Origin of the sequence: Planococcus antarcticus DSM 14505 (assembly GCF_001687565.2) — a bacterium.
In the GTDB taxonomy this organism is placed as follows: Bacteria; Bacillota; Bacilli; order Bacillales_A; family Planococcaceae; genus Planococcus; species Planococcus antarcticus.
Genome location: NZ_CP016534.2, coordinates 1139215 through 1254557, shown reverse-complemented (window position 1 = coordinate 1254557; position 115343 = coordinate 1139215). Strand labels below are relative to the sequence as shown.

Sequence of the window (115343 nt, the reverse complement as noted above, 5' to 3'; positions counted from 1 at the left end):
TTGTCAATGCACCGGTTTTATCTTTGCCTAATGCCACAATGACGCCGCCAGTCAAGGTTGCCACATCGACAATTTTCGTTGCTCCCAATTGTTTCGCATAACTAACGGAATCAGCTAATACTAAACGACCTTCTGCATCTGTGTTGAGGATTTCAATGGTTTTCCCACTCATAGACGTAATCACGTCATCTGGTTTAAAGGCACTACCAGAAATCATATTGTCAGTTGATGCAATAACTGCCATGACGTTTTGCTGTGGCTGCAGTTCACCAATGATTTTCATAGCTCCGAGCACTGCAGCAGCACCGCCCATGTCGCCTTTCATCCCTACAATGCCGTCTTTCGGCTTGATTGAATAACCACCTGTATCAAAGGTGATTCCTTTGCCGACAAGCGCCAGCGGGTCTTCAAAACCTTCTGTCGCCTTATATTTTAAAACAATGAGACGCGGCTCTTCGACTGAACCTTGATTGACTGCAAGAATTGCGCCCATGCCCAGTTCTTCAAGCTCAGCTTTTCCTAAAATATCGGTTTCAAAGCCATAAGTTTCTCCAAGTTCACGTGCATATTCGCCCATTGCTGTTGCTGTCAAAATATTTGCTGGCATATTCACAAGCGTTCGCGCTTCATTGACAGACTGTCCGAAAATAGTTCCTACAGTGGCCGCCGCCTCGACGTCTTCTTGCACTTCTTCTGCCAATAAAGTCAAAGTTTCTAACTCTACTTGCGTTTCATTTGATGTCGTTTTGTAATCATCAAAGCGATAGCCACCCATCGTAATGGCTTCAGCAGCTAAAAAAGCGACATCTTCGGATGTGATTCTATCGTTTTGGAACGATTCCATATAAATTGCCGCATGTTTTATTTTTTTCTTGACTAATTCTTTGCCGACCAATCCAAAATACGACCGCAGATCTTCTTCAATCATTTTTTTGCGGTCGTTCAAGCCGACAAATAAAACCCGCGAAATAGCTCCAGACAGCGTAGGATAAGTAATCAGAGACTTCGAATCAAATGATAAATCCTGCTTGATCCACCCTTCTAGTTTGCCATCAAAACGCTTCGCGAATTCACTCCATCCACTGCTGTTTTCCGGATGTCGGCTTAACCCAACAATAAGGATTTCAGCTTTGTTGTCTTGCGAATGTTGCTGTAACTTGATTTGCATAAAACTCCTCCTTTTTACGTTCTCTTCAAGTGTAGCATTTAATATGATCTTCGAGTAGTTCGTGTAACGAAGGAATAACTGGTTCTGACTTTTTCCGTCTATGATATACTAGGAGAACAAATTTAGACAGAAAGGCTGTGGCTACGTATGGAAATTTTCTCTAATTCCCCTTTAATGATTGCCCTATTTGCAATCGTCTTTGCTCAATTTATTAAAATCCCTATTCAATATGCTGTAACGCGTGAACTTGACTGGAAACTATTTTCATCGACTGGCGGCATGCCTAGTTCTCATTCAGCTGCTGTGACATCTTTAACGACTGCTGTAGCTTTTGAACACGGCGTTTCATCTACTATATTTGCTGTATCCACCATGTTCGCAGTCATTACCATGTATGATGCTACAGGTGTCCGTTTTCAAGCAGGACAGCAAGCTCTGACCATCAATAAAATGCGTCAGGACATTTACGTATTTATGGAAGAAACTAGAAAATGGCCAAAGAAAAAAGAAGAGGAAAAGATTAAGGAACTGAAGACCTTACTTGGTCATAAGCCAAGCGAAGTCTTTATGGGTGCTTTGACAGGCATCGCGATTTCTTTTATCTTTTACGGCATCTTGCAATAATAAGAAAAAAAGCAAAATAAAGAAGAAAATCGCCGATCCGGATAACCGGATCGGCGATTTTTCTTTAGAACATTTGATAACCCATTTTGCGCAAAATTTTCATGATAAAGCCCGATGTGATAGCGCCTGCCCAGCCAGCAAGTAAAACAGCAATATCACTGCCTGTCATGGAAGTAATAGTATCTCCCAGCATTGAAAAAGATTCACCTGGATTGGTAAAATAATCGAAAATGCCCACATCATCCACGACCAGCAAGATGACAACCGGGTAAACCACAGCCATCAGCCACGTCATACGAAGCAACATATTCAATAAAAAACCGATTCCGAAAAACATAACATAGAAAAGTAACATGGAAATGATTAATTGCACAATTGTAAATGAACTGTTCATGAACTCTAACCTCCGTTATTCCTTCCATCAGTTTAACCGAAAAAACAAAGGCTTTCAATCTAGCAGAACAGAGTTCATCGCTTTGTCACTTATGAAAGAAATGCGGAAACGGCCGTTTAGCTCCGACAGGCGTATGACGGTCTGGCAGAGCGGCATTTCTTCAGCCGCATAGCTAGACCGTCTTACGTCCCGAGGAGTTGGCCGTTGGAGCTGGACACTAGGAAATGCGGAAACGGCCGTTTAGCTCCGACAGGCGTATGACGGTCTGGCAGAGCGGCATTTCTTCAGCCGCACAGCTAGACCGTCTTACGTCCCGAGGAGTTGGCCGTTGGAGCTGGACACTAGGAAATGCGGAAACAGTCCATACTGAATTTCTTTGCAAACAAAAAAGCAACCGGCATGACTGGACCGATTGCTCTTAAAGTACAGCTTATTTTTTCCCTGAACCCGAACAGCAGGAGCACGTTTCTGAACCGCCCAGTCGTAATTGAAAATAACCTTGTCCTGAGCAATAAGGGCATTGATTGACGTTTTTAGCCTTTTTGAAGATCGTCATTCGAAACACCTCCTTCTGTTCTCGTTTTCAATATTCTGATAATATAGCACGGCACTCATTAGAGCGCAAGCCGAAAACTAAAATGTAAACGCTATCATCGAAAAAAATATTTTTTTCTCGATTTCGCTAGATCATCTACTCTTTTTTGAAAAATAGTTTGTAGTCCGAATAGCCAAATATTTTACCTGGATCTACGTCCTCAATCGGTTTCAATCCTTCTTCTAGTACACAAGACGCCATTTCTCTGAGCATCACAGAAGCCTCTGCATCATTCGATAATTCTGCAGGTAATAACCAGTCTGCTGAATACAACTCGGATAATTGTGCAGTAATTGGCTGCTCTTCATTCTGTGCTTTCAATAAAAAAATCGCCATATTATCGCTAACTTTCTCTTGAATGACTCCTGAACGAAAACCAATCATTCCTATCAATTCACAATCAATTCCAGTTTCTTCTTTAACTTCTCTCAAGGCAGCCTGACCAATCGTTTCAGTACCATCCACAAATCCAGCTGGAAGAGACCATTTCCCATGTAGTCCGCCATATCTTTTTTTCACGACTAGCCATTGGCCTTTGGAGTTTACAACGAGTCCCGCTGCTCCAAGCCAAACATTTCCACGTTTATTAGTTGCCAAGAACATCCCTCTTTCCGGTTAAAATAGAAAAGCTATCAGTAATTTCACTGAAGGCAATCCATAAAAAACGATGCAGCGTTTTTTGAGACTACAAAAAAAGCTCCCCGTTAAGGGAGCTTTACTCATTCAGTTTACAGAACGTTGAATTTACCTTTTTTCAGTACAAGCATAGGTCCACCAATCATGAATAATGCACGGTTATCAATCATTTTCTTCATGAATGAAGCTCTTTTGCCTGTTACTTTTTTGCCGAATACAACGCCAATGGCATCGTCATCGCCAAGTGAGCAAACAGTCCCTTTCAGATCCGGAACGAATTCAATTGTCGTTTCATCGTTCATTAACGCTTTCAGATTCTTCGCTACGCTTTCACCTTGCTGCATAGCAATCTGTGCAGTTGGCGGATACGGTCGGTTCGTTTCTTCATTGATCATCAATGCACAGTCACCGATGATAAAAACATCATCATATCCTGGAGCACGCAGATCTTTGTCGACTTTAACGCGAGCCCGCATATTTTCGATTGGAGTTGCTTCGATCAATCTGTTACCTCGAACGCCCGCAGCCCAAACGACTGTACCGGCTTTGATGAAGTCAAAATGATCGTCGCCTTTTTTGACCTTAACGCCTTCAGGAGTCGCTTCCACAACCGGTGTACCGATCGAGAATTCAATTCCTTTAGACTCCAAGTTACTTACCGCATAGTTGACAAGTTCCGGATCGAAGCCTGGTAATACCATAGGTGCAGCTTCTACACAGACAACGCGCACTTTCTCACGCGGAACATCGAACTCTTTGCACAACTCGGGAACACGGTTAGCCAGTTCACCAAGAAACTCGATGCCAGTAAATCCTGCTCCACCAACGATGATCGTTAAACGACTGTCGTCTTTTACGGGTTCTGCAGACCAAGTCGCAAATTGGAATTCAATATGCTCACGGATATAGCGTGCAGCTTTTACATTAGCAATTGACAAGGCATATTTATCAAGGCCTTCGATTCCAAAAGTCTCTCCTTCAAAACCAAGTGCAATGACGATGTAATCATACGTAAATTCGCCATTGTCGGTTGTAACTTTTTTTCCTACTACATCGATTGCTTCGACAGTCGCTTGCACAAATTTTACTTTGACGCTGTCAATTACATCTTTGATATCGTAACGCACTTGCTCTGGAAGCAAAGTTCCTGCAGCTGCTTCATGGAGCCATGTACTTTCGTAATGGTATTCGTTTTTATTGATCAATGTAATGTCCGCAGCATCTGCGCTAAGAACTTTTTGCAGGTTTACTACAGTAGTTAATCCACCATATCCTGCTCCTAATACTAATATTGACGGTCTTTTCAACACAATCGCAACCACCTTCAAGTCATTTTTTAATCGAGTATCGACAAAGTGGTCAGACCTTGACGCACCGATAAACATCTATTCTCTATATTAGACCTAATACCATATGATTTCAACCAAGTAATGTGTTTAGAAGCACTTATCCACAACAAAAAAAGCCGGTTTGTCACCGACTTTTAACAATTCTCTGGAGTACCTGCTTTTTTAGACGTACGGAATGAGGTTCCGCAGCCACACGATGCAATGGCATTCGGATTTTCTATGGTGAATCCTCCACCCATCAGTGACTGTTTGTAATCAACAACTGTACCTTGTAAAATAGGGGCATCCTCTTTAGCAATCAGAATTGGAATTTCAAATTGCTCGTAGAGATCGTCCTCTTCGCCTTTAGCTTTTTCAAATCCCATGCCATATGTCAATCCGCTGCAACCGCCGCCTTTAACTGCAACCCGCAAAAAGGATCCTTCTTCTTCGTTATGGCGCATCATCTCTTTTACCTGAAATGAAGCAGCTTCTGTAATTTCAACAACTTCAGTCAATTAAATCACCTTCCTATAGAGATTATCATAGCAATTGTTTCCACTGTTATTCAAGCCGTCCACCTTCAAAAACTAGACAAAATTTGTAGAGTCGAAAACAGAACTTGAAAACCCGATGCCGCACAGCCATTTATCTTCTATACAGAAAAAGGGACCTAAAAAAGGTCCCTTGATATTAAAATACTTGTTCTACTTCTACTATACCAGGAACTTCTTCCACTAACGCGCGTTCAATCCCTGCTTTTAATGTAATTGTCGAGCTTGGGCAGCTTCCGCATGCACCGAGCAGACGAAGTTTTACGATCCCATCCTCTATGTCAACAAGTTCACAGTCTCCCCCGTCACGCAAAAGGAATGGACGTAATTTATCTAAGACTTCCATTACTTGATCTTCAACTAAAGCTTCAGTCATTTATATCGACTCCTTTCATTATGATCATTATAATGTGATTAGAAGGAAAAAGCCACTAATGAATTCACAGGAGGTCCAAAATTATGCAGAAAGAATTATCCATTGAAGTTTACGGAACTGATGTTATCTGCGCAAGTTGCGTCAATGCCCCCTCTTCACTTGATACCTATGAGTGGTTAGAAGCCGCCATATCAAGGAAATACAAAGATCAGTCATTTTCAATTACCTATATCGATATTGAGAAACCCGTGGCACTTGAGCACCAAAAAAATTACGCGCAACGCATTTTGGATGACGAATTCTTTTATCCATTAGTTTTGATTGAAGGAGAAGTTGTCGGGGAAGGCTATGTGCAATTAAAGCCTGTTTACCGCGAGCTTGAAAAACACGGATTTTCTGAAGTGAAATAAAAAAACGCTCAGTTTTGAGCGTTTTTTTTTACCCGTTATGCCACTTGTACATCCACAATACGCCTGATTTCATCAGACGGGCGATGCGGCCGGTTACGGTTCGGTCCGCTAAATAAGCAAAGCCTTGCTTTTTGCCGAGGGATCCGAGAAAGCCCTTCAATTTGATTTCCGGCATAGCTTCAGGCAATGCTTCGCCTTTCCATGTGGCTTTCAATACTTTGACGATCTGTTCAGCCTGTTCTTCCGCTAACTGTGCAGAAGGCGCCATCGGCAATGCAGCACAATCCCCGACAACGTAAACATGCTCATCGTTCGGCAGCTGGTGATACTGATTGATGACTACCCGTCCGCTGCTGTCGCTGTCTAGACCCAAGTCTCGAACCGGCTTGACGGGTTGTATGCCCGCTGTCCAAACGACAGCATCTACTGGAATCGTTTCTTCGTGGTTATAAAGCATTTTGGGTTCGACTTGTGTAATATTTGAATTTGATACCACATCGACATTATTATTTTCAAACCATTTTCTGACAAAATTGCTCAAGCGTTCCGGAAAATCGCGGAGGATTCGGGGACTGCGGTCAAACAGTTTGATCTTCAAGTCTTTACGGCTTTCACGCAATTCGCTGGCCAGTTCGATTCCACTTAGCCCCGCTCCTACAACGCCTACAACTGCACCTGCTGGCAAGCCAAGCAGCGCTTGGTACGCAGCACGTGACTTCCCAATGGTCTGGATGCTGTAAGTAAACTCATCAGCTCCAGGTACATTATGGTACTTGTCTTCACAGCCCAAGCCGATCACCAAATCGTCATAAGCAATACGTTCACCATTATCCATGAAGACGCATTTTTCCTGCAAGCCGATTTCCAAAATTTCACCATTCACTACCTTTAGACGCTCATGTTCTGGGAAAGGAACGCGGACTTCATGGTCAGCTTCTGTACCGGCTGCTAAGGCATAGAATTCGGTCTTCATGCTATGAAATGGCGTGCGGTCGATTAAAATTATTTCGGTATCCTGTGGAAGGCTGGTTGGCAATAGACGAAGCAAAATTCGCATGTTGCCATAACCGCCTCCAAGTAAGACTAGTTTTCGCATAAAAATCTCCTTTAACTTTCGTCTGTCTCATCGATTTCTCAAATATGAGTATAGCTGATTGTGATAACTTTCACAATACTTTAGCCAGAAATCAATTAATTGACTCTAGCCTCGAAAAAAGGTAGGATTTCGTTGTAGTGAGGTGACTTAGAATGAAACCGATTGTTGAATTTTGCATTAGTAATATTGCCAATGGCGCACAAGATTCTTTTGAAAAACTCGAACGGGATCCCAATCTCGATGTTTTGGAATACGGCTGTTTAAGCTATTGCACAAAATGTTCCGAGTCTCTATATGCACTGGTTAACGGAGAAATTGTCGAAGCGGAATCAACCGATGAGCTGACGAAAAAAGTTTACGAATTCATAGAGGAAAACCCGTTATTTTAAACCACTGAAAAACGGTTTTTTGATCTCTGAAAAGAGTCAGTTGAAGATTCCACAATCCGCAAAATGCGGTTTAGCCCGTCCGTCAGCTCTATGCTGTACGTGGGCTTTTTTTGATCCCTACTTTTTGCTCATACTTCCCAAAAACCAAGATTTTCAATGACAAAGCTTGGGACCTGTTTTTTCTCCAATACCGTCTCCATTCGGCTAACACCTGTATTGACGTGGATGGTATCGATACCGAAATGGATGCCCGCCTGGATGTCTGTATCGTAGTTATCCCCAATCATCACCATCTGGCTTTTTTCAAAACCGTATTCATGCTGAATGGCTTCCAGCATATGAATTTCCGGCTTGCCGATGTAAACAGGATCTACATCAGCCGAGGAGGATACCAATGTAGTAAATGCGCCATTTCCGGGTAAAAAGCCTTTTTCCGAAGGAAAGGCCAAATCCTGGTTTGTTGATAGAAAAACCGCGCCGTTCCGAATTTCTAAGCAGGCAGTCGCTAGCTTATCGTAGGTGATATTACGATCGATTCCCATCAATACGATGTCAGCCTTTTCTTGCACCCGTTCGACTCCCTCCTGACGCAGCGCCTGATCCAAACCATCCGACCCAATCATATAAACAGTCCTCCCCGGGTACCAGCGCTTGATGTATTTTGCCGCTGCAATTGCAGAAGACATAATGCGTTCTTTTTTTGCAGTGATACCAAAGCCTGCCATCTTATCCTTTAATTGCTGCTGCGTCATGGACGCATTATTGGTTACAAAAAAAGGTTCGATCCCTTTTTGTAGAAGACGTTGGACAAAGCCTGCAGCCTCTTCAACCGCTTCCGTTCCGCGATACACTGTTCCATCCAAATCCAAGCAATAGGTTTGATACTCTTTTTTAGTTTTCATCGTTTTTCTCCGGTATAAATGCCGAAACTGGTCCCAGCTCGTGAACAAGATAATGCTCAACTTTTGGTCCGAATGCTTTCAATGACTCGAAGTTGTTATCGATTGCACCTTTAATGGCCTGCTGATCGACATTCATAAATTCGCGGACTAGCATTTTACGGAGCGCAATTACCTGCTTTAATGGCTGATCCATTTCTTTTGTAATCACTTTTTCATCCACCAGTATGTCGATAATATCATCATAGCTTCCCGGATCACGCATGATAAATCCATCGATCATAGAGTTGCCAACATCGATGATTGACTCGATAATATTCGCCCCTACACGTTCTAGCGCAAGTTGATCACCTAGTGATGTCCACTGCTGATGGCTTTCATAAAAATCCAATAAAGAATTCATATACTGAATGGTTCCAGTAATTTTGTTGCGGTCAATAAAATACATAAAAAAACCCTCCAATAGGCGTTTGAAAATCTTTCATTTCTTCCTTTATCATATCATAATGCATGAAAAAACCCCCGACGGATCAAATGTCCGTTTCGGGAGTCTGTTGTTCGGGTTCTTCAATCGGAAGAACTACTTTTCCGACTTTCTTTATCACGAAATAGGCACAGCCGAAATTGCAGTATTCGTATAGATAGTCCTGTAGCGTGCTAATTTTCGTATCATAAGTCGCTTTATGGTTAGCATCTTCAAAAAATCCTTTTAACCGCAGCTGCCCATAGCCCCAATCACCCAAAATGTAATCGTATTTTAATAAGATTTCACTAAAGCGAGCGGTTATTGCTTCCTCCTGAAACGCTTCTCGATAATCGATCAATATGTCATAATTCCACTGATCCAATGTAAACAATTTTTTCACCATCCATTAGCTGTTAATAGCAGCCGCTTGCTCTTCTCCGAGGCGCTGACGCTCTTTGGCAGCTGCATTGACTTGCTCATCCGCATGATAGCTGCTTCGAACCAAAGGTCCTGATTGGCAATGTGAGAACCCTTTGGTCATCGCAATCTCCCAGAATTCCTTGAATTCCTTTGGCGAATAATATTTTTGTACAGTTAAATGTTTTTTCGAAGGCTGGAGGTACTGGCCGATCGTCATAATATCAACATCATTTGCGCGCAAATCTTCCATGACTTCGATGATCTCTTCTTTCGTTTCACCTAAACCGATCATCAAAGAAGATTTTGTCGGAATTTCCGGATGTAGTTCTTTCGAACGCTTCAACAGTTCCAGTGAACGGTCATATTTAGCACGTGCTCTGACTCTTGGTGTCAACCGCCGCACAGTCTCTATATTGTGATTTAAAATATCAGGTTTCGCATCCATCAGCCTTTCCAAATTTTCATAGATTCCACCCATATCAGAAGGCAGGACTTCAACAGTCGTAAATGGATTGGCTCGCTTGATCGCCCGAATAGTTTCAGCAAAGACGGCTGATCCACCATCTTTCAAATCGTCGCGTGCAACGGCAGTGATGACAGCATGCTTCAAGTTCATCATTTTTACAGAAGCAGCGACACGTTCAGGCTCCTGTAAATCCAATTCGTTCGGCAAACCTGTTTTTACCGCGCAGAAACGGCATGCTCTCGTGCAGACAGCGCCAAGAATCATAAACGTAGCGGTTCTCCGTGTACCCCAGCACTCATGGATATTCGGACATTTTGCTTCTTCACAGACGGTATTTAAATTATTTTCCCGCATCATTTTCTTTAAATCCGTATAGTTTTCATTGGTGTTGAGTTTGATCTTTAACCAATCGGGCTTTCTAAGATGTTCCTGCTTTGTTGACATGCACATCGTCCCCTATCTATCTGATTTATGTATGGAATCCAATTCTAATTCAAATGTATCATAAAGGCATGCTACTCACAAGTTGGTGTATCGCTCTGAAAAAATGTAAAAGCCCGGAAACTAGAAGTTTCCGGACCTTTACATTATACGTTATTTGCAGCGTCACTTGCTTTGTTCTTTTTGCTGCTGTTAATTGCGTGCATGATGCTGGCAGCTAATCCGCCCCATATAATGACGATGCCGATGATCATAACTACGATTGCACTAGTTGTCATATCAAGTACCCCCTATTTTTCTTCGTCGAACCGGGCATGGTCTTTATGCCATTTGCCCAGTGAGAATAAGATTCCGAGAACAAGTGCTCCAACTGCTACAGCCACGCCGCCTGTTAAGGTGAACATGTCACTATAGCCTTCATAGTTTCCTGTTTCATTGTCGAATTCCTTAAGGATATTCAGTTTCAACAAACCAAACATCATATAACCTAAGACGATTGGCGTTATAACTCCCAAGCTGACCTTCCACCATGCACCGAGATGAATATCGGAAATACTGTTTGCATGACTTTGAAGAGTATCTGCTTTTCGCAAAACCCAAACTACCATAACAACTTCGACAAGCCCGACTGCAGCTACACCAAATTGGTTAATATAGTAATCAGCAAGATCTAAGAAGAATAATCCGCCTTGAGTAGCAAATAAAATTGAAATCAATGCTGCCAGTCCACCACCAAAAGCAACTGCTTTCGTACGGGAGAGTCCAAATTTCTCAGAAATTCCCGCAACATATGTTTCAGTGATTGACATCAATGAAGTCAAACCTGCCAAAGTTAAGGACAAGAAGAATAAGACTCCGAAAAATCCGTTAAATCCTGGAAATTCGTTAATGATTTGTGGAAATACCACAAATGCCAAACCGACACCAGCGGTAGCCACTTCAGAAACTGGAACTCCAGCTTGGTTAGCCATAAATCCAAGTGCCGCGAAAACTCCAATCCCTGCCAGAAGCTCAAAACTAGAGTTTGCAAATCCAGTGATAAATGCATTATTCGTAATATCCGATTTTTTTGGAAGATAGCTGGAATAAGTGATCATTATCGCAAAAGCTACAGACAGACTAAAGAAAATATGTCCGTAGGCGGCGACCCAAACCGACGGATCCATAATGGCGTCAAAATTCGGTCGGAAAAATGCATCCAAGCCCACCATCGCGCCGTCCAATGTCAATGCACGGACAACAACAATAAGGAAAATAACTACCAATGTTGGAATGAAAATCCGATTGGCCATCTCAATTCCTTTTTTAACACCTGCAAGTAGTATCCCTAATGTAATAATCCAAACTAGCGCTAATGGTATAAAGATTCCCCAGACAATTTCCCCTGTTTGTCCCGGTACCGCATTTAGCTGTAAGAAATCATTAAATAAAAATCCTTCTGTATCTTCTCCCCACGCTTGGTTGAAAGAAAAAATCGTGTAGCGCATTGCCCAAGCAATAATAACCGCGTAATAGACAGATATGACAAAGGAGACAAATACTGCCCACCATCCAATCCATTCTGCTTTCTTGCCGCTCATTCTGAAGAATGACAATGGCGCCGATCCCCGGTATTTATGTCCGATGGTGAATTCCAAAATAAGAATTGGTATCCCTGCTGTCAACAGAGCGAATAAGTACGGTATAAAAAATGCTCCTCCACCATTCTCATAGGCCACATAAGGAAATCTCCAAATGTTCCCTAATCCAATTGCAGAGCCGACGGCGGCCATTATAAAGCCAGCACGTGTACCCCATTGCGAACGTTCCATCTCTCTTCCCCCTTTTTTTTCCCATTCATTTTACATAAAAATAGGAATTTTGTTTATTTTCAGATTATTAGTTAATCTAAAAATAGTATACCGAGAGGCTTTGCCAAAGTAAAGATGAATTCGCAATATATTTTTAAAAAACTATTGCCACAAAAGTAAAAAGGCAGAGAATAAGCTTCCCTGCCTTGTTTCTATTATGCATTTTGCTGTTTTTCAATAATAGTTGTCCGCTTTGACCAGACAATGAAAAGTACCGTCAGGACCGCTACAACCACCCCTAAAGAGATTAGCAGTGAACCAGTAAAGCCTATGACAATATACCCTATCGCTGCAATACCCGCAGCCGTCAACGCATATGGAATTTGTGTTAAGACATGATCCATATGATTGCTTCCCGCTCCAGTGGACGATAGAATCGTCGTATCGGAAATCGGTGAACAATGATCCCCGAATACCGCTCCTGCTAAAACAGCTGACAATGCAGGCAACAACAAGGATGGATCGGCTTCAATCATGATCGTTCCTGAAATCGGTAAAAGGATACCAAATGATCCCCATGACGTTCCTGTAGAGAAAGCCATGATGCCGGCTAAGACGAACAATAGAACCGGCAAAATAGATGTCGGTACATTGCCTTCAGAAACGACATTTGCCAAGTAAGCCCCCGTTTCAAGGGATCCGATCAATGAAGTCAATGACCAGGCAAAAATTAGAATCAACACAGCGCCCATCATTGATTTGATGCCTGCCCAGATGCCTTTGCCAATCCATCCTACATTAGCTGTTTTATTTTTCTTCATTTGCGTAACGTAAAGGATAATTGACATCAATGCCCCTAACACACCACCTGTTAATAATGAAGATGGCACGTCAGTGTTTTCGAAAATCAACCAAATATCGAATACTTGATCCGCATTCCGATAGCCGGTCCAAATCATTGCCCCTACTGTACCAACAATCAATAATAAAATCGGCAGCAATAAATCTCTAACATGGCCATGTGAATGGGTTGGAAACTCTTCTTTCATTTCACCTGGAATTGTTTTTTTAGGATCAAAAAGTTGCCCCTCAGTAATCGCAAGCACTTCGTGCTTCTTCATTTCACCAAAATCGACATCGCGGATAGCGACAAAAAAGACGATAGCTAGCGAAGCGACTACATAGAAATTCATTGGTGCCATCCATAGGAAAGCTTCCAGCGCGGAATACTCAACGAAGGTCTGGCTGGCCAGGATGGTTGCAATGATGCCAATGATGGCTGCACCCCAGCTTGATACCGGAGATACTACACAGACAGGTGCGGCAGTGGAATCGATAAAGTAAGCAAGCTTGGCACGTGAAACTTTGTAACGGTCCGTAATTGGGCGCGCTACTTGCCCCACTGTCAAGGCGTTGAAATAATCATCGATAAAGATAATCATTCCAAGAACGACTGTCAGAACTTTTGCCCCTGTTCTTGACTTGATACGAGTCGAAGCCCATTCAGCGAAAGCGTGGCCGCCTCCCGACAAACTAACGAATGCTGTAATAATGCCTAGCAATAACAGAAAAAGAATGATAAAGACATTGTAAGCATTGAAGCCTTCGTTCCAAAAAATAATAGCAAATGATGTCACAAGCTCCTGTAAAGCTTCAAGCGGCGCAAACCATGTCAGGATAATAGCTGCTGCAACAATACCGGTGCCCAGTGACAATAGCACACGGCGCGTTAAGAGCACCATAACGATTGCAATGATCGGCGGCAAAATCGAAAAAATCGTATTTTCCATAAAAATTCCTCCTCTTTTTTGATGGGTGAAAAACGAGAAAAAAAACTGACTTCTCCAGTTGGATAAGTCAGCCTTCTACAATTCGTCTGTGCGTTAAAACGTCAAACAACCCTGTAGCTCTCCATTTAAGCTTCTACTTAAATGACAGTGACATTCTTGTTCAGAATGACCCCAATCCATCTCCCTAGACCTCAGAAAATCGATTTCGGCAAAACTTCCTTTCAGATGCGTTCCACGCGGTCAAACTCGCGCATCTTACTGATTAGTTCTGCAGCCTCTACCCACCAATATATATTTCCTTGTTAGCATAGCCCAAAATCAGCTCAAAATCAACTGCCGGTATACTCTGAACATTTCTTCTACTTCAAGGCTTTACTATGAAAATATCCACTGAAGACATCCCGAAGAAACTCTGGCATAAAGTATGTCTTAGCAGCCCGTTTCAGGCTTGGGAAAAAATAGCCAAACGTCAGCATATCTAATGTGATCAACCGGTAAATCTGGTCATGCACCGCCAGTTGTCCATTGATATAAAATCGGTGATCAATGATTTCCATATTCAAATGAAGCATCTTGCCGAACACGACTCCCCGGAATCCCATACCCTTGAGTTCGAGCTGTGGCCATTCTGCGTTCAAGGATTGCAGGTATATCTCCTTTAATTCTGCACCGCTTAACTCGACCAGGCAAGGGTTGATTGGATGAGGCAGCATCTTGTGAAAATCGTAACGAGTCAGACAACCTTCAGGCATGTCTTCCATGAAAATTCCCGCATTGAATAAGGCACAATCTGCTTCTGCAAACTCCAGCATCGCCCTACCAAATAAAGTTCCCAACTCCGAATCCTTAAACCATTCCGCTTTCAAGACCTTTGTGCTGTGAAAAATTAACTCTTCCATTTGTATTTTCCCTTGCTCAACCAGAAATTCATCGAATCCTTGTTCCACTTCATGTAATCGGGAAGTCTCAATCAACTGTGCCGAAGATTTTTCAAATGCGTTTTCTACAGCGATGTGTCCAACATAGAATCCAAATTTGCCGGCAGCTCCAAGCAGTGTATCCCCTTGCCATTTCCCATCATGGAATACATGATGCGTATGAGCGCCTAAAATAATATTGATTTGCGGGCAGAGGTCCACCAAAAGCTCGTCTTCTTTGATACCAAGATGCGACAAACAGACGATCAAATCTGTCTCTTCTTTTATTTCTTCTACTGCCTGAATGATTGACTGTTTCGCATCGGTGATTTGCCAGCCCAGCTTACGGTAAAAAGGAGTAAATTCAGCAGTCGCTCCTACCAAACCGATACGCATTCCGTTTTTTGCGTGGATGATGTGATAAGGTTTTGCCCAGTCTGGCCGATTGCCTTCCAAATCGAATAAATTTGACACCACAACTTTAAAATCAGCCTGGACGTACAAATCATCCAATTCATCTTTTGACAGCGTGATGCCTTCATTATTACCAATTGTCACTGCATCGTATTCCGCTTCGTTCAACAGCTGAACATTGCCTTTGCCGGCAGTGCCTTCTGTATAGGGATGCGAACGATCCACGTGGTCGCCAATGTCCAGTATCAAACAGACATCTCCTTCTTCTTCATGCCATCTTTTCCGTTCAGCTAAAAAAGACTTGATACGGGGCCAGTTTGTGAAATGGCTATGCAAATCATTTGTATGATAAATATGAATGGTTTTGTTCATAAAAACACCTCTTTAAGAACTGAATATTCCTTCGTAAATTGATCGCAGTCCTAGAACCAGGAGCACAATCCGTAAAATCGTCACCAACATTTCCGAATCGAGGCGTTTGTTTAACCTTGCTCCAATTTTTGCACCGATGTATGCACCTGGAATAACTGCAATCGTATAAATCCATGGTACATGACCCAATGCAATGTGAGTGACCGAATTGACAAGAGCCGATAAAAAAACCATGAACATCGATGTACCAATCGCCACGTGAGGAGGAAACAAGAATAAGAGAATCATGGCTGGCACAATAATCGATCCCCCACCTATACCGAACAGTCCTGAAGCAAATCCAACAAAAAATGTCAGTATCAACGCAAACCAAATGGGATAGCCGTAAATGTATTGCTTGTCCTCATTGTCCGTAAACGTCGTCTTGCGCCCATTATCAACAAACCAGTGAACAGCCTTCAGGTGATCACGCATCATCAAAAGCAAGGATAGAAAAACGAGAAGAATACCAAAGTATAGATTGAATGAAGGCAGATCCAGGTTTTTATTGACAAAAGCGCCAATCACCGTTCCCGGCGCGCTTCCCGCAAAGAATATAAGGCCACTTTTATAATCGACTGTCCGAACTTTCATATAGGCTAAAGTGGAAGAAAGTCCTGTGAAAATCATCATGATAACGGATAAGCCAACAATTTTTTGCGGGGAAAGCTCAGGAAAAAATGCGAAACTTGTGCCTAAAAACAGCAAGGCCGGGACCAGTATGACTCCTCCACCCAGTCCTATCAAAGCGCCTACGATACCGGAAATCACACCGACAAACGCCATGATTAAGAAAATCATTAAAATCCTCCTTCAAATAAATCCATCTGCTTTGGCGAAAGCCCATCAAAGGATAATCCATTCATTTTCTGGAACTCCTTCGCATCACCTGCTGCATGGCCCCCTGAATTGTTATTAAAGATAACATAGACATTCTCAGTAGTATCGGCCAATGACTCGACTGCATGGCTGATTTCCTCGAGTTCTTCATTGTTGTAGTCATACAAGTAACGGACTTCACGCCAATTTTGCCCATGTCCCGGATTCAGCCATCCATGGACATTGCGCCCATGAATGCGCACTAGCACCTTATTTCCCCTCGAAGATACGGGTACCAGCGGAATCGAGCCATCTCCTGCCTGAGGTTCGTCACAGACCGAATGAATCAGGTTATTGTCTCGCAGAAAATCCAGCGTTTTTTCTCTCATCCCATTGGCATACCAGGACTGGTGACGAAACTCTATCGCCAAGTCAAATTCAGTCAAACGTCCAGTAATTTCCCGAAGTTGTTCGACGTTCTCTTTCTGGCAATCAAACCATGGCGGAAATTGCAATAGTACCATTGCGAGCTTGCCTTCTTCTTTCAATGGCCGCACGGATTTACAAAATGATTCGAACATGTCGTCACGCGACTCAAATGGATTTTCTCCACGTTGATGTCCCGTCATTCCCTGATAAGCTTTCACCACGAATTGGAACTGTTCAGGCGTTTCGGCAATCCATTTCCGGATATTCCGTTCAGGTTGAACCGCATAAAAAGAGGAATCCAGTTCGACAATCGGAAAATGTGCGCTGTAATCAATCAATTTTTCTGTTTTCTTTGAGCCTGGGCTATAGACATCCGGATGGTCTCCCCAACCCGTCAATCCTACATAAATCATCGTCCCGCCTCCATTTTAGTTATTATTTTATGATAGCATAGAAAAAATAGAACGTCTTTTTTAAAGAGAGATTCTTTCAAGCTATTGAGATTTCGAAGTCCTATTTTCATAACAGCTTTACTTTTATAAGTCGATTTTGAGAATCACTTATTTGCCGCAGCGGCATCTTAAGGCTTGACTCACACGATAAGCCGGAAAGATCACCCGTCTTATCGCTCTGCCCAGCCCGTAAACGTGCCGATGCTAAGCTAGTTGCTTAATAAAAAGAGAAATTAAATGTTGTGTTCTGATAAAAGTGTAAGCCTGTTAATAAATTCTTAAGAAATACCGAGAGGCATCAGTAATAAAATTTAAATAACTGTTCCTCCATTCCATTCTTTTGACTGTGCAACACTTTTTTCAAGAAAAGTTGAGGAGATGAAATGATAGTGAAGAAAATATAGGACTATAGAGGAATCGTTGAAAAATTTGAGGCCCATCGCAATGATGAATTGGCAGTGCCGATGTCTGCGTATATGCGCAATCAGTTCGACTTTCTGGGCATTAAAACCCCATTGCGGAATGCATTGCTGAAAGAGCAATTTCTAGAGCACCGGCTGCCAGATCCGGTACAATTAGCAGAAGAAGTTTGGAAACTTTATAACTTGCCGGAACGGGAATACCAATATGCGGCGATTGCTTTATTGGAGAAAATGAAAAAGCAGTTAACGACGGAGGATTTTCCTTTTCTCCGAGAGCTCATTGAAAGCAAGTCCTGGTGGGACAGCGTTGATCCCATCGTTACACGAACACTTTGCTACGTCATCGAAACAAATCGGACTGCAGGTACTGCTGACATGTTTGCGTGGTCCAAAGCCCCAAATATCTGGACTAACCGCTCAGCTATCCTCCATCAATTGAAATACAAACAGCAGACAGATACTGTAACACTGGCTCACATTATTTTGCAGCATGCCGCATCCTCTGAGTTTTTCATTCAAAAGTCTTTCGGTTGGGCGCTGCGCGAGTATGCCAAAACGGACGCTGAGTGGGTGCGGTCTTTTGTATCAGACCATACTTTAATGCCCCTCAGCAAACAGGAAGCGCTAAAACATGCCAAAAAATAACCTTTGGTATACGCAACATGCCAAAGGTTATTTTTACTTATTGAATATTCATTTCAGTCTTTTAGAACAATCTTCCGAATCCTTTGTCTTCCCCAATAACGGACTTTGCCGATTCCATCAGCTGTTTCTTCTCGGTTTCATCGATTTATCCATCTTCACAAGCTAGTTCATCAGCTTGCTCAAATACTTCTTTTACTTGCCTCGACTCTATATTGCTGAGCTTCTGTTTTAGCGTCTTGAATATTTGACTCATCCCTGACATAGCCCTTTGAAATTTCATCTACGTTTCTATACCCGCTGATTAACACGTAAAACGGCATACCTTCTTGCATTGGGGTTAGATTTACATTGAGCAAATTCCACAAAAACAACCCTTGGCATGAAAGTCATCATACCAAGGGTTGTTTGCTAGTCTATTAACCGATAGAGCCTTCCATTTCGAACTTGATCAAACGGTTCATTTCAACCGCATATTCCATTGGAAGTTCTTTCGTGAATGGTTCGATAAAGCCCATAACGATCATTTCTGTTGCTTCTTGTTCCGAAACGCCACGGCTCATCAAGTAGAACAATTGCTCTTCAGATACTTTTGAAACTTTCGCTTCGTGTTCCAATGAAACGTTATCGTTTAAGATTTCGTTGTATGGAATTGTATCTGAAGTTGATTTGTTGTCCATGATTAACGTATCACATTCAATGTTTGAACGTGCGCCGTCCGCCTTGCGTCCAAAATGGACCATCCCACGGTATGAAACTTTACCGCCTTGTTTCGAAATGGATTTCGAAACAATTGATGAAGATGTATTTGGAGCCAGGTGAATCATTTTCGCGCCGGCGTCTTGGTGCTGCCCTTTACCAGCGATAGCAATCGACAAGGTCATGCCGCGTGCGCCTTCGCCTTTCAAGTAAATAGCTGGGTATTTCATTGTCAATTTCGAACCGATGTTGCCATCAATCCATTCCATTGTGCCGTTAGCGTCAACAAATGCACGCTTCGTTACAAGGTTAAAGACATTATTTGCCCAGTTCTGAATCGTTGTATAACGGCAATAAGCATCTTTTTTCACAATGATTTCAACAACAGCGGAGTGAAGTGAATTTGTCGTGTAAACAGGAGCTGTACAGCCTTCTACATAGTGAACGCTTGCGCCTTCATCAACAATGATTAGTGTACGCTCAAATTGACCCATGTTTTCCGAGTTGATACGGAAGTAAGCTTGAAGTGGAGATTCTACTTTAATGCCTTTAGGTACATAAATGAACGATCCACCAGACCAAACTGCCGTATTCAATGCCGCAAACTTATTGTCTGCTGCCGGAATGACCGACTGCCAATATTCTTTGAACAGGTCTTCATTTTCACGAAGAGCAGAACCGGTATCCTTAAAGATGATGCCCATGTCTTCCAATTCGACTTTCATATTATGGTAGACGACTTCAGATTCGTATTGAGCCGAAACACCAGCCAAATACTTTTGCTCTGCTTCTGGAATACCTAATTTATCAAATGTGCGCTTGATTTCTTCAGGAACTTCATCCCATGAAGTCTGGCTCGCTTCTGATGGCTTTACGTAATACGTAATTTCATCAAAGTTCAACGAACCTAAATCGCCGCCCCATTGTGGCATTGGCATTGAGTAGAACAACTTTAACGCTTTCAGACGGGATTTTAACATCCATTCTGGTTCTTCTTTTATTTTCGAAATTTCTCTTACAATGTCTTCAGTGAGCCCACGTTTAGATCTAAAAACTGAAACATCCTTGTCGTGGAACCCATATTTGTAATCACCGATTTCTGGCATTTTTTTCGCCATCGTCGTTCCTCCGTTCTCTATTATGATTTTTCTTCGTTTTGCACGCCTTTTCCCATGGCTTTCCATGCTAGAGTCGCACATTTGATACGGGCCGGAAACTGAGAGACGCCTTGCAATGCTTCAATATCACCAAGATCAATTGAATCATCATAGTCTTTGCCGAGCATCATGTCGGAAAAGATGCCGGAAAGCTTTAATGCCGTATCAATTCCCTGTCCTTTGACAGCCTGCGTCATCATGGAAGCAGAAGCCATTGAAATCGAACATCCTTCACCGTCAAACTTCGCATCTTTGACGATGCCGTCTTCGACCTGCAAAGTCAAAAGGATGCGATCTCCGCAGGTCGGATTGTTCATCTCGATATTGACACTGTTGTTTTCAATCGCCCCTTTATTGCGGGGCGTTTTATAATGATCCATAATAACACGTCGGTATAATTGGTCTAAGTTATTAGAAGCCATCGGTGAAATACTCCTTTGTTGAACGCAGACCTTCCACTAAGCTGTCCACATCGGACTCACTATTATATAAGTAGAAGCTCGCGCGTGCTGTAGCTGTAACTTCCAGCCATTTCATTAAAGGCTGCGCACAATGATGACCTGCACGAACCTCAATGCCACTCATATCTAGGACAGTGGCAAGATCGTGTGGATGAACATCATTCAAATTGAAAGTGACGATGCCAGCCCGCTGTTGCGGATCTGCTGGACCGTATATTTCCAATCCTTCAATCGAGTTCATTCTCTCCATTGCGTAGGCAGCCATTTGATGTTCATGCTTTTCAATTTCATTTAAGCCGATTTCATTTAGAAAATCTATCGCTGCGCCTAATCCAACAGCGCCTGCAATAATTGGCGTACCGCCTTCGAACTTCCAAGGCAGCTCTTTCCACGTTGAATCGTATAAACCGACGAAGTCAATCATTTCCCCGCCAAATTCCACCGGTTCCATATTGTTCAATAATTCTTTTTTGCCGTAAAGAACACCGATTCCAGTAGGACCACACATTTTATGTCCAGAAAATGCAAAGAAATCACAGTCTAGCTGCTGAACATCTATTTTCAAATGAGGCGCCGCTTGGGCACCGTCAACAACCATAACCGCACCATTTTTATGGGCAATTTGCGCAACTTCCTTTATCGGATTCATCGTACCGAGGACATTAGAAACATAAACCATCGAGACGATTTTTGTTCGCTCTGACACTGCTGCACGAACTTGCTCCAAAGAAATCGTACCATCTTTTTCAAGTTCAACATATTTTAAAATGGCTCCACGTTCTTTCGCCAACTGCTGCCATGGAATAATGTTGGAATGATGCTCCATATAAGTGATGACGATTTCGTCGCCCTCTTCTACATTGGCTCTGCCGTAGCTTTGCGCAATGAGGTTAATAGCAGTTGTCGTTCCCCTTAGGAAAATAATTTCTTCCATCGAATTGGCATTGATGAATTCCCGAACCTTTTCACGTGCGCCCTCATATTGTTCAGTCGCGCGGTTACCAAGCGTATGGACGCCTCGGTGCACATTGGCATTATTCAGCTTATAATAATCCGTTAATGCCTCAATAACTTGAACAGGTTTTTGTGAAGTGGCAGCACTGTCCAAATAAACTAGTGGGTGACCATTTATTTCTTGGTTGAGTATTGGAAAATAGCTTTTTATTTCTTGGTTGATCATTAGCGGACTTTCCTTTCGATAACCTCCGTCAATTGCTTTTTAACGCCTTCGATTGGCAATACACGGACAACCGGTGCCAAGAAACCGTGAATAACAAGACGTTCAGCTTCTTGTTTTGTAATACCGCGGCTCATTAAATAATACAATTGAAGCGGATCTACACGACCAACTGATGCAGCATGTCCTGCCGTTACATCGTCTTCATCGATTAAAAGAATTGGATTGGCATCACCACGTGCTTTTTCACTTAGCATCAACACACGTGATTCTTGTACTGCGTTAGATCTTGTCGCGCCGTGTTCGATCTTGCCGATACCATTAAAGATGGCAGAAGATGAATCCTTCATAACTCCATGCTTCAAAATAAAGCCTTCGGAGTCTTTGCCCCAGTGAACAACTTGAGTGGTAAAGTTTTGTTTTTGTGATCCACGTCCAACGACAACACTTTTCGTATCGCCATAAGAATTATCGCCGATTAGATGCGTCGTGTTTTCAGAAATCGTGTCGCTATCATTCATCATACCTAAAGCCCATTCAATACGTGCGTCACGAGCCACGATGCCGCGTCTGTTTACATACGTAATAAAGCCTTCTGCTAATGTATCCACTGCGCCATAAGTGATTTGTGCGTTATCTTCAGCAAACACTTCTGAAACGATATTCGCTAAACCATTTGCATGTGGAACTGTCGAGTAATAGTTTTCCACATATGTTACTTTACTGCTTGTATCCGCAACGACAATTACGTGGTTAAACAATGACGCGTCAGCGTCATCATGGTAAAAGACCACTTGTACAGGCTCTTCTACAACAACATTTTTCGGAACATAAAGGAATGCTCCGCCGTTCATCAACGCTGCATTTAACGCTGTCAACTTATGTTCGTCCGTTTTCACGCCATTTGTCATAAAGTATTTTTTGACCAAATCGCCGTGTTCACGTAAAGCTGTAAAAATATCCGTCAAAATTACACCTTGTGCTGCAAGATCATCAGAAATGCGTGAAAATGCAGGTGTATTATTGTGTTGGATATAAAGATTTTTTTGTTCTAGGTCTACAATGGACTTAATATCATCCGTTAAGTTTTCAATAGAATCAAAAACCGAACTTTGTACTGTATGAACTGGAAAATCTGTAAAATTCCAGCTAAGGATTTTTGTTTTATCTGGTTTTGGTAAAGGCAAGCTTTGCGCTTCACCAAATGAACGAAGACGAAGCTCAGTAAACCATGAAGGTTCACCATTCATTTCTGAAAAAGAGCGCACGTCCTGCTCGGTCATTTTTAAATTTGTTTCAACCGTCATGCTAGTCTCTCCCTTCAATTATGCTTGTCCTACAGTCTCGTCTTCAATACCAAGTTCAACTTTGATCCAGTCATAACCTTCAGATTCAAGTTTGAGAGAAAGTTCTTCTCCACCTGATTTAACGACACGTCCTTGCATCATTACGTGGACGTGGTCAGGCGTAATATAGTTCAACAGACGCTGATAATGAGTAATAATCAAGCAACCGAAGTTTTCGCCCTTCATTTGGTTGATACCGTCTGAAACAACTTTCAATGCATCGATATCCAAACCAGAGTCAATTTCGTCCAGAATAGCGATTGTTGGTTTGATCATCATCAATTGAAGAATTTCATTGCGTTTCTTTTCTCCGCCTGAGAAACCTTCATTTAAGTAACGCTGCGCCATTTCCTGTTCCATGTCGAGCACTTCCATTTTGTTGTCCAATTCACGAATGAATTTCATCAGTGAAATTTCATCGCCTTCTTCGCGACGTGCATTCATCGCAGAACGCATAAAGTCAGCATTGGTTACGCCTGAAATTTCACTTGGATATTGCATGCCAAGGAAAAGACCTGCGCGCGCGCGTTCGTCTACTTCCATTTCAAGAACGTCTTCGCCGTCCAAAGTGATAGATCCTTGTGTGATTTTGTATTTAGGATGACCCATGATAGCTGATGCTAAAGTTGATTTACCAGTACCGTTAGGCCCCATGATTGCATGTATTTCACCTGTATTAATTGTTAAGTCTACACCCTTTAAAATCTCTTTGTCTTCGATTTTAACGTGTAAATCTTTAATGACCAAAGTTGACATGTAAATACCTCCATATAAGTTAATGTTGAATGGCGAACCATTCTTAATTAGTATCATTCTAATCTTAACTCATATTCACCTTACTAGCAAATCATTAAACTGTCTAAAAAGTTGCGGCAAAACATTTTAGAATACTGGATTTCTCTCTTATTTTTAAAAGCGCTATATGATAACTGTCATACTTTCAGATTTTCAATAATAGCTTCTCAATTGAGAATTTATTTCAATAAAAAACCAGCACCCAAAGATGCTGGTACCATTTTTATATGATTAGTCTCGATGAATCTGCCGTTCGATTTGGCTAGCTACTTTTTGACCTAGCTGATAATCCTTTTCACGGCGCTGTTCAACTTCAAGTATTTTATCAGGATCATTTTGATATTCGTCAATTCCGAAACCATGCGCGTTTCTGAACGCCTGTTCCAATTTCTCCGTCTTTTCAATTCCTTGCGAATCGATAATGAACCATTCCTTTCAATTTTTGGGGTTTTGAAGATTACTTTAACTATTATACCCCGTGGAATATCAAATAAACATATAAATAGACGGATTAATCTGAAAATAGAACTATCGCCTTATATTCCTGCTAGGATCAAAAACCCCCTGACATTTTCTTGTCAGGGGGTTTTCTTATTTATTGTGAAACTTCATTGTAAATGCTTGAAGCAGCTAAATCCTGCTCTACAAGCAATTCATTTAATATTGCATCGGCTTCTCCGAATTTTTCGTCAGCTGCTTCAAAAGATGCATCTTTCGTCAATTCTTCAGCTTTCATTTCATATGATTCAATCATTGCTGCAAAAGCAGTATCAAACTTTTCTTGCTGCTCTTCTAATGCTGCTGGAATTTCCACCGTTTCGACAGCGTTCGCTGCTTCTTCAGCAGAAGCGATTGCTGCAGCTTTCATCGCTTGAAGCTCTTCGCCTTCTGGCAACGTGTCTTCTGCTTGGTTCATCTCGAATGCATTCAAGTCAGCATCTACTGCATTGATGGTATTCGGAATAGACATGTAAAATTTCATCAGTTCCTGTTTCACTTCTTTGCTGTCTTCAGAACCTTCAGCGCCTGCTGTTGTTTCTTTCGATTCAGCTGATTCCTCTTCTCCACAGCCGGCTAGTAAGACTGCAGCTGTTAAACCGATTGCCCATAATTTCTTCATGATGTTTCCCCCTATTGTGTAATATCTTCGTTATAATAGCACAGAAATTACCAATAGAATAGACCTATTCAAATAGCCATAATTGCTCGAATCATTCGACTACTTTAAACTTTTTTGGCCATTTGTAAAACGGTCGACAATATGCGCCAAAGCACCGTCCCCAGTGACATTTGCTGCAGTACCAAAACTGTCCTGTGCCATATAAAGTGCAATCATCAAGGCAACCATTGTTGGATCAAATCCTAGCATGACTTTCAGCAAACCAATCGCTGCCATGACTGCCCCACCAGGAACTCCTGGTGCAGCAATCATCGTAACACCTAGCATTAAAATGAATGGGAAGAAGCTGCCGAATGTCGGCACTCCGCCTGTCAGCAGTACAACACCAATGGCACACGATACCAGAGTGATGGTACTGCCGGATAAATGGATAGTCGCAAACAAGGGAACCGTAAAGTCCGCCACCCTTTCATTGGCTCCGGATTTGCGAGCTTGGCGCAAAGTGACCGGGATTGTTGCCGCTGACGACTGAGTCCCAAGTGCCGTGAAATAAGCTGGCATCATTGTTTTCAAGATTGCAAAAGGATTTCTTCCTTTCAAAGCCCCAGCTGCTGAGTATTGAAGCAAAAGCATGGTCCAGTGAAGAATGATGATCATCACAAAGACAATGGCGAATAATGATAAGATTTCAAACACCGCTCCGCCATAGGCCATATTGGCAAAAATACCGAAGATATGGAACGGCAACAAAGGAATGATGACATAAGAAATCGTCTTTTCAATAATCGCTTGGAACTCATCAAAAAACGACGCCATGGTCTTGCTTCCTGTCGATGCCATCCCGATGCCCAGCAAGAAAGCCAGTATCAAAGCAGACATTACGCCGAAAACAGGCGGCATTTCAAGTGCAATAAAGGAAGCTGCCAAAGCGTGTTCCGGATCTTCCATGCTGCTTAAAGAACCTGCTTTCATAAAATTGGGCAAGACAGCTGTCGCAACGAGAAAAGCTAAAACCCCTGCTATAACCGTAGAAGCGTACGCGACTCCAGTGGCCATACCCAAGAGCTTACCAGAGCCTTTTCCTAATTTGGCGATTCCTGGAGCAATAAATCCGAGAATTATCAAAGGTACAACAAAGTTTAGGAAATTACCAAAAATCGTCGTGAATGTCGCAAATACCTTCACCAAAGCTTCTGGTGCAACCAATCCAATTAGCACCCCTAAAACAATTGCCACAACGATCCGCGGCAATAAACCAAAATTGAATTTCATAAATATGTCCCCCTCATATGAACAAATGCTTATTATATATTATTCAAAATTAGCACAGACCTTCTCAAAATGTAAGGTATTCCAAAGAACGCGAAATATTTTTATTATTTAGAAAAAAATAAAAAAGCACCCCATAAGGATGCTTTTTTATATCAATCTACTGGTACCACTGAGCCGCCCCATTCTTTCAACATGAAATCTTGGATTTCCTGAGATTTTAATACTTCCACCAACGCTTTAATATTTTCATTGTCTTCATCGCCTGCACGTACAGCGATAATGTTTACGTAAGGTGAATCAGATGATTCCAATGCGATTGAATCTTCCATTGGATTGATTCCTGCATCAATTGCATAGTTTGAGTTGATCAAGACTGCATCACCTTCACCTGATTCATACAGTTGAACTAGCAGTGCTGCTTCGTAATCTGCTTCAAACTGCAAGTTTTTCGGATTTTCAACAACATCACTCACTTCAGCAGTTGTCTTATCTACGCCTTCTGCCAAAGTAATCAAGCCCTCAGCTTCAAGCAATGATAAAATACGGCCATGATCAGCTATTGAATTGCTCATCAAAATCGTTCCGCCTTCCGGAAGTTCGTCAAGAGAAGCATAGTCCTGAGAGTAAACACCGATTGGTTCAATATGAATGCCACCGGCGTTTTCGAATTCATAGCCATGATCTGCAACCTGTGATGCCAGATAAGGAATGTGTTGGAAATAGTTTGCGTCGATTTCACCCGACTCCAAATCTTCATTTGGCAGGATATAATCCTGGTAGGTTTCGATTTCAAGTTCAATGCCTTGTTCTTCAAGAATTGGTTGTGCTTGCTCTAAAATTTCAGCATGGGGCACGTTCGAAGCACCTACGCTTAATGTGTTCGACTCTTCTTCACTTGCTCCGCCATTTCCGCATCCTGCGAGTACCAATGCTGTTAATGCTGTTCCTGCTACAAATTTCTTCATGTTGAATCTCTCCCTTTTGTTGTGTTTTATATATTCACGGAAATTCCGCTATTACCGTTTATCAGCTTTTATTGTTACTAAATCGCCAATGTATTGAATGATAAAGACAATAATTAGGATTAAAATCGTCGCCATCAAAGTGACATCTTCACGGCTACGCTGAAATCCGTCTAGGAAAGCCAACGTTCCAAGGCCGCCCGCACCTATGATGCCTGCCATGGCCGTATAGCCGACCAATGCAATAGCCGTGACCGTAATCCCGGAAATCAGTGCCGGTTTCGATTCGGGCAACAGCACCTTCCAAATGATAGTACCAGTCGTTGCGCCCATTGAACGAGCTGCTTCAATGACACCTTTGTCAATTTCCTTTAATGCAATCAGTACCATACGCGCATAAAAAGGAGCTGATCCGATGATTAATGCTGGCAAAGCCGCGTTGGGTCCACGAATTGAACCCATTAGGAACAAAGTAAAAGGAATCAATAAAATAATCAGGATAATAAAGGGAATCGACCGGAAAATATTAACGAATGCTCCCGTTAGCCAATTGACCACTTTGTTTGCCCATAATTGTTTGGGCGCTGTCAAAAACAATAAAATTCCGAGGGCTAGACCAATAATAAATGTAAATAATGTCGACAATGCCGTCATATACAGTGTTTCAAGAGTGGCCTCCCACATGCTGTCCCAATCTACATTCGGGAATAAAGAATCAATCATTGTGAATCACCTCCGCCTGAATATCTTCTGAGCGAAGAAATGTCAGTGCTTCTTCAATCTCTGCTGGAGAACCCTTGAGCTGCAAGATCAAGGTTCCGTACGCGCCTCGCTGTGTGTGTGAAATATTGCCTTGGACTATATTGACTTCCGTAGAATGGCTGCGGATCAATTTCGTTAGAATCGGCTGTTCGGTTTGATCACCAACGAAAACTAATTTTACCAATTCACCTGTCGGATACAATTCCCGCAGATTTTTGATGGTTTCCTGCGAATCTCCTGTATCGGTCACCTGGGCAACAAAACGTTTGGTGATTTTCTCTTTCGGCGATTGGAAAACATTCAAGACGTCGCCCATTTCAACAACTCGGCCACCTTCCATCACTGCCACACGGTGACAGATTTTCCGGATGACATGCATTTCATGGGTTATCAAAACAATTGTCAATCCCAATCGTTTGTTGATATCGACTAGCAAATCAAGAATGGCATCTGTTGTTTCCGGATCGAGCGCAGATGTCGCTTCGTCACATAACAACACTTCGGGATCGTTTGCCAGTGCTCGGGCAATACCAACGCGCTGTTTCTGTCCACCTGAAAGCTCGGATGGATAAGCATTTTCACGGTCTGTTAAACCAACCAGTTCAATCAGTTCCTGAACCCGTTTGCCCCGTTGCGCTTTTGCCACACCAGCAATCTCAAGCGGAAACTCGATATTCTCTTTTACCGTACGGGACCACAACAAATTAAAATGCTGGAAAATCATGCTGACCTTCTGGCGGGCTTTGCGCAATTCTCCGCCTTTGATCGCTGTAATCGTCTGTTCATTGATTTCCACCGTTCCTGAAGTCGGTTTTTCTAATCCGTTCAACAGTCGGATCAACGTACTTTTACCGGCTCCACTGTATCCGATGATGCCGAATACTTCACCAGCGGAGATGGATAGGTCGACCTGGTCAACGGCCGTCAGAACCGTTTTTCCCGCATCGAATTTTTTCGTCACTTTTTTCAATTCAATCATTCCATGAACACCCCTAAATTTTAGAAATAAAAAACCCTTCCGCGCATAACTGAGCAGAAGGGCAAACGTATAGTATACGGAAACCAATCTCTCATCTTCCAAAGCTTTCGCTCTGTGTGATTTGGCACCATTTCATTTTCATGACGGTTGCCGGGCTTCATAGGGCACTTCCCTCCACCACTCTTAATAAGAGTTTCGATATGAAATTGTTGGAGAGCATAAAAAGTATACTTTCTCGACTTTAGATGGTCGCTTACATTTTTTTATCAGAAAACTAATTTACCATGACCGGCTGTATTCGTCAACAGATTTTAACTTGTCATACAAATAAGGAACTGAATGGAAAGCATAAATCTTTTCCTTCAATATCCCATCCTCCGTTATTAGCAAGCATGGTACACTCTCCACTTCATAAAGGTCCGCAATTTCCTGAATGTAGTTCAAGTTTGCTTTGCCAATCTGTAGATTTGGCAATAATTCCATGACGACCGATAACATCCTCGCAGCAACCTGGCAAGTTCCGCACATTGGCGCGTATAGGTAAAACGCTGTGATGTGATTAGTATTTTTTTCTTTGATCCATTCTTTATGCGTCCATTCCTTCATCTTCTTCATCCCTCTATCAATAGCTTTTTGACCTGGACATTCGCTGTGATGAGCACATCCATCAGTATCCGAAGCGGCGTTGCCGCGACTTCCTTATAGTTCCGGTTGATGTAAAAATGACGGGCTTCAGGAAATTCGCGTTTGACCAACTTCCGCAACTTTTCTCCCGAAGAATCGGCATCCACCAATATGATAATGTCCTGACTTTCATACGGCAACAATAATTCCTCAAGTCTAGTTGCACTTACTGTACCATTTGTGCAAAGAATCGTCACGGGTTCTGCAATGAGTGGCGCAATTCTCGACTTATCGCTGATGCCTTCCACAACAATCACTTTTCCCAAAACACTCACCCCATCGAATATAGAATTTAGAAAGAAGATATCGCCTCAGGCAAACGATGCTGGAGTAATTGGTTTTCCATAGTCTAATGCTCTTTTTTAAGCGTCTTTGAATAATAAATCCGTGGAGACTCCAAATGAGCAACGTAAACGACAAAGTCAGCTAGTTTGTAGAATATCTTTGGCGGAATCGTTCTTCACAAATTAGTAGCTCACCCTATTTACTTTAAAAATACCAGTGAAAAAGCTCATAGTCCATTTTTACGACTTGTCCAAGCATTGCAGCCGTTGTTTAGCAAGACCGCATACAAAAGAACCCTCTGCATACTGCTAGCCGGCAATAAAAAAAAGCGCCAAAACACAGGCGCTTTCCAGGGATTACTCGTTGGTCATCTCTTTGTATTGATCTGCTGTCATCAGTTCATTGACTTCTTCTTCAGAAGGGGCTTCAATAACAACCATCCAAGCCTGCTCATAAGGGGACTCATTCACAAATTCTGGACTGTCTTCAAGCTCCGAGTTGACTTCTATCACTTTTCCGCTGAGTGGCGCATACAATTCCGAAACTGTTTTAACAGATTCCACGCTGCCAAAAGGCTGGTCTTTTTTCAGTTCATCTCCAACTTGTGGAAGTTCAACAAAAACGATATCCCCTAGTTCTGCCTGTGCGAAATGAGTAATTCCGATACGTGCATTGCCATCTTCGGTTTTAACCCATTCATGTTCTTTTGAATAACGAAGTTCTGCTGGTGTGCTCATCTTGACCCCTCCAAATTATGTAGTCTATTCAAGTTCAGTTTGACATAAAAAGCTGTGAAATACAAGATGGCGCCGACCGCTTACAACCAGCTATTTTGATATTCTGCTTCTTTAAAGCCAAGTGTCACGGTTTCGCCATTCCATGCCAATGGCCGCTTAATCAGCATGCCATTTGAAGCCAGCAGCTCTAATTGCTGTTCTTCTGTCATATCCGACAACTTGTCTTTTAGGCTTAGTGAACGATAAACCAATCCACTAGTATTGAAAAGTTTCTTCAATTCCAAACCGCTTACTTGATGGATTTGAGTTAATTGCTCTTTGGTCGGTGGGTTGTCCGCAATGTGAACTTCATTATATTCCACGTTATTTTGTTCTAGCCAACTTTTTGCTTTTCGGCAAGTCATACATTTTGGATATGCATAATAGGTAATCAATTTAGAACCTCCCTTTTTTTCAAGCTTACCAAAAAGAAGACAGTCGGTCGACGAATAAAAAAATAGGCAACCCAGCGAGCTCGGGGTTGCCAGAATTTTATCGCTCATTAAACCACGTATTTCTCGACATCGACCAGCTTTACAGCCGCTTCACGTTTTTTCGCTATCACGTTATAAGGCGTCGAACGAGTCAACTTGCGTAAAGCAGATAGCATCATACGTTGGTTATCGCCTTCGATTGCAGCGATCAATGTTTCTTTTGCATCTCTTTCGATTTGATCAAATGCTTCTTGGCAATAGATTTGTGTATACAGAAGTTTTTGCTTAGATTTTTCTTCTCCTGAAGCAGCAATCGCTTTTTCAGTACGCAACACGACTGATTCCATTGCAAAGACGTTGCTGACGATGTCCGCGATGTTGATAAGGACTTCTTGTTCCGCTTCCAGTTTCGAACCGTAGGTCTGTGCTGCAAGCCCTGCTGCGAGCAATGCAATTTTCTTGGCATTTTTCACTAAATATTTCTCTTGATCTAGCGCTTCTGTGCCCACTTCTTCTGGCACCATCATCAATAACTCTTCTTGTAACTTTTGAGCGTGCTCTAGTAGAGGCAATTCACCTTTCATTGCTTTACGCAATAATGTTCCTGGTACGAGTAAACGGTTGATTTCGTTCGTTCCTTCAAAAATACGGTTAATGCGTGAATCGCGGTAAATGCGCTCGATTTCGTATTCTTGCATAAAGCCGTAGCCGCCGTGTAATTGAACACCTTCGTCTACGATATAATCCAATGTTTCCGTACCGAAGAATTTGTTCAGCGAACATTCTACAGCAAATTCAGCAATTGAATCAGCTACTAGTTTACCATCTGCCTGCTGCTCATCCGTAAATCCGCTCATGCGGTCTTCGAAAAGACCAACCGTACGATAAACCGAGCTTTCAACTGCATACAATTTAGAAGCCATTGTCGCCAGTTTTTCGCGTGTTAAGTTGAATGACGAAATTGGCGTTTTAAACTGCTGACGTTGGTTTGTATAAGGAATTGTCAATTCCATTGCACGTTTAGAAGCACCAATCGTGCCCACTCCCAATTTGTAGCGCCCGATGTTGAGAATATTGAACGCGATAATATGTCCACGTCCTGCTTCACCCAGCAAGTTCTCAACAGGAACTTCAGCGTCTTGCAAGACCAATGTCCGTGTAGAAGATGATTTAATGCCCATTTTCTTTTCTTCTGGTCCGACAGAAACGCCAGGGAATTCACGTTCTACAATAAAGGCCGAGAACTTGTCACCATCAATTTTTGCATAAACAATGAAAACATCAGCAAAACCGGCATTGGTGATCCATTGTTTTTCACCGTTCAATACGTAGTGCGTTCCTGCTTCGTTCAGTTTGGCAACTGTTTTCGCACCCAATGCGTCAGACCCTGAACTCGGCTCTGTTAAGGCGTATGCCGCGATCATTTCACCAGTCGCTAGACGTGGCAAATAACTTTGTTTTTGTTCTTCATTACCGAACAGAACGATTGGCAATGAACCAATTCCTACGTGGGCTCCGTGAGTGATTGAGAAGCCACCTGCTTTCGACATTTTTTCAGCAATTAACGCAGAAGCGATTTTATCCAATCCAAGACCGCCGTATTGTTCCGGCACGTCAGCACCGAGAAGCCCAAGTTCCCCAGCTGTTTTCAACAGTCGGACAGAATGTTCAAATTCATGGTTTTCTAGTTTCTCAACTACTGGCATTACTTCATTGTTGACGTAATCCTCAGTTGATTTTGCGATCATTTTTTGCTCTTCTGTAAAGTCTTCGGGTGTGAACACACGTGACAGGTCTGCATCTTCAATTAAAAAGCTTCCGCCTTTGATCAATGTTTTTGCTTGTTCCATGTTGTATTCCTCCTATTTTTTACTTGCTTAGGTGAGTTGTATTTTAGGTTGAGTTGCTTTTCAACTCAGATGTTACACAAACCAACTCCGCTTTCCTGCGGGCTTGCGCCGAACTAACTCGGGCTAAACGCCCGAGTGGATTTCGACACTTCGCTATCCCGCGGGAGTCTCCGTTGCTTTGCTTCACATCTTGGTGATTGGTTTATATCATTTTCCTTATTAGTAAACAGATAACTTTGAAGAAAGAGCGTAAGGCGGCGAAGGGCAAAGATGTGCTCCTGCATCGCTACGCTAGCTTCGTCGCAAAGCGTCCGCCTAAAGCGATTTCTTCCTTACCTATTCTCTAAAGCATTTCGAAGACGCCTGCTGCGCCCATTCCTCCGCCGATACACATTGTGACGACACCAAATTGTTTGCCTTGCCGTTTTAATTCGCTCAACATGCGAATCGTTAAGATAGATCCTGTAGCACCTAGCGGATGGCCCAGTGCAATGGCGCCCCCGTTAAAGTTAACTTTGTCGATATCAAGGCCTAAATGGCGGATAACGCCAAGTGACTGAGAAGCGAAGGCTTCGTTCAACTCCCATACGTCGATATCGTCGATGGTCAAGCCTGCTAATTTTAAGGCTTTTGGAATCGCCACGATTGGACCAATTCCCATAACTTCGGGCGGAACACCACCCGTTGCAAATGAACGGAATTTAGCGATAGGCTTTAATCCCAACGATTCTGCTTTTTCACGGTCCATCACGAGTAATGCACCGGCGCCATCTGACGTTTGTGAGGAGTTACCAGCTGTAACCGATCCGCGAGCTGAGAAAGCTGCTCGTAATTTGGTTAATCCCGCGATGTTCGTTCCGTGGCGGACGCCTTCGTCCATTTCAAACATCGACGTTTTTTCTTGGTAGTTATTGTTTTCGTCTACGTAACGTTTCGTTACTTCAACCGGCACAATTTCTTCATCAAAGTTACCAGCTGCGATTGCTGCTGCTGCTTTTTCATGAGAGCGGACAGCAAATGCATCTTGGTCTTCACGACTCACGCCGTATTTTGTGGCTACTTGCTCTGCTGTATGACCCATGCTCATATAATATTGAGGCGCTGTTTCAGCTAATTTTGCGTTCGGGCGAATGACATTGCCCATCATTGGCACCATGCTCATTGACTCGACACCACCTGCGATAATGGCTTCTGCTGAACCGACCATAATTCGCTCTGCTGCATAAGCGATTGACTGAAGGCCTGATGAACAAAAACGGTTGACGGTAACGGCTGAAACCGTATCCGGCAAACCTGCAAGTGCTCCGATGTTGCGAGCGATATTCATGCCTTGTTCTGCTTCTGGCATGGCGCAACCCATAATCAAGTCATCTATCGACCCGTCATAGCCGCCAGCTCGTTGTAGTGTTTCTTTAACAACTAAGGCACCGAAATCATCCGGTCGCACAGTCGCTAAAGAACCTTTTGTCGCTTTTCCGACCGGTGTGCGAGCACTGGCCACGATTACTGCTTCACGCATGTATATTTCCTCCTTATTATCAACGATTAATTACGTAATGGTTTTCCTTTAACTAGCATATGTTGCATGCGCTGTTGGGTTTTCGGTTCTGCCACTAGGCTTAAGAACGCTTGTCGCTCAAGGTCGAGCAAGTACTGCTCATCCACTTTCGTGCCGTATGGAACTTTACCGCCTGCTAAAACAAATGCTAGCTTTTTAGCGATTTTCAGGTCGTGTTCGCTGATATAGCCGGAAATGAACATGCCTTCTGCACCTAAAAGCAATGTTGCGTAGCCAGGTTCACCGGGAACTGGAACTTTTTCTCGTAAAGGTGCTTGGTAGCCGTTTTCGTATAATGACAGAGCGACTTGTTTAGCATCAAAAATTAAATGATCACTATTGACACTAATGCCATCTACGAAGTTTAAGAAGTTATTTTCACGGGCTTCTTCTGCTGAAGTCGAAACTTTTGCCATGGCGATTGATTCGAATACTTTCGTCGCGATATTTTGGTAATCGACTGTTACACCGTTTGGTAGACCTTTTAATTGTTTCATATACAACTCTTTGTTTCCGCCGCCACCAGGAATAAGACCGACGCCCGCTTCCACGAGGCCCATATACGTTTCCATCGATGCTTGAATATGAGCAGCTGGTAAGGTTACTTCTGCACCACCGCCTAGAGACATGCCAAATGGCGCTGCTACGACTGGTTTGTTGCTGTATTTGATTTTCATCATGGCATTTTGGAAAGTCTTAATCGTGAAATCAAGTTCAAAAATATTATCGTCTTGTGCTTCCATTAAGATCATTCCGAGGTTTGCACCTACACAGAAGTTTTTACCTTGGTTCCCAATAACAAGTCCTTTGAAGTTTTTTTCTACTTCATCAACTGCATAATTGATCATCTGCGTGATATCCAAACCAATGGCATTTGAGCGCGAATGGAATTCAAGCAACGCAATGCCATCACCCAAATCAATCAAGCTTGCACCTGAATTCGATTTGATAACGCCGTGTTTTTTCTTGTAGCGCTTTAAGTCGATCACTTTTTCATTTACCGGGACCGGCTCATAGCTTGTACCGTTAAAGAAATGCAAATCGTCATTTTCTTCTTTATAGAAGGTTTCATTTTCACTATCCAGCAAAGCTTGAACAAATGCTGGAATAGCATGACCTTGTTCTTTCATTTTATCGACTGATTTTCGGACGCCAAGAGCATCCCAAATTTCAAACGGACCTTGTTCCCAGCCAAAGCCCCATTTCATGGCATTATCAATGGCAACGATGTCATCCGCGATTTCTCCAGTTAGCTCAGCCGAATACAGAAGTGTCGGAGCAAGTATGCTCCAAAGCAGTTCACCGGTGCGGTCTTCTGCATAAACAAGCGTCTTCATTTTAGCTGCAAGACCTTTTTGCTGTTTCGCTAGTTCTTGTGAAGGCGTTTTCAATTTACCGGCTGTGCGGTATTCAAGCGTCTCTGGATCAAGTTCTAAAATTTCTTTGTCTTTTTTCAAGAAAAAACCTTGTCCCGATTTTGCTCCTAACCAGCCGTTTTGCACCATTTTCGTCATAAATTCAGGCGCTTCAAAAACCTTTTGTTCTTCGCCTGAAGTTTGGTCATGGACATTTTTGGAAACGTGCATGAACGTATCCAGTCCCACTACATCAAGTGTACGGAAGGTCGCTGATTTTGGACGGCCAATCATTGGACCCGTGACCGAGTCGACTTCTCCTATTGAATAGCCGCGCGCCATCATTTCACGTAAAGTTACTAGCAAACCGTAAGTGCCAATTCGATTAGCAATAAAGTTTGGTGTATCTTTGGCAATCACTACGCCTTTGCCTAAACGGTCTTCTCCGAATGCCGACATAAACTTCACTACTTCAGGAGCCGTTGTATTCGCAGGAATCACTTCCAGCAGTTTCAAGTAACGAGGCGGATTGAAAAAGTGGGTTCCCAGGAAATGCTTGCCGAAGTCTTCAGAGCGCCCTTCCACCATAGCGTTAATGCTAATGCCTGATGTATTGGAAGAAATAATAGTGCCGTCTTTTCTGACGCTATCAATCTTTTCGTATAAGGATTTTTTTACATCTAAGTTTTCAACTATAACTTCTATGATCCAGTCGACGTCTTTTAACTTTTCCAGATCATCTTCCAAATTTCCTGGAGTAATCAATTGAAGGTTCTTTATAGCTGTCAATGGAGCTGGTTTCTGTTTTAGCAGTTTTTGGATAGAACCGGTTGCAATTCGATTGCGTACCGCTTTGTCTTCAAGAGTCGCGCCTTTTGCTCGTTCTTCTTTTGACAATTCACGCGGAACAATATCAAGCAATAATACAGGGATTCCTATATTTGCAAGGTGCGCTGCAATTCCCGAACCCATAACACCTGAACCGAGTACAGCCGCTTTTCTAATTTGGTAAGCCACTAGCAAACCCTCCTTGAATTTTTGAATGAATACTCATTCATTTTTTAATTAAAAAAAATAGAACGTTCTCTATGTCTCTTAGTGTAAGTTATTTTTCATATTTTCGCAATATTTAATCGTTAAAAATCCCCTTAAATTTTCAAGAACAAATTCTTTGCCATTTTTTAAAAGCACGGTAGACTTAAAGAGAACCTACAAGGAGGCAATGCAAATGAAATCAATCTCTACTAACGAACAATTTAACGAAGTCGTAAACGGTGAACAGCCGGTAATCGTAAAATTTCAGGCAGGCTGGTGTCCTGATTGCAGACGCATGGATATGTTCATCGATCCGATCGTCGAAGAATTCGGCCAATATCAATGGGTCGATGTCAATCGTGACGAGCTCCCAGATCTTGCTGAAAAATATGATGTAATGGGAATTCCGAGTCTATTGATCTTCAAGAATGGTGAGAAAACAGCGCATCTTCACAGCGCCAATGCTAAATCACCCGGATCAGTTACAGAATTTTTAAATGACCAAAACGAGTAGGCAAAAGCCTACTCGTTTTTTCCACTCCAGTAAAACAACTTTTATCTGTTTATGATGATTTAGTTTATGCGAGATAAAATTGAGCAGCTGTCTATATCGCTCTATTCGATAAGGTCACCTTCCTATAAGATTACGGGGGTATATGAATGGATTCACAACAAGAAATACAACAATTAAAAGAACAGCTGATTTATTATCAAAAGCTGATAAAAAATATGTCGGCTCCTATTATTCCATCGGTTGTTCCAAAGACCATTTTAGTACCAATCGCTGGTTTTATCTTTACAGACCGCTTTGACATGATTTGCACTACAGTGTTGATGCATGCAGAAAAACATCGTGATACTGAACGTGTTATTTTGATTTTACTGGTGTGACGACAGATAATCTTACGGAGTTCGACTATAATGGCTTAGCCAGTGAATTGAGTCCATTAAACTCGGCACTAAGCCTAATGGGACTGCGAGCTATTTATGTTGGATTTAATCCGCTGTTTGTGCGGGAAATTGTCCGTGCCGGAATACAAGTAGAATTAGAAGTATATACGACTTTCAAATTTGCTCTTGAACATTTGCTTAGTGAAAACAAAAAGTCCTTATCCAAATTTTGATTTAACGGGTTGGTAGTGGATACTCGGAGGTGAACGTCATGAAAAAACTGATTGCTTTTCAAGGTCTTTCCCAGCACGATACGACAGTCCACGCGAAATACCGTTCTTCTGCATGTGGACCTGTGACAGTTGCCGCCATTATGCAATACCATGAAGAGCCTGAGGTTGGCATCGATCAGTTATACCGGTTGCTCGGCTCCACGCGCATCGGTCTGTTTACTTGGAGATTGCTGAGAAACTTCCATAAAGTCGGCGGCAAACGTTACAAGGTCGCAAAAGTCCGAAGCATCGAGGCAGTAAAAGTAGAATTATTGGCAGGCCGGCCGCTTGCCATGAAGTTCGACCGCTATTTCACTTTCCAATGGTTTTCAAAGCCGCCTTATAGCTATCATTGGGTACCGCTGGTCGGCTTTGAGCAGACAGCTAAAGACCTAACCCTTTATTTTCACGATAACGGACAAAAAAACCGCCCCAGCAAAATGCGGACGGTTTCTTATCAGAAAAATCGGAAAGTGCTGACCTTTGTGAAAATTACGCCCAAGGGTCGGCAGTAACACCGACATTTTTCTCGAGCTGTTTAGCAAGTTGTAATAATTGTTGATCACGGCACAATTGAATATGGTCATTGGTGTAGCTAGGAACGACAAGTTCCTCTAGCGGCAGATCCAACTGGATGTCACATTTGATGACAGCCAGTTTTTTTGATAGCAGAAGCATTTCTTTATGCTCATCAATTTTCTTTTTCTGCGCCGGTTTTAATTCGTCGATGGCTTCAAGCACGCCATCAGTCGAACCATAGTTCTGAATCAGTTGAAGTGCTGTCTTCGGTCCGATGCCTTTGACTCCAGGATAGCCATCACTCGGGTCGCCCATAAATGCTTTGACATCCGTAAATTGTGAAGGCTGAATGCTATACTCCTCAATAAACCGTTCTTCAGTATACACATCATATACATGAAATCCTTTTTTCATAAACGCGATTTTGACAGAAGGTGATAATAGTTGCAGCATGTCTTTGTCACCAGTGATGATCGTAAAGTCGACTTGATCTTGCCATTGCTTCGTAAATGAGCCGATAAAGTCATCTGCTTCGATTCCTGCCTCGCCATAATTTTTCCAGCCGAGCTGCTCGGAAATCGACTGTGCCCAATCAAACTGATGCACCATGTCTTCTGGCGGTGCTGGTCGATTGGCTTTATAGCCTTCGAAAAGATCCGTCCGGAACGTCTTAGACCCCATGTCCCAACAAACCGCCATATGAGTCGGTTTCATCATCGTTTTGGCGGCCAGTACATGGCGGGTAAATCCTTGTACACCATTAGTTGCCAAGCCTTCAGTCGTCCTGAAATACTGACCAACAGCCGATGTTGCGAAAAACGACCGGAACAACAACGCCATTCCGTCCACTAATAATACATGCGGTTTTTCCATACTAAAAACACTCCATCCTATGGTTGCCTGATTTCAATTATAACTCTTATGCAATGAAAAAACCGCCAAAGAGGCGGTTTTATCGTTTGCGTTTTATGGCTTTGTATTCGATATTCAATGCTTTGTAGAAGGAGGCCATCATTAACAGCATAATAATCGAAAACGGGAAAGCCGCAATGATCAGTACGGTCTGCAATGTACCAAGTCCACCAGTTGATAGTAAAATTACAGCAATTGATGATTGAGCAATTCCCCAAGTCAGCTTTACTGTGTTTTGCGGATACATTGAACCGCCTGTTGTCTGCATACCAAGAACGAATGTCGCAGAATCGGCAGAAGTGACGAAGAACGTTGTAATCAGGAAAATCGCAATGACTGATAGTAAAACGCCAAGCGGCAGTTCATTAAACACTGCGAACAAAGTTTCCTCTGTCAACAAGCCTGTTAAATCTACTCCACTATTTTGCACTTCGATGGCGGTCGTACCAAAAGCTGCGAACCAAAGAAAGCTGATGAAGGTCGGAATCATCAAGACGCCCAACAGAAACTGTCGGATTGTCCGTCCTTTGGATACGCGCGCAATGAAAATACCGACGAATGGAGACCATGAAATCCACCATGCCCAGTAAAAGATCGTCCATCCATCAATCCAAGAACGATTTTCACCATCTATAGGTGCCGCGCGGAAACTCATCTGAACCAAGTTTTGGAAATATGTGCCAATCGTATCGGTAAACATGTTCATAATCAGCAAAGTTGGTCCAAGGATGATGACTGCCAGAAGCAATACAACTGCCAGCACCATATTGGTGTTGGAAAGGTATTTGATGCCTTTGCTCAAACCAGACCAAGCAGAAATCATAAACAACACGGTAACAATACCGATGATGACTAATTGAACGGTAAAGCTGTCTCCCGGTATTCCATCAAATAAGTAGGCAAGACCGCCATTGATTTGAATAGCGCCAAAGCCAAGAGTCGTTGCAACGCCGACAACTGTTGCGAAAACAGCGATAACGTCGACAAGCGTTCCCCATGGCCCTTTCATCTTATCTCCGAATAACGGTTTCAAAGTCGCGGAAATCAATCCCGGTTCTCCTTTCCGGAACTGAGCATAAGCGAGTGCCAATGCCACTACGGCATAAATAGCCCACGCATGAATCCCCCAGTGGAAAAAGCTGAAACGCATTGATTCGCGCATTGCCTCTGCGGTTCCAGGTTCAGCGGTTGCCGAATCGATCGCAAAATGCGATAGCGGCTCTGCAGCTCCCCAGAACACAAGACCGATTCCCATTCCTGCTGAAAACAGCATGGCAATCCATGTCCCGAATGCAAATTCCGGCTTATCTGCGTCTTTGCCTAATTTGATCTGCCCCATCGGACTGAAGAGGAAAAACAAACAGAATATAACCATGATGGAAACTATCAATAAATAATACCATCCGAACGAAGTTGTCAGGAATGATTCTATATTCCCTGTAACTTCTGCAAAATTATCGGGTGCAAATGCGCCGTAGCCAATGGCTAATAATGCGAGTGCAAGAGCAATCCAAAAAACATTGGTTACTTTTTTCATATAGTCTCTCTCCTTTTTCTTTTTTACCGCTTTAACGGTCAATAGGCTCTCACTTTTACAAGGAAGAGTCCACTGACCGCTAAAGTCCGCATTGATCAACTAAAATTAGCGATGGATGAAGAATCCACCGCTGATTGAAGTTTCTCTTTATCACAAGTCTATAGGATACGGAAATTTTCCGGTTCTGTCAAACCCGCTGTTTCAAAAGGGGGCTCAAGAAGATACGAAAATAATTTTACTGAAAAATCTATACATTCATAATGCCTACTCAAAGAAGAGCCAAATCTTTTTTTCTCAAGCAGCTAATATGCAGTAACAATCCCTTTAGTCAATCCTTTCAGCTCTCTAGATTGGTCTATTGATTTTAATTTTTGTAAGTTAATGGACAGACAAACTCCCACACAACCATTTGTCGGATATCGTGCATTCTAACTGGAAACTGTTACTATTACTTTATTTCTGAACGCAAAAAACCAGATCCGCTGAGGATCTGGTTTTTTCTATTTATAGGTTGATGCTGACGTCCGCTTCTTCACGAAGTTTTGCTACCAAAGCTTGTGTAGCTTCTCCTTCTTTTTGCACTCTTATTTGTTCTTCAAGTTGTGGTTTCACTTCTTCGAATGCTGGAATTTCTTCGCCACCGGCTTCTTTTTGCTGTGCTTGTGCTTCATCATAAAATGTTTGCAGTTCTTCATCCGTCGGATTGATTTCGCCGGTTTCCGTTGCAATCAATTGCTCTATTTTCACTTGAGCTTCTACCTGTTTCATTACTTCTTCTTCAGAAATTCCCTGCTCTTCAAGGGCTGCCAAGAACTCATCTGTTGTTTCAAGACCATTTTGCTTGGCCAGCTCTTCTATCGCCGCAGTGGTTTGTTCTTCCGTTGCAGATATCTCTTGCTTTTCGGTTTCTTGAACAAGTAATTCCTGCGCGACTAGGCTTTCAGCAATTTGTTCTTTTAACTGAGCCTGATCAACTTCCTGTCCAGACATCTGTGCCTGCATGGCCATCTGTTGAAATTGCCCTGTATAAGCTGATTCGAAATCTGCTTTCACAATTTCTTCACCATTCACTTCTGCGACAACATCAGGAATACCTTCTAAATCCGGTTCAGGCATTTCTGGTTGCTCGGCACTACCAGCTTCCTGATCTGCTGCTACTTCCTCTTGAGGTGCTTCTTCGCCGTTCGTTTCTTCTGCAGTTTCATCACCACAAGCAGCTAATGCCACCATGGATCCTCCAAGTACGATTGTCAAAAACCATTTTTTAATCATAGGTATTCTCCCTCCAAGTCATAACGTCCGTTATTGTAGCACATTCACTCCAGCTGTAAAAACAAAAACCATTTACCAATACCATTTGAGTCTACCAAGCAAGAAGAATATTGCGAGTTAATCGCTATGTATAGCCATTTTATTCAACCGAACCCGCTTTCAATCAACCAACTGAAACAGCCCAGATATTAATGTATCGAAAGAATTTTCGAAATCCAGTGAACTCAGTTTTTGAATATATATGCCGAAAGTAATCTCTTCAGCTGTAGTAAATCTTCGATCATAAAATTTGTATAAACCAACTCGTCTTCTTGAGCAAAATCGAACCTGCATCCAATCGCTATCAAATTGATGCATCTAGCCGCTTCAATATCGGATAACCATTCACCATTTGCGGCTCCGCTGTCACTTTCATATTTTTTAATGATGGTTCTGATTTATTCTCCCTTATCCAAGAAAGCTAATTGTTGAATGTTAAAGACTTCCGTAACCCAAAGATTCAATCTGTAAAACTTCACGATAACTTACAGGTGCGCTGTTAAACCATTGCTTGCTATATAGATGGCATGTCTTTTTTACTTTAAATAAGTGAGCAGCTCTTCGGTATTCGGACATAAAGTCCCGTTTTCAACAGCAATTTTTAGAATTAATGGTTCATGAAAAAATTTATTTGCGCTTTCTGGTATGTTACTGGAATGATTCCACAGCAAATTTTTTCAGATTTTTGACAGCAAATTGCCTATAATTTTTCAGTAGTGCTGAATTTGTGGAATTCAGCACTCTGAGTTACGCAAAGTTCTCATCCGCTGCCGCTTCAAGAATCTTGTTCGTTTGAAACAAGGTACTATCCATATCGAAAATGAATGATTTCATATTTCCCTCTTACGAAACGCTGCTAAAAGTCTATTGATTTGTCTTTTAATACTTTTTCACCATAGTAATAAATTTTGTAGTTTCAGTGCTGAATTGATTGTTCAAAATAAATCCCAACTTTTTATACAAATAGATGGCTCGTTTATTGAACGCAGCCACGGTTAACCGAATCGGCAATCCATCATGAGTTTCTTCAATAGAATGGAGTACAAACAAACCGAATTCCTTGCCGTTTTCTTTGCCTACAAGCCTCGGATCCATTCCTAATCCCATATCAATACATGACTCTTCATAGACTCCATACTGCTTTCCAGATGGAACTTGAGCACTTTCTCCAATACAGAAAAAACCAGTCATTTCTTTTTTCTCGGACAATACAGCAAAGTAAGTTCCATTTAATAGCTCTGCCATTTCCGGATCGGACAACTCATTATTATAGAAATCATAAGGTGGATCGTATTTCCAATTCAGAATTTCTTCAGCTGTTTTTTTATTCATTTCCGCTTTTAGCAGCTTCATGCACAACGCCCCTTGTTTTTAATGCCATCAACCAACTAGCCCCTTCATTAACTTTTTTCACTTTAACAAACCCGCATTTTTCATAGCATCTAATCGCTCTCTTATTGGAGATATCAGGATCTAAAGTCACAACATCTACTTCTGATTTAAGATACGGACCATTCAGAAATTTAGTAATCATGACAGTTCCTATTCCTTTGTTAAAGTATTGTGGATCTCCGATAAATTGGTCAATGCCATATACGTTTTGATTGTCCGGGTAACCAAATGTTTCTTTAGTTTCTTCAGTTAATTTATAACACTGAAGAAATCCGATAGGCGTCTTGTCCAGCTCCACAATAAATGGGTGCACGGAGACATCTCCATTTATTCTCGGTTCATATTTACGCTGAACCTGTTCCAATGTAAATGGAAAGTTCACGTCCCCATAGAATTTTAAAACTTCATGTTCGCTTAACCACTGAGCTATAATTTCATAATCGTTGTGGGTCATCTTTCGAATGGATACTTTATGTGTAATTGCTATAGTAATCTCTCCTGCTTCAGTAATTGATTTTTTATTACCTTGATAAGTAATTGCTTGTTGAAGACATTCTATTGCTTCAGCTTAAATCAAGTAAATCCGCAATAATTTCATCACTTCCTGGTGAAAACATAAATAGCGAGAAAGCCAAAAATATGAATCCAACAAAAATAATTCCGATTCTAACAGGCGGGGAAAACCGCTTTTTCTTGAATAGTGCTTCAAAAACCAAAAACAATCCTATGAGCGTGATTAAAAAATACCAAAATCCCATTGTGCCACCTCTTTCACATCTCTTTTATAAGATGACGTTACTTTTTGTTGAAAGTTCTTCAAAATTTAATTTCTAATGACATAGTCTATATAATTATCATTTTGCTAATCCACTTCTAGTTGATTGAAGCGGAGGCCGGCGACTCCTGCGGGATAGCCAAGTACCGAACTAACTCGGGCTAGATGCTCGAGTTGGTTCGGTTTGCAGCTTGTAGCCAGACGTCCTGTCACTCCAGTTGCATGATCCACATCCTGTGGCCCGAAAGCGCAGCCGTTTTACGAAAATAGCAACTTATGCAAAGTTATTTAATGTACAAAAAAACGCCAAAACCCGCAAAGGTTTTGACGTTTTTTATCTCACTATGGAGACGGCGGGAGTCGAACCCGCGTCCAGAAACTCCGCTACTTGAGCGTCTACGCGTGTAGCTCATCTATTGAGGTTTCATGCGCCATTCTGCCGATAAGCAGGCGTCCTGGGCACTAATCTGTGAATCTCTCCCGTTTGCCTCAGATGGCAGCAAACGTTGTATCCCACTAAAGTTGAGCTTTACCCAGCCACATGGGCGATGGATAGATAAAGCAGATCCGAGCTTACGCTGCGAATGCTAGGTTTTGGTTTGTTTTGCCAGTTGTTATAATTACGTTGGTGACGGAGCCGATCCTCCGACGCGCGACCCAAGCCCAGATCATCCCTGTCGAATCCGTAACGTCCCCTTATTAAAAAGAGACACGGAAGATGGATAAACAGCTTCATGTGCTATATCCCTATTATAAGGCAACGATGGCCAGACATCAAGCCCTAGCGGTTGTGTTCTTTTATCGCACGAGCCATGTCGCGTTTCGCATCTTTTTTCTTCAAATCTTCTCGTTTGTCGTAGTTTTTCTTACCCTTACCGACACCCAGTAGAATTTTAGCAAAGCCGTCTTTCAAATACATCTTCAGCGGAATAATAGCAGAGCCTTGCACTTTTGAGTGAGCTAGCAAATGATTGATTTGCTTTTTGTGCAGCAGCAGCTTGCGCGACCGTGTTGGGTCGTGGTTAAACTGGTTGCCCTGATCATAAGGGCTGATGTGCATATTTGATATCCATGCTTCGCCGTTGCGGATCCGTACAAATGATTCCTTCAACTGGACCTTGCCGTTTCGTGCAGATTTAATCTCGGTTCCCTGCAAGACAATTCCTGCTTCGATCGTTTCCTCGATGAAAAAATCGAAACCGGCTTTCTTGTTTTGGGCAATTGCTTTGCCTTCTCCTTTGGCCATGTGGTTTCACCTCAGCTATATTCAAAAAGCGGCCCTCAAGCCGCAATTTTATTTTTTCTTATTGCGCCCTTGTTTTGCTGCGCCTTCATAGAATTTTTTCTTCACGTTTTTTGATTTGCGCGTAGGTCCGCCGCCTTCTTGTTTTTTGCCATCGCGTCCTGGTTTTCCGCCGCCATCTTTTTTATTAGCACGGATCACTTTCGGCTGCTCTCTTCTTGATTGACGCGTATTTTGCACCATGCCGACTATTTCAAAGTCAATAGATGATTCTTCTGGTTTTACACCAATGACTTTGATTTCGATTTCGTCACCGATACGGAATTGACGGCTTGTTCGTTCACCAATCATCATCATGCTGCGATCGTCAAAGCGGTAATAATCATCGGTCATATTGGAAACGTGCACTAAACCTTCAATGGTATTTGGCAATTCAATGAATAAACCGAAATTTGTTACTGATGAAATGATTCCTGTAAACTGTTCGCCGATTTTATCAGCCATAAATTGAGATTTCTTCAAAGCATCGGTATCGCGTTCAGCTTCTACTGCACGGCGTTCACGTTCTGATGTGTGAGTCGCGATGTCATCCATATTAGCATCCCAACGAGCGATTGTTTTCTGAGACAAATCTTTTTCAATCAAATACGTGCGGATGAGGCGATGGACAATTAAATCCGGATAACGACGAATCGGCGAAGTGAAATGCGTATAGAATTCAGTCGATAAACCGAAATGTCCTAAGCTCTCAGAAGAATATTTTGCCTGTTGCATGGAACGCAGCATCATCGTAGAAACCACTGGCTCTTCTGGCGTTCCTGCAATGGACTCGACGATCTCCTGCAATGCACGCGGATGAATCTGTGTTCCAGAGCCTTTCACAACAATGCCGAAGTTCGTGACAAATTCGAAAAAGCGCTGCAGTTTTTCCGGCTTTGGATCTTCATGGATGCGGTAGATAGCGGGAACTTCCATGCGGTGGAAATGTTCAGCCACTGTTTCGTTGGCAGCCAGCATAAACTCTTCAATCAGACGTTCAGCAACAGTGCGTTCACGAACAACAACGTCTACTGGGTAGCCGTTTTCGTCCACCAGCACTTTTGATTCCTTGAAATCGAAATCGATGGCGCCGCGGCGCATCCGTTTCGCGCTTAAGACTCCGGCTAGCTCCTTCATTAATTCGAACATCGGCACCAATTCACTGTATCGTTCTTTCAGCTCCTGGTTGTCCTGCTCTAAAATTTCATAAACGTCAGTATAAGTCATACGAGCTGACGTATTGATGACGCTTTGGAAAATTTCATGAGATTGAACTTCGCCTTGGTCATTGAAAATCATTTCACAAGACAAAGTCAGACGGTCGACCTGAGGATTTAATGAACAGATACCGTTAGACAGACGATGCGGAATCATTGGAATTACGCGGTCAGTCAAGTAGATGCTTGTAGCGCGGTCATAAGCTTCACGATCAATGGCGGATCCTTCGGTGACATAATGACTAACGTCAGCGATGTGAACACCTAATTTATACGTGCCATCTTCATATTTCACCACTTGAACTGCATCATCCAAGTCTTTGGCATCGGCGCCATCAATCGTGACAATCTGTTCGTTGCGCAAGTCACGGCGTTCAGCCAAATCTGCCGGGTCGATTTCATCCGGCACATTATTTGCCTGTTCCAACACATCCGGCGGAAACTCGGTTTCAATGCCGTATTTATGGATAATCGAAAGAATATCGACACCCGGGTCGTTTTTATGGCCAAGAATTTGCGTCACCATGCCTGTTGCAGACTTTCTGCCTTCAGGCCACCCTGTAATCTCTACGACGACTTTATGGCCGTCTACTGCACCTAAAGTGTCATCCTTGGCAATAAAGATATCCATATTCATTTTCTTGTCGTCTGTAACGACAAAGCCAAAGCCTTTATTTTCTTGGAATGTTCCGACAGCTTTTGTAGTACCGCGTTCAACGATCCGGATAATCGCGCCTTCCCTACGGTCTCCAGAAGATCCTTCTGAAATGCGGATCAGTACTTTATCACCGTTCACTGCGCCATTTGTTTCAGTAGGCGGAATAAAGACATCATCTAAACCGGCTTCTTCAGGTGCGACAAAACCGAACCCTTTTGGATGCCCGATGAATTTTCCGCGCATTAAATTCATTCGCTCCGGTACGCCATAGCGGTTGGATCTTGAGCGGACAAGCGTTCCTGATTCTTCCAAGCGCACCAATTTTTTTACTAGTTCCTTAAATTCGTCGGCATCTTCAAAACCGAATTGTTCTTCTATTTCCTGTACAGTCAGCGGCTTATATGCTTCTTCACGCATGAAGACCAATAAGCGCTGTTCCAATGAACTCTCGGTATTTCCCAACTCTAACTCCTCCTTTATGACGGTTCACACACTCCAATCGAGTGATTCGAGAAATGCGAAAATGTCTTCGTGCAATTGCTTTTTCTCTTTATCAAGCGTAATAACATGTCCTGATTTTTCATACCACTTGATCTTTTTATCGATTGATTCGGCATTATCATAAATAACATTAGCCGAATCCGTATTAATAACATCATCCAGTCTGCCCTGAACGACGAACAATGGAGCATAAACATGGTCCACATGTTCTTTAACATCTTCAACCAAGGCACGCAATTCGGCCAGTGATTCCATTGGACGTTCCTGAAAAGCATTCATTTCTTCTTCGATAAGCTCATCGGTTTTTCCTTCAAATTTCTTATAATCGCGCGCGTATTTCAACACACCCTCGTACATGAGGTCAGTAGTTTTCATATACATCGGTGCACACATGGTGACAATTCCTTTGATAGGTTTTGTATACCCTAATTTCAGGCTGAATACGCCGCCAAGTGACAGTCCAGCCACTGCAATTTCCGTATAGCCTTCTTCAAGCAAAGTCTCATATGCCCGCTCCACGTCTTTCCACCAGTCTGTTGGACCCGTGCCAATCAATTCTTCAGGTGCGACACCGTGACCTGCATAATGCGGTGCGATGCTAGTGTATCCTTTAGTTTCTAAAAAACGTCCCAGCATCCGAACATCTGCCGAGTTTCCTGTAAATCCATGCAATAGAAGAACTGCACGCTGTCCCGCCTTGAAGAAAAATGGTTTTGGCTGCGCAATCCGCATAAAAATTCCTCCGTTCCAATACTAAAAGAAAACGCCCAACCATGTATGGTCAGGCGATTTAATCATCTACATTAAACTTTCGTTATGGCAACAGCCAGAATAAAGAATAAGGCAGCAAGTACGATCGTTACCCGGTGAAGGACCAAGTCCAGCCCACGAGCTTTTTGCTTGCCGAAAAGTTGCTCTGCTCCACCGGAGATGGCTCCTGAAAGACCTGCACTTTTTCCAGATTGCAATAAAACGACTACGATTAATGCGAGCGATACGATGACGAGTAATGTCATTAACAACGTATGCATAAATTCCACCTCCTGAAAAGAACGTTCACAACAAATCTAAGTTTACCAAAAATTGTGACCGGTGACAATAGCAATAGAAAATAGAGGCAATTGCCTCTATTTATTTTAGCTAAAGTATAAATTTCGCTAGTTTTTTAATGAAGAATTCGCTCCAGGCGGACAAGACATTGGCCAAAGGTAGTTAAGGACAATGTCTTTGCGAAGATGAAACGGAGCCATGCAGGAGCAGCGCTATTACTACTTGCTTACTTATTAGCACAGCCGCCACCTTTTGCGCACTCTTATTTAAATCTTTAAATAATAAACAAGTTAAGATATGGAGTAAACTAGCGGAGACTCCCGCGGGATAGCGAAGTGTCGAAATTAACTCGGGCACGAAGCCCGAGTTAATTCGACGCAAACCATTGGCAGCTAGGAGCGCGACGTCCTGTCGCACTACCTGCATGACCTACATCCTGTAGGCCCAAAAGCGGAGCTAGTTTACGGATATCTGCATCTACTAGTATAAATTTATTTTTTCAAGTTATAAAAAGTTTTTAATCCTAGGTATTGGCCAGTTTCGAACAACTGATCTTCGATGCGTAATAATTGATTGTATTTCGCAACGCGGTCTGTACGTGACGGAGCACCTGTTTTTATTTGTCCCGCATTTGTTGCGACAGCGATATCTGCAATGGTAACATCTTCAGATTCGCCTGAGCGGTGGCTGATTACGGCTGTGTAGCCAGCACGTTTCGCCATTTCAATTGCATCAAAAGTTTCTGTCAACGTACCAATTTGGTTTACTTTGATCAAGATCGAATTGCTGATGCCTTCTTCGATTCCTTGAGCCAATTTCTTCGTGTTGGTAACGAAAAGATCGTCTCCAACTAATTGAACCCGGTCACCAATTCGTTCTGTCAATAATTTATGTCCAGCCCAGTCGTTTTCATCCAATCCATCTTCAATCGAAATGATCGGGTATTTGTTGCAAAGTTCTTCGTACCAGTCAACCATTTCGGCAGAAGTTTTCACAGTGTTGTCGCCTGGCAAGTTGTATACGCCTTTTTCTTTATCATAGATTTCAGAAGAAGCCACATCCATTGCCAACAATACGTCTGTTCCAGCTTTGTAGCCAGCTTTTTCAATAGCCTCCATGATGGTCGTCAACGCTTCTTCGTTTGAACCAAGGTTCGGAGCAAATCCGCCTTCATCTCCAACCGACGTGTTATAGCCTTTTTCTTTCAATACAGCTTTTAAGTTGTGGAAAATTTCTGCACCCATCTGAACCGCTTCACGGAATGATTTTGCTCCAACTGGCATTACCATGAATTCCTGGATGTCTACGTTGTTGTCAGCATGTTCGCCCCCATTTAAAATATTCATCATTGGAACCGGCAATTGTTTTGCGTTAAAGCCGCCCAAGTATTGGTAAAGTGGAACGTCCAGGTAGTCGGCTGCAGCGTGAGCAGCGGCCAATGAAACGCCTAGAATTGCGTTAGCGCCTAAACGCCCTTTGTTTTCTGTTCCGTCCAATTCGATCATAGCGTTATCGATTGATACTTGGTCAAGCACTGAGTATTTTTCTTCCAGTGCTTCTGCAATTTCAGTATCAACAAATTCTACTGCTTTTAATACGCCTTTTCCAAGGTAACGGCTCTTATCGCCGTCGCGAAGCTCGACTGCTTCGTGTTCACCTGTAGATGCACCTGAAGGAACGATTGCACGGCCAAATGCGCCGCTTTCTGTGAATACCTCAACTTCGATTGTTGGATTCCCTCGTGAATCTAAAACTTCGCGTGCTTGAATTTGTGTAATAATTGGCAATTAAAACAGCTCCCTTTTAATATAATGGTTTTCCAGTCATTTCGATCGGTTGTTCAATGTTCAACATTTTTAAAATTGTTGGTGCCAAGTCGGCGAGAATGCCGTCTTGGCGCAGTACATAATCTGATTTCGTCAGTATCACCGGTACTTGATTGGTGGTATGCGCGGTCATTGGCTGGCCCTCAACCGTGCGGACTTCGTCAGCATTGCCGTGGTCAGCTGTGATCAATGCCGAGCCTCCCTGTGCATGCAGCGCATCAACAATGCGTCCCAAACATTCATCCACCACTTCAATGGCACGGATTGTCGGCTCCAGCAAGCCGCTGTGTCCAACCATATCTGGATTGGCGAAATTTAGGATGATGGCATCGTGTGCTCCAGCTTCAATCTGCTCTACCAGGCGGTTGGTTACTTCGTATGCGCTCATTTCTGGCTGCAGATCATACGTGGCAACTTTCGGAGAAGCCACGAGAATACGATCTTCTCCAGGAAAGACTTTTTCGCGTCCGCCACTCATAAAGAATGTCACATGCGGATATTTTTCCGTTTCTGCAATTCGCAGCTGCGTCAATCCATTAGCCGAGACTACTTCTCCAATGGTATTTTCCAGATTCAGCGTTTCGAAAGCGACAAGTGTTGGCAAGTCCTCGCTGTACGAAGTGAACGTAATGTAGGTCAAATCTTTTGGGTGCTTAGCACTTAACGGAAAGCCATTAAAATCTTCACGGATAAACGCAGATGTCAGTTGAATCGAACGATCCGGCCTGAAGTTGAAGAAAATCAATGAATCGCCTGAATCAACAGTCGCTACTGGCTCGCCGTCTTCGACAATGGCAAATGGCACGACAAATTCATCGAAAACATCCTGGTCATACGAATACGTGATGCCGGCGTTTGCCGAAGGAGCCGTTTTGCCGATGCCGTCAACCAATACACGGTACGCCAAATCGGCACGTTCCCAGCGCTGGTCACGGTCCATCGCATAATAGCGCCCGCTAATTGATGCAAATTTACCAACACCAATTTCTTTCATTTGCTGTTCGGTTTGTTCGACGTATTTAAGCGCAGTCCGTGGCCCCACATCGCGGCCATCTAGGAACCCGTGCACATAAACTTCGGTTAACCCTTGCTGCTTTGCAAGTTTCAGCAAAGCGAAAAGGTGCGCGTAATGACTATGAACGCCGCCATCAGACAATAAGCCTAAAATGTGAAGCGCTTTGCCGCGGCTTTTGGCATTGGCAATCGCTTCAAGAAATACAGGGTTTTCGTAAAAATCGCCTTCACGAATTGCCTTATTGATACGCGTTAAGTTTTGGTAAACAATTCGTCCAGCACCGATATTTAAATGCCCTACTTCGGAATTGCCCATTTGCCCTACTGGCAAACCGACTGCTTCCCCAGAAGCCGTCAGCAGTTCATGCGGATAGGTTTTCCATAGCCGATCAAAATTCGGCTTTTTTGCTTGTGCAACGGCATTACCGAAAGTCTCTTCGCGGCAGCCAAATCCATCTAAGATGATGAGCGCCGCTGGATGTTCGGTTTTACGCATGTGAACCAGCCTCCAACAATTTAACAAATGAACCGGCTTCCAAGCTTGCGCCTCCAACCAATGCTCCGTCAATATGCTCCATGCCCATTAATTCGTCAATAGTAGCCGGTTTTACGCTGCCGCCATATTGAATGCGAAGCTTTTCAGCTGCCTCATCGTGATACAATGCTGCCACTTTTTTACGGACGATTCCGCAAACTTCGTTAGCGTCTTCCGCAGTTGCGGTTTTTCCTGTACCGATTGCCCAGATAGGCTCATAAGCAATGACCAATTGCGTGATTTGTTCTTCGGTCAAACCGGAAATCCCTTGTTCTACTTGCGCTTCAACTACAGCACCTGTTTCGCCATTTTCACGCTGCTCTAGCGTTTCGCCGACACAAAGAATTGGAATTAATCCATGATTGAAAGCAGCTTTTACTTTTTTATTTGCTGACTCATCTGTCTCGTTGAAATATTGGCGGCGTTCTGAATGTCCAATAATGACGTATTTTACACCGATGTCCGTTAACTGGACAGGGCTGATTTCTCCGGTAAACGCGCCTTCATCTTCTTCGGACATTGTTTGTGCACCGATTTGAAGCGGGCTGTTTTCTGCAGAAACGACCAGCTGCGCTAGGAAAATCGCAGGTGCGCAAATAACGGCATCCAATTTTTCAGAATCCGGCACTAAGCCATTCACTTCTTCGACAAATTGTTTTGCCTCTGTTGCTGTTTTATACATTTTCCAGTTTCCTGCAATAATTGGTTTTCTCACAAAAACACTCCCTTTCAATTAATCGCCTTACTTATCCGTTAATGCACTGACACCCGGCAAATCCTTGCCCTCCATAAACTCGAGGGAGGCACCCCCGCCCGTAGAGATGTGATCCATTTTATCGGCCACATGGAATTTTTCAACAGCTGCAGCAGAATCTCCGCCGCCAATTACTGTATAGCCTGAGGTTTCAGCCATCGCCTGCGCAACGGATTTCGTACCGTTTTCAAAAGCCGGCATTTCAAAGACGCCCATTGGCCCGTTCCAGATGATCAACTTCGAGTTTTTAATGACATCCGCATACACTTTCACAGTTTCTGGACCAATATCCAGTCCCATCCAGTCTGAAGGAATTTCCTGGATATTCACGCTTTTCGTAGCCGCATCTTTCGAGAATTCACTTGCCACTGTCGCGTCAACTGGCAAATAGAAGTTAACGCCTTTTTGTTTCGCCTTTTCGATGAAAGATTTAGCCAGTTCTAATTTATCTTCTTCCACTAGGGAGTTTCCGATTTCAAAGCCTTGTGCTTTGATAAAGGTGTACGAAAGTCCTCCGCCAATCAATAAATTGTCGACTTTATCCAATAAATGATCAATAACGCCGATTTTATCTTTTACTTTAGCGCCACCGATAATTGCTGTAAACGGCCTTTCGGGTTCAGATAACGCTTTCCCTAGCACATCGAGCTCTTTTTCCAGCAGCAAACCTGATACCGCTGGCAGATAGCTTGCAATACCAGCTGTAGAAGCATGAGCACGGTGAGCTGCGCCGAATGCATCATTGACAAAGACATCAGCCAGTGCAGCAAATGCTTTTGCCAACTCCTCATCATTCTTTTCTTCTCCCGGATTGAAACGGACGTTTTCAAGCAGGATGATATCGCCTTCTTGCATCGCTGAAATTTCCTTTTCGACTTTCTCGCCAATCGACTCTTCCAGACTTTTCACTTCTTTATGTAACAATTCAGCTAACCGGACGCCTGTTGCAGCGAGTCTCATGTCTTCATTGAACTCACCCTCAGGACGGCCTAAGTGGCTGGCCAAAATCACTTTCGCGCCTTGTTCGATCAGGTACTTAATAGTCGGTACAGCGGCACGGATTCTTGTATCGTCCGTCACCTTGCCCTCTTCCATCGGTACATTGAAATCGACACGGCAAAATACACGTTTTCCTTTCAAATCCAAATCTTTCATGGTCATTTTCTGCTGCATGAAATACCTCCTATTTGTATTCAAAAAAATAAGGGACGGGGTATGTCCCCGCCCCTTTTACCCTCTTTTATTATAGAGGTTCATTGGTAATTAAGCTATGATTTTGAGATTACAATCCGGTTTTGTACATGTGCAAGGCAAGGTCGATACAACGGCCTGAATAGCCAGATTCGTTATCATACCAAGAAAGAACTTTGATCATGTTGTCGCCAACAACCATTGTAGAAAGAGCGTCAACGGTTGATGAAGCCGTGTTGCCGTTATAGTCTCTAGAAACAAGTGGAAGTTCGCTGTAATCCATGAAACCTTTCAATTCGTTTTCAGATGCTTCTTTTAAAGCATTGTTAACATCTTCGACAGTTACATCTTTTTCAAGATGAGCAACTAAATCGATTAATGAAACGTTTGGTGTTGGAACGCGAATCGCCATTCCATCAATTTTGCCTTTTAACTCAGGCAATACTTTTGCAACCGCTAAAGCGGCTCCAGTTGTTGTCGGAATCATTGATTCTGCAGCTGCACGCGCACGACGGAAATCTTTGTGCGGAGAATCCAAAAGAATTTGATCATTTGTGTAAGAGTGGATTGTTGTCATCATGGCATGTTTGATGCCGAAACGGTCATTCAATACTTTCGCTATTCCTGCAAGACCATTTGTCGTACAAGATGCGTTCGAAATAACATGGTGCTCTTCAGGGTTGTACGTTTCATGGTTTACACCCATAACAAGTGTTTTCATGCCGTTTTTACCTGGTGCTGAAACGATTACTTTTTTCGCTCCGGCTGCAATGTGTTTTGAAGCAGATTCTGTGTCTGTGAAGAATCCAGTAGACTCAACAACGATGTCTACGCCAATCTCTCCCCATGGAAGGTTTGATGGATCTTTTTCAGAGAATACGCGGATTGTTTTGCCGTTAACAACAATGTTGTCGCCCTCTGTTGAAACTTCAGCATCCAATATTCCGTGAATTGAATCATACTTTAGAAGGTGAGCAAGCATTTTAGCGTCAGTCAAGTCATTTACTGCTACCACTTCTACGTCGTCATTTGTTAAAGCTTCGCGAAATACAATGCGTCCAATACGTCCAAATCCGTTAATTGCTAATTTCAAAGTCATTTATAATTCCTCCAATTTTTTAGTCAATTCAATAATTTTTCGTGCAGCGCCCTCGTCTGTGACCAACACTGTCGGATTCGACGCATTCTTGAGATAAGATAAAATCGCTCTTGCTTTTGAACCTCCACCGGCAACTGCTAAAATTGTTGAAGCTTTTTGCACCTGTTCCAATTGAATGCCCGCTGTACGGATGCGATAAACAATTTTTCCGTCTTTATCGAAATAATAGCCGAAAGCCTCACTAACCGCTCCGCCTGAACGTATCTTTTCTACTTCTTCCAGAGAAGAATGCCGGCGAACCGCCATCTCTTCCGCATTGCCTATGCCATGGACCACTACATCGGTCTGGTCATACAGGTCCATCATTTCTTTGATCACCGGCTCTTTCATCATCATAGCGAAAGCTTCAGCGCTCAAGTGATCAGGCAAGTAAAGGGTTTTGAATGAACCGCCTGTTTTTTCGGCAAAGGCAGCTGCGATGGTGTTGGCCTGATGCAGGACATCCTCTCCTAGTCCACCGCGGGCTGCGATAAATTGAAGCGCCCGGTTGGGTTTGCCAATCGACAACTCTTTTGAAATGGCTGCCATCGTACTGCCGCCAGTGACAGCTATTTTTTCATAGCGTCCAAATAATGCTTCCAGAATACGGGCAGCTTCTTTGCCAACATGGGATTTCACTGCTGGAATCTCATCACTGTCCTGTGGCAAAATCACCACTTTCGAGATCTTTAAGATTTTCTGCAACTGCACTTCCATATCTGTCAGTCCGGACATTTCGCGAACGAAAATTTTCAGCTTTTCCAGCACTTCTAATCCTTGCGAAGTGACTGCCATGCCTGCTGTCTTCATTTCAATCAGCTGCTGATTACGCAGCAAATCGGTTTCTTTCCTAATCTCACGCTCTGTTGCACCGGCAACTTCGCTTAACGTGCGCCTGCCGATTGGTTGTTCCAAATTGATTGTCTGTAAAATCTGGTATCGCTTTTTCAGGAGCTCGGACATTTCAGGCATCAGCTTTTGCTGAGCCGCAGATAATGCATCCACACTTTCACTCCGTTCTAGCTGGACGTTTTTTGTCCCATTAAATAATTTTGTGTCCCACTAAATTCATTCTACCCAATCCCTCTTTTAATTGCAACTAAAAAGAAGCGTTAATTTTCTAACGCTTCCAGTAATTCTACGTAACCGATATTGCCATATAACAATACGTGATTGTCTTTTTCCAGAACCGGAATCATTAGCATGTATTTCTCATGTAAAGTATCATCACTCTCAATGTCTACTTCCCTATAAGACAAAGGAATATCTTCATTAACAAGTTGAATCATCAACTTAGCTTCATCGCAAAGCGGACAGTTTGCGCGCGTATATAATGTAAACATCTTTTCCCTTCCTTTCTACTCTATTCATCTTTACTGGCTATCCCTTTGCGGCTTATTGTTTAACGCAACCTCTTAATTACCCCAAATAAAAAATGACTTTGCTCACCTCGTAAGGCGAGCAAAGTCATTTTTTTAGTATGCCCTCGGAAGGAATCGAACCTTCATCTCAAGAACCGGAATCTTACGTGTGATCCATTACACTACGAGGGCATTTTCGCTATTAGCGACTTTTCTATTATACGAAAACACTTTCACTTAAGCAAGCTATTTTTTTTAATTCGTTAGATTTGACCTTCATTGACCATGATGTGTATGATAATAGTACAGCTGAGAGTTTTTTCAGTATTGTTTGTAAACCACTTAATCGAGGAGGAACTATTCTATGAACTTAATTCCTACAGTAATTGAACAAACTAGCCGAGGCGAACGTGCTTATGATATTTACTCGCGTTTGTTGAAAGACCGCGTCATTATGCTGGGCAGCGGCATTGATGATAATGTTGCGAATTCAATCGTTGCACAGCTCCTGTTCCTTGAAGCAGAAGATCCAGATAAAGACATTTCAATTTATATCAACAGCCCAGGTGGTAGCATCACTGCCGGAATGGCGATTTATGACACCATGCAATTTATCCGTCCAGATGTTCAGACTATCTGTATCGGTATGGCTGCTTCGATGGGAGCTTTCCTGTTGGCCGCTGGAACAAAAGGCAAACGCCTTGCGCTTCCAAATGCCGAAGTCATGATTCACCAACCGCTTGGTGGTGCTCAAGGGCAAGCAACTGAAATTGAAATTGCAGCAAAACGCATTCTTCATCTTCGCGAGAAGTTGAACCAGATTCTTTCTGAACGCACGGGTCAGCCGATCGATGTCATTTCCAAAGACACGGACCGTGATAACTTCATGACGGCAGAACGCGCGCTTGAATACGGCTTGATTGATCAGGTTATCACACGCAGTAAATTGCCTGAAGATCATAAAAAAGATAGCTAAAACAAAAACTCACAGCTTTGCGCTGTGAGTTTTTTTGTTTTTTTCAAGTATAACGCTTTTTATTTACGCTTCCTTTTCAATGATCTCCGATAAGGAATGAACCGCTTTTTCCTCATCCAATCCATCTGCTGAAATTTTGACTTCTGTGCCTTTGCTGATGGCCAAGCTCATGATTCCCATGATGCTTTTGGCGTTTACTTTTTTATTGTCTTTTTCTAAATAGACATCTGCACTGTATCGGTTCGCTTCCTGAACAAATAATGCAGCCTGTCTTGCTTGAAGACCTGTTTTTAATTGTACTTTCACCTTTTTTTCAACCATGCTTATCCTCCTCTGAAACTTCACTCTCTTATATATGAAAGAACAGCCAGCAATTAGCGGCCGATCATTTCTCCCTTTCTCAGTGACGCTGCAATCTCATCGATTTTTCGCAGCCTGTGGTTGACACCAGACTTGCTGACCGAACCACTCGATACCATTTCACCCAACTCTTTGAGAGTCACGTCTTGATACTCTACCCGAAGTCGAGCAATTTCACGCAACCTTTCAGGCAATTGGTCGATTCCAATTGCTTCATCGATAAAACGGATATTTTCCACCTGCCGTAAAGCGGCATCGATGGTTTTGTTCAAGTTAGCAGTTTCACAATTTACGAGACGGTTTACGCTGTTGCGCATGTCTCGAATGATTCGGACATCCTCAAATTTCAATAAAGCGGAATGGGCTCCTGTAACGCTCAAAAAGTCTGCAATTTTTTCCGCTTCTTTCAGATAAGTCACAAAGCCTTTTTTCCGTTCAATCGTCTTACTATTCAAATGAAACTCGTTCATCAAGTCGACCAAAGAGTCTGCATGGTCTTTATAAAGAGAGTAGATTTCCAAATGATAGGATGAAGTTTCAGGGTTATTGACAGATCCTCCAGCCAAAAAAGCCCCACGCAAATAAGAGCGTTTGCAACAGTTCTTCTCGATTAGGCTCTTGACAATTTGATGCTGGAACTGAAAACCTTCCGTCAAAATTTCCAAATCTTCGAGAACATGCTTAGCTCCTTCACGAATTCTGCAAATATAAATATTGTTCTTTTTTAAACGCATCTTTTTTCTGACTAGCAATTCGACAGGATAAGCTTTGTAAAATCGCTTTAACAGCGTATAGATGCGCCGAGCTATCGCTGCATTCTCGGTTTGGATGTCCAGGCTCAGTTGCCGATTGGAAAACGACAAGGTGCCGTTCATTCTAATCATTGCGGAAAGCTCCGCTTTGCCACAACAATCGTCCACGTCGATTTGCGTCATTTCTTTCTTTGTTTCTGATGCAAAAGACAAAATTCGTTCCCCCTTTCAAAGCATTAAAAAAAGATTTGCTTCGAATCTTCACTGGCACGGCCCCCAGCATATTCAAATAACCATTCCGCCACTTTCATTGGCTCATGACGTACAGTTTCTCCTGAAATATTGGCAATGTCTTTTCTGTAGACTTCAAGGCCCAGCTGTCTCAGTCGCTCTTCGTCATATTCAACCGGCCATGCTTGTTCTTTTTCGTAACGTTCGGCAACAACCGGTGGCATTTGGACTTTATCAAGCAGGATGGCGTCAAGAAAACTTTCGCCGACATGATCGTAAATTGCCTGGACATGGTCAGAAGCAGTATATTTATACGTTTCGCCCGCTTGCGTCATCAAATTGCAGATGTAGATTTTCTTGGCTTTCGCAGCGACCACCGCTTTTTTTATGTCTTTTACTAACAAATTAGGTAAAATGCTGGTATACAGAGAACCCGGACCGACCACAATAACGTCTGCATTTTCAATCGCTGCTATAGTTGCAGGCAAGGTTTTTACATCATGAGGTTCGATAAACACCCGTTTGATTGGTTGAAGATAGGCTGGAATCTTGGACTCTCCTTTAATGATAGTGCCGTCTTCCAATTCCGCATTCAGCGTTACGATTTGATTGGCTGCAGGCAACACGGTTCCATTAACGCTTAATACACGGCTCATTTCGCGGACAGCATGTGAAAAATCCCCTGTAATATCCGTCAACGCGGCAAGCATCAAATTCCCCAAAGAATGGCCGTCAAGATCTAAAGATTGCTTAAAACGGTATTGGAACATTTCAGCAACTAATGGTTCCGTATCCGATAATGCTGCCAAGACGTTACGGATATCTCCTGGAGGAGGAATATCCAAATCATTTCTTAAACGCCCTGAACTTCCCCCGTCATCTGCAACAGTAACAATTGCTGTTAAATCCAAGGGATATAGCTTCAATCCGCGCAAAAGTGTGGAAAGTCCGGTGCCGCCACCTAAAATAACGATGCGTTTCCGGTGCTGATTTAGTTCCATGCACTCATTCCTTTCTTATTTTGACGTCCCTATGCGTAACGATAACTTTATTGTTTTCAGCTAGAAGCTTGCCGTAGTATTCAGCCAAAGTAACCGAGCGATGTTGGCCACCTGTGCAGCCAAAAGCGATAACTAGCTGCGCTTTTCCTTCATTTTTATATTGTGGAATCATGAATTGCAGCAGATCCGTCAATTTCTCGAGAAGAGTCTGTGTTTCCTGCCATTTCAAAACATAGCTTGATACCCGTTCATCAAGACCTGATAATGGATTCAGTTCTGGAATGTAATAGGGATTTGGCAAAAAGCGCACATCGAAAACCAAATCGGCATCAATCGGCATTCCATGCTTAAATCCAAAAGACATGACATTCACCGTAAAGACATTACTGGACTTTGTTGAAAAATCAGCGATAATTCGTTCTTTCAGCTGACGGGGCGTCATATCGGACGTGTTGTAGATATATTGGGCTCTTCCTTGAAGATCGCTTAGCATATCTCGCTCTTTTTTAATGCCTCCCAATACCAATCCACCCGGTGACAAGGGATGGGACCTTCTTGTTTCTTTGTATCGGCTCACCAGTGTCTGGTTTTCCGCATCCAGAAACAGTACAGTGATGGAGACGTTCGGTTCCTGTGACAAATGATCGATTGCGTCTACAAGGCTGTCAAAAAAGTCTCCGCCACGCAAATCCATAACTGCCGCTACTCGTTTCATCGATTTTCCTGAATCTCTCATCAATTTGATAAAAGTGGGCAGCAGTGCAGGGGGTAAATTATCAATTGTAAAAAAACCTAAATCTTCAAAGCTTTGGATTGCGACAGTTTTGCCTGCTCCCGACATGCCTGTAATGATGAGTAACTCTGTTTCTTCTTGACGATTATCCATTGGGACGGTTCACCTCTTCGGTTGATGATTGGATGGTCTCTTTTATTAGCTGAAATTCCGGTGTGTAGTAGAAAGTTCCATATTGCACTCCCTGCTGGCTAATCGCAAACTGAAGATTGGTACGGTCCCCTTCAGCCATTGGCAATACTGCCAACTCTTCCATCGGATGCCATTCCAGCAGTCCTTCCGTTGTTTCTTCAAATAACTCTCCAGTCAAATTGTTCGCTGCAAACGTGAACAGCATCCACTCGTCCACAATTTGGTCATGTTCCTGGATCATCATCGTATAGACGCCTTTTAAATGCGTACCGATTGGTGTTGCGTTCGTCTCTTCCTCAAACTCCCGAACTGCCGCTTCGAAAATCGACTCTCCAGCTTCCATTTTCCCACCGGGGGCCACGTACCAATCACGCCGTGGTTTTTTTAATAATAGAACTTGTCCATCTTTTATAACTAATAAATTCGCGATTCGCTGCACATTCGACACTCCGCATCTATTGTAAACTTACTCCATTATACATCTATCCTGGTGTGTCATGCAAAAAAACGCAAAAAAAGAGGCCATCTTTCGAGTTACTCGAAAAACAGCCATCAAAATTTCTTTCTAAAAAGGGGGGCAACTTACTCTTCTTACTATAGACCCTATTCATGACAAGCGCGTTACAGAATGATTAAGAAAAAATTAAGCTTTTGTTTTCATACCGATTTTCTCTACCAGCTCTTCAATATAATGTTGAGCAGCCTGTGCTGCGATACTGCCATCGCCTGTTGCCGTAACTACTTGGCGCAATGTCTTTTCACGAACATCGCCTGCTGCATAAATTCCAGGGACATTAGTTTCCATCTTGTCATTGGTTACAATGTATCCTTCCGTATTCAAGATACCCAATTCGGCAAATGGCTTAGTTAACGGCAACATGCCAATGTAGATAAAGACTCCGTCTGCTTTAAATTCTCTTTCTTTGTCGTCATCAGTCGATACCAAAGTAACACTTCCGACCTTGCCATTTCCATCATCGTGAATTTCTTTGACAGTATGACTCCAGATAAAGTCAATTTTGTTGTTGGCAAATGCGCGATCCTGAATGATTTTCTGAGCACGAAGCTCATCGCGTCTATGGACGATTGTTACTTTGTCCGCAAAACGGGTCAAGTAGACACCTTCTTCAACTGCCGAGTCCCCACCGCCGACAACAACTAATTCCTTCTTTTTAAAGAAAGCTCCATCACACACTGCACAATAGCTGACACCACGGCCTCCTAGTTCAGTTTCACCGGGAATGCCCATTTTTTTGTATTCTGCACCAGTCGTTACGATGATAGCGCGTGTTTTGTATTCTTTCGAGCCGGCTTTGATGATCTTAAATTCTTCACCATCGATAATTTCGGTGACGTCGCCGTAGGCATACTCAGCACCGAATTTCTTTGCATGTTCAAACATTTTCGTTGAAAGGTCCGGCCCTAAAATATGATCAAAGCCTGGATAGTTCTCAATTTCTTCGGTATTGGCCATTTGGCCTCCAGGAATACCACGTTCAAGCATTAAGGTCGTCAAGTTCGCGCGGGAAGTGTATACACCGGCAGTCATACCGGCTGGTCCTGCTCCAATAATAACTACATCATAAATTGTATTTGTTTCAGTCATAATGATAGGCCTCCTATTTCTCAGTAGCTAAATCGTATAAGATTCCGGCAAAAGCTTCAACTTTTATGCCTATGATCCCGCATCCATCAAATAAGCGGTCAATTCTTTTACATACTTTGTCAAGGTAGCGACCGATACGCCAAAACTGTCAGCCAGTTCTTTTTTTGTCGCTTTTTCATTTTTAGCAGATTGGATCATATACTCGACAGCTGAAGCTAAAGCTGCCGGATTCTTAAATGGGTAATTCCGGCTGAATGCTTCTTCAACCAGCAAGAACCACAGTTGGAAAACTTCAGCCTGTTGCTCGGTCACCATGCCGTTTTGGACGTAAAGATACTCTGCAACTTCCATCGCCCGCATGAATGCCTGCTCGGCCGGAATTTCTTTTTTGAAAGGGTGGCCAAGAGCATACCCCAATACAAATGTTTCCAAGACAGAAGGCTGATCGGACGCGAGCCAATTTGGATGTGAGATAACTTCCTGCTTATGTGCTGATTTGCCGAGTAGGAACAAGCCGAATAACCGTTCACTTTTTTTTGCATGGTCCAATTTTTTCACCAAATAATCACGGTCATGCTCGAGTGCATCTGCGTGCGGCATCGCTGAATGGTCGCTCCATGGCTCATAACCATCTTTGTCGGAATCCATCTTTTTCAACTGGTCCCAGGCTTGGCGTGACGCTTCTTCGTGCCCTGAATGGTAGGCGGCATGCGACAACCAAAAGTAAAAAGCCGGGTCTCCGTCAAAGCCGCGTTTCTGAAGACTTTTCAGCCAACGGTAGGCTTCTTTGTATTTGCCGACGAGTGCAAATGTCGCCCCCAATTTATAACGATGCTCAAATACATAGGGCTGAATCTTTTTCAGCAGCTCCAAGATATCGTCCAGTTCTGCATTTTTCTCATAATAATGAAAGACTGCTAAGTTGCAGAGCGCATGGAGGTTGCCGGTATTTCTCCGCAGCACATCATGGAGAAGGGCTTTCGCCATTTCCGCTTCGCCAATATAAAAGTAAGCCAAAGCCAAGTTGTTATAAGCTCCCCAGAAATCAGACTTTTCTTCAACCAGCTTTTCCAACCGTTCGATGGCTCCCGCAAAATCCCCCTGCTCCATCATCCGACGCGCCTTTTCTTGGCGGTAATAGCATTCGCTGTCCTGCGATTCTCCATCGTCATCAAAAAGCTGCCAATCTTCCTGTTCCGCAAAATCAACGATTTCCATCGCTTCAGCCGAATATTTTCCCTGTGTCTCATAGACCAGGTATTTTTTGGCGTATTTTCGCGCATCCCAAAACAAGCCCATGTGTGCATGGACTTCTGCGAGGAAAAAAAGGATATCAGGTTCTTTCGAATCCAATTCATGTGCTAAGTGCAGCATGTCCATCGCCTGTTCAAATTCCTGCATTTCCATCAACACGATGCCGTATTGTGTCAGGATGAGCGGGTCTTTCGGGCTCAGCTCTGAAGCGCGACGTAGATACTTATGTGCTTTCGGGTAGTTTTCACGCTGAAGTTCTTTCAGCGCTTTTCTGTAATAATATTCCCCTGTCGGAATAAACGATAATACATTTTTAGTATTAATTTTTTTATTCTCCAAAATATGCCTCCGAAAAAGTAAAAGAGACGATTAAAATCATCCCTATACTCAAATGTGCTGTAATTATAGCATATTCCCTTATTATTTACTTGTCGTTTTTATGGCATGGCGTTCTTTTAGTACATCAATCACTTGGCTGAATTCCACTTTTTGTTCCTGCAAAAGCACCAAAACGTGATAGAACAAGTCCGCTGTTTCCATCGACAATTCTTCAGCATCTCGATTTTTAGCTGCTATGATGACTTCAGCTGCTTCTTCGCCTATTTTTTTACAAATTTTGTCTACGCCTTCTTCAAATAGATAAGTTGTATAAGCTCCTTCAGGCATTTCTTCTTCACGCGTTTTGATTAATGAGGCTAACTGCGCGAACATTTCTCCTGGAGATTCATTGTGCTCGCCGTGGATGGTTTCAAAAAAACAGCTAACTTTGCCGGTATGACAAGCTGGTCCGTTTGGGATTACTTCGTAGATTAGCGAATCACCGTCACAGTCTAAACGCACAGCTGTCACTTTTTGCGTGTTACCACTCGTCGCACCTTTGTTCCATAGCTCACTCCGGCTTCTTGAATAAAGCCATGTTTCATTGGTATCTATTGTTTTTTGGACAGCTTCTTCATTGGCATAAGCCAAAGTCAACACTTCTTTTGTTTCGGCATTTTGGATAATGACGGGAATTAGCCCGTTTTGATCATATTGTATAGTTGTCATCGGACATTCACTCCCTCTTTCCGTAAATACTGTTTTACTTCAGCTACGCTGGTTTCTTTGTAATGGAAAATAGATGCCGCTAACGCCGCGTCAGCGTCTACTGTTTTAAAAACTTCGTTAAAATGTTCTTTGTTTCCTGCTCCTCCGCTGGCGATGACCGGTACTTCTACAGCTTCACGCACAGCTTGCGTCAACTCCAAATCAAAGCCGTCTTTCGAGCCGTCTTTGTCCATGCTCGTCAACAACAGTTCACCAGCTCCAAGCTCAACACTTTTTTTCGCCCATTCAACTGCATCCCACTCGGTTTTATTGCGGCCACCATGCGTATAGACGTTCCAGCTATCGCCGTTTTTCTTGGCGTCAATGGCTACTACGATACATTGAGAGCCGAAGAAATCTGCGCCTTCTTTGATCAGCTCCGGACGGTCAAGAGCCGCCGTGTTTAAAGACACTTTATCAGCACCAGCACGCAGCATGCGCTTCATGTCCTCTAGACTGCGAATGCCGCCGCCCACGGTAAACGGGATCGACAGCTCTGTAGCGACGACTTTCACTACTTCGACCATGGTTTCTTTGCCTTCATGGGAAGCCGAGATGTCTAAAAACACCAATTCATCCGCTCCTTGCTCATCATAAAAACGAGCCAGTTCAACCGGATCCCCCGCGTCACGCAGCGAAACAAAGCTAACGCCTTTAACGACGCGCCCTTCTTTAACATCAAGACATGGAATAATGCGTTTTGTCAGCATGACAAGGCCTCCTCCAGCGTAAAACGTTTTTCATAAAGTGCTTTCCCTATAATAACACCTGCGATATTACTTTGTGCAGATGCTTCTTTAACATTTCGTACATCTTCAAGCGAACCAATACCACCCGAAACAATGACTTGTGCTGATTCAGCACCCACTAACGCTTTGTTGGCTTTAATATTCGGTCCAGCTAACGTGCCATCTGTTGCGATATCTGTATAGATGAAATGTTTTGCGCCTTTTTGCGCGAAATAATTCGCCACTTCTGTCGCTGCTTGTCCAGATGTCTCGATCCAACCTTCTGTCGCGGCCATGCCATCTTTCGCATCGATGCCGATGACAATTTGGTCAGCTCCAAATTCTTCAATCAACGACACGGCAAGTTCCGGATTACGGATGGCTAGACTGCCGATAATGACACGCGTTACACCATTTGATAAATAATGCTGAATATCTTCACGTGTCCGGATGCCTCCGCCTATCTGTACTTTAGCACCGAGCTTTGCAGCTTCGATGACCACTTGATCGTTTATTCGGACGCCATCTTTGGCACCATCTAAGTCGACCATATGTATCCACTCTGCACCAGCTTCTACGAATTTTCGAGCCATGTCGACTGGGGAATCTCCATAGATGGTTTCCTGGGCATAATCTCCTTGAAAAAGGCGTACACATTTGCCGTCCCTTAAGTCGATCGCGGGATAAATTAGAAATTTAGACATGTAGATTCCTCCTAACATTTGAAATCCATTGCTCTAATAAGTGATGACCGAAATCACCTGATTTTTCTGGGTGAAACTGCATGCCCGTAATGAGTCCGTTACCGACTACTCCTGGAACATTAAGACCGCCATAGCTTGCCGTTGCCCACACTTCTTGTTCATTTGTATTGACCGCCAAAAAGGAATGAACAAAATAAACATGCGTATCGCTTAATACTTCGTCTAGCCAGTAAGGTACCCGTGAAAATTCCAAACGGTTCCACCCCATATGTGGGATCCGGTAGGTGCCTTTTTCAAAACGTCGGATTTGTCCCGTTAGTAAGCCTAAACCTTTAGTCGACTTTACTTCTGAGCTGTCTTCATACAATAATTGCATGCCGAGACAAATGCCAAGAAGTGGGATGTTTTTCTCCTTTAATGATTGAATAAATTTCGAAAGTCCTTTTTCATTTAATAGCTCCATAGCATCTGGAAAAGCACCGACTCCTGGCAGCAAAATTCCTTCTGCTTCTAGCAATACGGCAGGATCATCGGATACGATCACTGTGCATTCCAGTTTTTTCAAAGCTTGCTCGACACTAAACAAATTGCCCATGCCGTAATCAATGATACCGATAATCATGTTAACAGCCCCTTTGTTGATGGCACGCCTTTAACCCGTGGGTCGATCCCTGTCGCTTCATCAAGCGCACGTGCTAGTGCTTTAAATATCGCTTCGATAATATGGTGTGTATTTTTTCCGTAATGAACGATAACGTGAACATTCATCCGTGATTCCAGCGCAAATTTCCAAAGAAATTCCTGAATCAGTTCCGTATCAAACGTTCCCACTTTTTCGTTCAGCGGCTGACTACGGAATTCCAGATGCGGACGATTTGAACAGTCGATCACCACTTGAGCCAACGCATCATCCATCGGCACAAATGCATTGCCATAACGTCGTATGCCTTTTTTATCGCCAAGTGCTTCTTTAACGGCTTGACCTAAAACAATGCCGATATCTTCAGTCGTGTGGTGGTCGTCGATATGCGTATCGCCATCTGCCTTAATGTCCCCATCAAACAAACCATGTTTAATGAACAAATCCAGCATATGGTCCATAAATGGAACACCTGTATCAATTACCGATTTGCCTTCGCCGTCCAAGGAAAAATTGATGGCCACTTTGGTTTCATTGGTATTGCGTTTGATTTCAGCTTTTCTCATGATTGATTCCCCTTTTCCCACGACCGTGATTCGACTGCACGCGCATGTCCTTCTAACCCTTCAAGGCGTGCTAGACGAGCGATTTTTTCTTTATTGTTTTGCCAAGCCTGTTCGCTATAACGGATAATGCTGGTTCGTTTAATAAAATCATAAACAGATAAAGCACTCGAAAAACGTGCTGTGCTGTTCGTTGGCAACACGTGATTAGTTCCTGCAAAATAATCGCCAATTGGTTCAGACGAAAACCTTCCGATAAAAATGGCACCAGCGTGGCGAATCTTCTCCGCTACTGCTTCTGCATCTTCCGTCATGATTTCCAAATGTTCCGGCGCTAGTTGATTGGCGGCTGTGATCAGCTCTTCTATCGTTTCCCCTAGATAAATCATGCCATGATTTTTCATTGCTGGACTAGCGATAGCTTCACGAGGCAAGCTTGCCAATTGCCGCTCTATTTCTTTAGAAACGGCATCGGCCAGTTTTTCGCTAGTCGTTAATAACACAGCGCTCGCCATCGGATCATGTTCTGCTTGTGACAACAAATCCGCCGCCACTTCGTCAGCATATGCGGAATCATCCGCAATTATTGCGATTTCACTCGGTCCGGCAATCATGTCGATAGCCACGTCGCCATTCACTTGTCGTTTTGCTAAAGCGACAAAAATATTGCCTGGACCGGTAATTTTGTCAACTGGAGCGATAGACTGCGTGCCATACGCTAAAGCTGCAATTGCCTGAGCCCCACCTGATTTATAAACTTCTGTAATACCAAGAATATGAGCTGAAGCTAATACACCATCTGATAAAGTGCCGTCTTTTCCTGGAGGCGAGATCAACACGATGCGCGACACTCCTGCTACTTGTGCTGGAATGACGTTCATCAACACCGATGATGGGTAAGCCGCTGTTCCGCCTGGTACGTACAAGCCTGCCGATTCAATAGCCGTAACGCGCTGTGCTAAGTAAGAGCCGTCATCGTGGTCTAGCTGGTAGCCTTTTTGCTGTTGACTGTCATGGTAACGACGGATATTTGCTGCCGCTTCTGTTAAGTCCTCTAGTAATTGACGATCAAATCGTTCGACTGCTTGCGCAATTTCCTCTTCCGTTACACGCAATGAAGATAATTTTGCGCCATCCCATTTCTCAGCATAACGGAACATCGCTTGATCTCCGTTGTCCCGTACATCTTGAATGATTTCTTTGACTGCTGCAACTTGCTGACCGGTTCCATCTGCAATTGTTCTTCTGATGGAAATTCCTGAGGATAAACGAGTCACTTTCATAAAATGGCCTGCTTTCTCAGTCTTTCTACTAGATCTGTAATGCGTTTTTGCTTTAAGCGATAACTTACCGGATTAGCAATTAAACGCGACGTGATGTCGACAATTTTTTCATATTCAACCAAGCCATTTTCTTTTAATGTTTTGCCGGTCGAGACAATATCCACAATACGATCCGCTAAACCGATCATTGGCGCTAATTCAATCGAACCGTTTAGTTCGATGATTTCGACTTGTTCGCCTTTGCCACGATAATATTGCGACGCCACTTTTGGGTATTTCGTCGCAACACGCGGAGATACTTTATTCATCGGCGTATCCGGCATACCCGCAGTTGCGATATAGCAGCGGCTGATGCCAAGGTCTAATAATTCATAAACATCTCGGTCGTGCTCAAGCATCACGTCTTTTCCAGCAATGCCAATGTCTACGACTCCGTGTTCGACATAAGCTGGAACATCCATTGGTTTAGCTAGAATAAAACGAATATTTTCATTTGGCGCTTCGACAATCAATTTTCGTGAATCATCGAGTTCTTTCGGCAAATCATAGCCTGCTTTCACTAATAATTCGTAAGCTTCTTCAAATATTCTGCCCTTAGGCATTGCAATCGTTAATGCATCCATTAGTTAGCACCTTCCAATCGTAGAACCTTACTAAAATGTTTGCTGAATTCGTCAATGGCTAAAACTGATTGCGCAAATTGCAGCGTGACTCGCGCTCCTTGCTCACGAAGCTTTTGTGCTTCATCATCCGCTTGCTCTTCGTTTCGTTCATCAAATAAGATCAACGTATGTTCTTGTTGTTCTGAAACAGCTGAAATAAGTTCTAGCAAACGATCGACGCGTAATCCAAAGCCGGTTGCACCAACCTCTAGTCCAAATTGTTTCATCAAGCCGTCATAACGTCCACCGTTACCGAGTGGAAAACCACTGCCCGTTGCATACACTTCAAATACTAAGCCGGTGTAATAGGTCATATGGCTGTTAAACGACAAATCATAAGTTACCGCGTCAGCTAAGCCGCTGCGATCTAATATGTTTTTCAGCTTTTTCATGTCTTCAAATAAAGAACTTTGTTTGGCGTTATGAGGATCAATCCATTGTTGCCATTCTTCTACAGTAGTCGTTGATATCAAGCCAATAAACGATTCGACTCTAGACGCTTCGATAGGCAATTGTTTTGCTAAAGTTTCAAAGCCAACACTATTTTTTGAAACAAATGCGCTATGAACTTGTTCAATTTGCTCTTGATTTAACCCGAAATCTTCTAAAATCAACTGCAATAATTGGGTATGTCCAATTACGAAACGACTCGATTCGATACCTAATTTTTTTATAATATTTCCCGCAAGAAGAATCACTTCTGCATCGGCATATATTGAATCGTCACCAATCAGCTCCACACCCATTTGTTCAAATTCAGCTGGTCGTCCGCCTTCTCGCTTTTGAGCACGGAAAACGTTTGAATAATAGCCAAGTCTTACCGGTATCTTTTCTTTCAATAGTTTAGCTGCAGCAACACGCGCGATTGGTGAAGTCATATCAGGACGCAAAACCAAAGTTTCACCTTGGCTGTCTAATAATTTGAACAAGGCATTGTCTGCGATTGCTGAAATTTTACCGATCGTTTCATAATATTCCAAAGTTGGTGTCTGCAACAGATCATAGCCTGCCTGCTGAATAATGGATGTTCCACTTGAGCGTAGCTCCGCTTTCTTTTTCGCGATAAATGGAAAATCGTCTCTCATGCCTAACGGTTTTTCGAACATTTGTATGGTCATTTATAAAACTCCCTAATATTGGTTTTTTCACTTTAGTTCGCTAATGTGATGAAGTAATATTTATTTTAGCGCATTGTTCCATCCACCGTCAAGAGATATACTCGAAAAAAATCCTGAAAGCAAAGAATGCTTTCAGGATTTTGCTTGGCGCGCCGCCATTTGTTCAGCTGTATAGATGATGTTCATCGGATTTCCGCCGACAAAAGCTCCAGCTGGCACATCTTTATGGACGAGCGTGGCAGCGGAAACGATTGCCCCGTTTCCGATGGTAATGCCGGGCAAAATCGTAGTGTTTGCTCCGATCATAACGTGGTCTCCGATGACCACGTCGCCGAGTCGGTATTCATCTATTAAATATTCATGTGCAAGAATGGTGGTATTATAACCAATTACTGAGTTTTCTCCCACTGTGATTTTTTCAGGAAACATAACATCCGGCATAACCATCAATGCAAAAGAAGAATGCTTTCCGATATTCATTTTAAGAAAGTTTTTATACATCCAATTTTTCATAGGTAAAAATGGCGTGTATCTAGCTGTTTGGATCACCAAAAAATTCTTGGTCACTTTCCAGAACGGCACCGTTTTGTAAATATGCCAAAGCGAATTTGGTCCCTCTACAAAATGACGTTGTGTCCTTCTCATTTCACAGCCTCTTTAGTCAGCACCAGCAAATCACTGATGTGCTGAAGCATAAAGTCAGGATTAAAACTGGCCAAAAAGTCTTCGCCTTTCACCGACCAAGCAACACCAGCAGTTCGAACTCCCGCATTTTTGCCACCTTCGATATCATGCGAGTTGTCACCGATCATCAAGGCTTCATCGTGAGATGCACCTAATTGCTCTAATGCTAGATGTAAAGGTTCGGGATCCGGTTTTGGATTGCTGACATGATCTAGGCCGACCAGTACATCAAACACATCGCTGATACCCATTAAGTCTAATCCATGACGGATTGTTTCGCTTCTTTTCGTCGATACAATCGCCATTTTCAACCCTTGTGTTTTCAGCAGGCGCAGCGTTTCCACCACGCCCTCGTATTCCTCAACCAAATCATCGTGCATGATTCGGTTGAGGGCACGGTATTGAACTGTCAGCTCTTCCACACGCTCGGGGTCAATAGCTGTAAATGTCTGCTCCAGCGACGGACCAATAAAATGCAACACTTCCCCTCGGTCAAAACGTCCCGGATAATGCTCGTCCAAAACGGATAGAAAGGTTTGGATAATCAATTCGTTAGTATCCAGCAAGGTACCATCAAAATCGAATAATAAGGTGTCAATCTTTTTCAGTGTCATGTTGAAATCACTTCCTTCTGTTTTTCTTCCGCTTTACGCCACATATAGGAAACAAAGATGGTCAAGCCTAATGCAGTGACGACGCGGATCGCCAGCAGTGGCCAAATCGGAATCCCCAGTGGAATAAAAATCAGCGTATCTTCCACTATTGCGTGGCAGGCAACTAGGAAAATGAACACTAATGTCGCATCCTTTTTGCTGACCCCATCTTCCTGAACTGCCTGGATCATGACCCCCGCTCCCATCGCCAGTCCGAAAACCAATCCGGAAGCAAGCGTCACAGAAGCATTTTTTTCTACGCCCAATATGCGGGTTAACGGCCCCATCGAGTTCGATATCTTTTGCAGGTATTGTTTGTCTTTCAGAATTTGAATCATGATCATCAACGGAATGACGATCATCGCCAGTTGCAGGACGCCGAACGAAGCTTTTTCAAGCCCGATCAGCAAAATCCCCAGCCAGCTTTCAGGTGCGGCCGCTGCTTCAGGCGCAAAGCCGTATTGTGCGGCTTCACCGCCGCCTTTCCACAATAGATTAATGATGATTCCAGACAGTCCAGCGAGTCCAAAACGAACCACCAGCACCACCCATAGCTTGACGCCAACTTTCAGCGCTACGCCGGTTTCAATAAAGATATTATGTGAAAAGGATAGCATAACGGCGAGAATAAAAACTTCCTTGACCGTTAATTCCAGGGACAAGATACCGGCAATTCCAGCATACAGATTAAGCGCATTCCCAAGGACCAGCGGAATGGCGGCATCGCCGCTTAAACCGAATACGCCCATGATTGGTGCCACCAAATCGATGATAAAAGGCAGAACCGGTGTATATTGCAGCATCGTGACGAGCAAAGTGATAGGAAAAATGATTTTTCCCAGAGACCAAGTCGTCTTCAACCCCGCTTTCAATCCATTTTTAAAAGTCGACATCTGATCGCTCTTTTCATTAGTTAATTGTCTTTATAGTGTGGCGGGTTTTTGATTGATAGGCGGCGGTAAACGATCAATACCACTGCAATAACGACAGCAATGACCGACACCAGCTGAGCGGCACGAAGTTCACCGACCACATAAAGGCTATCTGTCCGCATGCCTTCGATAAAGAAACGGCCAACAGAATACCAGATCATATAGAAGAAAAACATTTCGCCGCGTACCAGACTGGCTTTGCGGAGCAACAGCAAAATGATGATGCCCACCAGACTCCACAAGGATTCGTAAAGGAAAGTCGGGTGGTAATAAGCTCCATCTATGTACATGTGATTGATGATCCAATCAGGAATAAACAGATTTTCCAAAAAAGTTCGAGATATTTCTCCGCCATGCGCTTCTTGATTGATGAAATTTCCCCAGCGACCAATCGCTTGTCCAATCAAGATACTTGGGGCTAATATATCCGCCACTTTCAAGAACGATGTGTTGCGCTTTTTAGTAAACAGATAAGCAACAATCACAGATGCAATCAATGCTCCGTGTATCGCAATTCCGCCATTCCAGATAGCGATAATTTGGCCGGGATTATCTTTGTAATGCTCCCATTCAAATGCCACATAGTAAATACGGGCACCGACAATCGCCAGCGGTACTGCCCAAATAAGCAAATCGGTTAAATATTCAGTATGCAGTCCCCGTTTGACCATTTCACGCTGTCCCACCAGAAAGGCAATGACAATACCAGCGGCGATAATGACGCCATACCACTGAACTGAAATCGGACCGAGTGAAAAAGCGGTCGGGTCTATTGAAGCCACTATTGAAAACATCTTGTGCACCTTCCCATTCGCTTAGTTTGCATCTTGTGCAATTACGTCATTCAGACGATTTGAAAATTCTTCAGCAGCATTAATGCCCATTCGTTTGAGGCGATAGTTCATCGCTGCAACTTCTATGATGACGGATAAATTTCGCCCAGGCCGAACAGGAATTGTCAGCTTCGTCAAATGTGTATCGATAATTCTCATCTTTTCTTCTTCCAGACCAAGACGATCATAGGTTTTCTCCTGATCCCAAATCTCCAGGTCAATCACTAAGGAAATCCGCTTAAACGTACGTATAGCGCTTGCTCCGAACAAGGTCATAATATCAATAATGCCGACTCCCCGGATTTCAAGCAAATGCTCGATCAGTTGAGGAGAGTGGCCAACCAATGTATTCTCCCCTTCCTGATGAATCTCCACACAATCGTCCGCTACAAGACGGTGACCTTTTTTGACAAGCTCTAGCGCTGTCTCACTTTTACCGACTCCGCTTTTACCTGTCAATAAAACTCCTACGCCATAAATATCAACAAGCACGCCATGGACGGCTGTTGTTGGAGCCAATTGACTTTCCAGAAAATTCGTCAGCAAACTGGAAAAACGAGTTGTTGACATTGGAGTCGTCATAACCGGAACATGTCGATTGCTTGAAGCGATGACCAATTCTTCCGGTACCGGAACACCATGTGAAACGATGATGGCCGGTGTATCGTCGGTACATAATTTCATCATGCGGTCCAGCCGCTCTTCCGGTAATAGCATGGAAAAAAAAGAAAGCTCGGTTTTGCCGAGCAGCTGTACACGGTTCGCTGGATAATGAGTAAAATAACCGGCCATTTCCAAACCGGGTCTTGAAATATCGCTGATGGGAATATGGCGGCCGACGCCTTCGTCACCGCTGATTAAATCCAGCTCGAACTTTTCCATCACTTGCTTTGTTGTTACTTGTCCCATTTGTTACCCCTCATTCCTTATCCACACATTATTTCGAATTTTCGTCGAAGTTGTTCTTTTTACATGCGGTTTGCTCTTATTTTAACATGGAAAAAATATATTTGAAGATTTTTGTCCCCTTTGACGCTTCCTTCTACTATATAGACCAAAAAAGGAGGTTTTTCAAAATGAAGATAATGATTGATGCTGGCCATGGTCCTGACACGCCAGGAAAGCGCTCGCCAGATGGCAGGCTAAGAGAATTCTATTTTAATTCGGCAGTTGCCGAAGAAGTCAAAAAGCGGTTAGTCCTGGATGGACATAATGTTTTTTTCAGCCATCAAAGCGATCTGGACGTTCTGCTGCACGAGCGCACAGCACTCGCAAACCGCTTAAAGGTAGATTTGTTCGTTTCTATCCATGCCAATGCAATGGGCAATACTTTCAATACTGCCAGCGGCCTAGAAACCTATACTTACAATCGGCCCCAGACAGCAACCAAAGAACTTGCAGCCTTGGTCCAACACTCCCTAGTACAAGTGACAGGACGAAAAGATCGTGGAGTTAAACACGGCGACTTTGCTGTCTTGCGCAATACGCACATGCCGGCAATTCTTGTGGAATGTGGTTTTATGACACATAAGCAAGAAGTAGAACTGCTGAAGTCTACAGCCTACCGGAAACGCTGCGCACTGGGCATCTGTTTCGGGATCGCCTGTTTCGATGCAAGCCGGTGAACACTTTTCAATCGAATACACCATACCTGAACGCGAAAGCCCAATCGGCTTTCGCGTTTTTTGTTTTGTTAAATATAAATTCTGTTAAACTGGAGCTAAAGGGGTGACCACATGAACAAAACCATCGGAATTCTTGCGCATGTCGATGCCGGCAAGACCACATTCTCAGAACAATTGTTGTATCACACAAAAAGCATCCGCAAGCGCGGACGAGTCGATCATCAAAACGCGTTCCTCGACAGCCATGCCATCGAAAAAAGCCGCGGCATCACGATTTTCGCCGACCAGGCAAGCTTTTCCTTCAATGGCTCAACTTATTTCCTTATCGACACCCCTGGACATGTCGACTTTTCCCCCGAAATGGAGCGCTCGATCCAAGTGATGGATTACGCCATTATTATCATCAGTGCAGTTGATGGCATTGAAGGGCATACCGAAACCGTTTGGCAATTTCTTCAAAAACATAAGGTTCCAGTCTTTTTTTTCATTAATAAAACAGATCGTGAAGGGGCAGATCCCGTTCAAGTTTTAGAAGACATCCGTACAAACTTTTCTGAAGATGCCTGTGACATTACAAGCAACTTTCAAAATAACGTGTTGAGCGAGAAACTCATTGAATTTATCGCTGAACGAGATGAAGAGTTACTGATGCAGTATTTGGAGACTGGTTTTGATAAAAAAACCTGGATGAAATCTTTTCAGCGTATGATTGCCGCTAACGAGATTTACCCTTGTGCCAGTGGCTCTGCTTTGCAAGATATCGGTATCTTGGATTTCCTGCTTCAGCTCGATCAATTAACGACTAGCTCTTATTCAAATGAACAAGCATTTGGGGCACGAATTTATAAAATTCGGCACGATGAAAACGGGAACCGAATCTGTTTTTTAAAAGCGTTTAGCGGAATTTTACAAGTTCGTGATAAATTAGTGTATGGTGCAGATTGTCTCGAAGAAAAAGTGACGCAAATCCGAATTTATAACGGCAGTAAATTCAAAGCATCAGAACAAGCACAGGCAGGCGAACTGTTCGCCATAGCCGGCTTAACAGAAGCTCTAGTTGGCGATGCCATTGGAGTTTGTCCTAACAACAACCAATCTGAAGTGACACCCACATTAAAGTCAACCGTTCTTTTTGACCCGTCTCTTCACACAAAAGACGTATTGACTAGTTTCAGAATTCTCGGCGCTGAAGATCCTTCTTTATCTGTTTTCTGGGATGAATATTTTCAACATATTCAAATTCAAGTTATGGGTGTTATTCAATTAGAAGTTCTCGAGCAAGTAGTCCTCGAACGATTTGGCCATAATGTTAAGTTTGGCGAACCTGAAATTCTCTATAAGGAAACCATCAATTTGCCAGTTATGGGCTATGGCCACTTTGAACCTCTTCGTCATTACGCCGAAGTTCATCTGAAATTAGAACCAGGTAAAAGAGATAGTGGTTTTCGAGTGGACAATACTTGCCATGCCGATGCTTTATCTGTCGGTAACCAGAACCTAATCCTTCAACACTTAACAGAGCGGAATCACCACGGCATATTAACCGGCTCTCCTTTGACTGATGTCAAAGCGACTTTAGTGACTGGACGCGGTCATAATGAGCACACTTCAGGCGGTGATTTTCGGGAAGCCACTTTCCGTGCGCTTCGTCAAGGACTCGAACAAGCACAAAACCAGCTGCTCGAACCAATGTACCGCTTTAAAATCAAAGTGAATTTAGAGCAAATGGGAAAAGTGTTATCGGATGTTCAGCAAGCATATGGAAGCTTTAACGCTCCTGAAACAACTGGCGGAAAAACAATTATTGAAGGTCGTGTACCGGTTGCTACATTTATGAAGTACAGTACAGAATTTGCTGCTTTAACTCATGGCAAAGGCGCACTCAGTTTACTATTCGATGGCTACGACCTCTGCCATAATGAAGCGCAAGTAATCGACCGGATCGGCTACGAAAAAAACGCCGACCCTCTCTACACATCCACTTCTATTTTTTGCGCGAAAGGTCAAGGTTATAAAGTCTCTTGGGACGAAGCAGAAAAAGCTATGCATTGTTTGTAAGACCCTATCTAAATCGAAGGAGGAGCGAGCCATGTATGAACAAAAAACAAAAGAAACCGATACCGACGTTATTGAATTTATCGAATCTATCGATCATCCAAAAAAACAGCAAGATGCTTATAAACTACTGGAGCTGTTTGAACAAACAAGCGGTTACACAGCAAAAATGTGGGGACACAGCATTATTGGCTTCGGCTCCTATCATTATGTCTACAAGACGGGCCATGAGGGCGATGCACCACTGGTCGGTTTTTCTCCCCGCAAAGCGAAAACTAGCTTATATTTTGCAACCGGAGATGAGGCCCGAGGGCCATTGCTCGAGAAATTCGGCAAACACACCAGCGGAAAAGCTTGCGTCTATATCGATAAAATCGAAGACGTCAACCTCGACGTCCTGCAGCAATTGATTCGGAAGTCTATTGATTTTCTGCAGGAATTGTATCCAGACACAAAAACAAAAAATCCGGACAGCCTTTAAAGGCTGTCCGGATTTTTTTCTAGAGCAATGGTGGACTAATTTTTTCAACTCCGACCAACCCAAGGATCGTCATCAAGCTTTTTTGAATAGCCAAATAACCATTTTTAGGATCATGCCATTCTTCCAACGTGTGTGCTTTGACAAATTCTCCACCGAGGCCGATGGCGATGGCCGGAATTCCAATGCTCACCAGATAGTTGGCATCGGTGCTGCTCGGTTTCTTTAACTGCGGTTCTGCTCCAAGCGAATGGCTCGCAGCGCTTGCCACCTGCACGATTGGCTCATCCCCCGATTGGCTTGCTGGTGGACGGTTGCCAAAACGGTTGATTCTAACTCGCAGCCGGTCATCACCCCAGCGTACATTTTCAGCTCGAGCCGCCTTTTCTACAATTTCGAGAAAGTAGTGTTCCAATTTATCCAGTTCCTGTTGATCGTTGGAACGAAGATCGACTAGCATCGATGCTTCCTGAGCGATCGCGTTCACCGAGGTGCCACCGGAAACCTGACCGATCGAAAAAGTCGTCTTCGGCTCATTGATCGTTTCCAAATCAGCAATTGCGGCCATTGCACGACCTAATGCATGTGTTGCACTAGGTGTGCCAAAGGCCGCAAAGCTATGGCCTCCGGGTCCTCTGTATGTAATCTTATAGCGATAGCTTCCTGTGGCCAAATAGGTAATGTCATTGGATCCTGGCCCATCCAGTGACAAGAATCCATCAATGTCCTGATGCTCAGCAAAAAAAGCTTTTACGCCGCGCAAATCTCCTGCACCTTCCTCACCGACTGTCCCTCCAAAAATAATAGCTCCAGTGTTATCAATTCCTGCTTCGCTAATGGCTCTTACGACCGCCGGCAATTCGGCCAGTCCACGGGCGTCGTCACCAATTCCAGGTGCATGCATCATACCATTTTTCTGTTGCACCGTTGTATCGGTCTCTTCAGGAAACACTGTATCCAGATGGGCCGACACAAATACTTTTGGGCCTTTCCCTCGCCCTTTTCTTAACCCATGGACGTTGCCTTCAGAATCCATACGGACATCTTCCAATCCTAGAGCTTTTAGACGCTCCATGAAATTTTCAGCACGTAGCTGCTCTTTAAATGGCGGTGCCGGAATTTCCGTCAGAGCAATCTACTCTTTGATTGTCAGCTGATGGTCTCGTTCAATAAATACCAGCGCCTGTTGAATTTTATTTTTATCCAGCAGTTTATCGAAAGTGTTTTTTATATGAGCGGAAACATTCTTATTCACTATTCTTTACCTCCTCATTTTCCACTGTTTTATCACTTCGATTTCCTTGCCCATCTTTTTCATGGTTAGTCATTTCACCAAACGCTTTAACAAAATAGGCTGACGGCAACAACAAGCCCAATGCCGCTTGAATGACAGCAAAAAATCGGGCAACGCCAACCGGCACCAAATCGCCATAGCCTACGGATAGCATCGTCACTCCACTAAAGTATAAAAAGTCCCAAAAATCGTCTCCTGCTACTCTTCCTGTTTCATCATTGAGTCTTAGAACATTGTTATTCAAAGCCAGTAAATAATAAATGATAGCAAAGCCAAAAGTGACTGCTGTCATCACGAGAAATAGTTTTGTAAACAGTGACATGTGGATAAAACTTTCCTTATGCTGCTGATTTGTGAAGAAGTAATAAAGATTAAGCAACATCAGAAGGATCATCAGTCCAATTAAAATAGTGGCTATCATTCCTCAAAACCTTTCTTTTATTTAAATACTATGATAAAAAATCAGAAAATACCAATTATGTGCATTTGATAAGTAAAGCCGACACAGGATGCCTGTGTCGGCTTTACAATTATTTTATTCGATTGTTAGGTAGCGAAGCAGGACAGAACCTGTTTTGGTTTCGCCATAGACCAATAGTGGAGCTGCAGCTGGTTCAGTTCCTTGTTTCGAGAACCGAATTGATTTTTGCATGAATTGTCCTTGCTCATGCGTACTGTCGATATCCGAAAGCAAGACATCCATTTTGCCAAGATTCGACGAAACTTCGCCTTTCAACGGCAAATGTGAAGGAATGTAGATTTCCACATTGCCTGCCAAAGTCTTTGTTTCCAACTTACGTGCTTCTTTGCATCTTGTAGTAGCTACAATGTTGCCGTTCAAAGACTTGGAAACGATCGTCTGAATGTCGCCATCAATATAAATACGGCCATTCAAAGTTTCAGCTTCTAATACTTTGCCTTTTGTTTCCTGAACGTGGATGGCGCCATTGGCTGTTTCCAGTTCTGCATCATCAAACTCTACATGCTTCAAATCGATTTTACCGTTTGCAGTTTTCACTTTTATCAACGCAGCATCGATACGCTTCATCGTGAACCCACCGTTGAATAAACGAGCTGTGATGTGTTCGTAAGAAGCTTCTGGCACATAGAGAATTACATTCACTTGGGTCGTCTTGAAATCGCTGATGATCCGTAGCTTGTGGTCATCGGCGATAAAGACGAACTTATCAAGAAAATCTTCTTTTGCCTGTGCAGGGGATTCCGACCGATACGCCTTCACGCTGCATTCCGCACGCAACAAACCGTCCTGTGAAGGGAAAATTTCCAACTGTCCGTTAGCAATATCAGCAATAATGGTATTCAAGTCTTTCATTTCATCTGTAAAGGTATGGTTGAATTGAACCGCTTCGCCGAATGGCGAGTCGAATTCCATCGTTTTCAACTTGCCAACAGAAGACTGCATAAAGTCCATCATCCGGGTCCCAAAATCATTGAAATCACGCGATACATTTTTCGAAACGTTTTTTGAAACGTTCTTCGAGAAATCTTTCGATACTTTCTTGACAATATCTTCCGGTCTGAAAAAACCGCGTTTGCCTGATTTATCTTTTTGATTGTTGCGGCCATAACTCGGCTCATTCGAAGAAGAACTGTTGCCATCTATGGCGCGCAGCAACTCAACCGCCTCACGCGCTGAAATCGTACCGTTCTCAACCATGTCTAAAATGCGTTCTTTTTCGCTTTGCATGTATTGTGACCTCCTCATTGTCTGAATGCCGATAAGCAAGAGCTTACATGAACAAACAGATCTGTTCTTCTAATTGATACGTTTACCAGCGGGAAAAGTTTCATTTCACCGCTTTTTTCCTCCGTCCCGCTCCTTTAACCAAAGCATCCATACGCGCTCGGTCCCGTTCAAGAATCGGCTTTAAGTACTTTCCGGTATAGGAATTTTCAGCAGCAGCAATTTCTTCCGGCGTGCCTGTTGCTAAAATTGTTCCGCCTTTGTCTCCGCCTTCAGGGCCTAAATCGATGATGTGGTCAGCCGTCTTGATAACATCCAGATTGTGTTCAATTGTCAATACTGTGTCGCCATTTTCTACAAGACGCTGCAAGACTAGCAGCAGTCGAGAAATATCATCCGCATGAAGGCCTGTGGTCGGTTCATCCAGAATATAAAAGGACTTGCCGTTTGAACGTTTATGAAGCTCTGATGCCAGCTTGACGCGCTGTGCCTCACCTCCGGATAAAGTTGTTGCAGGTTGTCCCATGGTAACATATCCTAACCCGACATCTACAATGGTCTTTAGTTTACGATTGATCTTTGGAATATTCTCAAAAAATGAATAGGCGTCTTCTACTGTCATAGCCAGAACATCAGCAATGCTTTTGTTTTTATATTTCACTTCCAAGGTTTCCCGGTTATATCGTTTGCCGTGGCAAATTTCGCAAGGTACGTAGACATCCGGAAGGAAATGCATTTCTATTTTTATAATACCATCTCCACGGCAAGCTTCACAGCGACCGCCCTTGACATTGAAACTAAAACGACCTTTTTTATAGCCGCGGACTTTTGCTTCGTTCGTTGTAGCGTAAACATCCCGAACATCGTCAAAAACGCCTGTATAAGTTGCCGGATTCGATCGTGGCGTCCGGCCAATCGGTGATTGATCGATCTCGATGACTTTTTCCAGTTCTTCTGTGCCTTCTATTGAGTCAAAATGACCCGGTTTCGTTTTGGCACGATTCAATCGATGTGCCAGCGTCTTGTATAGAATCTCATTGATAAGTGTGCTTTTTCCTGAGCCTGAAACGCCTGTTACGGCTGTAAATAGGCCAAGTGGTATATCAACATCCACTTTTTTCAGATTGTTTTGGTTGGCTCCACGGATGGAAATCTTCCGGTCGCTTGGAACTCTCCGCTCTGCAGGCAACGGTATAAACTTCTTGCCGCTCAAATATTGACCAGTCAATGACTTTTTGTTTTTCATTACCTTGTCGGGTGTCCCCGCAGCTATAATTTCCCCTCCATGAACGCCTGCCCCCGGTCCGACATCGATCAGATAATCCGCTGCAAGCATCGTGTCTTCGTCATGCTCGACGACAATCAATGTATTGCCAATGTCCCGCATGCTTTTTAGGGTCTCAATCAATCGATCATTGTCACGTTGGTGCAGTCCGATTGACGGTTCGTCAAGAATATACAATACACCCGTCAATCTTGAACCGATTTGAGTTGCTAAACGAATACGCTGAGCTTCTCCTCCTGACAAGGTTCCAGATGCACGGTTCAAAGTCAGGTAATCAAGCCCGACATTTATCAAGAAGCCGATGCGTTCTTGAATTTCCCGTAGAATCAACTTTGCAATCTGCATATCTTTTTCTGATAGTTTGAGTTGATCGAAAAACTGATGCGCTTCAACAATTGAGAATTCAGCAACTGTGCCGATATGCAAGTCATTTACTTTAACTGACAACGATTCCGGCTTTAAGCGATAACCTTCACAAGCCGGACATGGCTGTTGCCCCATGTATTTTTCCATCTGTTCTCGAATATAATCAGATGAAGTCTCACGGTAGCGACGGTCTACGTTGGAAAGCACGCCTTCAAAATGGATGTGATTATCCCGAATCTGGCCATAGTCATTTTCATAACGGAAACGAATTTTATCATTTCCGGAACCACGCAGGATGACGTTGATGTGTTCTTCCGGCAGATCACTGACAGGTATATCCATATCGATTTTATAATGATTGCAAATCGCTTTTAACAATTGAGGATAATATTGCGAACTGGTTGGCTGCCAAGGGACGATTGCTCCCTTATTGAGCGAAACGTTCCAATCCGGAATCACCAGTTCAGGATCAACTTCCAGCTTCATGCCCAATCCGTCACATTCCGGACAAGCCCCGAAAGGCGAGTTGAACGAAAACATCCTCGGCTCCAATTCTCCGATAGAAAACCCACAGATTGGACACGCATGATGTTCACTGAACAGTAACTCCTCCTGTTCCATAACATCCACTAATACCCGCCCATTCGCTAACCTAAGAGCCGATTCCAAAGAATCGCTCAAGCGCGGCGCGATGCCTTCTTTAATGATAATACGGTCAATGACCACTTCAATATTGTGTTTTTTGTTTTTATCTAGTGCGATGTCATCGTCTAAATCGATCAGTTCTCCGTTGACACGGACACGCACATAGCCTTGCTTTCTGATATCTTCAAGTAGCTTGACATGCGTTCCTTTACGACCGGAGACAATAGGAGCCAAAATCTGCATCTTGGTGCGTTCCGGGTATTCTACAATCCGGTCAACCATCTGTTCGATTGTCTGAGATGAAATTTCAATCCCATGATTCGGACAGATCGGCTTGCCGATCCGAGCAAACATCAAACGCATATAGTCATAGATTTCCGTTACTGTCGCTACTGTGGATCGTGGATTTTTACTGGTGGTCTTCTGGTCAATCGAAATGGCTGGTGACAGACCTTCAATCAAATCGACATCCGGCTTGTCCATTTGCCCTAAAAATTGGCGCGCGTAAGCGGACAATGATTCTACATACCGCCGCTGCCCTTCTGCATAAATCGTATCAAATGCAAGAGAAGATTTACCGGATCCTGACAGTCCAGTCATTACAACAAGCTTATCACGCGGAATGACAACATCAATATTTTTTAAATTATGCGCCCGTGCGCCCTGTATGCGAATTTCCTGCTTCTTCACTTTTTATCATCCTTCCGCTTTCAATTCAAGCACCGTATCACGCAACTCTGCAGCTCGTTCGAAATCGAGTGCTTTAGCTGCTTCTTTCATTTCTGTTTCCAACAAGCTTATCAGTTTCACGCGCTCTTCTTTTTTGAGTTTCTTGCCTGATACCGCTTTTGAGATATATTCCTCTGACTCTTCCGCTGCGTTGGTCGCACGGATCACGTCGCGGATTTTCTTCTGTATCGTTATTGGCGTAATACCATGTTTTTCGTTGTAATCGCCCTGAATCGTGCGGCGACGTGTCGTTTCATCCATCGCTTTTTGCATCGAATCTGTCACTCTGTCAGCATACATGATAACATGGCCGTTTGAGTTTCTCGCTGCTCGTCCCATCGTTTGAATAAGTGCACGTTCTGAACGCAAAAACCCTTCTTTGTCAGCATCCAAAATAGTCACTAGTGAAACTTCGGGGATATCCAGTCCTTCACGCAGCAAATTGATACCAACCAGCACATCGTAAACACCCATCCGCAGCTCTCGGATAATTTCAATCCGCTCCAGTGTCTTAATCTCCGAATGAAGATAATTGACTTTGATACCCGCATCTTTCAAATAAGCAGTGAGATCTTCCGACATTTTTTTAGTTAGTGTCGTCACTAGTACACGCTCATTATTTTCAGCACGCTGCCGGATTTGATCCATCAAATCATCAATCTGGCCTTCGATTGGACGGATTTCAATGGTCGGGTCCAGCAAGCCAGTCGGACGGATAATCTGTTCAACCATTTCCGGCGTGTGCTCCAGTTCGTAGGGGCCGGGAGTTGCTGAGACGAAGACCGCTTGGCTGATATGCTTTTCAAACTCATCAAAAGTCAACGGGCGGTTATCCATTGCTGATGGCAGACGGAAACCATGATCGACCAGCACTTTTTTACGTGCTTGGTCGCCGTTGAACATGCCACGGACTTGCGGCAAAGTTACGTGACTTTCATCCACTACTAGTAAAAAATCTTCAGGGAAGTAGTCAATTAACGTATAAGGCTGGGCACCTGCCGGCCGAAGCGTCAAATGCCGTGAATAGTTCTCGATACCAGAGCAAAAGCCCATTTCCCGCATCATTTCCAAATCATAGCGCGTCCGCTGTTCAAGGCGTTGCGCTTCCAGCAATTTATCTTCTGCACGCATTTCCTTTAGACGTTCTTCCAATTCTGCTTCGATGTTTTCAATTGCTTTGACCATCTTATCTTCACGCGTAACAAAGTGAGACGCAGGGAAAATGGCGACATGATCGCGCTCACCGATAATTTCACCGGTTAGTGCATCGACTTCACGGATCCGATCAATTTCGTCGCCAAAAAATTCGACGCGCAAACATCTTTCGTCGCGCGACGCTGGGAAAATCTCAACAACGTCTCCGCGTACGCGAAATGTTCCACGGATAAAGTTGATATCATTGCGTTCGTATTGAACATCGACCAATTTCCGCAGCAACTGATTGCGTTCAATCTCCATTCCTTTACGAAGAGAAACGACAAGTTCGCGGTATTCCTTGGGTGAACCAAGTCCGTAGATGCAGGATACCGATGCAATAACGATAACGTCCTCCCGTTCAAATAACGAACTGGTGGCAGAGTGCCGAAGTTTATCAATTTCGTCGTTGATGCTGGCATCTTTTTCAATGAATGTATCTGATTGAGGCACATAAGCTTCCGGCTGATAATAATCGTAATAACTGACAAAATACTCAACCGCGTTATCAGGAAAAAATTCCTTGAATTCGCTGTAGAGCTGGCCTGCTAATGTTTTATTATGTGCCATGACGAGAGTCGGCTTTTTAACTTGCTGGATGACGTTCGACATGGTATAGGTTTTCCCTGTACCTGTAGCTCCCAGCAATGTTTGACAGCGCTTGCCGTTGATGATACCCTTTGTAATTTCGGTAATGGCCTGTGGCTGATCACCCGCTGGTTCATAAGGGGCTTGAAGATTGAATTCTTGTTTCATAATAAGACGTCCTCCCGTTCTTCCGATACTTCTATTTTAACATATGCCCTAAAAAACCACTAACAAAAAGCGAACGTATGTTTTTTGTGTGAAGATCATCTTAAAAAAGAGAAAAATCATGCTTTTAAATGGCGAAAGTGGTGTTTCAACTTGACTAGAAAGTTTGCAGCTACTTATCATATGCCAACAAAAAAGGAAGTCGGATTAAATCCGACTTCCTTTTTTGTTCTGTTCTTTTCAAGTAGCTATTTATTCAGATTCTTCATGGTTTAAAGATTGTAGTTGGGTAGCATATATAATGAACTTTTTTTGGTCATGATTATCCAGGGCTTCGTCGATAAGAGTCAGCAACTGCGATTCTTGTTGGGAACGGTGTACATGCTTTAAGAACAGATCCAAGTAAATATCGTTCAGTAGTTTTTCCGCTTCCGTGATTTTTTTTGTTTGAGCCATCGCTTTCATGAAATCAGCATAAGAATAATAGTTTTCCATTCTTCTTCACCCCGAATGCTTTTCATTAGTATACATTAGAGGATGAGTAAAAATCAATATTTATTTGAAAATTCCGATGAAATAGAAAAAAATTTATTTTCAGTCTAATGTGCATTGCGAAATTTCCATTTTTTATTATAATAAGGTATGTAAAGTAAATTTAGGGGGTTAATCTTCATGAGCAAAAAGAATCAGAGACCGCACTCGTATACAATTTGCACAAATACGTACGCCCTTTTACCCTATACGGAAGGTCATCGCACCTGGATGCGCGTGATTGAAGACCGCAGTGAATTAGTAGTTGAAGAAGCAGTTTACAAAACAGTTACGACTTCTTGCCGTTTCTATCGTGCTTCACTTGAAAGTGTCACACTCTATGCCCAAAAAGCAATCGGCGTAAAACATAAGCCCCCCATTATCATAGGCGAGTACTACGGCAATCCACTTATCTTCTTCCCGACACACTCTCCAAAAAACAAAGAATGCGTTTGGTTCAATTATGATGCCATTGATTTGATCGAAAGCGACACCAGCGGCAAAGGCAGCATCATATATTTAAGCAATAGTGAAACGGTTTATTTGGATGTGTCGCCCATCGCATTGCGAAATCAGCACTCTTTTGCCGGTTCCCTCCGCCGTTATTTCAAAAAAGCGCAGCGTGTCCATAATCATCCTATGGCCTATGTGACAAAACGAACGTTTCCACCACGCAAACAGCAGCCACTCGAGTAAATTCAGTCATCTAGCATAGCGAAACTGCTCTACAAAGGTTCCATTTCTATTGCGGCGTAGCATTTTCATATGGACAGACTGTATATATTACTTTTTTTCTATCGTTTCTGTCTGCAAGCACTTTATGTCTTGGCTCATTAGTTCTTGGCGACGAGCCTGCTTAGGAGAGTGATCTTTGCTCTACCGAAAGCGGCGTCTGAAATGCTGATTCTGAAGTTTAACTCATTTAATAGTTGAACTTACATATTATAAAAAGAGTTGCCACTCAAAGTAATATAACTTTGAATGGCAACTCTTTTTTCAGACTGTCCAGACTCTGGAGCAGCATGTGCGTTTACGCTTACCTTATTTAATTGACCGGTATGCCCATAGGGATCCGACGAAAAATACCGAAGAGACCCACATGTACGGTTCGTTCCAGAACCACACCGATACTGAAATTCCGGTAAATGAAATGATGGTGAAAATTCCTGCAAACATACGAGACTGCAAATCACGCCGGTATTCACGCTCTCGGCCATCTCGGTTTTCGAAATAGCGGCGTAAGCGTTCCGGTTCTTCCAAATAATTGATCACTTTCTGAGGGAATACACGCAATGGCCCTGTAGCGTTTAACGCCCAGCGCAGGATATCTTCTTTGCCGAAGATCCCTTTGCCTTCTTTCTGCGTAGAAGCCCATTCTAGTATTCGCGGGCGGGCAAGCGCAAGCAAATCCACTTTTGGATCCAGCACATGCAGGACACCTACAAAAATGGAAGCAGCACGTCCAAAAAAGGCGAATTCCGCAGGTAATTGGACTGGTTGTGTCCGGACGATTTCCTGCATATCGTTCAACAGGCGTTCAACGACAAAACTGTCCATCTGTGACAATTCGTTCGACTCATAGGCTGCTACGAGCCTTGAAATGGCATCTCCTAAAACGGCACGATCAGCCTGTGGCAATAAAAACCGCAAGTCTTCGAGCGAATCCAATACTTGATCATAATTTTTGAAAATGATTCCTTCTGCTGCCCGTAAGACTGCCTGAGAATCCTTTTGTGTAATATTGCCGATCATTCCGAAGTCGATCAGCACAATGCCACCATCCGGTTCTAGCAGGACGTTGCCGCCGTGGGGATCTGCATGAAACTGCCCTCCATATAAAACCTGCTCCAGAAACAAAATAAACAGCCGTTCTGAAATTTCATGGCGATTCAATTCATTTTTTTCAATGAATGCCAAATCTGTGATGCGCGCTCCTTCGATCCATTCCATGACCAAAACACGTCGCGTTGTGAATTCATCGAAATACAGCGGAATGCGGACACCCTCCATCGCATCAAAGCGATCGGCAAAAGCACGCCCGTTCTGAAGCTCTTTCAGGAAATTCAATTCGTCGCCAATCGTCTCTGTCATTTCCTTGTACAATAATTTAAAATCAATTTGTTTAGCATACGGGGTGAATTTTTCAGCCATCCAAATGACGATGCGGATGGCTTTAAAATCCGCACGCAAAATGCGGTCCGTTCCCGGTCGCTGTACTTTCACGGCTACTTCCAAACCGTTTTTCAACACACCTTTATATACTTCGCCAATAGAGGCTGAAGCGACTGCCGAATCCGATAACTGATCCAGGTAATTGTTATGCGGTGTATTCCATTCCTGCTCCAGCACTGAGACAATACTCTTTCTTGGAACTGACGGCACGCGGTCAGTTAATCCTTCCAATTCTTCAAGAAATGACGGAGGCATAATATCCGCTCGTGTTGACAGAAATTGGCCCAGTTTGATCATGAGTCCACCTAGCTTCAACGCCAGATTCTTATATTCTTTGGCTTGTTTCGTTATCATTTCGTTCCATCTTTTTTCAACGAGCGGGTTCCAATTCCCACGATTTCGTTTTTGGAAGAAAGTCACTTGCAAAAAGATTTTGACTGCCAGCCAGACAATCCGAAAGATACGGATAAACGTGATTTGATTCATAAATGCAGTCCCTCCCATGAATTTCATTATAGAGTCTGATAGCGAAATAGTCCAAAAAGTGATATGTTTTTAATGAATGGAACAATACAAGGGGGATGGAAATGGACACAATTCATTATGAACAGCGAAACAATTTAGCTTTTATTACATTAAATCGGCCAGAAGCAATGAATGCTTTCAATTATGATATGCTCTTCGAATTAGGGCAGGTCGTGGAAGCGATTCGCATTAACCCGGACATTCGCGTCGTGATATTTACAGGTGCTGGCGAAAAGGCATTCAGTGTCGGTGCAGATTTGAAAGAACGTAAAAATCTGACGGAACAGCACGTCAAACGCAACATCTTCAAGATCGGTGAAATATTCTCCACGATTGAAAGTTTGCCGCAGCCGACCATTGCCATGATGAACGGCTTTGCATTCGGCGGCGGCATGGAACTGGCACTGGCGTGTGATTTCCGAATTGTTGCAGATGACACCCTGCTTGGGCTGACTGAAACCAGCCTAGGCATTATTCCAGGTGCTGGCGGCACACAGCGTTTGCCGCGCTTGATCGGTGAGTCCAAAGCATTAGAATTGATTTTGACTGCCCGCCGCCTGAAATCAGTTGAAGCGCTGGAGTACGGCCTAGTAACACGTATTGCAGAGCGTGAACAGCTTGCAGAAGTAACCGGCGCTTTTGCCGATGCGATTCTTACCAATGGGCCAATCGCTCTTCAACAAGCAAAATTTGCCGTTAAGAATGGCATGAACACTGATTTACAGACGGGTCTCCAAATCGAGCGCAAAGCCTACGAAATCACCATTCCAACAGAAGACCGCCTAGAAGCACTTGCCGCTTTTGGCGAAAAGCGCAAACCCGTGTTTAAAGGAAGATAACAACGAAAAGCGCAAGCGCCCATGTAGCTCTGACGGGCATAAGACGCACTGGCAAAGCGGCGTGTTTTTGCCGCACAGCCTGAGTGGCTTATGACCCAAAGAGCTGGGCGCTGGAGTCTGGACAACGAAAAGCGCAAGCGCTCGTTGAGACTGGACAACAGATAAGGGATTAAACCTTATAATTTTTATCTATCAAAAAACGGATCGGCTTTAATCAGCCGCTCCGTTTTTTGATTCTTACAAATATTTTTCCATCCAATCCGTAATCTGCTCCAGACGTGCAAAGCGGAGATTCGGTTTGCCGGTCCGTGACAAATTGTGGTCAGCTTCCGGGAAACGGACAAATTCCGTTTCCTTTCCCATACTCTTTAATGTCACATATAATTGTTCCGACTGCTCGATCGGGCAGCGGTAATCATTTTCAGAATGAAGAATCAGCAATGGCGTCTGGACATTCTTGGCGTACTTCAATGGCGAATGCTGCCAGAGCTTATCGACGTCCGTCATATCTGCACCAATCTGCCAGTCACTGAAATAATAACCGATGTCCGAAACGCCGAAGAACGACACCCAGTTGGATATGGAGCGCTGGGTCACCGCTGCTTTGAAGCGGTCTGAATGACCGACGATCCAATTGGTCATGAAGCCGCCATAGCTGCCACCGGTGACGCCTAAACGATTGGCATCAATCCAGCCGTTCGATTCTACTGTCTCAGTGACAGAATTCATAATGTCCTCGTAATCGCCGCCTCCATAATCACCGCGTACTGCGTCTACAAACTCCTGGCTATAACCGTGGCTTCCTCGCGGATTGACGTATAGTACGCCAAACCCCCGTGCTGCCAGCAATTGAATTTCATGGACAAAGGTATTCGCGTACATCGCATGTGGGCCGCCGTGAATATTGACGACCAGTGGATACTTTTGACCTTCCTGAAAGCCGTATGGTTTTATCAACCAGCCATGGACCGCCCATTCCTTTGAGCCTTTTGCGATAATCGGCTGTGCTTCAACCAACTCTGTGTGCTCCAGGAACTCCTGATTAAATGAGGTCAAAGCCTGACGTTCACCTGTTGCAATGGTCAACCGGTACAGTTCACCCGGGTTGACTGGATTGCTGATGGCCGCAATCGCAAATTCGCCATCCTGGGAAATATCATAGCCATACACATGCTCCATATCGGGAGACGCCGGAAAAATCATGCCATCGAGCGAAGCGAAGTACAGGCGCACATCCCCCATCGTCGACACCTGGAAATACAAATGATCATCTTTTGTCCAGACCACATCTGGTGCAGCCGCTCCCTGCTGATGATCGGCTACCACATAATCACCTACAGGCACATCCAAGCCTTCGGTCAAACAGATACGGGTTTGTTCGTCTAAATCCGCTACATAAATCTCCGTATGCGTCGCATTCTCATATTGCCGCATACTTCCTGCAAAAGCGACCTTCGAATCGTCAAATGAAAAAGCCGCACCACCGAAATAACCTTCTTCTGCTATCAGTACCGATTCCTGTTCTGTTTCAATATCATATATATAAAGAGGTTGTCGGAAGACAAAATCCAGATTCTCTTCGCGAGTCACACCATAAATAAGTTTCTCACCATCATGCGAAACAGTTTCGAGACTGTAATGATGGCTTCCTTCCGTCAGCTGCTCCACGCTCTTCGAATCGATATCCACCGAACCGATATGGCGATGAAATTCTTTAGGCAATAAACCCATACCGTCCATCTTGTATTTCATTTTGTCGACATGGTAAGGTTCCGGTTGCTTTTTTTCTTCTTTTTCTTCTTTTTCTTCTTTGTCCGTGAAGGTTTTCCCTTCTTTCGTCAAAGCATTAAACCAGATCTTCGTCCCACAGGGTGCCCACTCAAACCCATTGACCCCTTTTTCGAAATCAGTTAGCGACCGCGCTTCCCCGCCAGTCGACGACATGACAAACAATTGATTTTTTTCATCCCGATCCGATAAGAAAGCTACAGCGGTTCCATCGGCTGACCACCGCGGTGAACCCACCCGCTCCTTACCATGCGTCCACTGGGTCTGCTTGCCCGTTTCGAGATCGAGGTGGTAGAGATGGGCTCTATATGTATTTTCTTCTTCATCGATTTGTGTATGGACGAATACCGCTCTTTTTCCATCTGGTGAAATCCGTGGTTCTGTCACTGAAACCAACTTCGTTAAATCGTTTATTTCCACTGCTTTTTTCGCCATTCCATTTCCTCCTCGGATTGAACTATTTCGAAATTCGTAATACTGCTCCTTAACTATAATAAAAAATGTCAGTTTTTTCAATCAAATTCTAATTTGGCTGTAAATGAAGAAAAATAAAGCTGTTCTATATTACACTCAAAATAGCAAGAGGCTCCGGCATAAAAACCGGACCCTCTTGCTTATACTTATTTTTTTGCTATTACCTACCTCATAATCAGTTTCGCTTTCAGAATCTAAGGAGATGGTTCATGAATTAATTTCTTCAAACCACAAGCTCTTAAATCATTTATTTTTGCATAGCCTGATCCTTCAGCGACCGGCGCAGAATTTTCCCTGTCGTATTCTTCGGCAATTCTTCAAGCACTTCAAATTGTCTTGGAACTTTGTATTTTGCTAAATGCTCTGCGCAATACACCTTCAATTCATCCACTGAAACGGATGGGTCCTTCAGCACGACATAGGCGTTGACCTCTTCGCCGAAATCCGGATCCGGCAAGCCAACAACCGCTGCTTCTAATACTGCTGGATGGGCAAACAGCACTTCTTCAACTTCGCGCGGATATACATTGTAGCCACCCACGATAATCATGTCTTTTTTACGGTCGACAATGTAAAAATAGCCTTGTTCGTCAACACGAGCTAGGTCACCTGTGTACAGCCAGCCGTCGCGAATTGCTGCAGCGGTTTCTTCCGGCATTTTGTAATAGCCCTTCATGACGTTCGGTCCACGAACAATCAGCTCACCGACTTCATTTGCTGACACTTCTTCTCCCAGTTCATTGACGACTTTATTTTCCACATTAATAATGGAAGTGCCGATCGAACCGGCTTTCCGCTCGCGGTCAATCGGATTAAAGCAAGTAACCGGCGAAGCTTCTGACAAACCATAGCCTTCTGAAATGCGGACATTAAATTTATCTTCGAAACTATGCAGCAGAGCTACAGGCATGGCGGAACCACCTGAAATCGCTAAGCGTACGGAAGCGAAATCAGCCGGATCAACATCCGGTAATTGATTCATGAAATTGAACATGGTCGGTACTCCGGCAAAAATGCTTGCTTTGGACGTCTTAATGGCTTCGAATACCTCTTTTGGATTGAAACGTGGCACCAAGACAATCGTCGCCCCCTGCAGAAGTGGCGCGTTGACTACTACTGTCAGCGCAAATACGTGGAAAACTGGCAAAGTTGCCAGTACACGGTCAGTTGAACCAATCTGAAGATATTCACCTACATCACGTGCGTTCGAATATAAATTCTGATGCGTCAGCATAGCGCCTTTCGGTTTACCTGTCGTACCTGATGTATATAATATAACTGCATTATCATCTGGTTGGACTTCTGGGAACACATCATTCGCCTTTGATTTGGCTAGCAGATTCGTAAACGAATGGACTTTCCCCTGAATGTCTTCAGGCAATTGAGCCATTTTTTCCAGTGTCGATGGATCCGTTTCACAAATAATGTACGATTCAACAGCCGGCAGTGCTTTATGCGCTCCTTCGATAAGCGGCAAGAGCATATCGATTGCTACTACTACCTTTGTGTCGCTATTGTTGACTATGTAAGCGATTTCATCAGGACTATAAATAGGATTGATCGGAACAGCTGTGGCTCCTAAACGCATCGTTGCATATAAAGAAATTAAAAAATGCGGTGTGTTGCCTAGAAGAAATGCGACATGATCCCCTTTTTCCACGCCTAATCCTTGTAGAGCACCAGCAAAAACAGCAACAGATTGATCAAATTCACCATAGCTTGTATCTTTCCCCATAAAGCTGTAAGCGACTCGAGCAGAATCCTGCTCAGCAATTTCGTGAACGCGTGACATTAAATTCATGTCCATCCCTCTTTTCCATTGAATGAATATTCATTCATATTTTATTCTGTTTTCATTATAAAATAAATCTTCAGACAATACAACAGGCACCGTAAATTCACGGTGCCTGTAGATGGTCGACATAACGCCAACGAATTAAGAAAAAGTATAAGATTTGTGCAATAGTAAATCCGCCAAGGACAAGAGCCATTTCGCCGAGAATCGACAGCTCGGCAAATTCCTCCCACACAACCTGCAATGAAACAAAAGCAAATGCGCTATGCAGTAGGGCGAGAGTCCACGGCAAGAAAAATTGAGGAATTAGCTGCCGATTGACGATTTTGCCTAGTTCCTTATCCGTCATCCCTAGACGAACCAGCAGTTTGTATTGTTTCCGATCCCGCTCAAGGCCAGTATACAGCTTAAAATAAATAAAACTACCCGCTGCTAGCAGAAAGACTGCCGCCACCATGACCCCAATAAACAGCAGCAAGGCAAACGAAGATTTGAACCAGCGGTAGTCATCACCTGGATTTTCAAAGAAAAAGTTTACGTTATTAAAATCAGCAGTTTCCACTGCTTCGCTCACTGTATTGGTCAATCGATTGCCGATATTTATCGTTTCAGTCCAATTCTGTATATCAAAGGCGTAATAAGTAAAGTCAGACATACCTGTTGAGTATCCCAGCAGGGGTTGATCGATTGCTTCATAGTCTGCGTCACTGACAATAATTGTGTTGACATTCAAAGTGTGAATAGGAAATACGACATGCGGATAAGACGATTGGATTGACAAAGGCACGTTGCTCTCGAAAAGCACTGTCTCGACGCTGGTACTTTTTAGTTCTTTCAAGGAGTCTAATGAAAACGGGACAAACATACCTTCGCCTTCTTGTAATTGTGCAGGTTCAAAATCAAGCGCAATCGCTAAACGGTTAAACTCAGACAATGATAAAATATCCACATCATTTCCGCTAGCACCTGAAGTTTGGCGTTTGACTGTCAGTTCAACCAGGTCATAAGATAATTGTTCACTTTCCAACTGGCTTGTTAAGCGATCTATATGCGCCGCTTCCTGTTCGTTGCCATTAAATGAAATATAGACAAGTCCAAGAGGATTTGATTCACGGAAGTCTCCTGTGTAAGACATGAAAGATGCTAAAGTCCCCACTGTCAAAAAAGCCACTGTGGATACAATAGTAACAATGAAGAACATCTGTGCACTATCTTTCAGCTTAACCGATGCCTCTGCCAACGACACTAAACGCGTTTTTTTCCAATAGACATTTTTTTTACGCTTATACAGCCGCAACAAAGAATGAATCGTATGCGTAAAAAATAAATAAGTGCCGAATGTGGCAAGTGGCGGAACGATGAAGATCATTAAGTAAACGGTTTGATCTGACACGCTCGCTGCAAATGTGTAGGCAATTGCCAAAAAGACAATTCCCATAATAGACAGCACCGTCGACGATTTTGTTTCTTCTTCCACTTTCCAAAAGCCCTGCAGTAAATCAACAACACGTTTTGTTCGGATGAACCCGACACTTACAAATGAAATAATGACGAACAAACTCGCGAACGCTGCAATTGTCAGCAGAAATGGTTGCCATGAGACATATAGTGGCAAGGACTCCAGCTCCATAATTTCTCGTCCAATCATAAGAAAGAACTTGGAGAAAGCGAAGCCGAATGCGATGCCCGTTGCAGTCGAAATCGTACCGATTATGAGCATTTCAAAAAAAATCAATTTGTTCAACTGTTTTTTTGTCATTCCTAATTGCATTAGCACTCCGAATTCCTTCGATCGGGCCTGCAAAAAGGCGCTCATCGAATAAAACAAGAAAAACAAAGTGAAAATATACAGAACTACTTCTGCAATCAGCATCCCTCGAATGGCAAGCAGACGAAGGCCGTCTTCCTCGAACGTTGGATGAAAAATAAACATCGAATAGACAAAAAATACCATGACTGAAAAAACGCTGGCCAGAAAAAAAGCCGCATAGTTTCTCCGGTTACGGACAACGTTATGGTAAGCGAGTTGCCGAAAGGTCATTCACGGAGCCTCCTAGCAACGACAGGACATTCAAGATCCGCTGATAAAATGTCTGGCGTCGTTCATCTCCATAGATTTCATTAAAAAATTCACCGTCTTTGATGAAAAGGACGCGGTCACAATAACTTGCAGCAATCGGATCGTGCGTCACCATGATGATTGTGGTTTCGCTGTCGCTAGCGGCATTTGATAAAATTTCAAGTACATCGCGCGACGATTTGGAGTCGAGATTTCCTGTCGGCTCATCGGCTAAGATGAGCGCAGGCTGATGAATAAGTGCTCTGCCAATTGCTGTGCGTTGAGCTTCTCCTCCCGAAATTTCATTCGGCTTCTTATGAAGAATTGATGTTAGACCAAGGCGTTTGGCAATAAGCAGCACCCGCCTTGCCATCTCATCGATAGGAACATAATCAAGCGTCAAAGGCAGCACCAGATTTTCTTCAACCGTTAGCATCTGCAGCAAGTTAAAGTCCTGGAAAACAAAACCCAGTTCCCGTCTGCGGAATAGTGCGAGCTCATTCTTATCCAATAAATGTGGATTGGTTCCATCAATCAAGATTTCTCCGGAAGTTAGCGTATCAATTGTGGAAATCAAATTTAACAGCGTCGTTTTGCCGCTACCTGAAGGTCCCATCACTGCCAGAAATTCACCTTTCTCCACTGTGAAGCTTAACTGGTTGACTGCCCTGTGTGTCACTTTCCCTTCGTAAACCTTGGTCACTTCGTCGATTTTCACTACCGTCATTTTTTTCCTCCTGTGTTGCAAAATCCTGGTCGAAGAACAGTACAGATACGGTCGTCCCTTCTCCTTGAACAGAAGAAATCGACAATTCATGACCCAGTTTTCCGCAAATTTCTTTTGCCAAATACAAGCCCATCCCAGTGGATTCTACAGTTTTCCGTCCGTTTTCTCCAGTGAAAAATGCCTTGGTTACACGCGGCAAATCGGAGGCAGAAATTCCGATTCCTTCGTCCCGAATCTTCAACAGCGTATTGCCATTCGAACATTCCGCGGCAATCATTACTTTTTTATTGGGTTCGAATGTGTACTTGACCGCATTGGTCAAAAATTGGCCAATAATAAATTTCATCCACTTCTGATCAGTTGCCACAATATGCTCTTCTGCAATCGAAATCTCTGGATAAATACGTTTCGAAATGAACAGCCGTTTGTTTTCTGTGACCACTTCGCTGACTAAAGACCGCAAATAGACCTGTTCGATTTGCATATCCTGCTCGAATGTGTCCAAACGGGCATTCATCAAAACCGTATCCAACCCTGCTTTCAACCGGTCCATTTCTTCACGCACACTGTTTTTATCGAGCTCCTGCTCTTCCTGAAGCAACAGGTGCATAACCGATAAAGGCGTTTTCATCTGGTGCACCCACTGGTTCATGAACTGCAGATGGCGATTTTGAGTAGCGTATAAAGATTGCACTTCATGTTGGTACAAACGATACAATTTTTGCAGATAAACTTCATTTTGAATTTGTTCAGGTGACTTTCCTTCGCGCTGAAGCATATGTTCCAAGTTCTGCGGCGTCACCAAAATCCGCTGATAATAATGATAGCGTTTAACAAAGCGAACGGTCAGAAATGCAATGACCAGCATCGTGCTGATGACAAATGAATAGATAGCCGTATCGAGATTACGAAAGCCATCCAACCAGTATAACATCATGATGAACGCCACTAGGACAAACTGGAAGACGATGAACGCTGCATGTTCTTTTAGGAATAATCGCAGCATCACGATTCCTCCTCATGAAGCAGCAGGCGATATCCAGCCCCTCTAACAGTTTCAATGGCTGACAGTACGCCATAATCAGACAGCTTTTTCCGGACCCGAGTCATATTGACATTCAGCGTGTTTTCATCTACAAATGCCTGGTCATCCCATAATTCTTCCAACAGTTGCTCACGTGAGACCACTTTTGGATAATTGGACAGCAGGAGTTCGAGAATCGTGCATTCTTTTTTCTGCAGCGGAATAGCGTCTGTCTTTACATATAGCTCCATGCGCTCCATATACAATACGATTCGCCCGGCTTTGATAGATCGCTCTTCCTGCTTCGGCGCATATTCGCCAAAAGCTCTGCGCAAATGGCTTCTTATTTTTGCAAGGACGATTTCGTAATGGAAAGGTTTCGTAATAAAATCATCTCCACCGTTTTCCAAAGCGAAGACTTGATCCATTTCTCCCGAGCGGGCCGAAATGAAAATAATAGGGCAAGTGGTTTGCTGCCTGAGCTGGCGGCACCAATAATAGCCATCATAAGAAGGCAAGTTAATATCGAGTAAAATCAAATGGGGATCAAAAGCTTCGAATTCTTCGATGATTCGATCAAAATCTTTTGCGGTCTCTACTTCGTAATGATATTTCCTTAAGGTCTCTGCCAATAACTCCGCAATTTTCAAATCATCTTCTACAATGAAGATTCGTTGAACAGCCATACTGATTCCCCCTTTCCTTTTTCTTTCCATTTTAACAAAAGAGCCTGCATAAAAGCAGGCTCCCAGAAATTCTTAATAAATTAATTTCAAAAACTCTTCCGTCGTGATGCCACCAAGAAGTTTTGGGATATCGATTCCTGCGATTGCTTTGTCCAACGAAGCACGCTCGTATTTCGAGCCGATGATGGCTTGTTCGATTTCAGATACGTCCCCGACACCGAAAAAGTCACCATAAATATTAGCGTCTTGCACGATACCTTTCTCCACTTGCAGGCGAACATCAATGCCGCCGACAGAGAAGCGGTGGGAATGCTTAATATTGAACTTAGGCGATTTGCCGTAATTCCAATCCCAATTGCCGTAACGCTCTTTAGACAGTTCATGAATGTTCTTCCAGTCTTCATCCGTTAGTTCATAATAACGGACATTTTCTTCACCTTCAAAAATCGAGTGTAAAACAGCGTTGCGGAATTCCGTCACTGTCATTGGCTCTTTTAAAAACTCAGAAATGTTTGCGACACGGCTACGAATCGATTTGATGCCTTTCGACTCAATCTTTTCTTTGCTGACTTTTAACGCAGATACCACTTCATCAATCTGCGTATCAAACATCAAAGTTCCATGGCTGAACATACGCCCTCTAGTTGAAAATTGTGCATTGCCCGATACTTTCCGACCTTCTGCCATCAAATCATTGCGTCCAGAAAGCTCAGCATTAACCCCCAGGCTTTGTAACGCTTTCACGACAGGTTCAGTGAATTTGCGGAAATTACGGAAGCTATTGCCATCGTCTACTGTGATAAAGCTGTAATTCAAATTTCCTAAATCGTGATAAACTGCCCCACCACCAGATAGGCGTCGGACCACATGAATGCCATTAGAATCGACATAATCTGTATTGATTTCTTCTGCCGTGTTTTGGTTCTTACCGATAATGATAGATGGTTCATTGATATAGAACAGAAGAAATGGATCTTTTTCAACATCCATCGTCTTCAATAGATATTCTTCGATTGCCAAGTTAATCCGTGGATCTGTAATGCCTTTATTGTCTACGAAATACATAATCTCTCTCCTTTTGACTGCGTTCTTCTTTCTAGTTTAACGGATTATTCGAATAAATTCATTGTTTAGGGTTGACTAATCGAAACTGTTATAATACACTACTCTAAACACCAACAGTACTATAACAAAAAGGAGATGGAAGTTATGATTGAAAACGTAGTCGAATTTTTCAAGAACTTGCCCCCGAAACAGTGCGCATCTTGTGGAGAAAAAATGGAAGAGCAGCATGAATGTTATGGTACTAAATGTGACTCGTGCAACGAATTATAAGTTCAACTAAAACATACTCAGAAAAAACGAAGCATCGCTAACTAGCGCTGCTTCGTTTTTTGATTTTTGACAAATGGTGAATGTGTGAGACATCGCTTCAGGCGGACACTTTTGAGCCCACAGGATATGAGTCATTCAGCTGGCGTAACAGTCACAGCGCCAGTTGCCAGGACATGGCCGCTCTCCCCGCTCTGCTCAGTCCAATGGCTCCGGCTCATGCCGCTTCGCTGCTCCCGCAGGAAAGTCATTGAACGAAGAGAGTTCGAGCAGTAACTTTGCGGCGAAACTAGCGTAGCGATGCAGGAGCATATCTTTGCCATTCGCTGCTTTTCTCCTTTCCTTAATGTTCTTGTTGTAATAAAAGTCTGAAAAGTAAGTGTCGCTGCTGTACGAAAATTGCATCACTTTTAATTTCTTGAATTACTCGTACTATCTAGTGTTGAACTTTTGCAATTTAATAATAGATAGAGCGCGTGCAGGTGATCATAAAATTTAACACCTTATCGCTTTTCTTCTCTCACAGAGAAAATTCATTTTTCATGAGATTCATTTAAGTAGATAAAAAGTTAATACGAAGAAAAAGGTGAGCTGTAAAATCAAAAACCACTTACAGGTCCCATTGTCCTTTACTTTCTAATTGCTGTACTATAACACTTAGCAAAGGCGCGTGTGCTAATCGCGCAGAGCGAATTCAGAACCTTCTCCGACTCCCTACCACATACAAATAAATTCCCACTTGATTAAGCAGCTATCCAGCTGAGGCGCGTCAAAGGACTGGGTGGAGCGATAAGACTGGCAGCGTTCTTAAGCTGTCTGGCTTATCGCGGGAACCCGCTCCAAAGCGACCGAAGTGACTTCTAGAATCCTACAAAAAAAGATACTGCCTTAGCAGCATCTTCGTCAATCTGTATCAATGACTGGAATGATCTTCCATCTTGTCCATACCCTGTGAATCATCGCTGTCATCTGGAACGATTGAATCCGGATCCGGAGTGCCGACCGTAATTTCCTGTTTCGGCATGACGTGCAAGCTTCTCGCAGTCGTATGTGCCTGCATGTAATATAAACCCTCTTGCTCAAAGCTAGTTTCCGCTTCGTATACACCGTCCTCTATATGCTCGGCTGGAATCATTTCGCTGTTGCCGCGATCTCCAGACTCCCACACCTCATAGACGACTTCGTCCGCATCCTCTACAGTTTCGTCTCCTTGTGTCAAAGTAACAGATAGCACAACTTCCTCAACCGGGTCAGCTTGTGTTTCGGTGTTGAATGCCACCATCACTTCTTCAACTTGTTCTCCAGCACCAGGAGAATCAGCTTCTCCTGTTCCGCAAGCTGCCAACATCAAGAACGGTAATCCAAGCCCTACAAATTTTTTCATTGTGAATTTCCCTCCATGCTGAAAGGTTCAGCAGTAAATCGTTCAATTAATTGATTGGCAGCTGCTTTCCCCTGATCAACGCAGGCTGGCAATCCGAAACCTTCGAAAGATCCACCTGCAATTTGCACCATTGGCAGAGCTTCAAGTAGCTCTTTTTTCGCTAAAGCCACACGTTCTACATGTCCTACTATATATTGAGGCATCGCTTCTTTCATGCGAGAAACGACCGTGAACTCAGGATTTGCCTGAATGTCCAACAATTTATGCAAGTCTTCTAAAACGGCTTTGACAATTTCTTGATCAGACAACTCCACGACTGCTTCGTCACCGACACGTCCAATAAAAGATCGATACATGGTTTTTCCGGACGGTGTCAGGCTCGGCCACTTCAAGTGGGCTGCAGAACACGCTGTAATGGTAAAGTCACTGTTTCGTGCCACCACAAAACCCATACAATCTTGCACCGGTTTCACGGCACCTTCCGGGAATGCGATGGATACCGTCGCAATGGATGTTGAAGGCATTTCTTTCAGGCCCCTCAATAATCCCAAAGGTTCGAATATTGGCAGCAGCTTAACATGCGGTAATGCGAAAATCACACCGTCTGCTGTGATAGTGGCGCCATTGTTCAGTCGTAATTTTGCCTGGTCATTTTGCCGTTCCAGTTTTTCGACCTTTACGCCTTTAAGGATCGTACAATTTTCAAGTTCTGCTTCTAAGGTGCGTACCAGTGTTTCAAGACCACCCTCGAACGTTTGAAACATGCCTTTTTTTTCAGTATTGAATGCCCGGTAATCCGATATTCGGTTTTTCTTTAAGCCACGTATTAAACTTCGATGCTGTTGTTCTGTTTTTAGCAGCTCGGGAAAAGTTGCTGTTAAGCTCAAACGGTCAATATCTCCAGCAAAAACTCCCGAAAACAAAGGTTCGATTAAATTCTCAACTAATTCATTGCCAAATCTACGCCTTAAAAACTTGCCAAGTGGCTGATCTTCAACTGTTGTGGATGCCGGTAAGACAAAATCTCCTAAAGCTCGGGCTTTGCCAAACCAAGAACTGATGCCCGAAGTGAGAAACGAACCAAAATTCGTTGGCACGCCCATGACCGACCCAACCGGTATCGGATAAAGATTATTTTCGACTGCCACATATGTTTTCCCGGGAGCACTTTGAACCAATCGGTCTTCTATTTCCAACTCTTTGGCTAACTGCTGGATGCTATTTTTTCGTGAGACAAACGAATCCGGACCACGCTCAATTACAAAACCATCTTTGTGCAAAGTCTGGATGTTCCCGCCGAGACGATGGGCCACTTCAATCAATGTGATTTCAATCTCCAAACCTTGCTCAATTGCCTGTTTTTGTAAGTAGTACGCCGCTGACAGTCCAGTGATGCCGCCGCCCACGACGATTACTTTATGCGTATGTTCGGTCACGTTTAATCCTCACTTTCAATTGTTTTACTTTTCTGCCATTTTTCTCATTACCACATCAGCCAAGCCATCGATGAATAGAGGCTGGACGTTCGGCATTTCAGGACGACGGTAATTTGCGCCGATGTCGTGGCAAACTACTTTACATTCGTAGTCGTTATCGAAAAGCACCTCTAAATGGTCTGTGACAAAGCCAACTGGTGTATACACGAACGATGTATATCCTTTTTGTTCGAACAAATCATGAGTCAAGTCTTGAACATCTGGTCCAATCCAAGGTTCTCCTGTTTGTCCAGCACTTTGCCAACCAATTTCCACGTTTTTAACACCCGTAGCTTGTTGGAGCATTTGGGCTGTTTCTTTTAATTGATCTGGGTAAGGGTCGCCATTTGCGATAATTTTCTCTGGCAACGAATGTGCAGAAACGATCAGGCAAGATTTCGCACGTTCTTCTTCCGACATTTCAGCGAATGAAGCGCTGATTTTTTCGCTCCAGTATTGGATGAATTTCGGTTCTTTGTACCAGCTTTCAACAGATGTCAATGAAATGCCTGCTTTTTCAGCAGCTTCTGCTGCACGGCCATTATACGACTTCACGGAGAAAGTAGAGAAATGCGGTGCCAACACAATTGAAACAGCTTCCGTAATGCCATCTTTTCTCATTTCTTCGACACCGTCTTCAACAAACGGTTCGATATGTTTCAACCCAAGATACATTTTAAAATCAATTTCATCCTGAACTTCATTCAACCGTTCACATAGACCGTTCGCTTGATCCAACGTAATTTTCGCAAGCGGTGAAAGGCCCCCAATTGCTTTGTAGCGGCTGCGCAGGTCTTCTAAGCTTTCTTCGCTTGGCTTGCGACCGCGACGGATATGTGTGTAATAGCGCTCAATATCATCTTCTGAGTACGGCGTTCCATATGCCATCACTAATAATCCCATTGTCTTCTTCAACATAATCACCTCAACATGAATTTTATTCTTATTTCAACTTACTTTTATAAGCAGTACTGTACTCGTGTACAAATGAAGTCAATCGCTTCAGCGTATCCGGATTAACTTCTGGGAACACACCATGCCCAAGGTTGAATATGTAGCCATCACTTTGCATGCCCATATCCAGAATCTTTTTCGTCCGCTCTTCGATTACCGGCCAGTCTGCCAATAAATAAGCAGGATCTAAATTGCCTTGAAGGGTTTTGGTCAATCCCATGGAACGTGCTTCTGAAATTGGCAAACGCCAATCCAATCCGACTACGTCCACTGGAAGTTCATGCCACTCTTTAGCCAAATGGCTAGCTCCAACACCGAAAATCGTTAACGGTACACCTTCTGTGCGCAGTTCAGCAAAAATACGATCCATTACCGGTTTAATAAAAATACGGTAATCTTCAACGTTTAATGCGCCAACCCATGAATCAAAAATTTGGATAGCTTTCGCGCCTGCTTTAATTTGTGCTTTTACGTAAGGAATGATGGTGTCTGCCAGTTTGTCCATCAATGCAAACCACATGGCTGGCTCTGAAACCATCATTGCTTTGGTTTTGTTGTAGCTTTTGGAAGGACCACCTTCAATCATGTAGCTCGCTAATGTGAAAGGCGCTCCGGAAAATCCGATCAACGGCACATCTAATTGCTCTTGCGTCAACAGACGAATCGTCTCGAGAACATAATCAACATCCTGTTCAGGATTGATTTCACCTAAACGTTCAATGTCTGCCATGCTACGAATCGGGGTATCAATGACCGGACCGATTCCCGATTTGATTTTTACATCAACTCCGATTGCAGGCAATGGGGTAACGATATCTTTGTAAAGAACCGCCGCATCGTTATTGTACTGATCCACAGGAAGTTTCGTCACGTATGCGCATAGCTCTGGCTGATGCGTAATTTCCTCCAATGAATATTTTTCCTTGATTTTGCGGTATTCCGGCTGGGAACGTCCAGCCTGCCTCATATACCAAACCGGTACATGATCGGTTTTTTCTCCTCGCGCTGCGCGAAGATATGTGTCGTTGAATGTCATGATTTTTTCATCCCTTCAGTCTGCTACTATGCTGTCTGCCTGCCTATATCCGTCTATACTATAGACTCTCCATTCTTTATTGTATAGATTCCCGGCGCAATTGTCATAAATTAGACACTTCTGCTTTTCACTTGATTGTCAATACCTGTTTCGTGTAGATTTCTAAAGGGAAGGATATAATGAAGAGAGCATATTATTTAAGGAGGTGTTATCAGTGAATTTTTATATGACAACAGGAACGTACGATTACATGAAAAAAATGCGCGACAAACACTCGGAGGAGACGATGGTTGTCATGCAGGGTGAAAATACGACCTTGATGATCCATGAAACAGAGGGAAAAACGATTTTCCAAACCCCCCGCCGCTATGAAGTGGTCGATGGAACAGGGGAATTTAAAGAAAAAGGATTTTTTGTCTTTAATAATATACCTGTCTCCGAAGAAGGCCGACCTGTTTTCGAACACCGTTTTAAAAATCGGGCAGGGGCAATCGAAAACGAACTGGGCTATGTTGCGTTTCGCGTTCTGAGACCGCTCGATTCAGATACGTATATTGTCTTAACTGAATGGGAATCACCTGCTTTTTATGAAAAATGGAAAGAGTCCCAGGCCTTTGCACAAGCTCATTCGGCAAAACCAGAAAGTCCAGCTGGTTCGCAGCGCCCGAATATTTTCTCAGGAGTATCGTATATCGGTACTTATCGAGCAAAACCCGAAGAAGAATGATGACTGCAAACCAGCGCAACTGGATTTTCGTCAATACTAAAAAGGAGGAAATTACTTGGTTTTCGTTATTTTCATATTAGCAGCAGCACTCACTGTATTCGCATCTATCAAACTGTCCCAATACGCCGATGTCATCAGTTCTAAAACGGCAATGGGCGGTATGATGGTCGGTACACTATTACTTGCAGGTGCCACTTCCCTGCCGGAAGTATCCACTAGTTTCTCGGCAGCAGCGATCGGCAATGCTGATATCGCTGTCGGAAACATGGTCGGATCGAACCTTTTCAATTTGTTCATCCTTGCTGGATTCGATTTCTTTCTTAGAAGACGCCGGATTTTAAACCGGGCTTCGCGCAACAATATTTACACAGCCCTTCTCGGTATTTTATTGACTGTTCTTGTCATTATGGCTCTTTGGTTGCGCCTTGATATCCAAATCCTTGGTGTTGGTTTGGATGCCCTGATTATCGCCATTACTTATATTGTCGGTATGGTCGTCATCAATAAATTACCTTCACTGGATCCTGAAGCAGAAGCGGTTGCGGAGTCGGAAGAAGAGCCCGATAATCCGAGTGCCTCATTATCACCAAAAGCGGCAATTTTTCGCTTTGTTATTGCAGCACTTGTTATTTTGGCTGCCGGTACTGCTTTATCGATTACCGGAGACCAGATTGCTATTATTACCGGAATAGGCTCCAGCTTTATCGGCAGTTTCTTGATTGCAGCTGCGACTTCCCTTCCAGAAGCCATCTCTGTCTTTGTGGCGCTGCGACTCAGTAATGTCAATATGGCTGTCGGCGCGATTCTCGGAAGTAATATTTTCAATATGATTATCTTGGCCCTGTCTGACCCAGTCTATACTGCAGGACCTATCATGTTGGATGTTTCTGGTGCGAATATGATCATCGCTGTCGGCGTGCTAATTATGTCGTTGCTTGCTTTGTTTTCGCTTTACCGCAAGGAAAGTGCTTCTACATTGTCCTATGCACTGCCATCGGTGATTATTCTCATCGTGTATTTCGCAGCATCGTATATGAATTTTACTTACTAACTAGAGAAAGCGTGGCCAGACTCCTAAAATGGAATTTGGCCGCGTTTTTCTATTTTTTGGTGGACTTTAAATCCCTTCAATTATGATTTCGCTACTTCGGTACTTAGAAGATGGGCATCTGCGTCTGCTCATATCCATAGCTATTTATGATATGCTTTTAGTATAAGAAAGGGGTTTTGAAAGTGATTGATGCAATATACGCTGATTTAGAAACTGCTTATCCAGAAATGGTGGAAATCCGCCGTCACCTGCATATGAATCCCGAACCGTCGTTTCATGAAATCAAAACAGCCCGCTATATTCGTGATTATTATGAACAATTAGGTGTCGATGTTAAACACAGTGTTGGTGGAAACGGTGTGGTTGCAACGATCAAAGGTGCTATACCCGGTAAAACCGTTGCACTGCGCGCTGATTTCGATGCCTTGCCAATCCAGGATCAAAAAGAAAATGTTCCCTATCAATCAACCGTCGATGGAGTTATGCACGCATGCGGCCACGACGGTCATACGGCCACGCTTCTGGTACTTGGAAAAATCCTGTACAATATGCGTGATAAATTGGCTGGAACGTACGTATTGATTCATCAGCATGCCGAAGAGCTGGTTCCCGGAGGCGCAAAATCGATGATTGAAGCAGGCGTGCTTGATGGGGTCGATGCGATTTTCGGTACCCACCTTTGGTCTACAACGCCATTCGGCAGAATCGATACGCGTGTCGGCCCAATCATGGCGGCTGCAGACAGCTTTGAACTCAAAGTTCAAGGACGAGGTGGCCACGGTGCCAGCCCTCACGAAACGATCGACGCGGTCGTCATCGGTTCTCAAATTGTCTCGAATCTGCAGACTTTAGTATCCAGACGTGTGGACCCTTTAGAATCTGCAGTGTTATCGGTAGGTTCGTTTGTGGCGCAGAACCCATTCAATATTATTGCTGATCAGGCTGTGTTGTCTGGAACAGTCCGTTCATTCAAAGAAGATGTCCGGAGCCTGATGGAGACGGAGATGGAGCGTGTCATTAAAGGCGCCAGTTTGGCCAACAACAGCCGCTATGAATTTAATTTTAAACGTGGATATCCGCCGGTCATCAATCATGAAAAAGAAACCTTATATGTGAAAGATATCGCAGAAACTGTTCCTGGTGTTGAAGAAGTCTATGACTGTCCCCCTCAAATGGGCGGAGAAGATTTCGCCTATTACCTGGAAGAAATTCCAGGAGCATTCTTCTTTACCGGAGCAATGCCTGATGGAGAGGTCTATCCTCACCACCACCCGAAATTCGATTTCAAAGAAGAAGCCATGTTGCTTGCCGCTAAGACACTTGGCGCTGCAGCTGTCAATTTTCACAAATAAAAATTCAAGCCCAGCATCTTTTTTTAGATGCTGGGCTCGATTTAATTTTTCTTGCTTTTTAAAACCGCAACGGTAAAGAGAGAAACGGCTAAAATGACACCCAAAGTCAACAGAGCCGTAATCACCTCGCCTATCACCAGCAAAACAACTGCTGTAGCTATGCTTTGCAAAATCTGCAGCAGCGTGATGAGTTTCCGGACAGCCTGCTGTCTGCTGAATTGAGTCAGTGGAAACAGATTGTCCATCCGGAAATGCTGGGTATGCGTCAGCCCTTGCCAGATCTGGATGACCGTCGCGAATGCCAAGGCTCCGGCAAATAACACGATCCCAATTTGGAATGGAATAAACCACGCACCCACCACGATGATGGCCGTCAGCCGCACCCATAGATAAAACAATTCATCCGATCGAACAAAAGTTCTCCAGACCAGATACAAGTGAGCGTTTTTAAGACCCGGCTCGATAAATCGATAAATCCAATTCAGCCAGGTTCTAGCTTTGATTTTGCCCTTCAGATGGGGAACATCGGTAAAGTAATTGGCAAATTGATAGAAACGCAGCATACGGTTTTCTTCCAAACCGATAAAATGTTCATAAGCGAAAGGCTTGCCCACCGCTTTACGGGCTATCCATTTGCCATAAAAAATGATCGCAAACAGTACAAGGACAGCAATCACCAATTGCTCTTCTACATAAAAGTACACAAACAGTCCGACCAACAAGAAACGCAGCAACCGGTCTAGCCAGATGCCCTCACCTGCTCCTTGTCTGCGAAAAGCAAACTCTGTCTGGACATTCCACCATTTAATCAGCAGCAGCAAAATCGGAAAGCCAATCAAAAAGGAAGATGGCAGGCCGTAGAGAGCATTAACCATCGGCAGCGAAACGATAAAGACAATGATCGGCAAGTACAATTGAGAAAAGAACGACCATTTCAAAGCTGGTTTTAAAAATTCATCCAGCTTGTTTTCCAAAGGCAAAAAATACACCGAATCTGCTTCTTTTAATAAGGTTGATGGTGGACTGACAGCTAGTAATAACCCAAAGACCACTGCCAACAGGAGCGCTCCCGGGAATTCAGACGGAATGTCCTGTATCCATTCGCTGTATGCGAATCCTGCTGCTCCAAGAGCGAATAATAGGACGACGGCGATATGATCAGTAAAAATATATTTCAGGTAATTTTGGACTTCAACAGTGTACTTATGAAGTCTTCTTGACCAAATATCATGCAAATTCTTCATTTAGCTCATCCTCGGTCATCGCAATATACAAATCGTCCAGTGATGCTTCCGGCATATTGAAAGCCTTCCGCAAATCATCCATTGTCCCGCTTGCTCGCACACGACCGTTATGAAGCAGGATAATCCGGTCACAATAGCGCTCAGCTGTAGACAAAATATGTGTTGACATCAGCACCGATGCGCCTTTTTTCTTTTGTTGCTCCATCTGATCCAATAATGATTTAATGCCCAGTGGATCGAGTCCAACAAAAGGTTCGTCGATGATATAAAGTGCTGGATTTACGAGAAACGCACTCATGATCATCACTTTTTGGCGCATTCCTTTTGAAAAATGCGACGGAAACCATTTTAAGCGCTTTTCCATTCGAAATTCCTTCAACAATTCTGCAGAACGTTTTTCGAATAGCTCAGAATCTATGTTATAGGCCATCGCTGTCAGCTCAAGATGCTCTCGCAACGTTAGTTCTTCATACAGGACCGGTGTCTCCGGAATATACGAAAAAGCTGAGCGATAGGTGTCCATATCTTCTTCAAAGGTTTTCCCATTCAATCGAATCTGTCCGGATTTCGGTTGCATCAATCCAATAATATGCTTAATCGTGGTACTTTTGCCAGCACCGTTCAAACCGATCAGTCCAACTAGTTCCCCTTTTCCTATCGAAAATGTTACTTCTTGCAAAACGGGTTTACGTGTATATCCACCCGTCAGCGCGTCGACTTCTAAGATAACCATGCACAACACCTCTTTCTGTCTATAAAGCTATTGTATCAAAACTGGCTGTCGAATTCTTTTTCGATATGGCAATTATGGTAAAATGGTAAAAATGGAAAGGATGATACCAATGACAAATTGTATTTTCTGCAAAATCATTGCAGGTGAAATCCCGAGTGTGAAAATTTATGAAGATGAACATGTCTTTGCTTTTATGGATATCATGCCCTTGTCAAAAGGACATACTTTGCTGATTCCCAAAACACATCGTGAATTTGTCTATGATATGACACCAGCAGAGGCAGCCAACTTGTTTTCTGTGGCCCCTAAAATCGCCAAAGCCATCAATGAGACTTTTCAGCCTGATGGCATGAACTTGTTGAACAATAACGGCGCAAAAGCTGGACAAAGCGTTTTCCATTTCCATTTACACTTTATCCCCCGTTATGGACAAACTGATGGCTTCGGTGCTAAATGGGTAACCAAAGAGAAAGAATTTACTTCTGAACGCATTCAGGAGCTCGCAGAAAGTGTAAAACAAAAGTTAACCGCTGACGCTTGATTTTCTGAAGTGGACAGGATAGAATCAAAATAAGTTTTTCGCCGGCGGTCATGAGGACACGACCGGGAAAAGAACTAGCACATAGCTGAGGAGAGATGAGAAATGAATACGAAGAACCTAGTTTTAATGGCGTTGCTGGTCAGCGTCGGAGCTACACTTTATGTGGTAATTCCAGGCATCAATGGAGGAATGAAACCCGATTTCATGTTGACGATGATGTTTGTCGGCATCCTTTTATTCCCTAATGTGAAAAATGTATTTTTATTGGCGGTAACAACGGGTGTCTTATCAGGTTTGTTTTCTACATTCCCAGGTGGATTTTTTCCGAACATCATCGACAAATTCATCACTGCTTTCGTTTTTCTTGCTTTGGTGATGATCCTGAAGAAATTTGTTTCCAAACTGCCAGTTACTATTGCCCTTTGTGCAATCGGCACTTTATTGTCCGGAACGATTTTCCTTTCTGCAGCCATTTTTGTGATCGGCGCCAACATCCCTTTCAGCCTGTTGGTTGTTACGGTGGTTTTGCCTGCAGTATTGATGAACGGAGTCGCTTTCGCCTTTATTTATCCGATTGTCATCTCATTGGTCAAGCGCTCAAAATTCGACACGGCTGTTTCACAAGCCGCATAACACAAGAGCTTTTCGCCATTATTTTTTGGCGAAAAGTTTTTTTTATTAGATAGTCATTCATCTTTATGTTTTAATTAGGTAAAATAAAGGAAAAGAAGTTTATAGGAAGAAAGGGGAGCTCCACATATGAAAGCATCAAGATTTTTCTTAGGACTTGCGACAGGGTTAGCAGCTGGAGCTGCAACTGCCTTATTCTCTGCTCCACAATCAGGGCAAGAATTTCGGACCACGGTAAAATCGACATCATCAGAATGGAAAGAATACTTAAATGACCTGAAAGAAAAAGTAAATGGCTTGAAAGAGTCGATTACCCTTTTGACGGAAGAAGCCAAATCACAGCTACCTGAAGTGGTCGATGGTTTGAAAGCTTCACTTGAAACTTGGACAGAGAGCACTGCTCCCGCTAAAGAACATCTTCAGCTTGAAATCATGGCTATTCAAAATGCCATTGAAGAATTGCAAAACACCATTAGCAAAGATAAAAAAGACAAAGATGATGATAAACCAAAAAAGGAAAAAGTCGATGACGATACACAAAGCGCATGAAACAGCAGCCTTCGGGTGGCTGTTTTTTTGTTTTTTTATAAAATATCATTTCAGAACCTTACTATGTAAGTTGAATTAAAGAAACAGCTTTTTCAACTCAATGAGGTAGGGAAACGAAGAAATCGCTCCAGACGGACGCTTTGGACCCACAGGATGTGGTCATGCAACTGGCGCGACAGGACGTCGCGGTGCCAGTTGCCAAGGACCTCGCCCCAGCCTCCTCATCGCAAGCTCCTGCGGGGTCTCTTGGATGTCGCTTCACTGCTCCAGCAGCAAAGTCATTGAACGAAGGGAGTTCGGGCAATGGCTTTGCGACGAAGCTAGCGCAGCGATGCAGGAGCACATCTTCGCCCTTCGCCGTCTTACACTCTTTGTTCTGAGCATCCTTGAGTAACTAATCATCCGGATACGGAGCAAACCAGCGGAGACTCCTATGAGAGTAGCGTAAGAATCCACTCGGACAGCCCGAGTTCGTTCGGCGCAAGCTCTTAGCAGCTGATTGGCGGAACATTAACAGCCCGGAATCATTCGTTCAACTTATATAGATTAAGTTGCCTTTGTGATGAACAATCGAGAAATAACAGTAATCCCAGAGAATTCTGCTAAGCGACACAACTCACAGGACGGTAAAACTTGTTGTAGAATAGCTTCAGTTGGAATAGACAATCTCATTTCTTCAGCTCTTATTTAAGGTCCTGTCCATGCCTTGCTTTTCTTCTGTAAATTATTTTACTATTCTTACTTTAATTACGTTTGCTTTACTGCTATAATAAAGAAAATATTTCGGAAGAAAGTTGGTGCTTGCGTGAACGAAAAAGAATATACCATGAAAGAGGCTATGCTATTTAGCCAGCGCATCGGGCAATTGTCGAAAGCTCTATGGAAAGCGGTAGAAAAAGATTGGCAAATGTGGATAAAACCTTATGATTTGAATATCAATGAGCATCATATTCTTTGGATCTCCTACCACTTAAAGGGTGCTTCCATATCGGATGTCGCCAAATTCGGTGTGATGCATGTTTCGACTGCTTTCAATTTTTCAAAAAAGTTGGAAGAACGTGAACTATTGTCTTTTTCGAAACGTGACACGGACAAGCGCAATACCTATGTACAATTGACCGAAAAAGGCGAGAAATTGATGCAGGAAATGATTGAAAATTATCACAAAACCCCTCATTCTGTCATTGATGGTTCTCTCCCTTTACGAGAGTTGTATGGAAAATTCCCTGAATTCATGGATATCATGGCTGTCATACGCAATATTTACGGAGATGATTTCATGGAGATTTTTGAAGCTTCATTTAAAAATATAGAGAACAAATTCAGTGAAGAAAATCATGTGATTGTGCATCAGAAAAGCCAGCAATAATCAGCAAATTGTTAAATAAAGTTTATGGTTGCATTTCCCTATAAATCATTGTATTGTATGTATCGAATCGAAAATGAATTTAGTATATAGGGGATGCACACATGCACTGCTGGAAAACAATCAATGTAAAAAAACAATACGGTTTTGATCGGCTTTTCATGATATCAGCGCTTTTTGGAATTGCTGTTTTTATGGCCTCTTACATTGGCCTCGCAATTGCTTATGCCACTCCGTTATCTGATCAGTACTTTCTGTATTTTATTTTGACTTTACTGGCTATTTATCCACTCCATAAGATTTTGCATTTTTTGCCGATGATCGGCTGTCATAAATCACTGAAACTTATGATTCGAAAACACATGAAGGTTTGTCCGGCGATTTTACTTCATATTAACGAGCCGGTTTCTAAGTTCCGATTCCTATTGTCGCTGGCCACACCTTTTCTTGTGCTGAACACTGCCATCGTAGCCCTTAGTCTCGCAATGCCGGAATTCAGCCATTATTTCGCTATGCTTTTGGCATATCATTGCGCTTTGTGTTTGACCGACATCATCTATCTTCGTAACTTAGCACGTTCTCCCAAGTATGCATTTATAGAAGAAACAGAGACTGGTTTTGAAATTCTTGTACCTCCAGTGATTAGCTGATTCCTGCTTTTTCTCCCCGTCTTTGTTATACTAGAAAGTAAAGTCAGAGGGGAGGAAATCCATGATTATCGCATTCATTGTTATGTTCTCCGTGTTCTATCTTTTCCAGATCAACCGGATGACATTGGCGCTTGTCACTTCTCGGGAAATTCCGGAAGAAAATCATCAAAAAATATTTCGTACAATAAATATATTAATTACAATATTACTAGTATCATTGTATGTGGGCGTAGAATTTACACCTTAAATCCACTTGCCTTCTGGCAAGTGTCTTTTTTTAGGAACTTTGCACATTGCAATACGTTTATAGTATAGTAACTACTGCATCTAGATAGAAGGTTGGGAGCGAAATTTAATGAGAAAATCTTTTTTAACAGTTACTTTGGCAGCATCTGTACTGGCTTTGGCCGCATGCAGCGACAGCGGTGAGGGAGAAGTCATCATAACTTCTGATGCTGGAGACGTCACGAAAGATGAACTTTACGAAGAAATGAAAACTTCAATCGGTGAACAAGCAGTACAAATTCTCATGATTGAAAAAGTACTTGCTGAAAACTTTGAAGTGACAGACGAAGAAGTAAATGCAGAATTTGAAAGCAATAAAGAAGAGCTTGGAGATAGCTTTGATCAGTTTCTTGAACAAAACAATCAAACCGAAGAAAGCTATAAAAAAGTCATTCGTTTAAATTTATTGCAAGAAAAAGCATTGACTGAAGGCGTTGAAGTCACAGACGAAGAAATACAAGCTCAATACGATCGCCAAGGTACCGAGTTGAATGCACGCCACATTCTAGTAGCTGATGAAGAAACTGCCAACTCTATCGAGAAGGAATTAGATGAAGGCGGCGATTTTGCTGCATTAGCTGAAGAAAATTCAACTGACACAGCTTCTGCTGCAAATGGCGGAAACCTTGACTGGTTCGGACCTGGAGCTATGGTACCTGAATTCGAAGAGGTCGCTTATGGACTTGAAGTCGATGAAATTAGTGATCCTGTCGCATCTGAATTTGGATTCCATATCATCCAGGTTCTTGATACACGCAAAGTAGAAGACCAACCGGCACTAGAAGATCAGAAAGAAGATATCCGTTCTGAATTAGCACTTTTAAAAGCGGATCAAACCACTTTATTGCCGAAAGTCGCAGAATTGATGAAAGAAGCGAATGTTGAGATTAAAGACGAAGATCTTAAAGGCGCTTTGGAGGATATTCTAAATCCACAAGAAGCACCAGCACCTGCTGCTCCAGCTGAATAACAAATAGAACTCATTATTAAGTAGAGCTACTTGAAAGGCTATCTAAGATGACTTTTTGGGTAGCTTTTATTGTTGCAAATTAAAAAGCAGTCAGAGAAAAATCGACGATTTTTCTCTGACTGCTTTTTTTGTG

At 43.2% G+C, this 115343-nt stretch carries 120 protein-coding genes, 1 tRNA gene, 1 other RNA gene and 2 riboswitches (1 of these 124 running past the window's edge); of the genes, 26 read left to right on the top strand and 96 right to left on the bottom strand.

Annotated features, from left to right (window positions below):
• Positions 1-1168: the 5' portion of a leucyl aminopeptidase gene (locus BBH88_RS06245; protein ID WP_006828529.1), read on the bottom strand. 326 nt of this gene lie to the left of the window's left edge; only the first 1168 of its 1494 coding nucleotides appear in the window; its start codon is at positions 1166-1168; its stop codon lies off the left edge, out of view.
• A gap of 147 nt (positions 1169-1315) precedes the next feature.
• On the opposite strand from BBH88_RS06245, the gene BBH88_RS06240 reads away from it, so the two are divergent.
• Positions 1316-1792, top strand: coding sequence for a divergent PAP2 family protein (locus BBH88_RS06240; protein ID WP_065537100.1), 477 nt, complete (start codon positions 1316-1318; stop codon positions 1790-1792).
• A gap of 64 nt (positions 1793-1856) precedes the next feature.
• On the opposite strand, the gene BBH88_RS06235 is transcribed toward BBH88_RS06240, so the two are convergent.
• From BBH88_RS06235 to BBH88_RS06210, 6 genes are all read right to left on the bottom strand, one after another.
• Complete coding sequence (locus BBH88_RS06235; protein ID WP_006828527.1) at positions 1857-2186, bottom strand: YuiB family protein; 330 nt, start codon at positions 2184-2186, stop codon at positions 1857-1859.
• A 430-nt stretch (positions 2187-2616) separates the two neighbouring features.
• Positions 2617-2742, bottom strand: a complete 126-nt coding sequence (locus BBH88_RS19385; protein WP_006828526.1) for a YuiA family protein — start codon at positions 2740-2742, stop codon at positions 2617-2619.
• 135 nt (positions 2743-2877) lie between these two features.
• Positions 2878-3378: an NUDIX domain-containing protein gene (locus BBH88_RS06225; protein WP_006828525.1), complete on the bottom strand. Its 501-nt coding sequence runs from the start codon at positions 3376-3378 to the stop codon at positions 2878-2880.
• Between the two features lie 131 nt (positions 3379-3509).
• A complete protein-coding gene (locus BBH88_RS06220) occupies positions 3510-4724 on the bottom strand; it encodes an NAD(P)/FAD-dependent oxidoreductase (protein WP_006828524.1) in 1215 nt (404 codons plus the stop codon).
• 176 nt (positions 4725-4900) lie between these two features.
• Entirely contained in the window at positions 4901-5263 is a 363-nt protein-coding gene (locus BBH88_RS06215; RefSeq protein WP_065537101.1) for a HesB/IscA family protein, read from the bottom strand.
• A 175-nt stretch (positions 5264-5438) separates the two neighbouring features.
• Positions 5439-5675 carry a NifU family protein gene (locus tag BBH88_RS06210; RefSeq protein ID WP_006828522.1) on the bottom strand — a complete coding sequence of 79 codons (237 nt, stop codon included), beginning with the start codon at positions 5673-5675 and terminating at the stop codon, positions 5439-5441.
• 83 nt (positions 5676-5758) lie between these two features.
• Between BBH88_RS06210 and BBH88_RS06205 the strand changes: the two genes are divergently transcribed.
• The gene (locus tag BBH88_RS06205; RefSeq protein WP_006828521.1) at positions 5759-6085 is read left to right on the top strand and encodes a YuzD family protein; all 327 of its coding nucleotides are present in this window, start codon (positions 5759-5761) and stop codon (positions 6083-6085) included.
• 28 nt (positions 6086-6113) lie between these two features.
• Here BBH88_RS06205 and BBH88_RS06200 read toward each other — a convergent pair whose 3' ends face one another.
• Positions 6114-7181 carry an NAD(P)/FAD-dependent oxidoreductase gene (locus BBH88_RS06200; protein ID WP_006828520.1) on the bottom strand — a complete coding sequence of 356 codons (1068 nt, stop codon included), beginning with the start codon at positions 7179-7181 and terminating at the stop codon, positions 6114-6116.
• A 152-nt stretch (positions 7182-7333) separates the two neighbouring features.
• Here BBH88_RS06200 and BBH88_RS06195 point away from each other — a divergent pair, with 152 nt between their 5' ends.
• Positions 7334-7570, top strand: a complete 237-nt coding sequence (locus tag BBH88_RS06195) for a YuzB family protein (RefSeq protein ID WP_006828519.1) — start codon at positions 7334-7336, stop codon at positions 7568-7570.
• Positions 7571-7698: 128 nt separating this feature from the next.
• Here BBH88_RS06195 and BBH88_RS06190 read toward each other — a convergent pair whose 3' ends face one another.
• The 10 genes from BBH88_RS06190 to BBH88_RS06150 form a co-directional block, all read right to left on the bottom strand.
• Complete coding sequence (locus tag BBH88_RS06190) at positions 7699-8472, bottom strand: TIGR01457 family HAD-type hydrolase (RefSeq protein ID WP_065537102.1); 774 nt, start codon at positions 8470-8472, stop codon at positions 7699-7701.
• The gene (locus tag BBH88_RS06185) at positions 8462-8917 is read right to left on the bottom strand and encodes a DUF86 domain-containing protein (protein ID WP_006828517.1); all 456 of its coding nucleotides are present in this window, start codon (positions 8915-8917) and stop codon (positions 8462-8464) included. The genes BBH88_RS06190 and BBH88_RS06185 overlap by 11 nt, the downstream gene beginning before the upstream one ends.
• An 82-nt stretch (positions 8918-8999) precedes the next feature.
• The gene (locus tag BBH88_RS06180; RefSeq protein WP_006828516.1) at positions 9000-9338 is read right to left on the bottom strand and encodes a YutD family protein; all 339 of its coding nucleotides are present in this window, start codon (positions 9336-9338) and stop codon (positions 9000-9002) included.
• Between the two features lie 3 nt (positions 9339-9341).
• Positions 9342-10265, bottom strand: coding sequence for a lipoyl synthase (lipA, locus tag BBH88_RS06175; protein WP_006828515.1), 924 nt, complete (start codon positions 10263-10265; stop codon positions 9342-9344).
• A 143-nt stretch (positions 10266-10408) separates the two neighbouring features.
• The gene (locus BBH88_RS18800; RefSeq protein ID WP_006828514.1) at positions 10409-10540 is read right to left on the bottom strand and encodes a methionine/alanine import family NSS transporter small subunit; all 132 of its coding nucleotides are present in this window, start codon (positions 10538-10540) and stop codon (positions 10409-10411) included.
• A 12-nt stretch (positions 10541-10552) separates the two neighbouring features.
• Positions 10553-12073 carry a sodium-dependent transporter gene (locus BBH88_RS06170; RefSeq protein ID WP_006828513.1) on the bottom strand — a complete coding sequence of 507 codons (1521 nt, stop codon included), beginning with the start codon at positions 12071-12073 and terminating at the stop codon, positions 10553-10555.
• Between the two features lie 194 nt (positions 12074-12267).
• Entirely contained in the window at positions 12268-13842 is a 1575-nt protein-coding gene (locus BBH88_RS06165; protein ID WP_006828512.1) for a Na+/H+ antiporter NhaC family protein, read from the bottom strand.
• A 106-nt stretch (positions 13843-13948) separates the two neighbouring features.
• Positions 13949-14130, bottom strand: a riboswitch (Lysine riboswitch).
• 71 nt (positions 14131-14201) lie between these two features.
• Complete coding sequence (locus BBH88_RS06160) at positions 14202-15545, bottom strand: bifunctional metallophosphatase/5'-nucleotidase (RefSeq protein ID WP_065537103.1); 1344 nt, start codon at positions 15543-15545, stop codon at positions 14202-14204.
• A 12-nt stretch (positions 15546-15557) separates the two neighbouring features.
• Positions 15558-16385, bottom strand: a complete 828-nt coding sequence (locus BBH88_RS06155; RefSeq protein WP_006828510.1) for a sulfite exporter TauE/SafE family protein — start codon at positions 16383-16385, stop codon at positions 15558-15560.
• Positions 16385-17245 (bottom strand): DUF72 domain-containing protein, encoded by an 861-nt coding sequence (locus tag BBH88_RS06150; RefSeq protein ID WP_065537104.1) that lies wholly within the window; start codon positions 17243-17245, stop codon positions 16385-16387. The genes BBH88_RS06155 and BBH88_RS06150 overlap by 1 nt, the downstream gene beginning before the upstream one ends.
• A gap of 503 nt (positions 17246-17748) precedes the next feature.
• Here BBH88_RS06150 and BBH88_RS06145 point away from each other — a divergent pair.
• Positions 17749-18351: a DNA alkylation repair protein gene (locus tag BBH88_RS06145; protein ID WP_238323422.1), complete on the top strand. Its 603-nt coding sequence runs from the start codon at positions 17749-17751 to the stop codon at positions 18349-18351.
• The gene (locus tag BBH88_RS06140; RefSeq protein ID WP_040851806.1) at positions 18338-18517 is read left to right on the top strand and encodes a hypothetical protein; all 180 of its coding nucleotides are present in this window, start codon (positions 18338-18340) and stop codon (positions 18515-18517) included. The genes BBH88_RS06145 and BBH88_RS06140 overlap by 14 nt, the downstream gene beginning before the upstream one ends.
• 250 nt (positions 18518-18767) lie before the next feature.
• On the opposite strand, the gene sufB is transcribed toward BBH88_RS06140, so the two are convergent.
• The 18 genes from sufB to BBH88_RS06050 all read right to left on the bottom strand — a co-directional run bounded on the left by sufB (position 18768) and on the right by BBH88_RS06050 (position 37037).
• A complete protein-coding gene (gene sufB, locus BBH88_RS06130) occupies positions 18768-20165 on the bottom strand; it encodes a Fe-S cluster assembly protein SufB (RefSeq protein WP_006828507.1) in 1398 nt (465 codons plus the stop codon).
• 20 nt (positions 20166-20185) lie between these two features.
• Entirely contained in the window at positions 20186-20626 is a 441-nt protein-coding gene (gene sufU, locus BBH88_RS06125; protein WP_065537106.1) for a Fe-S cluster assembly sulfur transfer protein SufU, read from the bottom strand.
• Positions 20616-21845, bottom strand: a complete 1230-nt coding sequence (locus BBH88_RS06120; protein ID WP_065537107.1) for a cysteine desulfurase — start codon at positions 21843-21845, stop codon at positions 20616-20618. Before BBH88_RS06120 ends, sufU begins: the two co-directional genes overlap by 11 nt.
• Positions 21845-23149 (bottom strand): Fe-S cluster assembly protein SufD, encoded by a 1305-nt coding sequence (gene sufD / locus BBH88_RS06115; RefSeq protein ID WP_006828504.1) that lies wholly within the window; start codon positions 23147-23149, stop codon positions 21845-21847. The genes BBH88_RS06120 and sufD overlap by 1 nt, the downstream gene beginning before the upstream one ends.
• An 18-nt stretch (positions 23150-23167) precedes the next feature.
• Positions 23168-23950, bottom strand: a complete 783-nt coding sequence (sufC, locus tag BBH88_RS06110) for a Fe-S cluster assembly ATPase SufC (protein WP_330962182.1) — start codon at positions 23948-23950, stop codon at positions 23168-23170.
• Positions 23951-24214: 264 nt separating this feature from the next.
• A complete protein-coding gene (locus BBH88_RS19380) occupies positions 24215-24370 on the bottom strand; it encodes a YuzK family famiily protein (protein WP_169314362.1) in 156 nt (51 codons plus the stop codon).
• Positions 24371-24578: 208 nt separating this feature from the next.
• On the bottom strand, positions 24579-25103 hold the full coding sequence (locus tag BBH88_RS06105) for a hypothetical protein (protein WP_065537108.1): 525 nt from the start codon (positions 25101-25103) through the stop codon (positions 24579-24581).
• 99 nt (positions 25104-25202) lie between these two features.
• The gene (locus BBH88_RS06100; RefSeq protein WP_065537109.1) at positions 25203-26375 is read right to left on the bottom strand and encodes a dicarboxylate/amino acid:cation symporter; all 1173 of its coding nucleotides are present in this window, start codon (positions 26373-26375) and stop codon (positions 25203-25205) included.
• Positions 26376-26527: 152 nt separating this feature from the next.
• Positions 26528-27340: a MetQ/NlpA family ABC transporter substrate-binding protein gene (locus BBH88_RS06095; protein WP_006828500.1), complete on the bottom strand. Its 813-nt coding sequence runs from the start codon at positions 27338-27340 to the stop codon at positions 26528-26530.
• A gap of 51 nt (positions 27341-27391) precedes the next feature.
• Entirely contained in the window at positions 27392-28060 is a 669-nt protein-coding gene (locus BBH88_RS06090) for a methionine ABC transporter permease (protein ID WP_006828499.1), read from the bottom strand.
• Complete coding sequence (locus BBH88_RS06085) at positions 28053-29078, bottom strand: methionine ABC transporter ATP-binding protein (protein ID WP_006828498.1); 1026 nt, start codon at positions 29076-29078, stop codon at positions 28053-28055. The genes BBH88_RS06090 and BBH88_RS06085 overlap by 8 nt, the downstream gene beginning before the upstream one ends.
• An 88-nt stretch (positions 29079-29166) precedes the next feature.
• Positions 29167-29271: riboswitch (SAM riboswitch) on the bottom strand.
• 86 nt (positions 29272-29357) lie between these two features.
• Positions 29358-29684: a thioredoxin family protein gene (locus BBH88_RS06080; RefSeq protein ID WP_040851803.1), complete on the bottom strand. Its 327-nt coding sequence runs from the start codon at positions 29682-29684 to the stop codon at positions 29358-29360.
• 5 nt (positions 29685-29689) lie between these two features.
• Positions 29690-30028, bottom strand: coding sequence for a ribonuclease M5 (locus tag BBH88_RS06075; protein ID WP_006828496.1), 339 nt, complete (start codon positions 30026-30028; stop codon positions 29690-29692).
• Between the two features lie 375 nt (positions 30029-30403).
• A complete protein-coding gene (gene gcvH / locus BBH88_RS06070) occupies positions 30404-30784 on the bottom strand; it encodes a glycine cleavage system protein GcvH (protein ID WP_006828495.1) in 381 nt (126 codons plus the stop codon).
• Between the two features lie 80 nt (positions 30785-30864).
• On the bottom strand, positions 30865-31218 hold the full coding sequence (locus BBH88_RS06065; RefSeq protein WP_006828494.1) for an arsenate reductase family protein: 354 nt from the start codon (positions 31216-31218) through the stop codon (positions 30865-30867).
• Positions 31219-31325: 107 nt separating this feature from the next.
• Positions 31326-33107 carry an acyl-CoA dehydrogenase family protein gene (locus tag BBH88_RS06060; protein WP_006828493.1) on the bottom strand — a complete coding sequence of 594 codons (1782 nt, stop codon included), beginning with the start codon at positions 33105-33107 and terminating at the stop codon, positions 31326-31328.
• A 343-nt stretch (positions 33108-33450) separates the two neighbouring features.
• Positions 33451-34626 carry an acetyl-CoA C-acetyltransferase gene (locus BBH88_RS06055; RefSeq protein WP_006828492.1) on the bottom strand — a complete coding sequence of 392 codons (1176 nt, stop codon included), beginning with the start codon at positions 34624-34626 and terminating at the stop codon, positions 33451-33453.
• Positions 34627-34652: 26 nt separating this feature from the next.
• Positions 34653-37037 (bottom strand): 3-hydroxyacyl-CoA dehydrogenase/enoyl-CoA hydratase family protein, encoded by a 2385-nt coding sequence (locus tag BBH88_RS06050; protein ID WP_065537110.1) that lies wholly within the window; start codon positions 37035-37037, stop codon positions 34653-34655.
• A gap of 211 nt (positions 37038-37248) precedes the next feature.
• Here BBH88_RS06050 and BBH88_RS06045 point away from each other — a divergent pair, with 211 nt between their 5' ends.
• The 4 genes from BBH88_RS06045 (at position 37249) to BBH88_RS06035 (ending at position 38733) form a co-directional block, all read left to right on the top strand.
• Complete coding sequence (locus BBH88_RS06045; protein WP_006828490.1) at positions 37249-37569, top strand: thioredoxin family protein; 321 nt, start codon at positions 37249-37251, stop codon at positions 37567-37569.
• A gap of 146 nt (positions 37570-37715) precedes the next feature.
• Complete coding sequence (locus tag BBH88_RS19610) at positions 37716-37946, top strand: hypothetical protein (protein ID WP_238323420.1); 231 nt, start codon at positions 37716-37718, stop codon at positions 37944-37946.
• On the top strand, positions 37943-38179 hold the full coding sequence (locus BBH88_RS19605) for a hypothetical protein (protein WP_238323418.1): 237 nt from the start codon (positions 37943-37945) through the stop codon (positions 38177-38179). The genes BBH88_RS19610 and BBH88_RS19605 overlap by 4 nt, the downstream gene beginning before the upstream one ends.
• Before the next feature lie 38 nt (positions 38180-38217).
• A complete protein-coding gene (locus BBH88_RS06035) occupies positions 38218-38733 on the top strand; it encodes a hypothetical protein (protein ID WP_065537111.1) in 516 nt (171 codons plus the stop codon).
• Here BBH88_RS06035 and BBH88_RS06030 read toward each other — a convergent pair.
• The 19 genes from BBH88_RS06030 to BBH88_RS05940 form a co-directional block, all read right to left on the bottom strand.
• Complete coding sequence (locus tag BBH88_RS06030) at positions 38711-39610, bottom strand: 5'-3' exonuclease (RefSeq protein WP_065537112.1); 900 nt, start codon at positions 39608-39610, stop codon at positions 38711-38713. The genes BBH88_RS06035 and BBH88_RS06030 overlap by 23 nt on opposite strands.
• A 79-nt stretch (positions 39611-39689) precedes the next feature.
• On the bottom strand, positions 39690-41186 hold the full coding sequence (locus BBH88_RS06025) for a glycine betaine uptake BCCT transporter (protein ID WP_065537113.1): 1497 nt from the start codon (positions 41184-41186) through the stop codon (positions 39690-39692).
• A 504-nt stretch (positions 41187-41690) separates the two neighbouring features.
• Positions 41691-42458, bottom strand: a complete 768-nt coding sequence (locus BBH88_RS06020; RefSeq protein ID WP_006828485.1) for a SurA N-terminal domain-containing protein — start codon at positions 42456-42458, stop codon at positions 41691-41693.
• Positions 42459-43376: 918 nt separating this feature from the next.
• Positions 43377-43850, bottom strand: a complete 474-nt coding sequence (locus tag BBH88_RS06015) for an N-acetyltransferase (RefSeq protein WP_006828483.1) — start codon at positions 43848-43850, stop codon at positions 43377-43379.
• Positions 43822-44343, bottom strand: a complete 522-nt coding sequence (locus tag BBH88_RS06010; RefSeq protein ID WP_065537114.1) for a GNAT family N-acetyltransferase — start codon at positions 44341-44343, stop codon at positions 43822-43824. The genes BBH88_RS06015 and BBH88_RS06010 overlap by 29 nt, the downstream gene beginning before the upstream one ends.
• Before the next feature lie 109 nt (positions 44344-44452).
• Positions 44453-44647 (bottom strand): hypothetical protein, encoded by a 195-nt coding sequence (locus BBH88_RS06005; RefSeq protein WP_006828481.1) that lies wholly within the window; start codon positions 44645-44647, stop codon positions 44453-44455.
• Positions 44648-45006: 359 nt separating this feature from the next.
• Positions 45007-45360: a transfer-messenger RNA gene (gene ssrA, locus BBH88_RS06000) on the bottom strand.
• An 85-nt stretch (positions 45361-45445) separates the two neighbouring features.
• Positions 45446-45910 (bottom strand): SsrA-binding protein SmpB, encoded by a 465-nt coding sequence (smpB, locus tag BBH88_RS05995; RefSeq protein ID WP_006828480.1) that lies wholly within the window; start codon positions 45908-45910, stop codon positions 45446-45448.
• 48 nt (positions 45911-45958) lie between these two features.
• Entirely contained in the window at positions 45959-48283 is a 2325-nt protein-coding gene (gene rnr / locus BBH88_RS05990) for a ribonuclease R (protein WP_083387748.1), read from the bottom strand.
• Positions 48284-48307: 24 nt separating this feature from the next.
• Positions 48308-49054 carry an alpha/beta hydrolase gene (locus BBH88_RS05985; RefSeq protein WP_065537115.1) on the bottom strand — a complete coding sequence of 249 codons (747 nt, stop codon included), beginning with the start codon at positions 49052-49054 and terminating at the stop codon, positions 48308-48310.
• Between the two features lie 71 nt (positions 49055-49125).
• Positions 49126-49353 carry a preprotein translocase subunit SecG gene (gene secG, locus BBH88_RS05980; RefSeq protein ID WP_006828477.1) on the bottom strand — a complete coding sequence of 76 codons (228 nt, stop codon included), beginning with the start codon at positions 49351-49353 and terminating at the stop codon, positions 49126-49128.
• A 510-nt stretch (positions 49354-49863) separates the two neighbouring features.
• A complete protein-coding gene (gene eno, locus BBH88_RS05975) occupies positions 49864-51159 on the bottom strand; it encodes a phosphopyruvate hydratase (protein ID WP_065537117.1) in 1296 nt (431 codons plus the stop codon).
• Positions 51160-51175: 16 nt separating this feature from the next.
• Positions 51176-52708 (bottom strand): 2,3-bisphosphoglycerate-independent phosphoglycerate mutase, encoded by a 1533-nt coding sequence (gene gpmI / locus BBH88_RS05970; RefSeq protein WP_065537118.1) that lies wholly within the window; start codon positions 52706-52708, stop codon positions 51176-51178.
• The gene (gene tpiA / locus BBH88_RS05965) at positions 52701-53462 is read right to left on the bottom strand and encodes a triose-phosphate isomerase (RefSeq protein WP_065537119.1); all 762 of its coding nucleotides are present in this window, start codon (positions 53460-53462) and stop codon (positions 52701-52703) included. Before tpiA ends, gpmI begins: the two co-directional genes overlap by 8 nt.
• Before the next feature lie 27 nt (positions 53463-53489).
• Positions 53490-54674, bottom strand: coding sequence for a phosphoglycerate kinase (locus tag BBH88_RS05960; protein WP_065537120.1), 1185 nt, complete (start codon positions 54672-54674; stop codon positions 53490-53492).
• Positions 54675-54783: 109 nt separating this feature from the next.
• Positions 54784-55791 (bottom strand): type I glyceraldehyde-3-phosphate dehydrogenase, encoded by a 1008-nt coding sequence (gene gap, locus BBH88_RS05955; RefSeq protein ID WP_006828472.1) that lies wholly within the window; start codon positions 55789-55791, stop codon positions 54784-54786.
• Positions 55792-56835: a sugar-binding transcriptional regulator gene (locus tag BBH88_RS05950; protein ID WP_006828471.1), complete on the bottom strand. Its 1044-nt coding sequence runs from the start codon at positions 56833-56835 to the stop codon at positions 55792-55794. It abuts the gene before it with no gap.
• A gap of 107 nt (positions 56836-56942) precedes the next feature.
• The gene (locus BBH88_RS05945; protein WP_006828470.1) at positions 56943-57173 is read right to left on the bottom strand and encodes a glutaredoxin family protein; all 231 of its coding nucleotides are present in this window, start codon (positions 57171-57173) and stop codon (positions 56943-56945) included.
• Positions 57174-57311: 138 nt separating this feature from the next.
• Positions 57312-57383 (bottom strand) — tRNA-Arg (locus BBH88_RS05940).
• A gap of 172 nt (positions 57384-57555) precedes the next feature.
• Between BBH88_RS05940 and clpP the strand changes: the two genes are divergently transcribed.
• Entirely contained in the window at positions 57556-58167 is a 612-nt protein-coding gene (gene clpP / locus BBH88_RS05935) for an ATP-dependent Clp endopeptidase proteolytic subunit ClpP (RefSeq protein ID WP_006828469.1), read from the top strand.
• A gap of 63 nt (positions 58168-58230) precedes the next feature.
• On the opposite strand, the gene BBH88_RS05930 is transcribed toward clpP, so the two are convergent.
• The 20 genes from BBH88_RS05930 to hprK all read right to left on the bottom strand — a co-directional run bounded on the left by BBH88_RS05930 (position 58231) and on the right by hprK (position 75091).
• Positions 58231-58488: an HPr family phosphocarrier protein gene (locus tag BBH88_RS05930; RefSeq protein WP_006828468.1), complete on the bottom strand. Its 258-nt coding sequence runs from the start codon at positions 58486-58488 to the stop codon at positions 58231-58233.
• A gap of 53 nt (positions 58489-58541) precedes the next feature.
• On the bottom strand, positions 58542-59492 hold the full coding sequence (whiA, locus tag BBH88_RS05925; RefSeq protein WP_006828467.1) for a DNA-binding protein WhiA: 951 nt from the start codon (positions 59490-59492) through the stop codon (positions 58542-58544).
• 23 nt (positions 59493-59515) lie between these two features.
• A complete protein-coding gene (locus BBH88_RS05920) occupies positions 59516-60511 on the bottom strand; it encodes a gluconeogenesis factor YvcK family protein (RefSeq protein ID WP_006828466.1) in 996 nt (331 codons plus the stop codon).
• Between the two features lie 4 nt (positions 60512-60515).
• Positions 60516-61397 (bottom strand): RNase adapter RapZ, encoded by an 882-nt coding sequence (gene rapZ, locus BBH88_RS05915; RefSeq protein WP_006828465.1) that lies wholly within the window; start codon positions 61395-61397, stop codon positions 60516-60518.
• A complete protein-coding gene (locus BBH88_RS05910; protein WP_006828464.1) occupies positions 61390-61875 on the bottom strand; it encodes an NUDIX domain-containing protein in 486 nt (161 codons plus the stop codon). The genes rapZ and BBH88_RS05910 overlap by 8 nt, the downstream gene beginning before the upstream one ends.
• A gap of 204 nt (positions 61876-62079) precedes the next feature.
• On the bottom strand, positions 62080-63042 hold the full coding sequence (gene trxB, locus BBH88_RS05905; protein WP_065537121.1) for a thioredoxin-disulfide reductase: 963 nt from the start codon (positions 63040-63042) through the stop codon (positions 62080-62082).
• 69 nt (positions 63043-63111) lie between these two features.
• Positions 63112-64635, bottom strand: a complete 1524-nt coding sequence (locus BBH88_RS05900; RefSeq protein WP_065537122.1) for a tetratricopeptide repeat protein — start codon at positions 64633-64635, stop codon at positions 63112-63114.
• 81 nt (positions 64636-64716) lie between these two features.
• Positions 64717-65343, bottom strand: a complete 627-nt coding sequence (hisIE, locus tag BBH88_RS05895) for a bifunctional phosphoribosyl-AMP cyclohydrolase/phosphoribosyl-ATP diphosphatase HisIE (protein ID WP_006828461.1) — start codon at positions 65341-65343, stop codon at positions 64717-64719.
• Complete coding sequence (gene hisF / locus BBH88_RS05890) at positions 65340-66092, bottom strand: imidazole glycerol phosphate synthase subunit HisF (protein ID WP_006828460.1); 753 nt, start codon at positions 66090-66092, stop codon at positions 65340-65342. The genes hisIE and hisF overlap by 4 nt, the downstream gene beginning before the upstream one ends.
• Complete coding sequence (hisA, locus tag BBH88_RS05885; protein WP_065537123.1) at positions 66086-66814, bottom strand: 1-(5-phosphoribosyl)-5-[(5-phosphoribosylamino)methylideneamino]imidazole-4-carboxamide isomerase; 729 nt, start codon at positions 66812-66814, stop codon at positions 66086-66088. The genes hisF and hisA overlap by 7 nt, the downstream gene beginning before the upstream one ends.
• The gene (gene hisH / locus BBH88_RS05880; protein ID WP_065537124.1) at positions 66807-67436 is read right to left on the bottom strand and encodes an imidazole glycerol phosphate synthase subunit HisH; all 630 of its coding nucleotides are present in this window, start codon (positions 67434-67436) and stop codon (positions 66807-66809) included. Before hisH ends, hisA begins: the two co-directional genes overlap by 8 nt.
• Positions 67433-68020, bottom strand: coding sequence for an imidazoleglycerol-phosphate dehydratase HisB (gene hisB / locus BBH88_RS05875; protein WP_197684182.1), 588 nt, complete (start codon positions 68018-68020; stop codon positions 67433-67435). The genes hisH and hisB overlap by 4 nt, the downstream gene beginning before the upstream one ends.
• Positions 68017-69300: a histidinol dehydrogenase gene (hisD, locus tag BBH88_RS05870; RefSeq protein ID WP_006828456.1), complete on the bottom strand. Its 1284-nt coding sequence runs from the start codon at positions 69298-69300 to the stop codon at positions 68017-68019. Before hisD ends, hisB begins: the two co-directional genes overlap by 4 nt.
• A complete protein-coding gene (gene hisG, locus BBH88_RS05865; RefSeq protein ID WP_006828455.1) occupies positions 69297-69923 on the bottom strand; it encodes an ATP phosphoribosyltransferase in 627 nt (208 codons plus the stop codon). Before hisG ends, hisD begins: the two co-directional genes overlap by 4 nt.
• Entirely contained in the window at positions 69923-71080 is a 1158-nt protein-coding gene (hisZ, locus tag BBH88_RS05860) for an ATP phosphoribosyltransferase regulatory subunit (protein WP_006828454.1), read from the bottom strand. The genes hisG and hisZ overlap by 1 nt, the downstream gene beginning before the upstream one ends.
• Positions 71081-71212: 132 nt before the next feature.
• Positions 71213-71725 carry an acyltransferase gene (locus tag BBH88_RS05855; protein ID WP_006828453.1) on the bottom strand — a complete coding sequence of 171 codons (513 nt, stop codon included), beginning with the start codon at positions 71723-71725 and terminating at the stop codon, positions 71213-71215.
• Complete coding sequence (gene ppaX, locus BBH88_RS05850) at positions 71722-72378, bottom strand: pyrophosphatase PpaX (protein WP_065537125.1); 657 nt, start codon at positions 72376-72378, stop codon at positions 71722-71724. Before ppaX ends, BBH88_RS05855 begins: the two co-directional genes overlap by 4 nt.
• On the bottom strand, positions 72375-73310 hold the full coding sequence (locus BBH88_RS05845; protein ID WP_065537126.1) for a nucleoside recognition domain-containing protein: 936 nt from the start codon (positions 73308-73310) through the stop codon (positions 72375-72377). Before BBH88_RS05845 ends, ppaX begins: the two co-directional genes overlap by 4 nt.
• Before the next feature lie 20 nt (positions 73311-73330).
• Entirely contained in the window at positions 73331-74143 is an 813-nt protein-coding gene (lgt, locus tag BBH88_RS05840; RefSeq protein ID WP_006828450.1) for a prolipoprotein diacylglyceryl transferase, read from the bottom strand.
• Positions 74144-74164: 21 nt separating this feature from the next.
• Positions 74165-75091, bottom strand: a complete 927-nt coding sequence (hprK, locus tag BBH88_RS05835; RefSeq protein ID WP_006828449.1) for an HPr(Ser) kinase/phosphatase — start codon at positions 75089-75091, stop codon at positions 74165-74167.
• A 167-nt stretch (positions 75092-75258) separates the two neighbouring features.
• On the opposite strand from hprK, the gene BBH88_RS05830 reads away from it, so the two are divergent.
• From BBH88_RS05830 to BBH88_RS05820, 3 genes are all read left to right on the top strand, one after another.
• Complete coding sequence (locus tag BBH88_RS05830) at positions 75259-75807, top strand: N-acetylmuramoyl-L-alanine amidase family protein (RefSeq protein ID WP_006828448.1); 549 nt, start codon at positions 75259-75261, stop codon at positions 75805-75807.
• 111 nt (positions 75808-75918) lie between these two features.
• Entirely contained in the window at positions 75919-77865 is a 1947-nt protein-coding gene (locus tag BBH88_RS05825) for an elongation factor G (RefSeq protein WP_065537127.1), read from the top strand.
• A 31-nt stretch (positions 77866-77896) separates the two neighbouring features.
• Positions 77897-78343: a DUF1801 domain-containing protein gene (locus BBH88_RS05820; protein WP_006828446.1), complete on the top strand. Its 447-nt coding sequence runs from the start codon at positions 77897-77899 to the stop codon at positions 78341-78343.
• Positions 78344-78362: 19 nt separating this feature from the next.
• Here the strand turns inward: BBH88_RS05820 and BBH88_RS05815 are convergent, their stop codons facing one another.
• The 6 genes from BBH88_RS05815 to BBH88_RS05790 all read right to left on the bottom strand — a co-directional run bounded on the left by BBH88_RS05815 (position 78363) and on the right by BBH88_RS05790 (position 86806).
• Positions 78363-79415 (bottom strand): M20/M25/M40 family metallo-hydrolase, encoded by a 1053-nt coding sequence (locus tag BBH88_RS05815; RefSeq protein WP_083387747.1) that lies wholly within the window; start codon positions 79413-79415, stop codon positions 78363-78365.
• 172 nt (positions 79416-79587) lie between these two features.
• A complete protein-coding gene (locus BBH88_RS05810; protein ID WP_006828444.1) occupies positions 79588-80055 on the bottom strand; it encodes a potassium channel family protein in 468 nt (155 codons plus the stop codon).
• Between the two features lie 114 nt (positions 80056-80169).
• Positions 80170-81342 carry a DUF4097 family beta strand repeat-containing protein gene (locus tag BBH88_RS05805; protein ID WP_006828443.1) on the bottom strand — a complete coding sequence of 391 codons (1173 nt, stop codon included), beginning with the start codon at positions 81340-81342 and terminating at the stop codon, positions 80170-80172.
• A 100-nt stretch (positions 81343-81442) separates the two neighbouring features.
• Positions 81443-84325: an excinuclease ABC subunit UvrA gene (uvrA, locus tag BBH88_RS05800; RefSeq protein WP_006828442.1), complete on the bottom strand. Its 2883-nt coding sequence runs from the start codon at positions 84323-84325 to the stop codon at positions 81443-81445.
• Positions 84326-84331: 6 nt separating this feature from the next.
• Positions 84332-86314 carry an excinuclease ABC subunit UvrB gene (gene uvrB / locus BBH88_RS05795; protein ID WP_006828441.1) on the bottom strand — a complete coding sequence of 661 codons (1983 nt, stop codon included), beginning with the start codon at positions 86312-86314 and terminating at the stop codon, positions 84332-84334.
• Positions 86315-86563: 249 nt separating this feature from the next.
• On the bottom strand, positions 86564-86806 hold the full coding sequence (locus tag BBH88_RS05790) for an IDEAL domain-containing protein (RefSeq protein ID WP_006828440.1): 243 nt from the start codon (positions 86804-86806) through the stop codon (positions 86564-86566).
• Between the two features lie 177 nt (positions 86807-86983).
• On the opposite strand from BBH88_RS05790, the gene BBH88_RS05785 reads away from it, so the two are divergent.
• On the top strand, positions 86984-87538 hold the full coding sequence (locus tag BBH88_RS05785; RefSeq protein ID WP_006828439.1) for a competence protein ComK: 555 nt from the start codon (positions 86984-86986) through the stop codon (positions 87536-87538).
• Between the two features lie 345 nt (positions 87539-87883).
• Here BBH88_RS05785 and BBH88_RS05780 read toward each other — a convergent pair whose 3' ends face one another.
• Entirely contained in the window at positions 87884-89500 is a 1617-nt protein-coding gene (locus tag BBH88_RS05780; RefSeq protein WP_006828438.1) for an ABC1 kinase family protein, read from the bottom strand.
• 101 nt (positions 89501-89601) lie between these two features.
• On the opposite strand from BBH88_RS05780, the gene BBH88_RS05775 reads away from it, so the two are divergent.
• Positions 89602-90378, top strand: a complete 777-nt coding sequence (locus BBH88_RS05775; RefSeq protein WP_006828437.1) for an enoyl-CoA hydratase-related protein — start codon at positions 89602-89604, stop codon at positions 90376-90378.
• Between the two features lie 237 nt (positions 90379-90615).
• On the opposite strand, the gene BBH88_RS05770 is transcribed toward BBH88_RS05775, so the two are convergent.
• The 7 genes from BBH88_RS05770 to BBH88_RS05740 all read right to left on the bottom strand — a co-directional run bounded on the left by BBH88_RS05770 (position 90616) and on the right by BBH88_RS05740 (position 99996).
• Positions 90616-92601, bottom strand: coding sequence for a S9 family peptidase (locus tag BBH88_RS05770; protein WP_065537128.1), 1986 nt, complete (start codon positions 92599-92601; stop codon positions 90616-90618).
• Positions 92602-92887: 286 nt separating this feature from the next.
• Complete coding sequence (locus BBH88_RS05765; protein ID WP_006831153.1) at positions 92888-94441, bottom strand: fatty acid--CoA ligase family protein; 1554 nt, start codon at positions 94439-94441, stop codon at positions 92888-92890.
• Positions 94442-94538: 97 nt separating this feature from the next.
• Complete coding sequence (locus tag BBH88_RS05760; protein WP_006831154.1) at positions 94539-96476, bottom strand: ABC transporter permease; 1938 nt, start codon at positions 96474-96476, stop codon at positions 94539-94541.
• Positions 96448-97221: an ABC transporter ATP-binding protein gene (locus tag BBH88_RS05755; RefSeq protein WP_006831155.1), complete on the bottom strand. Its 774-nt coding sequence runs from the start codon at positions 97219-97221 to the stop codon at positions 96448-96450. The genes BBH88_RS05760 and BBH88_RS05755 overlap by 29 nt, the downstream gene beginning before the upstream one ends.
• Positions 97124-98227 (bottom strand): sensor histidine kinase, encoded by a 1104-nt coding sequence (locus BBH88_RS05750; RefSeq protein WP_065537129.1) that lies wholly within the window; start codon positions 98225-98227, stop codon positions 97124-97126. The genes BBH88_RS05755 and BBH88_RS05750 overlap by 98 nt, the downstream gene beginning before the upstream one ends.
• Entirely contained in the window at positions 98227-98931 is a 705-nt protein-coding gene (locus BBH88_RS05745; RefSeq protein WP_065537130.1) for a response regulator transcription factor, read from the bottom strand. Before BBH88_RS05745 ends, BBH88_RS05750 begins: the two co-directional genes overlap by 1 nt.
• Positions 98932-99003: 72 nt before the next feature.
• Entirely contained in the window at positions 99004-99996 is a 993-nt protein-coding gene (locus BBH88_RS05740; RefSeq protein WP_006831158.1) for a lipoate--protein ligase, read from the bottom strand.
• A gap of 144 nt (positions 99997-100140) precedes the next feature.
• On the opposite strand from BBH88_RS05740, the gene yhfH reads away from it, so the two are divergent.
• Positions 100141-100266 (top strand): protein YhfH, encoded by a 126-nt coding sequence (yhfH, locus tag BBH88_RS05735; RefSeq protein ID WP_006831159.1) that lies wholly within the window; start codon positions 100141-100143, stop codon positions 100264-100266.
• Between the two features lie 131 nt (positions 100267-100397).
• Here the strand turns inward: yhfH and BBH88_RS19160 are convergent, their stop codons facing one another.
• The 5 genes from BBH88_RS19160 to hemE form a co-directional block, all read right to left on the bottom strand.
• Positions 100398-100586 carry a hypothetical protein gene (locus tag BBH88_RS19160; RefSeq protein WP_154669131.1) on the bottom strand — a complete coding sequence of 63 codons (189 nt, stop codon included), beginning with the start codon at positions 100584-100586 and terminating at the stop codon, positions 100398-100400.
• A 590-nt stretch (positions 100587-101176) separates the two neighbouring features.
• Positions 101177-101647, bottom strand: a complete 471-nt coding sequence (locus BBH88_RS05725) for a FixH family protein (protein WP_065537132.1) — start codon at positions 101645-101647, stop codon at positions 101177-101179.
• Positions 101644-103083: a protoporphyrinogen oxidase gene (gene hemY / locus BBH88_RS05720; RefSeq protein ID WP_065537133.1), complete on the bottom strand. Its 1440-nt coding sequence runs from the start codon at positions 103081-103083 to the stop codon at positions 101644-101646. The genes BBH88_RS05725 and hemY overlap by 4 nt, the downstream gene beginning before the upstream one ends.
• A 24-nt stretch (positions 103084-103107) precedes the next feature.
• The gene (gene hemH, locus BBH88_RS05715; protein ID WP_065537134.1) at positions 103108-104040 is read right to left on the bottom strand and encodes a ferrochelatase; all 933 of its coding nucleotides are present in this window, start codon (positions 104038-104040) and stop codon (positions 103108-103110) included.
• A 25-nt stretch (positions 104041-104065) separates the two neighbouring features.
• Positions 104066-105112, bottom strand: coding sequence for a uroporphyrinogen decarboxylase (gene hemE, locus BBH88_RS05710; protein WP_065537135.1), 1047 nt, complete (start codon positions 105110-105112; stop codon positions 104066-104068).
• A gap of 214 nt (positions 105113-105326) precedes the next feature.
• Here hemE and BBH88_RS05705 point away from each other — a divergent pair, with 214 nt between their 5' ends.
• The 3 genes from BBH88_RS05705 (at position 105327) to BBH88_RS05695 (ending at position 108242) form a co-directional block, all read left to right on the top strand.
• On the top strand, positions 105327-105839 hold the full coding sequence (locus BBH88_RS05705; protein WP_065537136.1) for an antibiotic biosynthesis monooxygenase family protein: 513 nt from the start codon (positions 105327-105329) through the stop codon (positions 105837-105839).
• 55 nt (positions 105840-105894) lie between these two features.
• On the top strand, positions 105895-106890 hold the full coding sequence (locus tag BBH88_RS05700; protein ID WP_006831166.1) for a sodium:calcium antiporter: 996 nt from the start codon (positions 105895-105897) through the stop codon (positions 106888-106890).
• Between the two features lie 182 nt (positions 106891-107072).
• Positions 107073-108242 (top strand): M20 metallopeptidase family protein, encoded by a 1170-nt coding sequence (locus BBH88_RS05695; protein ID WP_065537137.1) that lies wholly within the window; start codon positions 107073-107075, stop codon positions 108240-108242.
• A gap of 41 nt (positions 108243-108283) precedes the next feature.
• On the opposite strand, the gene BBH88_RS05690 is transcribed toward BBH88_RS05695, so the two are convergent.
• Positions 108284-109486: an ABC transporter permease gene (locus BBH88_RS05690; protein ID WP_065537138.1), complete on the bottom strand. Its 1203-nt coding sequence runs from the start codon at positions 109484-109486 to the stop codon at positions 108284-108286.
• On the bottom strand, positions 109470-110219 hold the full coding sequence (locus tag BBH88_RS05685; RefSeq protein ID WP_006831169.1) for an ABC transporter ATP-binding protein: 750 nt from the start codon (positions 110217-110219) through the stop codon (positions 109470-109472). The genes BBH88_RS05690 and BBH88_RS05685 overlap by 17 nt, the downstream gene beginning before the upstream one ends.
• Before the next feature lie 109 nt (positions 110220-110328).
• On the opposite strand from BBH88_RS05685, the gene BBH88_RS05680 reads away from it, so the two are divergent.
• The 7 genes from BBH88_RS05680 to BBH88_RS05650 all read left to right on the top strand — a co-directional run bounded on the left by BBH88_RS05680 (position 110329) and on the right by BBH88_RS05650 (position 115210).
• On the top strand, positions 110329-110760 hold the full coding sequence (locus BBH88_RS05680; RefSeq protein ID WP_065537139.1) for an HIT family protein: 432 nt from the start codon (positions 110329-110331) through the stop codon (positions 110758-110760).
• A gap of 102 nt (positions 110761-110862) precedes the next feature.
• The gene (locus BBH88_RS05675; RefSeq protein WP_006831171.1) at positions 110863-111393 is read left to right on the top strand and encodes a tryptophan transporter; all 531 of its coding nucleotides are present in this window, start codon (positions 110863-110865) and stop codon (positions 111391-111393) included.
• A 126-nt stretch (positions 111394-111519) separates the two neighbouring features.
• Positions 111520-111939 (top strand): YtxH domain-containing protein, encoded by a 420-nt coding sequence (locus BBH88_RS05670; RefSeq protein ID WP_006831172.1) that lies wholly within the window; start codon positions 111520-111522, stop codon positions 111937-111939.
• Positions 111940-112744: 805 nt separating this feature from the next.
• Positions 112745-113308, top strand: coding sequence for an HTH-type transcriptional regulator Hpr (locus tag BBH88_RS05665; RefSeq protein ID WP_006828369.1), 564 nt, complete (start codon positions 112745-112747; stop codon positions 113306-113308).
• Positions 113309-113409: 101 nt separating this feature from the next.
• Positions 113410-113955 carry a DUF3267 domain-containing protein gene (locus BBH88_RS05660; protein ID WP_006828368.1) on the top strand — a complete coding sequence of 182 codons (546 nt, stop codon included), beginning with the start codon at positions 113410-113412 and terminating at the stop codon, positions 113953-113955.
• A 61-nt stretch (positions 113956-114016) separates the two neighbouring features.
• On the top strand, positions 114017-114202 hold the full coding sequence (locus BBH88_RS05655; protein WP_006828367.1) for a hypothetical protein: 186 nt from the start codon (positions 114017-114019) through the stop codon (positions 114200-114202).
• 108 nt (positions 114203-114310) lie between these two features.
• Positions 114311-115210 carry a peptidylprolyl isomerase gene (locus BBH88_RS05650; RefSeq protein ID WP_006828366.1) on the top strand — a complete coding sequence of 300 codons (900 nt, stop codon included), beginning with the start codon at positions 114311-114313 and terminating at the stop codon, positions 115208-115210.
• Positions 115211-115343: the final 133 nt, after the last annotated feature.

Coding starts and splice junctions, on each gene's coding strand:
- BBH88_RS06120 (WP_065537107.1), bottom strand. CDS start 21,845: ATGATCAACCAAGAAATAAAAAGCTATTTTCCAATACTCAACCAAGAA.
- BBH88_RS06180 (WP_006828516.1), bottom strand. CDS start 9,338: ATGGTGAAAAAATTGTTTACATTGGATCAGTGGAATTATGACATATTG.
- BBH88_RS19610 (WP_238323420.1), top strand. CDS start 37,716: ATGGATTCACAACAAGAAATACAACAATTAAAAGAACAGCTGATTTAT.
- BBH88_RS06055 (WP_006828492.1), bottom strand. CDS start 34,626: ATGCGTGAAGCAGTAATCGTGGCCAGTGCTCGCACACCGGTCGGAAAA.
- hprK (WP_006828449.1), bottom strand. CDS start 75,091: ATGGGACAAGTAACAACAAAGCAAGTGATGGAAAAGTTCGAGCTGGAT.
- BBH88_RS06150 (WP_065537104.1), bottom strand. CDS start 17,245: ATGATTTATGTAGGATTGACGGGTTGGGGAGACCATCCGGATGTCTAT.
- BBH88_RS05920 (WP_006828466.1), bottom strand. CDS start 60,511: ATGGAACTAAATCAGCACCGGAAACGCATCGTTATTTTAGGTGGCGGC.
- BBH88_RS05805 (WP_006828443.1), bottom strand. CDS start 81,342: ATGCAAAGCGAAAAAGAACGCATTTTAGACATGGTTGAGAACGGTACG.
- BBH88_RS05855 (WP_006828453.1), bottom strand. CDS start 71,725: ATGAGAAGGACACAACGTCATTTTGTAGAGGGACCAAATTCGCTTTGG.
- BBH88_RS05680 (WP_065537139.1), top strand. CDS start 110,329: ATGACAAATTGTATTTTCTGCAAAATCATTGCAGGTGAAATCCCGAGT.
- BBH88_RS05650 (WP_006828366.1), top strand. CDS start 114,311: ATGAGAAAATCTTTTTTAACAGTTACTTTGGCAGCATCTGTACTGGCT.
- BBH88_RS05945 (WP_006828470.1), bottom strand. CDS start 57,173: ATGTTTACATTATATACGCGCGCAAACTGTCCGCTTTGCGATGAAGCT.
- BBH88_RS06235 (WP_006828527.1), bottom strand. CDS start 2,186: ATGAACAGTTCATTTACAATTGTGCAATTAATCATTTCCATGTTACTT.
- BBH88_RS06160 (WP_065537103.1), bottom strand. CDS start 15,545: ATGAACAAAACCATTCATATTTATCATACAAATGATTTGCATAGCCAT.
- BBH88_RS05750 (WP_065537129.1), bottom strand. CDS start 98,227: ATGCTGCGATTATTCCTAAAAGAACATGCAGCGTTCATCGTCTTCCAG.
- BBH88_RS06090 (WP_006828499.1), bottom strand. CDS start 28,060: ATGATTGATTCTTTATTCCCGAATGTAGATTGGGACAGCATGTGGGAG.
- gap (WP_006828472.1), bottom strand. CDS start 55,791: ATGACTTTGAAATTAGCAATTAACGGATTTGGACGTATTGGACGCATT.
- BBH88_RS05685 (WP_006831169.1), bottom strand. CDS start 110,219: ATGGTTATCTTAGAAGTCGACGCGCTGACGGGTGGATATACACGTAAA.
- BBH88_RS06210 (WP_006828522.1), bottom strand. CDS start 5,675: ATGACTGAAGCTTTAGTTGAAGATCAAGTAATGGAAGTCTTAGATAAA.
- BBH88_RS06020 (WP_006828485.1), bottom strand. CDS start 42,458: ATGATTAAAAAATGGTTTTTGACAATCGTACTTGGAGGATCCATGGTG.
- smpB (WP_006828480.1), bottom strand. CDS start 45,910: ATGGCCAAAGGAGAAGGCAAAGCAATTGCCCAAAACAAGAAAGCCGGT.
- BBH88_RS06185 (WP_006828517.1), bottom strand. CDS start 8,917: ATGTATTTTATTGACCGCAACAAAATTACTGGAACCATTCAGTATATG.
- BBH88_RS05740 (WP_006831158.1), bottom strand. CDS start 99,996: ATGTATTTCGTAGACAATAAAGGCATTACAGATCCACGGATTAACTTG.
- BBH88_RS05670 (WP_006831172.1), top strand. CDS start 111,520: ATGAAAGCATCAAGATTTTTCTTAGGACTTGCGACAGGGTTAGCAGCT.
- BBH88_RS19160 (WP_154669131.1), bottom strand. CDS start 100,586: ATGGCAAAGATATGCTCCTGCATCGCTACGCTAGTTTCGCCGCAAAGT.
- BBH88_RS05755 (WP_006831155.1), bottom strand. CDS start 97,221: ATGACGGTAGTGAAAATCGACGAAGTGACCAAGGTTTACGAAGGGAAA.
- BBH88_RS18800 (WP_006828514.1), bottom strand. CDS start 10,540: ATGACAACTAGTGCAATCGTAGTTATGATCATCGGCATCGTCATTATA.
- BBH88_RS05930 (WP_006828468.1), bottom strand. CDS start 58,488: ATGGTTGAAAAAAAGGTGAAAGTACAATTAAAAACAGGTCTTCAAGCA.
- BBH88_RS06240 (WP_065537100.1), top strand. CDS start 1,316: ATGGAAATTTTCTCTAATTCCCCTTTAATGATTGCCCTATTTGCAATC.
- BBH88_RS06080 (WP_040851803.1), bottom strand. CDS start 29,684: ATGAAGGAATGGACGCATAAAGAATGGATCAAAGAAAAAAATACTAAT.
- BBH88_RS05725 (WP_065537132.1), bottom strand. CDS start 101,647: ATGAAAAAATTTGTAGGGCTTGGATTACCGTTCTTGATGTTGGCAGCT.
- yhfH (WP_006831159.1), top strand. CDS start 100,141: ATGATTGAAAACGTAGTCGAATTTTTCAAGAACTTGCCCCCGAAACAG.
- BBH88_RS19385 (WP_006828526.1), bottom strand. CDS start 2,742: ATGACGATCTTCAAAAAGGCTAAAAACGTCAATCAATGCCCTTATTGC.
- BBH88_RS06030 (WP_065537112.1), bottom strand. CDS start 39,610: ATGGAAAAACCGCATGTATTATTAGTGGACGGAATGGCGTTGTTGTTC.
- BBH88_RS05780 (WP_006828438.1), bottom strand. CDS start 89,500: ATGAATCAAATCACGTTTATCCGTATCTTTCGGATTGTCTGGCTGGCA.
- BBH88_RS06155 (WP_006828510.1), bottom strand. CDS start 16,385: ATGATTTTCTTAATCATGGCGTTTGTCGGTGTGATTTCCGGTATCGTA.
- BBH88_RS05785 (WP_006828439.1), top strand. CDS start 86,984: ATGAGCAAAAAGAATCAGAGACCGCACTCGTATACAATTTGCACAAAT.
- lipA (WP_006828515.1), bottom strand. CDS start 10,265: ATGTCAACAAAGCAGGAACATCTTAGAAAGCCCGATTGGTTAAAGATC.
- clpP (WP_006828469.1), top strand. CDS start 57,556: ATGAACTTAATTCCTACAGTAATTGAACAAACTAGCCGAGGCGAACGT.
- gcvH (WP_006828495.1), bottom strand. CDS start 30,784: ATGAGCACACCAGCAGAACTTCGTTATTCAAAAGAACATGAATGGGTT.
- BBH88_RS05790 (WP_006828440.1), bottom strand. CDS start 86,806: ATGGAAAACTATTATTCTTATGCTGATTTCATGAAAGCGATGGCTCAA.
- lgt (WP_006828450.1), bottom strand. CDS start 74,143: ATGTTTTCAATAGTGGCTTCAATAGACCCGACCGCTTTTTCACTCGGT.
- hisF (WP_006828460.1), bottom strand. CDS start 66,092: ATGCTGACAAAACGCATTATTCCATGTCTTGATGTTAAAGAAGGGCGC.
- hemE (WP_065537135.1), bottom strand. CDS start 105,112: ATGACATTCAACGACACATATCTTCGCGCAGCGCGAGGAGAAAAAACC.
- BBH88_RS06140 (WP_040851806.1), top strand. CDS start 18,338: ATGCCAAAAAATAACCTTTGGTATACGCAACATGCCAAAGGTTATTTT.
- BBH88_RS06060 (WP_006828493.1), bottom strand. CDS start 33,107: ATGGAACAAGCAAAAACATTGATCAAAGGCGGAAGCTTTTTAATTGAA.
- sufD (WP_006828504.1), bottom strand. CDS start 23,149: ATGACGGTTGAAACAAATTTAAAAATGACCGAGCAGGACGTGCGCTCT.
- hisG (WP_006828455.1), bottom strand. CDS start 69,923: ATGGATGCATTAACGATTGCAATGCCTAAGGGCAGAATATTTGAAGAA.
- BBH88_RS06005 (WP_006828481.1), bottom strand. CDS start 44,647: ATGGGATTTTGGTATTTTTTAATCACGCTCATAGGATTGTTTTTGGTT.
- hisIE (WP_006828461.1), bottom strand. CDS start 65,343: ATGACAACTATACAATATGATCAAAACGGGCTAATTCCCGTCATTATC.
- BBH88_RS06105 (WP_065537108.1), bottom strand. CDS start 25,103: ATGAAGAAATTATGGGCAATCGGTTTAACAGCTGCAGTCTTACTAGCC.
- BBH88_RS06045 (WP_006828490.1), top strand. CDS start 37,249: ATGAAATCAATCTCTACTAACGAACAATTTAACGAAGTCGTAAACGGT.
- BBH88_RS05845 (WP_065537126.1), bottom strand. CDS start 73,310: ATGTCGACTTTTAAAAATGGATTGAAAGCGGGGTTGAAGACGACTTGG.
- BBH88_RS06100 (WP_065537109.1), bottom strand. CDS start 26,375: ATGAAATTCAATTTTGGTTTATTGCCGCGGATCGTTGTGGCAATTGTT.
- BBH88_RS05760 (WP_006831154.1), bottom strand. CDS start 96,476: ATGACCTTTCGGCAACTCGCTTACCATAACGTTGTCCGTAACCGGAGA.
- ppaX (WP_065537125.1), bottom strand. CDS start 72,378: ATGACACTGAAAAAGATTGACACCTTATTATTCGATTTTGATGGTACC.
- BBH88_RS06095 (WP_006828500.1), bottom strand. CDS start 27,340: ATGAAGAAATTTGTAGCAGGAACAGCATTAACAGCATTGGTACTCGCA.
- BBH88_RS06205 (WP_006828521.1), top strand. CDS start 5,759: ATGCAGAAAGAATTATCCATTGAAGTTTACGGAACTGATGTTATCTGC.
- hisD (WP_006828456.1), bottom strand. CDS start 69,300: ATGAAAGTGACTCGTTTATCCTCAGGAATTTCCATCAGAAGAACAATT.
- hisA (WP_065537123.1), bottom strand. CDS start 66,814: ATGTCTAAATTTCTAATTTATCCCGCGATCGACTTAAGGGACGGCAAA.
- sufU (WP_065537106.1), bottom strand. CDS start 20,626: ATGGCTTCTAATAACTTAGACCAATTATACCGACGTGTTATTATGGAT.
- trxB (WP_065537121.1), bottom strand. CDS start 63,042: ATGACTGAAACAAATACAATTTATGATGTAGTTATTATTGGAGCAGGA.
- BBH88_RS05660 (WP_006828368.1), top strand. CDS start 113,410: ATGCACTGCTGGAAAACAATCAATGTAAAAAAACAATACGGTTTTGAT.
- uvrB (WP_006828441.1), bottom strand. CDS start 86,314: ATGAAACAAGAATTCAATCTTCAAGCCCCTTATGAACCAGCGGGTGAT.
- BBH88_RS06165 (WP_006828512.1), bottom strand. CDS start 13,842: ATGGAAAATACGATTTTTTCGATTTTGCCGCCGATCATTGCAATCGTT.
- BBH88_RS05815 (WP_083387747.1), bottom strand. CDS start 79,415: ATGGAGCGTCTAAAAGCTCTAGGATTGGAAGATGTCCGTATGGATTCT.
- BBH88_RS05820 (WP_006828446.1), top strand. CDS start 77,897: ATGTATGAACAAAAAACAAAAGAAACCGATACCGACGTTATTGAATTT.
- BBH88_RS06200 (WP_006828520.1), bottom strand. CDS start 7,181: ATGCGAAAACTAGTCTTACTTGGAGGCGGTTATGGCAACATGCGAATT.
- BBH88_RS06010 (WP_065537114.1), bottom strand. CDS start 44,343: ATGACCCACAACGATTATGAAATTATAGCTCAGTGGTTAAGCGAACAT.
- BBH88_RS05770 (WP_065537128.1), bottom strand. CDS start 92,601: ATGGCGAAAAAAGCAGTGGAAATAAACGATTTAACGAAGTTGGTTTCA.
- BBH88_RS05830 (WP_006828448.1), top strand. CDS start 75,259: ATGAAGATAATGATTGATGCTGGCCATGGTCCTGACACGCCAGGAAAG.
- rapZ (WP_006828465.1), bottom strand. CDS start 61,397: ATGGATAATCGTCAAGAAGAAACAGAGTTACTCATCATTACAGGCATG.
- BBH88_RS05985 (WP_065537115.1), bottom strand. CDS start 49,054: ATGCGGATTGCGCAGCCAAAACCATTTTTCTTCAAGGCGGGACAGCGT.
- BBH88_RS06195 (WP_006828519.1), top strand. CDS start 7,334: ATGAAACCGATTGTTGAATTTTGCATTAGTAATATTGCCAATGGCGCA.
- BBH88_RS06035 (WP_065537111.1), top strand. CDS start 38,218: ATGAAAAAACTGATTGCTTTTCAAGGTCTTTCCCAGCACGATACGACA.
- hemH (WP_065537134.1), bottom strand. CDS start 104,040: ATGTTGAAGAAGACAATGGGATTATTAGTGATGGCATATGGAACGCCG.
- BBH88_RS05655 (WP_006828367.1), top strand. CDS start 114,017: ATGATTATCGCATTCATTGTTATGTTCTCCGTGTTCTATCTTTTCCAG.
- BBH88_RS05775 (WP_006828437.1), top strand. CDS start 89,602: ATGGACACAATTCATTATGAACAGCGAAACAATTTAGCTTTTATTACA.
- BBH88_RS05765 (WP_006831153.1), bottom strand. CDS start 94,441: ATGAATTTAATGTCACGCGTTCACGAAATTGCTGAGCAGGATTCTGCT.
- BBH88_RS06085 (WP_006828498.1), bottom strand. CDS start 29,078: ATGATTGAATTGAAAAAAGTGACGAAAAAATTCGATGCGGGAAAAACG.
- secG (WP_006828477.1), bottom strand. CDS start 49,353: ATGCATACGTTGTTAATGACATTACTCGTCATCGTATCGCTCGCATTA.
- sufB (WP_006828507.1), bottom strand. CDS start 20,165: ATGGCGAAAAAAATGCCAGAAATCGGTGATTACAAATATGGGTTCCAC.
- hisH (WP_065537124.1), bottom strand. CDS start 67,436: ATGATTATCGGTATCATTGATTACGGCATGGGCAATTTGTTTAGTGTC.
- BBH88_RS05745 (WP_065537130.1), bottom strand. CDS start 98,931: ATGGCTGTTCAACGAATCTTCATTGTAGAAGATGATTTGAAAATTGCG.
- hisB (WP_197684182.1), bottom strand. CDS start 68,020: ATGAGAAAAGCTGAAATCAAACGCAATACCAATGAAACCAAAGTGGCC.
- gpmI (WP_065537118.1), bottom strand. CDS start 52,708: ATGCGTAAAACCGAACATCCAGCGGCGCTCATCATCTTAGATGGATTT.
- BBH88_RS05825 (WP_065537127.1), top strand. CDS start 75,919: ATGAACAAAACCATCGGAATTCTTGCGCATGTCGATGCCGGCAAGACC.
- BBH88_RS06190 (WP_065537102.1), bottom strand. CDS start 8,472: ATGAAAACTAAAAAAGAGTATCAAACCTATTGCTTGGATTTGGATGGA.
- BBH88_RS05675 (WP_006831171.1), top strand. CDS start 110,863: ATGAATACGAAGAACCTAGTTTTAATGGCGTTGCTGGTCAGCGTCGGA.
- BBH88_RS05690 (WP_065537138.1), bottom strand. CDS start 109,486: ATGAAGAATTTGCATGATATTTGGTCAAGAAGACTTCATAAGTACACT.
- BBH88_RS05960 (WP_065537120.1), bottom strand. CDS start 54,674: ATGCAGCAGAAAATGACCATGAAAGATTTGGATTTGAAAGGAAAACGT.
- hisZ (WP_006828454.1), bottom strand. CDS start 71,080: ATGACCATACAAATGTTCGAAAAACCGTTAGGCATGAGAGACGATTTT.
- BBH88_RS06170 (WP_006828513.1), bottom strand. CDS start 12,073: ATGGAACGTTCGCAATGGGGTACACGTGCTGGCTTTATAATGGCCGCC.
- BBH88_RS06025 (WP_065537113.1), bottom strand. CDS start 41,186: ATGAAAAAAGTAACCAATGTTTTTTGGATTGCTCTTGCACTCGCATTA.
- BBH88_RS06145 (WP_238323422.1), top strand. CDS start 17,749: ATGTCTGCGTATATGCGCAATCAGTTCGACTTTCTGGGCATTAAAACC.
- BBH88_RS05810 (WP_006828444.1), bottom strand. CDS start 80,055: ATGATAGCCACTATTTTAATTGGACTGATGATCCTTCTGATGTTGCTT.
- BBH88_RS06015 (WP_006828483.1), bottom strand. CDS start 43,850: ATGAAGCTGCTAAAAGCGGAAATGAATAAAAAAACAGCTGAAGAAATT.